This window comes from Dictyoglomus turgidum DSM 6724 (assembly GCF_000021645.1).
Classification (GTDB): domain Bacteria; phylum Dictyoglomota; class Dictyoglomia; order Dictyoglomales; family Dictyoglomaceae; genus Dictyoglomus; species Dictyoglomus turgidum.
Window position 1 is genome coordinate 1381783 of record NC_011661.1, and the last position, 115343, is coordinate 1497125.

Below are 115343 nucleotides of genomic sequence, written 5' to 3' on the forward strand. Positions count from 1 at the left end.
CTAATATATGCCAACAATCTCTCTAAGAAATATGGTATAGATATATGGCTTAAATATGAAGGTATGAATCCTACCGGATCCTTCAAAGATAGAGGTATGGTGGTAGCAATTGCAAAAGCTTTAGAAGAAAAAAGTGAGATGGTTATATGTGCTTCTACAGGAAACACCGCCGCCTCAGCAGCTGCATATGCTGCTCTTACAAATCTAAAAGCTTTTGTGGTACTCCCAGAAAAGGCTATTGCTTTAGGGAAACTTGCCCAAGCTATAATGTATGGTGCTAAAATAATTAGTGTAAAAGGAAATTTTGATGACGCTTTAAAATTAGTAAAAGAGATCTCTCAAAAATTTCCTATTACCTTAGTAAACTCTATAAATCCTTATCGATTAGAAGGACAAAAAACAGCAGCTTTTGAGATTTGTGATGTTCTTAGTAGAAATCCTGAAAATCTTGCTATTCCTGTTGGAAATGCGGGAAATATATCTGCCTATTGGATGGGCTTTAAAGAATATTATAAAATAGGGAAAATAAAACAACTTCCTAAAATGCTTGGATTTCAAGCAGAGGGTGCTGCTCCTCTTGTAAAAGGGTATCCTATTCCTAATCCACAAACTATAGCTACAGCAATAAAAATAGGAAATCCTGCAAGTTGGGATAAAGCTATAAACGCAGTTAAAGAATCCTTAGGCCTAATTGACACTGTCTCCGACGAAGAAATATTAGAAGCTCAAAAGGAATTAGCCTCAAAAGAAGGAATATTTGTAGAGCCAGCTTCTGCAGCATCATGGGCTGGGGTAAAAAAACTTTTAAGAGAGAATAGATTCCCAGGTAAAGAAGTAGTATGTGTTCTTACTGGACATGGCTTAAAAGATCCAGATATAGCTATAAAACAAGCTAAGATTGATGTATCTATCGAACCTAAAATAGAAGAATTTCAGAAGATATTAGAAAAATGAGATATCTTATTAAGGTGCCTGCCACATCTGCTAACTTGGGACCTGGTTTTGATACTATAGGTATCTGTTGGGATTTATATCTTAGAATAGATATTGAGTTAAATTCCCTTGAAAAAAGGATTCTAAACAATAATAAGGAAGAGATTAAGAAGAATGACTTATTTCTTCAAAGCCTAGCCTATACATTAGACTATCTTAGGTTTAAAGAAGATCTTAAATATACTATAAAAATAGAGTCTGAGATACCCATAGGAAAAGGACTTGGGAGCAGTGCTGCCGCCATCTTAGGAGGTATATTCACAGCAGAGATAATTGCCAATAAAAAACTCGAAAAATTTGAAAAAATAAAAATTGCTTTAAATTTTGAGAATCATATTGACAATTTATCAGCTTGTTTAGAAGGAGGCGTTGTAATATGTTTAAAAAACGAAAATGAAATTTTCTTTAGCAAACTACCTGTATATAGTAACATATATGGGGTTATTTTCATTCCCAAATATACGTTATCCACAGAATCAGCAAGAAAAATTTTACCTCAAAATTATCCCAAAGAAGACGTAATATTTAATTTACAAAAACTAAGTTTTTTAATAACAGGATTAATTAAAGGTGATGAAGCTCTAATAGACATGGGGATGGATGATAAAATTCACCAACCTTACAGATTTAAACTAGTAAAAGAGTATAATACCCTTAAAGAGGAATTAAAAAAGTTTAATAAAAAGTTAGTACTAAGCGGAGCTGGACCTTCATTAATAACTCTAACATTCTCTTATAAAAAAGCCCTTGAAATTTTGAAAAACTTAGAAAATAATTTAAAAAATAAAATTGATGGTAAACTTATGGTTCTAAAAGTTAATAATGAAGGAATTAAAATAGAAAATCTCTAAGTAAGGAGGTAATTAGATGGGATATAAAATAGCGGTAGTCGGAGCAACAGGTCTTGTAGGACAAGAGATGTTAAAGATACTTTATGAAAGAAAAATCCCCATTTCAGAATTGTATGCCTTTGCTTCTGCAAAATCTGAAGGAACATATGTGGAGTTTGGAAACGAAAAGATAAAAGTTGAAAAAGCCACGGCAGATGGAATTGCTAAGGCTGAATTTGCATTATTCTCTATTGGAGAAGAGATTAGTCTTGAACTTGCTCCTGAAATTGCAAAAAAAGGAACCATAATTATAGATAATAGCAATGCATTTAGAATGGACCCTGAAGTACCTCTTGTAATACCAGAGATAAATCCAGAGGATCTAAAAAATCATAAAAACATAATTGCAAATCCAAATTGTTCAACTATACAAATGCTCGTAGCTTTAAATCCTCTTCACAAGAGATGGAAACTTAAGAGAATATTTGTAGCAACTTATCAGTCGGTATCTGGAAAAGGAAAAGATGCTATAGACGAGCTTTTAACTTCTACTTCAGCTTTTCTTAAAAGGGAAGATCATCCTCCTAAAGTTTTTCCCCATCCTATCGCGTTTAACCTAATTCCACATATTGATAGTTTTGAAGACGAAAATTATACCAGAGAAGAGATGAAGATGGTAAGAGAAACCCATAAAATACTGCATGATCCAACTATAAAAGTTTCTCCAACCTGCGTAAGAACTCCTGTAATAAGAGGACATTCAGAAGTAATTAATGCTGAGTTTCAAGATGATTTCTCTTTGGAAGAGGTTTTTGAAGTTTTATCCAATGCACCTGGTGTAAGAGTTTTAGATGAACCTTCAAATAAGGTCTATCCAATGCCTATCTTTTGCGAAGGAAGAGATGAGGTATTTGTGGGTAGAATTCGAAAAGATTTATTTAACCCAAGATCTATAAATATGTGGGTTGTGTCAGATAATATTAGAAAAGGTGCAGCTTTAAATGCTATTCAAATTCTTGAATATTTAATAAAATAAGGAGGAAATATAGAAGGTGAGCCTGATAGTACAGAAATATGGTGGAACCTCTGTCGGGTCTATTGAGAGAATTAAAAATGTGGCCCAAAGAATAGCTAAGTATTATCATAGTGGACATAAATTAGTAGTGGTAGTTTCTGCTATGGGTGATACCACTGACGAACTTATAGATATGGCGGAAAAATTAAATCCTAATCCTAATCCAAGAGAGATGGACTTTTTACTATCTTCTGGTGAAAGAATCTCTGCTGCACTTACTGCTATGGCTCTGCAAAATTTAGGAATTCCTGCTATAGCTCTATCAGGAAAACAGGCAGGAATTATGACAGATTCTGTTTTTACAAAAGCAAATATAAAAAAAATCGATCCCAAGAGAATATTGGAAGAATTAGAAAAAGGAAAAGTAGTTATTGTTGCTGGCTTCCAAGGATATGAACCTGAAAAGGGAGATGTAACAACTCTTGGAAGAGGAGGATCTGATGCAACTGCAGTAGCTCTTGCTGCTGTTTTAAAAGCAGATATATGTGAAATATATACTGATGTGGATGGTATTTTTACTGCCGATCCCAGGGTAGTACCAAATGCCAAAAAACTCGAGTTTATATCCTATGAAGAAATGTTAGAAATGGCAAGCCAAGGAGCACAGGTAATGCAACTTCGCTCTGTAGATCTTGCTGCCACATATCATGTACCAGTAGTAGTGAGATCAAGTTTTAATGAAAATTCTGGAACTTTAATAGGGGAGGTAAAGGAAGTGGAATCTAAACAGAAAGTAAAGGGTATAGCCCATAACAAAAACATTGCTAAAATAACTATTATAGGTGTCCCTGACAAACCCGGCATAGCCCACAAAATATTTGCTCCTCTTGGAGAAAAATCAATAAATGTGGACGATATAGTCCAGAATGTAAGTAAAGAAGGAATAACTGATTTATCTTTTACCGTATCTGAAAGGGAGTTGAACGAAGCTCTAAAAGTAGTGCAAGAAGTAGCAAAAGAAATTGGAGCAAAAAAGGTATTATATGATAATAACGTAGGAAAAGTTTCTATTGTGGGATGGGGAATCCAAAGCACCCCAGGAATTGCTGCCAAGATGTTTGGAATTCTTGCTTCGGAAGGAATAAATATAGAAATGATTACTACATCCGAGATTAAAATTACGTGTATAATAAGAAGAGATTTGGTAGAAAAAGCTGTTAGAGCATTACACGATGGATTTAATTTGGGAGGAGAGGACTAATCCCCCTCCTCCCTTTAATCTTTTACTTAATCTCCACTACTGCCCCTTCTGCTTCTAATTTAGCTTTAATTTCTTCTGCCTCTTGTTTAGATACGCCTTCTTTTATAGGTTTAGGTGTAGAATCCACAAGATCTTTTGCTTCTTTCAAACCAAGTCCTGTGATTTCTCTTACTACTTTGAGCACCTTTATCTTATTAGCTCCAGCATCCTTTAAAATTACGTCAAAGGTAGTTTTTTCCTCAACAGGAGCTGCTGCCGCTGCTCCAGCTACAGGTGCTCCTACAGCTGCCACAGGCATTGCTGCACTAACACCAAATTCCTCCTCAAGAGCCTTTACTAACTCTACCAGTTCGATCACTTTCATTTCTTTTATAGCTTGAATAATTTCCTCTTTATTCATTCTAATAACCTCCCTTTATTGATTTATTGAAATTTTTTCTTTTTCTTTAGCAATAGCGTCTAAAGTCCAAACCAGCTTATTAACAGGCCATTTTAAATTCCACACAAGAGAAGATAATGGTGCAGAGATAGATCCAACCACCTGAGATAGTATGACTTCCTTTGGAGGAAGTTTAGCTAACTCTCTAATCTCATCAGCAGAATAAACTTCCCCATCTATTATTCCGCCTTTAAACTTCAATAATTCATGATCCTTTGCATAATCCACAAGGGCCTTCAAAACGCCAAAAGGATCATCATAACAATAGGTTATTGCAGTAGGTCCTACGAAGAATTTTTCTAAATCTTTATCTGGGTACATTCTTTGAATTGCACGAAGAGCTAAAGTATTCTTTACTACTCGGTATTCTGCATTTAAGGGTCTTATCTTTCCTCTTAGTTGAGTTAAATCAGCAACTGATAAGCCTTTGAATTCTGTAAAAATTAGAGCATTAGCATTCAGCATTTTTTGATATAACTCTTCAACCTTCTGTATTTTCTCTGGTTTTGGCAATCTTTTCACCTCCTTTCTTATTATTTCAAAAATAAGGGAAAGCCTTCTGGCTTTCCCTTATTTATCTAAATCTTTTTTTATTTTTTGAGAAACCAGAAAGGCCTACGTAGGAAATTTTAAAAACCTACGGTCTTCGGCCCTCTAATATTTCAAGTTTTTATTTTATTCCGCTATGCAGCCTCCTCTTGTTTTACAAGGTCTGCAATATTCTTAGTATCTATAGGTACACTTGGGCCCATACTTGGGGATATGTAGATACTTTTAAAATATTGTCCTTTTGCTGCGGCTGGCTTAAGCCTTAAAAGGGTTCCTAACACGGTCATTAAGTTTTTATACAAAGCCTCTTCAGAAAAAGAGGCTTTACCTATTGGAACATGAACTATTCCATATCGATCCGTCCTAAATTCTACCCTTCCAGCCTTATATTCTTTAACAGCCTTAGCTATATCATTAGTAACGGTACCCGTTTTAGGATTCGGCATTAATCCTCTTGGACCTAAAATTTTCCCTAATCGAGAAGGAATTTTTAAGGTTCCCATTATATCAGGAGTAGCTATTGCTACATCAAAATCAAGCCATCCGCTTTCAATCTGCTTTACTAGATCTTCTCCACCTACATAATCTGCTCCGGCCTCTCTTGCTTCCTGAGCCTTTTCTCCCTCAGCAAAAACCAAGACTTTCTTTTCTTTACCTGTGCCGTAAGGTAAAACAACTGTTCCTCTAACTTGTTGATCTGCATGTCTTGGATCCACGCCAAGTCTTACAGCTAGATTTATGGTCTCGTCAAACTTTGCTGTTGCAAGTTTTTTAACTAAACTTACAGCCTCCTTTGGAGAATATAATCTTCCTTTTTCAATCAGAGAAAGCAACTGCTGATATCTCTTACCTCTTTTTGCCATATTCAATCCTCCTTTATAGTGGTATTAGCGAGAAAAAATCTCTCCCACTTTCTTTTTAACCCTCAATTATTTCAATACCCATACTCCTTGCCGTACCCTCAATCATCCTCATCGCTGCCTCTATATCATTTGCATTCAAATCTTTCATCTTCAACTCTGCTATCTCTCTTATCTTACTTCTCTTTACCTTTCCAACTTTTACTTTATTAGGTTCTCCAGATCCTTTTTCCACTCCTGCAGCCTTCTTTAAAAGATCAGAAGCAGGGGGAGTCTTTGTCACAAAAGTAAAGGATCTATCCTCATAAATAGTTATTTCAACAGGTATAATCATTCCTTCCTGTCCAGCTGTAGCAGCATTATAAGCTTTACAAAACTCCATAATATTAACACCATATTGACCTAATGCTGGTCCTACTGGTGGGGCAGGTGTAGCTTTACCTGCTGGTAACTGAAGTTTTACTTTTCCTACAACTTTTTTAGGCAATGATATTCCCTCCTTTACTAATCAGTCTTTTCTACTTGAGTATGATCTATCTCAGTAGGGGTTTCTCTCCCAAAAATAGATAATAATACTCTTACTGTTCCTTTTTCAGGATATACCTCATCTACGAACCCCTCATATCCCATGAAGGGTCCTGATTTTATATAAACTCTGTCACCCTTTTTAACTTTAAGCTCAGGTCTTATTTCTTTCTGTTCTAAGAATCTTCTTATCCAATGTTCCTCTTGAGGATTTAAAGTACTTGGCCTACCTGGGGTACCTACAAATCCTGTTACTCCAGTAGTATTTCGAATCATTCTTATCACATCCTCATCTTCAATCATTCTTATGAACAAATATCCAGGAAACACTTTTTTTACTTGTATCCTCTTTTTCCCGCCCTTTACTGTCATTACTTTCTCCTCGGGAACAACAATCTCAAAAACCTTATCCTCTAAATGATTAAGTTTTACCTGCCTTTCTAATATAGCTTTAACTTTATGTTCGTGTCCCGCAAGAGTATGTACCACAAACCATTTTGGTTCAGCCACAGAAATTACCTCCATTTTCTACCCCGTAAAACTTCCAAGAATTAATCTACTCAAAATACCAAAAATAAAATCATATAAAGAAATAATAAGAATTAACAATATTAAAGTTACACCTAAAGCTAAAGAAAGTTGAAGAACTTTATTTTTGTCTGGCCACATTACTTTTTTGAGCTCTAATTTCTCGTCAACCCAGAAACTCTTTATCCTATCTACGACCGATATTTTCCTACTCATAACTTCTCTCCCACCATATAAAAATTTTTGGCAGGCCCGGCAGGGCTCGAACCTGCAACCCCCGGATTTGGAGTCCGGTGCTCTCCCTATTAGAGCTACGGGCCTACCTTACTTCCCTATGAAGGGTATGCTTTTTACATCTTGGACAATATTTTCTTAACTCCAATCTATCTGGATCATTCTTCTTATTTTTCTCAGTAGTATAATTTCTCTCTTTACATTCTGTACAAGCTAAAGTTATTATTACTCTCATATCTATTATAACACCTCACTGTTTTTATTCAATAATTTTAGTTATGACACCTGCACCAACTGTTCTTCCACCTTCTCTTATAGCAAACCTTAAACCTTCCTCTAATGCTACTGGCTTGATTAATTTTATCTCCATCTCTATGTTGTCCCCTGGCATCACCATCTGTACACCCTCTGGCAATTTTATCTCCCCTGTTACATCTGTCGTCCTAAAGTAAAATTGCGGCTTGTATCCACTGAAAAAGGGCGTGTGCCTCCCTCCTTCTTCCTTCTTCAATACATATACCTGCGCTTTGAAATGTGTGTGGGGCTTTATAGTACCCGGCGCCGCTACTACTTGCCCCCTCTCTACTTCGTCTTTGTCTATCCCTCTTAATAGTATCCCTATGTTATCCCCTGCTATCGCTTCATCTAATTGCTTCCTGAACATCTCTACCCCAGTCACTACACTCCTCTTTATCTCATCACTTAATCCTACTATCTCTACTTCATCCCCTACCTTCACCCTTCCTCTCTCTACTCTACCTGTAACTACTGTACCTCTCCCTGTTATACTAAATATGTCCTCTATTGGCATTAAAAATGGCTTGTCTACATCCCTCTCTGGTATCGGTATGTAATTGTCTACCGCATCCATTAATTCCCATATCGCATCTACCCACTTGTTCTCCCCTCTCTTCGTGTTGGGATTCTGAAATAATACCTCTAATGCCTTTAACGCTGACCCCCTCACAACTGGTACCTCATCCCCTGGATATCCATACTTCGTCAGTAAGTCCCTTACCTCCATCTCCACTAAGTCTATTATCTCCGGATCATCTACCATGTCTATCTTGTTCAAAAATACTACTATGTATGGAACATTAACTTGCCTCGCAAGTAATATGTGCTCCCTCGTCTGGGGCATCGGACCATCCGCAGCTGATACTACCAATATGGCTCCATCCATCTGCGCAGCACCCGTTATCATGTTCTTTATATAGTCAGCATGCCCTGGCGCATCTATGTGCGCATAATGCCTGTTGGGCGTCTCATACTCCACATGCGCTAAATTTATCGTCACTCCCCTCGCCCTCTCCTCAGGCGCTTTGTCTATGTCTTCGTACTTCAATGGCTTCGCTAACCCTTCCGCAGCTAATGCCATCGTTATGGCTGAAGTTAATGTCGTCTTCCCATGGTCTACATGCCCTATCGTACCTATATTCACATGTGGCTTCGTCCTTACAAATTTCTCCTTCGCCATCCTTTATCTCCTCCTAAGGATAAATTAATTTAAAAATTTTCTCAGATTATATCCTAAAACCACTAAATAAAAAAGAGGCAAAATTTTAGTGGAGCCCACGACCGGGATCGAACCGGTGACCTTACCCTTACCAAGGGTACGCTCTGCCAACTGAGCTACGTGGGCTCAATTGGTTGCGGGGGAGGGATTTGAACCCTCGACCTCCGGGTTATGAGCCCGGTGAGCTACCTGGCTGCTCTACCCCGCGATCCTTTAGTGGTGGGGAGGGAGGGATTTGAACCCCCGAAGGCACCCGCCAGCAGATTTACAGTCTGCCCCCTTTGGCCACTTGGGTACCTCCCCACCTATATGGAGCCGAGGGAGGGATTCGAACCCACGACCCGCTGATTACAAATCAGCTGCTCTGCCTCTGAGCTACCTCGGCGAGCCATTGAAAAGTATACCCATAAATTAGTGGTAAGTCAAGAGGCATCTTTTTTATGTTTTCAAGTATTTTATGTTATAATTGAAGAAAAGTATATAATTTTACAGAAAGGAGGGAAAAATTGTGGAAGAAATTTCAGACATAAAACTTGAAGAAACCGATTTATCTCTTTCCATTGATAGTTTAGTATATGGAAATATACTAAGCAAAAACAAGGATGGATTATGGCTGGATATTGGTAAAAAGTACGATGCTTTCCTACCCTATAGTGAATTATCAAAAGACCTAAAAGTGAAGCTTGAAAAGAATAAAGATATAGATAACATTCCAGTAGTAATAACATCTATAAACTATAGAGAGGGAATCATTACTGTTTCCCATAAAAAAGCTGTAGAAAATAAGATATGGGAAGAACTCTTATGGGCATACCAAAACAACGAGCCTATTCAATGCAAAGTCACAGATTATAATGGTAGAGGATTTATTGTGGAAATTAAGAATGAAATAGAAGGTTTTATTCCAGCAAAGGAAATTGATATTCCTCCTATTAACTCCCCTAAGTACTATATAAATCGAAGAGTCGAAGGAAAAATTAAAAAGATAAATCCTGAAAAAAAACAGTTAATAATCTCTGTAAGAGAGATTCTTGAGAAAAAGCAAGAAGAAGAAAGAGCAAATCTCTGGGAAAAAATAAAAAATTCCCAAATCGTGAGAGGAAAGATAATAAAAATTGACGATGAGAAAATCACCGTAGATTTAGGATTAGGAATTACAGGAGAGGTAGAAAAAGACGAAATTTCTTGGTTTCCTATTAGAAATATAAGGCGATATTACAGTGTAGGAGATATTGTAAAGGCTAAAATCTTATCTCTAAATGAAGATAGTAAAACTGCCAAATTAAGCATCAAGCAAACTCAGCCTAACCCATGGTCGGTATTTAAAGAAAAGTATCCAGAAGGCTCCATTGTAGAGGGAGAAATAATTAAAATTGCAGGAGGACTTGTAGTAAAGGTTGATAATTTAATAGGCTATATACCTGTTAGTGAAATCTCATGGGGAAGACCTTCAAACATAAAAAATGAACTAAAAATTGGAGACAAAGTTAGATTGAAAGTCCTTAATATTGATGAGATAAATAAAAAAATATTTTTAAGTATGAAACAGGTGGAACCAAATCCTTGGGATGTGATTGATAAAAATTATAAAATTGGCGATATTGTTTCGGGAAAAATAACAAATATTACGGAATTTGGAATATTTATTGAAATCAAGCCAGGACTCGAGGGGCTCATACCCAAAAAGTTCCTTTCCTGGGAGAGAACAAATGACCTATTTGAAAAGTTTAAAATTGGAGATACACTAGAAGTAAAGATTATAGACCTGGATAAAGAAAATAAAAAACTAACTTTAAGTAGAAGAGATCTATTGAAAGATCCCTGGGAAGACATAAATGAAAAATATAAAGAAGGACAAAATATTAAAGGAAAAATAGTAGAAAAAATAAAAGATGGTTACATCGTAGAGTTAGAACCCGGCATAGAGGGATTTTTACCTAATACTCAGCTTTCTTTTGAAAAAGAAAATGAAAAAGTAGAATTCAAAGAAAACGAAGAAATTGAGGCAAAAATAATTAAAATAAATCCCCAAACAAGAAGAATACACCTTTCTATCAAGGCTTTGATGAGAGAAAAATTAGAGCAAGAAATGAGAAAATACTTAAACGAATATACTCCGCCCCCACTAACTCTTGGAGAAATCTTAAAACTCAAAAACAGAAGCTAACTTTAATAGATTCCCCTCTTCTTGAAAAGAATTTAGGGGAAGAGGGGAATTTTATTTGGACATTAATATTTCTAATATTCTTGTAAGTTTTTTATCTAATAGGTTTATTTTCTGCTCTAATTCTTGCAAATTTATGGTTGAGCTTTGTTTTTCAGTAACTTTTTTGATCTCTTCCATTAATGCCAATTCTTGAGTTCTCAAAGCTCTAATAATATCTGTTATTTCTCTTACTTCTCTCCTTAAATATTCCTCTTTTTCAGAAAGTTCATCTATTTTCTTATGAATTTCATAAATATCAGCAATCTTCCCCTGTGAAGAGCTTAAAAGTCTATACAAAAATATAAGAAAGACTATTATTACTCCAAAAATAACAAAGTCCAGAATTCTTGCTAAGTTTATTGTCATTACAGTCTTCCCCCCATATAATATGATTTTTTACCAATTTCCTGTTATACTTTATAAATATAACACATAAGGAGGAAATAGTAAACAGCATGATATATAAGACTCACATATCATTAAATATGCTACTTTTGCAAGCAATTTTAAGAATTTCAAATATTCCTATTCAAGAAATATTAACCCCATGGGGTTTAGGTATATCCGTAGGAACCCTGGTAGGAACATTTATTCCAGATATTGATGCGCCAAAGTCTGAAATCTCTAAAAGAATCTTGCCTGCAAAGACCTTATTAAACATGTTAATACCATTACTAAGTTTTATTTTATCTTTCTCCCTTTTCACTTTTTTAGATCTCAAATCTACTCTAAATACCATTGCACAAAAATCAATTTTTTTCCTTTTAATCTTTATAGGAGTTTTACTTATATTAAACCTCATTTTTAATTCTCTTTTAAAACCACTTTTTGAACATAGGGGTCTCCTACATAGCTTGACAGGTTTGACCTTTTTAAACATACTACTTTCTATATTTTATATTAACAACCTTAAAAACCTTCCACTAAATCTCAGCTATTTCTATAATGGTTTCTATACAGGCATCAATATCGGGTATTTAGGCCATATAATCGGAGACTTCTTTACCTACCAAGGGATAAGACCCTTTTATCCAGTAAAATGGAAAATCTCTTTAAGGATATTTAGAACCAACAGTCTCCAAGAAAAAGTACTATTCTATATATTATCCCTTGCAAATCTTATTCTTTTATTACAAAATATACTCCAATAAGCAAAGGAGGTACAAGAATGATTGACATTAAAATCCTTAGAGAAAATCCAGAAATTATGAAAGAAAACATTATACTAAGGAATTTGGATCCTCAAAAATATGACGTAGACTACATTATAGAATTAGATGCAAAAAGAAGATCTTTACAAAAGGAACTGGACAATTTAAGAGCTCAAAGAAACAAGATATCCCAAGAGATAGGAAAACATCAAGGAGAAGAAAGAGAAAAACTCATAAAAGAGGCAAAAATCTTAAAAGAAAAAATAGAAGAATTAGCAAAAGAATATGATAATGTAGAAAAAGAACTTTTTTCAAGACTTTGGCAACTTCCCAATTTCCTTTCTCCTAAAGCTCCAAGGGGGAAAGATGAAAAAGACAACGTGGAAATAAAAAAATGGGGAGAGATAAAAACATTCAATTTTACTCCTAAGGATCACTTAGATCTTGCATTATTAAACGATCTCGTAGATTTTGAGAGAGGAAGTAAAGTTACAGGATCTAATTTTTACTATTTAAAAAACGAAGCAGTACTTTTAGAATTTGCTTTATTTAGATTAGTAATAGATACTCTTCTTCCAGAGGGTTTTAAATTATTTATAACTCCTGATTTAGCTCGAATGGAAATTATAGATGGTATTGGATTTCAACCTCGTGGACCTGAAGCTCAAATATACAGAGTAGAAGATACAGATTTAGGATTAATAGCTACCGCAGAGATAACCCTTGGAGGGTATCATAAAGATGAAATACTTGACGAGCTTGATCTGCCTCTAAAATACTTAGGCTTTTCTCACTGTTTTAGAACTGAAGCTGGTGCTTATGGTAGATACAACAGAGGATTGTACAGAGTACATCAATTTAGCAAAGCCGAGATATTTATAATATGTAGACCAGAAGATTCTGAAGAAATGCATGAGTATATACTGGGCTTAGAAGAGAAAATCTTTCAAAAATTAGAGATTCCTTATAGAGTTTTAGATATTTGTTCTGGAGATCTTGGGGCCCCTGCTGCCAGAAAATTTGATATCGAAGCATGGATGCCAGGAAGAGGAGAATTTGGAGAAGTAACGAGCTGTTCAAACTGTACTGACTATCAAGCAAGAAGATTAAATATAAGATTTAGAAGAGTCACTGGAGAAGTAGAATACGTACATATGCTTAACGGCACAGCTATTGCTATCTCAAGAGCCTTAATTGCTATCTTTGAAAACTATCAACAAGAAGACGGAAGTATTCTAATTCCTAAAGCTCTTCAACCTTATATAGGGATATCAGAAATAAGACCAAAAAAATAAGGAAGCCCCTTGGGGCTTCCTTTAATTTAATAACATTTAGAATATCCACAAACCCTACAAGTTAAACACCCTTCTGCAACTTGCAAAGGCGATCCACATTCAGGACAAGGCATTCCAGAATAATTCTCGCTCTTTTCTGTCTTCTCCTCACTTCTTACTATGAAATCATTGAGAGTGTTGTTTTTTCCTTCTTTTAGATTGAGATATTTTTCCAATGCTTTTCCTATAGCATCAGAACAAGAGAGAATAAGATCTCCATCTTCTGTTCTTGCTGGATTAGGACATCTTATTCCTTTTAATTGTTTAATTATAGCATTTACATCAACTCCACTCCTCAATGCAAGGGATATAAGCCTGGATATAGCCTCTGTTTGAGATGCTGCACATCCTCCTGCCTTACCAAGAGTTGAGAAAACTTCACATATACCAAATTCATCCTCATTTATGGTGATATATAAATTTCCACAACCTGTCCTCATTTTTATAGTCGCGCCTTTTGTAATCGTTGGCCTTGGTCTGGGAATTAGCTTATGAGCATCTCTCTCCTTAGTTTCCTTCTTTTCTTTTTCTACCGCCAAAACTTGAGAGGCTCTTGATTTATCTCTATAAACTGTTATTCCTTTAAGTTTTAATTCGTAAGCCATGAGATATATCTTTCTTATATCCTCCAAGGTGGCATCCTCTCTCAAATTTACTGTTTTGGATACTGCATTGTCTACATATTTTTGAAAAGATGCCTGCATTAACACATGATCTTCTGGAGAGATATCTAAAGCAGTTACAAATAACCTTTTAAGTTTTTCAGGAATCTCAGTTATATTTTGAATAGTGCCTTTTTGAATTACCTTTTCTATTAATTCCTCAGAATATAGGTTTTCTTTAATCAATGCCTCCTTAAATAATGGATATACTTCATTCCACTCACCAAGACTTATTTTACGCTTAAAGGCAAGAGCAAAAATAGGCTCTATACCTGATGAACAGTTAGCAATGATACTTATGCTTCCTGTAGGAGCAATGGTAGTTAGAGTTGCATTTCTCAATCTCAACCCCATATCCCTATAAATACTCTTATCCCAATTAGGAAAAACTCCTCTTTCTTTTGCAAGTTCTTGCGATGCTTCTCTTGCCTCTTTTTGAATAAAACTCATAATATTCTCTGCAATATCTCTTGCTTCCTTAGTGTTATAGGGTACTTCAAGCCTTATCAATAAGTCATAGAAACCCATTACTCCAAGCCCTATCTTTCTATTTGCTTTAGTCATTTCTTCTATAGGTTTTAACGGGTAAAAATTAGCATCAATAACGTTATCCAAAAAATGTACTGCATTATGTACAGTAGTTCTTAACTTATCCCAGTTTATTTCATACTTATCTCCAACTTTTTTCAACATTCTGCCGAGGTTTATAGAACCTAAATTACAAGATTCAAAAGGAAGTAAGGGCTGTTCACCGCAAGGATTTGTAGACTCTATCTCTCCAACTTCGGGTGTTGGGTTTTTTCTATTTATCTCATCTATAAATATTACACCAGGTTCTCCATTCTTCCATGCTTGCTCTACTATAAGATCAAAAAGCTCTTTAGCCCTTATCCTCTTAACCACTTCTTTATTCCGAGGATTTATAAGAGAAAATTCTTCATCATTCAACACTGCCTCCATAAAACCATCAGTTACAGCTACAGAAATATTAAAATTAGAAAGGACACCTTCTTGATCCTTACAGGTTACAAATTCCCAGATATCAGGGTGGTCTACCCGAAGAATTCCCATATTAGCCCCTCTTCTAACACCACCCTGTTTTATAGTATCTGTTGCCGCATCATATACTTTCATAAAACTAACCGGTCCTGAAGCTATTCCTCCTGTACTTCTAACGATATCTCCCTTAGGACGAATTTTAGAAAAGGAGAAACCTGTACCTCCACCTGACTGATGTATTAAAGCTGCATACTTCAGGCCATCAAAGATACTCACTAAGGAATCTTCAATAGGTATTACAAAACATGCTGAAAGTTGGCCTAAAGGCCTTCCTGCATTCATCAAAGTAGGAGAATTTGGTAAAAACTCCAGAGAAGACATCATTTCATAAAAGATATCTTTTACAGCTTCTACATCTGCATTAGGATCATAAATCAAATCCACCTTTGCAATGGTCTCTGCTACTCTTTCAAACATCTCCTCAGGAGTCTCAATTACATTACCATTCTCATCCTTTTTCAGATACCTTTTCTCAAGAATCATTAATGCTTGTTCAGTTAATTCAACTTTTTTCATTGTCTCCTCTCCTTTTTAAGCTCCTCTAATTTATTTTTCAATTCTCTTAAATTTGCATCATTAGGAGCGTATTTTAACCCTTCATTTAACACAACTTCTGCAGAAAATAGATCTCCTTTTTGAAGATAGGCATAGACCAAATTTCCGTAAGCTTGTACATAATCTTTTTTAGTTTCTAAAGCTTTTTTAAACCATAAGATAGCCTCATCATATCTGCCTGACATAAAAAGAACTGCTCCTATATTATTCATAATCTCAGGAGAATTAGGCTTAAGTTCAAGAGCCTTCTTAAAATAATCAAAAGCCGAGTTATAATCCTTATTCTTGTAAGCTTCAAGCCCCCTTTGGATATAAACTCTCTCATCTATTTTTATTTCTTTAAGTTTGTCCTCTTTACCCAGTTGTTTATAAATGACTCTCAAGAGCTCTAAAGCATTTGAGTAGGTAGGGTCAATATTCAAACTTTTCAAAAGATATTCCTCTGCCTTATTTAAGTCACCTAATCTGTACATAACTAATCCAAGGTTAAATAATATATTTTTATCATTAGGATTTATGCTCAAAAGTCTTTCGTAAATTTCTTTAGCTTTTTCAAAATCTCCCTCTTGGAAATAAAATTTTGCAGCGTAGCTTGCTGCCTCAACATGGTAAGAATCTATCTCAAGAATTCTTTCAGCTATCTCGAGAGCCTTCTCTTCATTCTTCAAATCAGTAGAATACATTTTCAATAGATTTTCCATAGGAGGAACACAATATCTATCATAGGATAAAGCCTCATTTAAATATTCTTCCGCTTTTTTAATTAGGGTCTCATCTTTTCTTCCTAGATAATGGTAAGCTTGAGCATAAAAAGCTCCCACAAGATTATAGGTTAACGACTTATAATAAGCATTTTCCAAAAGTCCTTTAATATGGCTCTCTCCCTTTATGAAAGCCTCCTTTTTAATATCCTCATTTTCAGCCCCTCCCATAATCCCTAAATATGCTTTTATTACTGCCTCATGAAAAGCTGTTTCTTGAGGGCGTAATTTTATTGCCTCCTCTAATATGGCAGCTGCCCTTCCAACCTCGCCAGAATTTATATAGTCCAATCCATATCTATAATAAATTTCTGCTCTAAAAAATTGCAAAGAGAACTTTATACTGAAAATACTTACGAAGATACACAATATTAGAATAAATAATCTAGCCAAAGAAGAAAGAGAAACTTCCCATACAGAATCTTTCTTTTCCAGCTTAAAAAATATCATAATAAAGGCGGTCAATATCCAGAAGTATAGATAAGTCGCAGATAAACCAAAAAGAACAAGTCCCTGCACCAAAAAAGAGATCCATCCTGTAAGAGCTCCTAAGAAAAGAATTCTATTTTCGGGATTAATATGGTGGTAATTTTTAATACTATAGAAGAAAACACTCACTATGATAAAAATAAAGGAGAATAAACCAAAAAGACCTTGAGGAAAGAGTATATCTAAAAATTCATTATGCTCTCTATCAGGATATCCCTTTCCTCTATCATATCTTGCTAAATCTAAGGATTTGTAAGGGGTGAAATTAAAGGAAAAGGTTTCTGGACCTAATCCATATATTATTCTTGGCGATTTTAAAATCTTATCTTCAAAAAGTCTTACACTATCTCTCCAAGTCAAGACCCTTGGGTTTTGTTGAGTTACTCCGAGGCCAGCTCCTATACTTTCAAATCTCTCTTTAAGAGAAAATAACCCTACATCCTTTCTCTCAAGGTACAACTTTGTTTCACTGATATAAAAAATACCAACAGTAAAGCCTAAACCTAAAACTAAAGCCAAGGTTATTATCTTGTTTTTAGAAGTAAAGAATTTTTTCTCTTTCAACAACACAAAAGCGTAATAAAATATAATCCCAACCAAAAAAGCAACCCAAGCACCACGAGTATAACTTCCAAGAAGAACTAAAAAAGATAGTAAAAATAAAAAATAAAGAGAAATCTTCAAACATAAGTTTTTTACCTGATATATTAGAGCCAAAATAAGAGGCATCACCATTACCAAGAAGTGTCCCAAAAAATCAGCATGTCCCAAAGTGGAAATTATTCTTGATTCTGTTCTTACTCTCTCATACCAAGGCATTAATCTATACAGTTGCAATGCTCCAAAGAAGTCAACAACAACTGTAGTAATAACAATAGTCCAATAGAAATATCTTAATTCTGTATGAGTTTCTATAACATCGTAAAGAAGAAAAAAAGTAGCAAAATAGAAAAAATAAGTTAAAAATCCCATTTGTCTCATGTATGAACCAAAGAAACTCAAGTAGAAGTTAGTAGAAAATATGGTAGATAAACCCCAAGAGATTAAGAATAGAAAAATTCCAGCAGAAACAATTTTGGGAGGTAATCTCAATCTTTTATTTAAAATATACGTCCAAACAGCCCATAACAACAAAGCAAAGCTGCCCAATACTCTAATAAGGGTTACCTTAGGTATCTCAGATATATCGTGTAATTTAAGAAAAATAGGTTGTGCAATAGGAACTAAAAAGACCATTAAAAGCAAAAAAGCAAAAACAAACAATCTCAAATAATGATTTAATGTGATATCTTTATTATTCCTAATAACTCTTTTATTCATTTTTTTCCTACCCCTCAAGGATTTATTTATGACATGTCTATAAAGTCTAACAACCTTTAAAAAGCTTGTCAATTTTTATTCTAAATAATAAAATCATAATTAATCAAAAAAAACTCTTAAAAAGGAGGAGGAAAAATGAGCAAAATGCGCATTGGTGTACTAACAGGTGGAGGAGATTGTCCAGGATTAAATCCAGCTATTCGTGGGATCGTAATGAGGGCATTGGATTACGGGGATGAAGTTATAGGTCTAAAATATGGATGGGCTGGACTTATCAAAGCAGATACGATGCCATTATCCTTGGATATAGTGGAGGATATTCTTGAAGTTGGTGGAACAATTCTTGGAAGTTCGAGAACAAATCCTTTTAAAAAGGAAGAAGACGTCCAAAAATGTATTGAAAACTTTAAAAAATTAAACTTAGACGCCTTAATAGCCATAGGTGGTGAGGATACCCTTGGAGTTGCATCAAAATTTAGTAAACTTGGTCTTCCCATGATTGGTGTTCCAAAGACCATTGATAAGGACTTAGAAGAGACTGATTATACCCTTGGTTTTGATACTGCCGTTGAGGTAGTTGTTGATGCAATTAAAAGACTTAGAGATACTGCAAGATCTCATGCCAGAGTTATTGTGGTAGAAATAATGGGGAGACATGCAGGATGGTTAGCCCTTTATGGAGGACTTGCAGGTGGCGCAGATTATATCTTAATTCCTGAAGTAGAACCAAATCTTGAAGATCTCTACAACCATATAAGAAAACTCTACGCCAGAGGAAGAAATCATGCAGTTGTAGCCATTGCAGAGGGAGTACAACTTCCAGGCTTTACCTATCAAAAAGGTCAAGAAGGAATGGTCGATGCCTTTGGTCATATCCGCTTAGGTGGTGTAGGAAATGTTCTTGCTGAAGAGATACAGAAAAACTTAGGAATTGAGACTAGAGCGGTAATTTTAAGCCATCTTCAAAGGGGTGGAAGTCCCTCAATAAGAGATAGAATCATGGGACTTCTTCTTGGTAAAAAAGCTGTAGATTTGGTACATGAAGGAAAATCCGGACTATTTGTAGCTGTAAAAGGAAATGATTTAGTACCAGTAGATATAACCCTGATTGAAGGAAAGACAAAGAATGTTGATCCAGAATTTTATGAAAGTGTAAAGACATTCTTTAATAAGTAAAAAATTTAAGAAGAGGAGGGTTTGTGCCCTCCTCTTTTTTTTCTATAAGTTGTTACTATTTTCTTTACAACAAGATAAGAAATTACTGAAAATGTAGTTGATACAATAAAGTTTCCCAATAAATAGGATATGGCAAAAACCTTAAAGCTTCCCCTCTCAAACCCTCGCCATTCAAACTTACCAGTTAAAATAAAATCTCCTACAAAATAACTCAAAGCCCAAAAGAATGGAGAGGTAAAATAATTCATTATAAAAGTTCCAAGTAGCCCTGCTAAATAATTTAGTTTGAAAATATAAGAAATCAATATCACTAAGATTCCTCCAACCCCAAAGGTTGGAAAAATACCTATAAAAACGCCTATACTAAAACTTAAAGCGATTTTTTCAGGTGGATCTTTAAATCTGAGTAACTTAAGATAGATATACCTAAGAAGACTCTTGAGATTTCTTCTCTTCTTCATATAGTCTATCTAAAACTGGCTTTAGTTTTTTATATGTACTCTGCAAGTCTTCAGGAATTACCTTTGTTTCACCTAAAACAAACATGAAGTTAGTATCCCCATTCCACCTTGGAACTACGTGCATATGCAAATGTTCAGCTATTCCTGCTCCAGCTACTTCTCCTATGTTGAAACCTATATTAAACCCGTGAGGATTCATAGTCTCTTTTAAAGCTTTGACAGACAATTGAAGAAATCTCATCATTTCCATAAGAGTTTCAGTATCCAATTTAGTAATATCATTGGTATGTTCATAAGGCACAATCATGAGATGTCCGTTATTGTAAGGATATAGATTCAATATGATAAAATTAAACCTTCCCCTCAACAGAATTAGATTTTCTTCGTCTTTATTTTCTAAAAGTTTTTTACAAAAAATACAGTCCTTTTCTTTCTCTGATACAACATACTTTATCCTCCAAGGACAAAATAACCTTTTCACCAAAGATTTCCCCCTTCTTCAATTGGATTTAGATCTTGACAAAAGCTTATACTAAAAGTTATCATTTATCAAGAGTGCCGAAGTGGCGGAATTGGCAGACGCGCCAGACTCAAAATCTGGTGGGTGGGTGACACCCGTGCCGGTTCGACTCCGGCCTTCGGCACCAATAGTCTACCACAAACATTCCACCTCCCAATAAAGTTCCGGTGGAACTCTCTTCTTATATTTTGATACTTCTTCAAGGGAAATAGGAACAGGGGAATTCTTTTGCCATCCTATCATTACTCCGCCTTCCCCATTAAGAAGTCTCTTTATAGCTTCTACCCCCATAAAGGTAGCCATATTTCTATCAAAAACCGAGGGTGAACCCCCTCTTTGAATATGCCCGAGAACAACTATTCTTGTAGAAATTCCAAGCTTATCCTCAATCTGCTTACCTATAAAATAGGCACTTCCAACACCTTCTGCTACTACAATAATATTGTGTCTCTTTTTCCTTTTTTGCCTTTCTCTCAGTTTTTCTGTAATATATGGAAAATCAATAGGAACTTCTGGAATAAGAATTATATCTGCACCACTAACAAGTCCTGAAGTAAAGGCTATGAAGCCACACTCTCTACCCATGACCTCAATAACAAAGGTTCTTTCGTGAGCTGCGGCTGTATCTCTAATTTTGTTTATCGCATCTATTACATTGTTGCAGGCAGTATCAAAACCTATAGAAAAATCAGTACCCCACACATCATTATCAATACTGCCAGGAATTCCCACCACATTTATACCCTTTTTAAAAAGATCATAGGCACCCTTAAGAGAACCTTCTCCTCCGATCACTATTAAAGCGTCTAATCCATGTTTTTCCATATTTTCAATGGCTTTCTTCTGACCTTCTTCTTCTCTAAACTCATCCGATCTTGCAGTACGTAAGATAGTACCACCTTTTTGAACTATCTCGCTTACATCATCTCTTGATAATACCTTAAATTCCCCCTCAATTAAACCCTGATATCCCCTCTCTATCCCTATAATTTCTATTCCCTTAGATATTCCAAACCTTACAATAGCCCTTATAGCAGAATTCATTCCAGGAGCATCTCCACCACTTGTAAGCACTCCAATTCTTCTAATCATTTTTCTTCCTCCTCAACAAATCTACCATAACTCCTCAATTTTATCCATCTTTCTTCAAGAAGGACTCTTGTCTCTTTATTTTTATACTTCTTCAAAACTCTACTTAACGCTTTTCTTAGATTTTCGACAGTACCAAGGAAATCCTCATGAGCTCCACCATTAGGCTCTGGAATAATTTCATCTACAAGTCCTAATTTCAAAAGATCTTCAGAAGTAATCTTTAAAGCCTCAGCAGCTTCGGGAGCCTTAGAAGAATCTCTAAATAAGATAGAAGCACATCCTTCAGGAGAGATTACAGAATAATAAGCGTTCTCAAGAATCATAATATAATCTCCAACACCTATTCCCAAAGCTCCTCCACTTCCGCCCTCACTTAAAACTACTACAATTATGGGTGTTTCTAAGAGGGACATTTCTTTTAAATTATTAGCAATTGCCCAAGCCTGTCCCCTTTCTTCTGCCCCTATTCCTGGATAAGCTCCAGCAGTATCAATAAAAGAGATAACAGGCAGAGAAAATTTTTCTGCCAACTTCATAACTCTCAAAGCCTTCCTATATCCTTCTGGATGGGGCATACCAAAATTTCTTTTCATCTTCTCTTGAATAGACTTTCCCTTCTCCTGTCCTATAATAACTACACTCTCATTTTCAAAACTTCCAAAACCAGCAATTATTGCAGGATCATCTCCAAAAAGTCTATCACCATGAAGTTCTAAAAAATTATCAAAAAGCTCATTCAAAAAATCAGTAAAAGTAGGTCTTTTAGGATGCCTCGCTATTAAGATTCTCTCCCATGGCGACAGCTTATTTACCATACCTTCCTCCATAGGTGGTTTAGTATGGAATACAATACACTTTTAAGTTTCTTTCTTTCTACAACCATATCTATCATACCATGCTCTAAAAGAAATTCAGACTTTTGGAAACCCTCAGGAAGTTTCTGCTTTATTGTCTGCTCAATAACCCTTGGTCCTGTAAACCCAATTAAAGCTCCTGGTTCTGCAATAATTACATCTCCAAGCGAACCAAAACTAGCAAGAACCCCCGCGGTAGAAGGATGAGTAAGAATGTTTATATAAGGTATCTTAGCTTTGCTAAGTCTCCCTATAGCTGCACTGGTCTTTGCCATTTGATAAAGCGAAAATAAACCTTCTTGCATTCTTGCTCCACCTGAGGCAATTACAGAGACCACAGGAAATTTATCAACTATTGCTCTTTCAACAACCCTCACTACTTTCTCTCCTACTACCGATCCCATACTTCCACCTATAAATCTAAAATCCATGACCATGATATAAATAGGAATACCATTAACTTCTCCTTGTCCAGCAAGAATGGAATCTTTTAACCCTGTAGCTTCCTGAGCTTCCTTTAATCTCTGAGTATATGGCTTCGTATCAGTAAATCCCAAAATATCAACTGGAGCAACATTCTTGTATATCTCTTTGAAAGTTCCATAGTCTATTAACAGATCTATTCTTTCCCATGCGGTCAACTGGTCATGATAACCACATTTAATGCAAACTTTATAGTTCTCATTCCAATCTTTAGAGTATATAATTTGAGAACACTGAGGACATTTTATCCATAAACCATCAGGAATATCTCTTGAGTTATTTTTCTCATCTTTTTTAAACCAATCCCTGAACATGTCCCCTCCTAATAAAATACAAATTTTGATTATTTTACCATAAATCACAAAAGTTTTTGCATACTTTCAAGTTTACATTCGATCCCATATTTCTTAAGATTATCTAAATTTTTCTTAAGTTCTTCATCATAAGTAATCCAAAAATCTGGAGCTGTAAGAATAGCATTCTCATCAAACCTTATGATTACAGGAACAAGTCCTTTCTTATTTTTCAAAATTTCCTTTATTCTAAATAGTACTTCATAACCAATTCTGTTATCCAATTGAATCAGCAAAATATTTCCCTCTAAATCTCCTACCTGATCCACAATTATTTTTATTCTCTCTTCAGACTCATCCTTATCAACTTCTAATCTTCCACTAATAATTACTTTTTTACCTTCTCTTAGAATATCCTTATGATTACTATATACACTGGAAAACACAGTAATTTCCGCCTCTCCAGTAAAATCTTCGAGGGTAGCAAAAAGCATTTTTTGATTCTTTCTATCAATAACTTCTCTCACATTTTTCAAGATACCTGGAACAACCACCTGAGAACCAGATTCTATTTCGAGGAGATCATCAATGGTATAATCAAAGAGTTTCTCTGAAAGTTTCCTCAATTCCTCTTGAGGATCATAAGATACATAAAATCCTAACATTTCTTTTTCCATGTCAAGAATTTCATCTATAGAAAATTCAGGCATATTATTTATAAACTCATCTTGAGGTAGAGCCTCTAAATCAATAAGAGAAACCTGCCCTACGTGAGCTTTCTTTATCACTTGAGCAGATTCAAGAATCTTATCTATATTAGCCAAAAGCGCCCTCCTACTATATCCAAAACTATCAAAAGCTCCACTCTTTATGAGACTTTCCAAAGTCCTTTTGTTAATGACCTTTGAACTCAATCTTTTTATAAAATCAAAGATAGACTTGAATTTACCTTTCTCTCTTTCCTCCACTATAGCTTCTGCCACATTCTCTCCTACATTCTTAATAGCTGATAAGCCAAATCTTATCCCTTGTGGGGTAACTGTAAAATCTACCATACTTTCATTAATATCTGGAGGCAATATCTTTATACCTATTCTTTTAGCCTCAGCTATATATTTACTTAGCTTAGTAGTATTGTTTTTAACGCTCGTAAGGAGTGATGCCATATATTCCTTGGGATAATAAACTTTTAAATAAGCTGTCTGAAAAGAGACAAAGGCATAAGCTGCGCTGTGAGATTTGTTGAAACCATATTCTGCAAATTTTGCCATATCCTCAAAAATTTCTACTGCTACCTCTTCTGGTATTCCTCTTTCTACAGCCCCTTTTACAAAAATCCCTCTCTGTTCCTCCATAACCTCTGGCTTTTTCTTACCCATTGCTCTTCTCAAAACATCTGCTTGACCCAAAGTAAATCCTGCAAGTTTATGAGCAATCTCCATAACTTGCTCCTGATAAATTATTACTCCATAAGTCTCAGATAGTATTGGTTCTAATGCAGGATGCATATATTCAACCTTTTCTTCCCCCCTTTTTCTTTTTATATAACTCTCCAATCTACCAAGAGGACCAGGCCTATACAAGGCAAGAACTGCTATAAGATCTTCAAATTTTTCAGGTTTAATATCCCTTAGAAGATTTCTCATACCCCTACTTTCTAACTGGAAAACTCCAATAGTGTCTCCTTTTTGCAAAAGCTCGTATACTTTTTCATCAGTTAGAGAAATATTACTGATATCTATTTCAATACCATAATTTTCTTTAATTTTCTTAACAGTATCGTAAATTACAGTAAGAGTTCTTAGCCCTAAAAAGTCCATCTTTAAAAGTCCTAATTCTTCTAAATTAGTCATAGGAAACTGAGTTACCACATCATTACCGTTCATAACTTGCAAAGGAACGTATTCCATTAAAGGATCCTTAGAAATTACTATTCCTGCAGCATGAATTGATGCATGCCTTGCATTACCTTCTATCCTCTTCGCAATTTCTATGATTCTTTTAGCTTGTGGATTGCTTTCTACCAAATTTCTTAACTCTTCTGAAGTGCTTAAAGCCTCTTCAATACTAGTATTTGGAGGTATGAGTTTTGCTATTCTATCTACCTCATTATAAGGTACATCAAGAACTCTACCCACATCCCTTACAGAAGCTCTTGCAGCCATAGTTCCAAAGGTTATAATTTGAGCTACATGTTCCCTTCCGTATTTATTTCTAACATATTCAATAACCTCTTCTCTTCTCTCAAAACAGAAATCAATATCTATATCTGGCATCGTTACCCTTTCAGGATTTAAAAACCTTTCAAAGATTAAACCCCATCTTGTAGGTTCTATATTAGTTATACCTAAAACATAAGAAACCAAGGAGCCAGCTGCTGATCCTCTCCCAGGTCCCACAGGAATACCTTTACTTTTTGCATAATTAACAAAGTCCTGAACAATTAAGAAATAACCTGAAAACCCCATTTGTTTTATAACTGAGATCTCATAAGATAATCTCTCTTTAATCTCCTGAGGAATATTTTCTCCAAACCTCTTCTTTGCACCTTCCCAGCATAACTTCTCAAAATAAGAATCTAAGGTTTCGCCTTCTGGAACTTCAAATACAGGAAGGATGATATTGTTAAGGGGAATTTCTACATTGCATCTTTCAGCAATTTTAAAAGTATTCTCTATAGCTTCAGGCACATCCTTAAATAGGTTTATCATCTCATCAGGAGACTTAAAATAAAATTCGTTAGTTTTAAATCTTAATCTATCTTTATCATTCAACTTAGATCCTGTCTGTATACAGAGGAGTATATCGTGAATCTCTGCGTCTTCTTTTCTAAGATAATGAACATCATTGGTTGCCACGAGAGGAACATTAAATTCTTTAGCAAGCCTAATTAAGTAATTGTTTACATATTCTTGCTCCTCCATCCCATTATTCTGCAATTCTAAGTAGAAATCCTCTCCAAAAATATCTAAGTACTCTTTTATTGCATTTTTTGCCCTCTCTATATTGTTTTGTAAAATGTAAGTTGGTATTTCACCAGCTAAACAACTTGATAAAGCAACAAGCCCTTTGGAATATTGTCTCAATAAATCCTTATCCACCCTCGGTTTATAATAGAATCCCTCTAAAAAAGATAAGCTCACTAACTTTATTAAATTTTTATAACCTTCAAAGTCCTTTGCAAGAAGAATTAAATGAAAAAGATCAGTCCTTTGTTTTTTATCAAATCTTGAAGCTGGAGCCACATATACCTCACATCCAATAATAGGTTTTATTCCTTTCTCTATGGCCTTCTTATAAAAATCTACAACTCCATACATTACTCCATGATCAGTAATAGCTACAGCAGGCATATTAAAAGCAACAGCTTGGTCTATTAATTCATCAATACGACAAGCCCCATCGAGCAAACTATACTCTGTGTGCACATGCAAATGCACAAAACTCATGTATTAATCACCTAAACCAAAATTTATAGTTGAGATGGATCTATTCCTACTAAGACAAAAAAACTTTCTAAAGCTCTTTTTTTACCCCTTGCTACGGGATCATTTTCCTCCTTGAGACTTTTATACTCCTCAATAGTCTTCTCAATAGCCATATCTAAGCCTACCTCTTCCACTAACTTATATAACTCTTTATATTTATCATGTCTTGCTTCGGCATTTTTTCTCCAATATTCAGGATTTTCAGTATGAACACTCATTAACATATCCTGCTTTGCCAATTTCGAAAAACCATCTAATCCCTTTAATATGGATTCCTTATCCATGATAATCATCCCCTTTCACAAGTTTTTAATTGTCTACCAGAAAGAAAGCTGTTCTTTCTCCTTTTTATTAGGTAAATTCTGCTCTTTTTCTGACTTTAACACTGCTTCATATAATTCTTTTAGTTTTTCAAAGTCCTTTTTAATATTTTCAAGAAGTTTACCATGATAAAGAGCTGCTGCAGGATGATAAGTAACAAAAACTCTTCTTCCATCCACGTAATAATCCTTTCCATGAGACGTAGAAATATTTACAGAATGTCCTAATATGGCATAAGCAGCATACCTACCTAAGGTACATATAATTTTGGGATTTATAATCTCAATTTGCTGTCTCAAGAAGGGAAAACATACTCTTATCTCTTCAGGAAGAGGTTCTCGATTATTAGGAGGACGACATTTCAAGACGTTGGCTATATATACATCTTCTCTCTTAAGTCCTATGGATTCTATGAGCTCTGTAAGAAGTTTTCCAGCTGCTCCTACAAAAGGTTTTCCTTGTTGATCTTCATGAAAACCTGGAGCTTCTCCTACAAACATTATAAAAGCATCTGGATTACCTTCTCCAAAAACTAAGTTAGTCCTTTCCTGCCACAAGGAACAATTTCTACAACCCTCTGCCTCTCTTCTTAAAATTTCAAGCTTACCCACTTTATTTAATCTTTCCATCCATATTCTCCTTTCAAAGGAACAAATCTCACCCCACCTAAATTTTCTCTATAAAAATTTCCATTTTTTTTTGTTATTTTATACAAATACTGAAAATCTCTTCCTCCTATAGGTATAACCATCACTCCTCCATCTTTCAGCTGTTCTTTTAAAGGATTCGGAATATCATAAGAAGCAGCCGTAACTATAATTCTATCATAAGGGGAAAATTCCTCCCATCCTAAGGTCCCATCTCCCACTTTGAAATAAACATTACTATACCCTAATAGTTTTATTCTTTTCTTTGCTTCTTCAGATAATTCTCTTATCCTTTCTATGGTATAAACCTCCTTAGCTAGTTCTGCAAGTATAGCAGTCTGATATCCAGATCCTGTTCCTATCTCTAAAACCTTCTCATCACCTTTAAGATCTAAGGCTTCTGTCATTAAAGCCACAATATAAGGTTGAGAAATAGTTTGTTCATATCCTATAGGTAAAGCTTCGTTCTCATAGGCAAGATCCAAATATTCAGAAGGAACAAAGATATGCCTTGGTACTTTAAGAATAGCATCTAACACTTTTTGAGATTTTATACCCTCATTTTTTAAAATCTCAACTAAACTTTTTCTTTTATATTTATATTTTGGAGCATCAAAATCTTTAAAACTCAAGGCTTTTAGATCAATTTTCTTAGATACTTAGGCAAATGAAAAAGATGATTATGGGTCTCTCCATCGTAATATTTTAATTCACCTTTTATTTTTTTACCAATCAATTCATTAATAACTTCTACAGGCTTAAAAGGATTTAACTCATCTCTTGAACCTATAAGGAAACCCCAACTTCCATCAAAAGAGGGAATAAAAGTTTGATAAGAGTGAGAACTCTTAAAAACTGCAGAAAAATTCTTTTTAATGTTAAAATGTTTATATTCCTGCCCTAGCTGAACAGTTTCAGCCTGAGTAACTACTATTCCTGAAGGGTTAAGGATATGATAAATCATCTTATAAAATTCTTCGGTATATAATCTATAGGCTGGGGTATCAGGATAAGGCTCTGGTAAATCAAGGACTACTATATCAAATTTTTCACAGGTATCTCTAACAAAATTCCAACCATCCTCAAAAATTAACTTCACCCTTTCGTTCCTAAAAGCTCCTTGATGCCATTCCCAGAGGTATTTTTCAGCAAAATCTACCATGTTAGGATCTATCTCTATAGCTGTAATGTTTACATTCTCATACTTTAATAACTCTCTTAAGGTTGCTCCCTCTCCAGCCCCTATAACAAGAACCTTTTGAGGATTAGGATGTAATATTAAGGCAGGATGAATAAGGACCTCATGATAAATAAACTCATCCTTTTCAGTAGATTGCATTTTACCATCTATTATTAAGCATTTACCATAAGTAGGATTCTTAATAATTTGTATCCTTTGATAAGGAGATACTAAATCTACTATGACTTCTTCTATCTTATAACAGTGCAATTGATCTTCTGCAACCAAATCCACATACCATTCGTAATCATACATTTTTTCTCACCTTATTTCAAAGTCCATAAATATATTTTTACATTCTCCCCAGATAACTTCAACTCTTTCAACTACCGCTCCTAAAGGACCCTCCTCTAATTTTTTAATAAATTCTCTCAGAACATCTTCTTCTCCTTCAGCCTCAACTTCTACTCTTCCATCTCTTAGGTTTCTCACATACCCAGAAATACCTAATCTTTTTGCCCATTTATAGGCAAAATATCTAAATCCAACTCCTTGGACTATCCCTGAAATATAAGCATGGATATACTTTTTCATTGCTTAGAAGTGGTCGGGGCGACTGGACTTGAACCAGCGACCTCCTACTCCCGAAGCAGGCGCGCTAGCCAACTGCGCTACGCCCCGATTAAAAAAGTGGTCGGGGCGACTGGACTCGAACCAGCGACCTTCCGCACCCCAAACGGACGCGCTTCCCCTGCGCTACGCCCCGACTCTTTCTGGAGATATTATACCATAAATTATCTATTTTTTAACACTTAAAAGATGACTAATCTCCTCAATAAATCTTGAGGGTTCTTGATATCTATTATATCTCTTTACAGCATAAGAAAGATAAAGTTTTTCTTTTGCTCTTGTTATTCCTACATAACACAACCTTCTTTCTTCCTGTATTTCTTCCCTTGTAGCTGCGTTGTAATGGGGTAATAGACCTTCTTCCATACCAACTAGGAAGACTACTTCAAATTCCAACCCCTTCACACTATGAAGAGTTATTAGTGATACCTTTCCTTCTTCTAAACTACTTTCAAGTTTACTACTAGTCAAACTCAGATGACTTAGAAAATCTCCTAAGGTATCTTGTGTTTTACCTGGAAAATTATCTGCAAAATCCATCAGTTCCATTAGATTGTCCATTCTAATTGTTAATTCCTCTTTTCCTTGGTTCTGAAACTCTGATAAATAATTGGTCTTGTCAATAATAGTAGCAATTAGCTCTCTTATATTCAAACTACTTTTTAAATCCAAGAAATACTTCCAAAGATCGTAAAAAGATTTAACTTCTCTCTTAATTCTTGAAACTTCTCCTATTGCCTCCAACAAAGAGTAGCCTTTGTTATAGTATTCTCTTATCATATTAAAAGTAGCTTCGCCTATTCCTCTTTTTGGAACATTAATTATTCTCTTTAAGCTTATTAAATCGTTGGGATTGTAAATTATATTTAAATAGGCTACTATGTCCTTTACTTCTTTTCTATCAAAAAAACTCAGTCCTCCTATTACTTTATAGGGTATATTATTTCTTATCAAGGCTTCCTCGAAAGGCCTTGATTGACGATTAGTCCTATACAGTATAGCTATTTCAGACAATTTCCTCCCTTTTGCTAACTCAAGCCTTATTTGACGTATAACAAAATTAGCCTCATCCTCTTCGTTTAGTGCCCTAAAAAGTATGGGATAAGTACCATCTCTTTTATCACTCCACAACTCTTTTGGATATCGCTTATCATTATTAGCAATAAGAGCATTTGCAATTTCAAGTATCTGCTGAGTCGACCTGTAATTTTTGGTCAGAAAAATAATCTTTAAATTTTTAAAATCCTTTTCAAGTTTAAATATATTCTGATAATCTGCACCTCTAAAGCTATATATGCTTTGGTCGTCATCTCCTACTACTGAAAATTTTTGCTTATCAAGGACAATTATTTTAAATAGTTCATACTGGGCTTTATTAGTATCTTGATACTCATCCACCAACACATATTCAATCTTATCTTGTAAAAAGCCACATATAGCTGGCTTCTCATAAAGCAAATTTATAGAATATAAGAGTAAATCAGCAAAATCCAGAGCATTATTTTTTCTTAATTCTTTCTCATACTTTTTATACACTTCTAAAACTATTTCATCAAAAGAATTAGAAATAATATTAGAAAATTCTTGGGGAGTAATCAACTGATCCTTTAATCGGGATATCTTTTCCTTTATGTCTCTTGCACTATATTCTTTTGATCTATTTAGATCTTTTAAAATATCTTTTATCAAATCTTCCTGATCATTCTCATCATAGATTACAAAATTAGGACATAGATTCCAATATCTACCAAAATTTTTAAGGAGATACAAGCCAAATCCATGAAAAGTACCTGCCCAAACTTTATCTACATTCTTCACCCCTAACAGGTTATCTATTCTTCGCTTCATTTCCTCTGCTGCTTTATTTGTAAAAGTCAGTGCAACAATATTTTCGGGCTTAGCAAAATTATTTTTTATCAAATAAGCTATCTTATAGGTAATAACTCTGGTTTTTCCAGAACCAGCACCTGCTAAGATTAGAACAGGTCTTTCTATCTCAAAAACAGCCTCTAATTGCTCTTTATTTAACTCGTTAAGAAAATCCATAATCTTTAATCTTTTAAGGGTATGTCAATTCTAAGAATTGATTTATTGTCTTCACTTGATAATTCTATTTTTATATTATTTGAATCAAAAGTTAAATATTTTGAAACTGTATTTACAAGATCTTCTTTCAACTTCTCTACAAGCTGAGGTTCAATCTTAGCTCTATCATAAACTAAAACTACTTGAAGCCTTTCTTTTGCAACATCTTTAGAAGTAATTTTCCTTCCCCAAATTGTATTTAATAGCATCTTCCCCTCCTCTTACCCTCTTAAAAATTTAAAGATTCTTTCTAAAAAAGACTCACCTTTCTCAAGTTCATCCCAAGATACATCTTCTCCAAGAAGTCTCTTTACTATGAGACTAAAAGCAAGTCCTGCCTTACACTTATCAGAATTGTATATTATAGGTTCTCCCTTATTTACACTAATTATTAAATTTTCATCTTCGGGCACAATACCCAGAAGTTCGATAGACAGGATTTCTAAAAGATCATCAACCCCAAGCATATCTCCATTTTTTACCATATCAAATCTTACTCTATTGACAATAAGACTCAGATTTTCAAAACCATTAGCCTCAAGCAGACCAATAACCCTATCAGCATCTCTAACCGAAGAAACTTCCGGAGTAGTAATCACTATTGCCTCGTCAGCTCCTGATATAGCAGATCTAAATCCATGTTCTATTCCAGCAGGAGAATCAATCAACACAAAATCAAAATCCTTTTTGAGATCGTTTATGAGCGCTCTCATTTGTTCTATTGTTACTGACTCTTTTTCTTTGGTCTGAGCTGCAGGTAAAAGATAAAGATTATTTAATCTTTTATCCCTCACAAGAGCCTGTTTTAAATTGCATTTTCCTTCTACCACATCTACAAGATTATAGACTATTCTGTTTTCAAGTCCGAGAAGAAGATCTAAATTTCTCAGTCCAATATCGGTATCCACAAGAACTGTTTTAAACCCCCTCATTGCAAGACCAGTACCAATATTCGCTACAGCTGTTGTCTTTCCCACACCACCCTTTCCTGAAGTTATTACAATAGCTTTACCCATTCTTTTTACCCCCTGAATATCTATTTAATTTTACCTCTCCATTCTCTACATAGACCCAATAACCAACTCCAGTTTTTTCCTTTTTAATTTTAGATAAATCTAATATATACCTTGCTATCTGTATTTTTTCAGGTTCAAGTTCGAGAGCAAAAATAGTTGCCTTATCATTATTCTCATATCCTGCCCAGATAGAGCCTCTAACCTTTCCCAACACAAAAACATTTTTATTGCAAATTATTTCTGATCCTGAATTAACATCTCCTATAACAAGTAAATTATCTTTTACATTTAAAGATTTACCACTTCTTATAGGACCTAAGACTATCTTAGCATTGTTAGAATTTGAAATCCTTAACCTATATAGTTCTTTGCTTAGCATTATACCATATTTTTCATAGATTTCCTTCCGGAATTCCTGCCAATCTTCATCTTTTATGTCCTTACCTTGAAAATCCACATATATACTACTTCCTTTCAAAAAACCTTCCTTGCTTTTTATTTCATCGACGATCAAATTTCTTATCTCATCCCAATTAAGATTAGGATCAATAATAATTTTTATTCCTTCTTTTAAATCACCTTTAAAAGATATTTTACTCAATTTTTAACTCCCCCTTTGACTATGTATTCTATTACCTTTTTAGCTATAGGAGCTGCTCTACCACCACCACTTTTACCATGTTCCACAAATACCGTAACCACATATTGAGGATTTTCTGAAGGAAAAAAACAGGAGAACCACGCATGACTTTCCCCATGAGGATTTTCTGCGGTCCCAGTCTTTCCAGATATATTAACTCCAGGTATACGAGTTGCCAAACCTGTTCCCTCATCAACTACTTTTTTCATACCCTTTTTCAATACTGCCCAAGAATTTTGGCTTATACTTACCTTCCCTACCACTTCAGGGTTAATAACTTCTTCTTTACCATCCATCCCTATAATTTTAGAGACCAAATGAGGTTTATATAAAATCCCTTCTGTAGCAATCATACTCATCATAGCATGTATCTCCATAGGCGTAACAAGAATATATCCTTGACCAATAGAAAGATTAAGGGTATCTCCAGGATACCATGGTTCTCTCAATCTTTCCATCTTCCATTCCCTAGAAGGAATAAATCCCTTTAGCTCTCCAGGTATATCAATACCAGTCTTAGAATCCAAAAAAAACCTTTTAGCATAATCTTCAATGCTTTTATCTCCAATCCTTAACCCTACATTAAAAAATACAACATTACAAGACTGAGCTATTCCCTCAATGAAATCTAAATGACCATGTCCTCCTTTTTTCCAACACCTAAATGTATATTTACCTATCTTATACTCCCCAGGACAATAAAATCTATCTTCTGAAGAAACTTTATTATTTTCAAGAGCAGAAAGAGCAACTACAAGTTTAAAGATTGAACCCGGAGGATAAAGAGAGGAAATAGCACGATTATTTAAAGGATTATCAGGATTTTTAATTAATTCTTCCCATTCTTTCTTAGTAAAACCTTCAATAAATTTGTTAGGATCAAAAGAGGGATGACTAACAAGAGCCAATATCTCTCCAGTCCAAGGATTAGAAACAATAACTACTCCTTTCTCTTCTCCTAATGCCTCTTCTGCAACTTTTTGAAGTTCAATATCAATAGTTGATACTATTGACCTACCTGGAATAGGATCTTTTTGGGCAGTAATAATCTTTTTCTCTCTATAAGCATACAAAGAAATCCCTCTAAAACCCTTTTTACCCCTTAATATTTTTTCATAACTCGCCTCTAAACCATATTTTCCACTCTTTTCTCCTAAGGAATAATCTAATTCTTCATTTTCTAATTCGTCTTTACTAACCTCTCCCATATAACCGATTATATGAGAAGCTATACTTCCATATGGATAAAATCTATCAAACTCCATATTTATGGTAAAGGAAGGAAGGTAATCTCGACTTACCTCTAATAAAATAATTTCCTTTGGGGTAAGTTTTCTTTTTAACAAATAAGCTGGCATATAAGGTGATATTTTAGAATAAATTTTTTGGAGATCTTCCATCTTGAGCCCTAATATCTCTGCTAAGTTTTTTACTTTTTCTTTGTCAAACTTATAAGGAGGAATTAAATATACAGAATAAACTATTTTATTCTCCGCTAACACATTATTATTCCTATCATAAATTAAACCTCTAGGAGCAGGAAGCACCATTGATTTTAAATAATTTCTTTGGGAAAGATCCACATAAAAATCCTTGTTATAAACTTGCAAATAGAAAAACCGTAACAAGATTATTACCAAACAGAGTTCTATGATTCTTTTGAAAATTAATTCCCTACTCATTCTTTTTCTTCATTAGAATATATCTCAGGAATTAGAAAATAAAGAGGAATAAAAAATAAAAGATTAATACTCAAATATTTTAAAAAATTCAGCCAGTAATTAACATCAACTCTATAACCTGTTCTCCAAAAGATAAAAGAATAAACACTTAAGCTTATTACCAGAAAAAAAGAGGCACTCTTATGTATATAGATGAAACTTCTTCTCCATATGCCTATTATTACTTCCATGATTGCCCAATATAGCACTATTCCTACCACAGGGGCTGAGGAAAACATCCTTGAGATTAAGATAAAAATCAAGGAAATTCCTTGAAAGTATTTTTTCTTAAAAACTAAAAAAACAAAAAATATCACTAAAAAATCAGGAACAACACCTAAAACTCTTATTTGGGTTTGCAATATTCCTATCAAAAATGCAAAAACAAAAATTAAAACTTTACGCAAATCGCAACTCCCTCGATATTAGAAATATCCTCAAAGGGCAAAATTTTCATATTTGAAAAAGAGAATATTGCTTTTTCTTTTAAATCAGCAATGTACCCAATCTTAAGCCCATAAGGAATGTTATCCTCTGTTCCAGACGTTATTATTGTATTTCCTTCTTTTATACCGTGATCAGAGAAAAGATAAGCCATCTCCATATGGTCGTATCCCCCTCTTAATATTCCTTGATCCTTAGTCTCTAAAACAGTGACTCCAAGTACAAAGTTAGGATCATATATGGTCCTAACTATTGAATAATGCTTTTCGGTCCTTACAACTCTACCAACCACTTGATCTTTGTATAAAACAGGCATTCCTACCTTCACCTTATCCAAATACCCTTTATTTACTTTTAATTCTAAATTCCATTTAATAGGATCTCTTCCTACAATATCCGCATAGATTATCTCTATATTTTTATCTGCCAAGTCTTTTAACCAAGGGATATAATCTTCTCTTTTCTTTATATTTTCTAAAATTAGCTTCAAATTTTGATTTTCCTTGTATAAACTGAGTATTTCTGTTTGTAATTCTGCAATCTCTTTTTGTAAACTTTCTGTCATAGTTATGTATGACTTAATATCGTCAAAAGTTCTTTGAAGATTATAAAAAAAACGATTAAAAGAGTATTGTATTCTAAAGGCTATACTTTCCAAATAACCAGCAGACCATAGAATTATGGTTAAAAAGAGCAAAAATAGAATTATCCTCCATATATTTTTATTTTTTCCATCAATAATTTTCCGATGCATTAGAAAGTACTTGTTTATATCTTTCAAATTCTTCAATGATTTTTCCTGTACCCTTAACCACACAAAGAAGAGGCTCCTCTGCTACTATGGTTGAAACACCTATCTGTTCAGAAATATAAGTATCTAATCCTCTCAAAAGTGCTCCTCCACCTGCAAGGACTATACCTTTATCAATTATATCTGCAGCAAGTTCTGGTGGAGTCTTTTCAAGAGTTTCTCTTATTGACTCCACAATAATGTCAACAGTATCTTTTAAAGCATCCCTTATCTCTTCAGAACTAAGTTCCACGTTTCTTGGAACACCTGTCAGAAGATCTCTACCCTTTACCTCTATATACTCCTTCTTTTCTTCTCCAAAAGCAACATTTCCGAGTTTAATTTTAATCTCCTCAGCAGTACGTTCTCCGATGAAAAGATTGTACTTCTTTTTAATATAATGAATTATTGCTTCGTCCATCTCGTCTCCAGCAACCTTTATTGATGTACTTACCACTATTCCTCCCAAAGAAATCACTGCTATTTCCGTAGTACCACCACCAATATCTACAATAATATTCCCAGAAGGCTCCCAGATAGGAAGATCTGCGCCAAGAGCACTGGCTATAGGCTCAGTGACCAGTAGTACATCTCTTGCTCCAGCAGAATAAGCCGTGTCAATAACAGCCCTTCTCTCTACAGGTGTAGTACCTGAAGGGATACCTATGACCATCCTAGGACTTACTAAGAAATCTCTTTTATTATGTACTTTATCGATAAAATAACGTATCATCTTTTCTGCTGCATCAAAATCAGCTATAACACCATCTTTTAAAGGTCTTATAGTTATTATCTCTTCTGGGGTTCTTCCAAGCATTCTCTTTGCTTCTTCCCCTACTGCGACAACCTTCTTATCGCTTCTTCTTATAGCAACCATTGAAGGTTCAAAAGCAACAATTCCTTTTCCTCTCACATATACTACTGTATTAGCAGTTCCAAGATCAATTCCTAGATCTTTTGAAAAAAGCCCTGATAAAAAGTTAAATGCCATAACTCCTCCTTCTTTCCATTTTAGGATTTTTTTAATTTATTATAAAAGGCTATATCCAAATCTATTCAAAAGAGAATTTAGCCTTACCAAAGGCAATCCAACTATATTATAGTAATCGCCCTCTATTTTTTCAACGAGCAAAGCTCCTTTCCCCTGAATTCCATAAGCACCTGCTTTATCCATAGGTTCCCCTGTAGCTACGTACCTTTCAATCTCTTCATCAGAGTAATCTCTCATCTTAACCTTACTTCTTACTACAGAAGTTAGTACTTTCTCCTCAGGAGTTTCCATAACAGCAACCCCTGAAAAGACAAAGTGATATCTATCTCTTAATCTCTTTAATATCCTTATGGCATCCCTCTCATCCTTAGGTTTTCCTATAATTTCTCCATCAAGTACCACTACAGTATCAGCCCCAATTATTATTGCATTTCTATACTCTTCAGCAACTTTTTGAACCTTTTTAAGGGCATTACTTTTAACTATGTCCACAGGAGACCTTCTCTCACTATTACCCTCCTCTTCAACATTAGGCGAAACTACTTTGAAATCTATGCCTATTTGACCTAATAAATAAATTCTTCTTGGTGAATTAGATGCTAATATTATTTCTTTTCTCATCTTTGAAAAGATTTGAATCCCTCCCCTAATACTTCATGGGCTGGAGAAATTACCACAAAAGCTTTCGGATCACAATTATGAATAATCTCTTTTAGTTTTGCAACTTCCGATTGACTCACTACACAGTATAAAATCTCTCTATCCTTTCCTGTATACATACCTTTACCGTAAAAAATGGTTACTCCTCTTCCGAGATCTCTAAGTATTCTTTCCCCAATCTCTCTGGGTTTATCAGAAAAAACCAAGGCTGCCTTAGTATAAGATAAACCTTGTTGCACCAAATCAATAGCATATCCTTGAATCAAGATTACAAGTAAAGCATAAAGCGCTAAAACAAAATCAAAAATAAAACCAGCAGAGAGTACAATCATACCATCAATAATAAGTAAAGCTTGTCCAAGATTAAGTCCTGTAAAATGAGATAAAACTTGAGCAAGTATATCAGTTCCCCCAGTAGACCCTCCATATTTAAAAACAATTCCAAGACCAATACCTCCTAAAATACCACCATAAACGGTAGCAAGAATAGGATCTCTCACTTGAGGAAGTCTAAAGATGGTTAGGAAATCAATAAATAAGGAAAGAATCACAGTGCCGTAAACAGTCTTTATCCCAAAATGAATTCCAAGAACTTTAATTCCAAGTAAAAATATAGGTATATTCAAAAGAAGCATCATGATTCCAACAGGAGTTTTAAAAATGTGATATAAAATAATAGCAATACCACTAACTCCCCCTCCAACAAGTTTATTGGGTACTAAAAAGATATCTATACTTAAAGCTATAAGAAAAGCTCCAAAAGAAATACCCAAAAAATTAATTAACTTCTTCATGATCCTTATACCTAAAATAAAATCTTATAAATCTTATAAGATTTGGAAATCTGCTTAATATTCTTTTTGGATCTTGTAATAACCTATAGAACCACTCCAAATTTAACTCTCTTATTATTTTGGGAGCCCTTTTCTTTTTTCCAGAAAGAACATCAAAACTTCCTCCAACCCCTATAGCTATATTCACTTTCAATTTATCCTTATATTTATCAATAAAAAACTCCTGCTTAGGAAATCCCAAAGCAACGAATAATATTTTTGCACCCGAATTATTGATTTCGCTAATAATATTTTCTTCTTCCTCCCTTTTAAAATAGCCATCCCTATATCCTGCAATCACTAAGTTAGGATATCGAATCTTAATTCTATTCACCATACTCTCAACAACTTCTTTTTTTGCTCCGAGAAAATATATAGGAATTTTTAAGTCTTCTGCTAACTTTAAAATTTCAAGCATCGCTTCAATTCCAGGAAATCTATTTATTCTAATTCCTTTCTTCTTAGCAAGGAGAAGTATTCCAACTCCATCTGGTAAATTAACTTCAGATCTTTTTAAAACTTCTCTAAAACTCTTATCCTCAACAGTTCTTGCAATCATCTCTGCATTTGGGGTAAAAATACTTTTACAATTATCCGTACTTAAAAAGTTTTTAATATGATTTCTAAACTCATTCATATTATCATATGAACTAAATTTGATGCCAAATATTTTTATAATCTGCATATTTCTCTCTCAAAATCAAGTATATCCTCTCTAATTTTCTTTCTCAGACTCTCCCTCTTTGAAAGTAAATAATTCCTATAATACTGATAATCCTCCTCTATTTCATTAACATAACATAAAATTTTATCCTGTGAAAAGTCTTTTATTACAAATTTCCAATCTATTTCATAACAAAAAGCCTCCACTTTTTCATCATAGGATATAGCAATAAAGGGAATACCTAAAAGCACACTTAAAATACAACTGTGAAGTCTCATTCCTATAAACAATCTGCAGGATGAAAAATAACTCAAAAATTCCAGGTCAGTGGGGTTAATCAACCTAATTTTTGACTTAAAGTCATTTTCTATAAGTTCATAAATTTGTGAGTCTTTATCTTGAAAAGAAAAAAAATAAAATTCTCCGTATTTCTGGATTAAATTTTCAAGAATAGGATTAAATTCTTCAAACTTAAATCCTCTCCACTCTCTGAGACTTATTCCTACTGCCCTACTATTATTTTTTAACTCAAAAGGAAAATCCAACAAAAATACCAAATCTGCAGAAAGAACTATTTTCTCAGGTTTAACCCCCAACTTCACAAGATACTCTTTTGAAAAAGAATCTCTCACATATATCTTTTCAATTCTATTAAGAAAAACTCTTAAGAAAACCTCGTTTATCTTACTCTCTAAGGGAGAAAAACTCTGTCCAAGAAGATAAACTCTTTTTCCAAAAAGTAAAGATAAAAACAAAACAAAAATATAGTAGTAAAAAGATCTACTACTGGTTTTATCCTGAAATATTCCCCCTCCCCCACCTACCACCACATCAGCCCATCTTACACCCTTGAAAACATCAGTAGAAAACTTATAAAATTCTCTGATACCTTTTTGTTGCTGTTTTCTATCACTTCTATTTGTTAAAACCCCAAGATTATATTTATCTCCAAAGACTGTGATTAGACTTTTTAAAAGAAGATCATCCCCTAAATTTCCTTCACCATAATATCCAAAAAAGAGTAGCTTCAGCATGTTTAAGACTTATTTTTCTTTTTAAATTCATTAAAAAGGTAAGCCTCTATGAAGGGATCTATTTCCCCATCAATAACCGCTTGGACATTCCCAATTTCAAGACCTGTTCTATGATCTTTAACCAAAGTATAAGGGTGAAAAACATAAGATCTTATTTGATTGCCCCAACTTATCTCTTGAACTTCCCCCTTTAAAGATGCAATTTTTTCTCTTCTTTTTCTCTCTTCAAGCTCTTCCAATCTCGCCTTTAAAACCCTTAAAGCCATCTCTTTATTAGCATGTTGAGATCTCTCATTTTGACATTGAACCACTATACCTGTAGGGATATGGGTGATTCTTACAGCCGATTCTACCTTGTTTACATGTTGTCCCCCTGCACCCCCAGCTCTAAAGGTCTCTATTTTCAAATCCTCAGGCTTTATCTCTATAGTACTCTCGGGAAGTTCAGGAATTACTTCAACCAACGCAAAAGATGTATGTCTTCTGTGATTAGCATCAAAGGGTGATATCCTCACTAATCTATGCACTCCTTTTTCACCCTTTAGATAACCATAAGCCTTATCACCTTCAATTAACAAAGTAGCACTTTTTATTCCTGCTTCTTCCCCAGGTGAGATATCAAGAATTTTCACTTGGTATCCTTTTCTTTCAGCCCATCTTATATACATTCTCAAAAGAATCTCAGTCCAGTCTTGAGCATCAGTACCGCCCGTTCCCGCATGCAAAGACAAAACAGCATTTGCCTCATCATGAGGATCCTGCAATACCATTTCAATCTCAAAATTTTTTAAACTTTTCTCTACTTCTTTTAACTTTTTTTCAAATTCCTCTTTATATTCATCTCCTTCCTCTAACAAATCTTTCCATTCAGAAAGCTCCTCTATATCGGTTTTGAGTTTTTCCCAACTTTCAATTTCCTTTTGTAACTTATTGAATTTAGTAAGAATAGGTTTTACCTTTTCTGAATTATCCCATCTATGATTAGCAATTTCCATTTCAAGAGCTTTAAGGTCTTTTTTCTTACTTTCAAGGTCAAAGATAACCTCCTAACTTGTTGAATGTTTCAATTATCTCTTCATATTTGATTATTAGATCATTTATAGATACTACCAATTAACTTCTCCTCCCTTTTGTGGTAGTCTTAGTCTCTTGAGTAGAAATATGAATATTAAATAGATATCTTATACTTTCCCATTCAAAACTTTCTACCATATCTTGAAACATTTGATAAGCTTCTTTTTTATATTCCACTAAAGGATCATGATGAGCTATGGCTCTAAGTCCAATACCATCCCTTAATGCCTCCATATCATTAAGATGTTCTATCCATAGTTTATCTATAACATAAAGAAGTACAATTCTTTGAATTTCTTTCCACATCTCCTCTCCAAATTCTTCTTTCCTTTTTTCGTATCTCTCTCTTATTCTACCCTCTAATTTTTCTCTTACCTCAGTGTAATCCTCTTCTTTAATTATCTCTTCCCAATCGAAGGGTAAAAAGCCAAAGGTCTCCAAAAACATATTTTTCCAACTCTCTCTATTCTCTTGATTAAACATAATGGTGAAGAACTTATCAAGAACTCTGTTCATTATCCTTTGTACAATCTCTTCTAAGTTATCCATAAGTAGGATCTTTCTTCTTTCTTTATAAACTATATCCCTTTGAGTATTTAACACATCGTCATATTCAAGTAACTGTTTTCTTATTTCAAAATTCATTCTCTCTACCTTTGCCTGACTGTTCTCAATGATTCTTGTAAGAAGAGGAGACTCAATAGGTTGTCCTCTTTCCATACCTAACCTTTCCATAAGAGCTTTTATTTGATCTCCACCAAAAAGCCTAAGCAGATCATCTTCAAGAGAAAGATAAAACCTTGAAGATCCTGGATCTCCTTGTCTTCCTGCCCTACCTCTTAGCTGATTATCAATCCTTCTACTCTCATGTCTTTCTGTTCCAATCACATGAAGACCTCCAAGTTCCGCTACACCTTCACCTAATACTATATCTGTCCCTCTTCCAGCCATATTTGTAGCTATAGTCACTGCATACTTTTGCCCCGCTTTAGCTATAATTTCAGCTTCTTTTTCGTGATATTTAGCATTTAAGACATTGTGGGGAATTCCCTTCTTTTTAAGCATTTTACTTAACCGTTCAGATTTTTCAATAGAGGTAGTTCCCACAAGTACAGGTCTTCCTATTTTATACATTTCTTCAATTTCCTTTACAACTGCCTCAAATTTTTCTTCTTCTGTTCTAAAAATAACATCAGGATAATTTATTCTCCTCAAAGGTTTGTTAGGAGGTATAACTACTACTTCTAATCCATATATTTTGACAAATTCTTCCTCTTCAGTTGCCGCAGTACCTGTCATACCTGCAAGCTTTTTGTACATTCTAAAATAATTTTGAATAGAAATTGTAGCAAGGGTAACATTTTCTTCTCTTATTCTTACTCCCTCTTTAGCTTCTATTGCTTGATGAAGCCCATCACTATATCTTCTTCCAAACATCAATCTACCAGTAAATTCATCTACTATTATTACTTCCCCATCTTTAACTATGTAATCTCTATCCCGATGATAGAAGTTCAAAGCCTTTAAACATTGTAAGAGAGCATGAGCAAGCCCCATGTTTTTAAAATCATATAAGTCTTTAACGCCAAGAAAACTTTCAGCTTTTCTCAACCCCTCCTCGGTAAGAGACACGGTCTTTGTTTTTTCATCAGTAGTATAATCTACATCCTTTTTCAAATATCTTGCAGCCCTTATAGCAAGCTTATAAATGTGACTTTCTCCTTTAGCAGGACCAGAAATAATCAAAGGTGTTCTTGCCTCATCTATTAGTATGCTGTCTACCTCGTCCACAATGGCATAATTAAGCTCTCTTTGAACAAGTTGATCAGGTGATAAAGCTATATTATCTCTTAAATAATCAAAACCAAATTCATTATTAGTACCATAAGTAATATCTGCCATATAGGCTTTTTTTCTTTCAAGAATAGGAGTATCATTTTGCAAAAGCCCTACCTTTAATCCCAAAAATTCATATATAGGACCCATCCAATATCTATCCCTCTTAGCAAGGTAATCGTTCACTGTAACTATATGTACACCCTTTCCTTCTAAAGCATTTAGATAAGCAGGAAGAGTTGCAACCAAAGTCTTTCCTTCACCTGTCTGCATTTCTGCAATCTTTCCTTGATGAAGGACAATTCCTCCCATAATTTGAACATCAAAATGCCTCATTCCTATAGTTCTCTTAGCTACTTCTCTTACTACAGCAAAGGCTTCAATCAAGAGATCATCCAAAGTCTCTCCTCTCTCTAATCTCTGCTTAAATTCGGGAGTCTTCCTTTTTAAATCCTCATCCGATAATTTGCTTATTTCAGGCTCTAACGCATTAATCCTTTTTACGTATTCTTCTAATTTCTTTAACGTACGAGCGTTGGAATCAAACAATTTTGACAAAAATCCCATTATTCCTCCTCACTTACAATTAATCCATACTTTCCATCTTTTCTTTTATACACTACTTCTATTTTATCAGTTTCTGCATCTCTAAAGATGAAAAAGTCATGTCCTAAAAGTTCCATCTGCAAAATAGCTTCCTCAAGATCCATAGGTTTCAACAAGAATCTCTTTACTTTTACCACCTCTGGTTTTTCTTCTTTGGTCTCCTCTATTAAAATCCCTCTAATACTTTCGGTTCTTCTTCCTTTATCTACCAACTTTTCTTTTAACTTCTTTAGCTGAGCTTCAAGTTTGTCTACTACAAGATCCACACTACTCCTAAAATCCTGATTTGCCTCCGAAGCCTTTATTATTTTTCCATTAGCCTTTAATGTGACTTCCACTCTATGTCTTTTGCTTCCATCTCTCCAATCCTCTTCAGAAAAGACCACCTCAATATTTTCAATATTATCAAAAAACCTTGATAGCTTAGAAAGTTTTTTCTCTGCATATTCTTGAAGATTCTCAGTAATATTCACGTTCTTACTCACATAGTTTATCTGCATAATAAAACCTCCTTACAAAAATTTTTTAAATCAGAACTCTTACAGCAGTGAATATATAAACTTTATCTAAATTAAAACTCTTTTTCAAAGTTCTTGTACACTCCTTCAAGGTAGTCCCTGTTGTATAGACATCATCTACAAGAAGGATATTCCCATTAATCTCTCTATTTTCAATTACTCCAAAAGCATTCATCATATTTTCTTCTCTTTCTTTCAAATTTAATGTTTTCTGGGGTTTTATATTCTTTTTCAAATAGAGTAAAGGACCATAAGCAACCTTTAGACTCTTACTTAAAAAATAAGCAAGATATTCTGATTGATTATATCCCCTCTCTTTTAAAGTTTTATAACTTAAAGGAACATAAGTTATATAATCAATTTTCCATTTTTTTCTTAAAATCTTTTTGCTTCCAATTTGTGAGAAAAAATCTGCTATATAAGGTTTATTTTTAAACTTAAATAAGCTTATAATGTCTTTCCATCCATCTTCATAGTAAGCCACAAACTCATAACCATCCCATTTCCTCTCCTCTTTATTACAATTATAACAAATTTGCAAATCCACAGTAAGAGGCTGTCCACAGCTTAAGCAGTAATACTCAGGAAATTTCAACTTTTTCAAACAATTTTTACACACAAAACCCTCAGAATACCTACCACAAAACACACATTTCTTGGGAAACAAAACATCTAATAGAAAATTTTCAAAAAAAGAGATCATGGATTAAATTCCACTGGAGGAAAATCTCTAAATCCAAAGTAATAAAGAAGTATGTCTCTTATTCTTTCACTTGCCCTACCATCTCCATAAGGGTTTATTGCTTTAGACATGCGAGTGTATTCTTCTTTATCAAGGATAAGAGTTCTCAATTCTTTTATAATATTCTCCTTATACGTCCCAACAATCTTCACAGTCCCCGCTTCTACTGCCTCAGGCCTTTCTGTAACTTCTCTTAAAACAAGAACAGGCTTTCCTAAGGATGGGGCCTCTTCTTGCAATCCACCAGAATCGGTCAAAACAAGATAACACTTATCTAATAGATATACCATAGTTATATAGTCTACTGGAGGAATCAATATAGCCTTTTTATTTTTTCCAAGTATTGAATATACTTGTTCTTTTACTATGGGGTTAGGGTGAACTGGAAATACCACATAAAGATCATCAAACCTTCTTAAAATCTCGTCTAAAGCTAAGACAATGTTTTTAAGGGGTTCTCCCCAATTTTCTCTTCGATGAGCAGTAACGAGAATAAATTTTTCCGGAAGTTCTTCGACTAATTTTGAGGGTTTTAGTTTATCCATATTCTTATGGACAAAGAGTAATGTATCTATGACAGTATTTCCTGTTATAAATATGTTTTTTTCAGATATTCTTTCATTTATTAAATTCTCTTTTGCCTTTTTAGTTGGAGCAAAATGTAAGTCTGCAAGAACTCCAGTAAGATGCCTATTCATTTCTTCAGGATACGGCTGATATTTATCATAAGTTCTTAATCCAGCTTCTACATGTCCTACAGGGAGTTTTTTATAAAATGCTGCAAGACTCGCAGAAAAAGTTGTAGTAGTATCTCCATGAACAAGTACCATATGAGGAGGATCTTTCTGCCATATAAAATCAAGACCCTCAAGAACCTTTACAGTAATTTGGGTAAGAGTTTGTTTCTCTTGCATAATATTTAAATCATAATCCCCTTTTAAGTCAAAAATTTCCATCACTTGATCTAAAAGCTCTCTATGCTGAGCTGTTAATATAATCTGAACCTCAAAAAATTCAGAATCCTTTAAAGCCTTTGCTACAGGTGCCATCTTTATGGCTTCGGGTCTTGTACCAAATACAAGAGATATCTTCTTTTTACTCATGCTCTTAAAGAATATTTTTTATAATAACCTATAGTTTTATAAATTAGCCTTGCTGCCATATAATCAGGATACACTAATCCTGGAATTGGAGAAAATTCCACAAAATCGGCCCCTATAACTTTTTTATTTTTGAAAACCTCTCTTAACAAATAAAGTACTTGATACCAAGAAAGTCCTCCAGGCTCCGGCGTACCCACAGCAGGCATTTCTGAAGGATTGAACACATCAAAATCAAGAGTTATATAAACTTCTTCCTCTAAATTCTTTAAGATATCCTCAACTACAAAGGCATCAAATTTCTCTTGAAGTTTGTAGTCAAAATATATTTTTATGTTCTCTCTCTCTTTAACATAATCTTTTTCTTCCTCAGACATACTTCTTATACCAACCTGAACTATCTTAATTTTCTCCGAAGCCTCTCTTAAGGCACAAGCATGGCTATTTTCTGTCCCCTCGTATTCACCTCTTAAATCCGAGTGAGCGTCAAGATGTAATATAGAAAAACTATCATATTTCTTAGTATATGCTCTTAATATCGCCTTAGTAATTGTATGCTCCCCACCTAAAAAAACAGGAAAATGTTTGTAATCAATAATATTGAAGGTAAAATTTTCTATTTCTTCAAGAGCTTTTTTTAAATTCCCTAAGGATAAAGAAAGATCTGGGTGAGTATATATCCCTACTTCAGCAGGAATATCATCGAGCTCCTCATCATAAAGCTCTAAATTATAAGAAGCCAACAATATTGCTTGGGGACCTTCCCTGGTACCCTTTTTATAGGTAGTTGTTGTTTCAAGAGGACATGAGATAATGAGTACTTTTGAATCTTCAGGATTTCTAGAGGGAAGGCCCCCAAAGGAGGGTGTATATCTATACTGCTGCATTCCTTCCTCTTTTAAGGAGATTGATAGGAAATTCTCTACCTCTTACCAAGATTTCCCACTCTGTTTTTTGGGCAGAAAGTTTCTTTTCGATTAATTCTTTTGCAAGGTCAATGTTAAAGGTCTTACAAGAAAAGATATCTACACTAGCATAGTTTAAATCTGGCCAGGTATGAATCGCTATATGGCTCTCAGCAATCAATACCACACCTGATATTCCCCAATCCAATGGATCATCCTCAGGAACATACCTCATCACATAAGGTGGCATGATTTTTTGCATGCCAATCTGTTCTGGAAGCTCATCCAGGAGATCGTAAATAAATTTTACATCTTCCAACTTCTCTTTTGGACAACCATATAAATCTAAAACTAAGTGCGGTCCTAACATCTTTTCTCCTTACTTCCCCTTTCTTCAAAATGATGTTCAACGCTAAATATAATACAATTAACCCCCTATGTCAATAATTTTTGGAGAAATTTTTATAGATTTTCCACCTCAAGGGCAATGTCTTTCCGGTAATACATGTTCTCAAAGCTAATATTATTGATATTTTTATAGACCTTATCTCTTGCCTCTTTAAAACTCTCTCCAAGAGCAACCACATTTAACACTCTACCTCCAGCAGTAACGAGCTTACCATCAACCCATTTAGTACCCGCATGAAATATAATTACTTCTTCACTTTCCCTTATTTTTATCTCTCGTCCCACTTCGTAGTTCCCAGGATACCCTTTTGAAGCAAGCACTACACAAACAGCTTTTTTATCCTTTATCTTTTTGTCTTTCCATGTCCCCTCTTTAAAGGAAAGAAAGGAAAAATCTAAAAGTGGTAAGATAACTTGTGCTTCTGGATCTCCAAGTCTTACATTAAATTCAAGAACATAAGGCTCTCCATCCACCAATATAAGCCCACCATATAAGAAACCTTCGTATTGAAGTCCCATTTTATGAATTTCATCCATAAGAGGCTTAAAAATCTTTTCATCACATACCTTAATAAGCCTCTCATCTATCCAAGGTACAGGAGCGTAAGACCCCATTCCTCCAGTATTAGGTCCAGTATTACCCTCTCCTATTCTTTTATAATCCTGAGCAGGTGGTAAATAATAAATCTCCTCCCCCTTAATTGCTGCAATAAGAGAAAATTCTCTACCATTAAGAAATTCTTCAACAACCACTTTCTTTCCAGCCTCTCCCAAAATCTCTTCGTTAAAAAGTTTATTAGCAATTTCTAATCCTTCCTCTACATTATTTACAATAAACACGCCCTTTCCTGCAGCAAGTCCATCAGCCTTTATTACCAATGGATATCTTTCCTTTTTTAAAAATTCTTTTATATCACCAAAATTATCAAAAATTCTAAAATTTGCAGTTGGTATTCCAGCCTTCCTCATAATCTCCTTTGCAAAAGCCTTGCTAGCTTCAAGTTTTGCCAAATTTTTAACAGGACCCCATATCTCTAATCCATTTTCTTTAAATTTGTCAGATATCCCAATAGCAAGAGGTAATTCTGGTCCCACTATCGTCCAATCTATTCTATTTTCTTTAGCAAACTTTACTATAGAGTCTATATCTTCAACCTTAAAAGGTAGACAATTAGCAATACTACTTATCCCTGCATTTCCAGGAATAGCATAAATCTTATCCACATTACTATCCTGTGAGAGTTTCCAACAAATAGCATGCTCTCTTCCCCCACTTCCTACAACTAAAACTTTCATAATCTTTACCCCCTCTTCTTAAAAACTACTCTCCTTCCAATTATCTCAAAATCTTCCGTTAATATTTTTTTCACCGACTCAACTATAAGCTTATGTTCCTCTTGAAGAATTCTTTCTGCTAAAGTCGCAGGAGTATCATCATCATAGACAGGAACTGCTCTTTGTCCAATTATAGGACCCGAGTCTATACCTTCATCCACAAAATGCACAGTACAACCCGAGATTTTTACTCCATACTCCCAAGCTTGTCTCTGAGCTTCAAGTCCAGGAAAAGAAGGGAGAAGAGATGGATGAATATTTATAATCCTATTGGGAAAAGCTTCAAGTAGGGTCTTACCCACAATCTTCATATACCCAGCAAGAACTACTAGATCTACTTTAAAATTCTGTAGAACCTCTTTTATTTTCTCTTCATACTCCTTTTTGCTTTTATAATCTTCCCTTCTTATTACAAATACAGGAATATTTTCTCTTTTTGCCCTCTCTATAGCATAAGCAGAAGGATTATTACTTATAACCACTACAACCTCTGCAGGATAATTCTCATCCTTAGATGCATCAATCAATGCCTGAAGATTCGATCCTCTCCCTGAGACTAAAACTCCAAGACGTTTTCTTTCCATGCGATCTTTACTCCTCTTTCTCCCTTATTTAATTCACCAATAATATAAGCTTTCTCTCCCAAATCTTTTAAGTCTATTAAAATCTCCTCTGCTCTTCCTGAAACAATAAGTATTAGTCCTATTCCCATATTAAATACTCTAAAGGCTTCCTTCCAAGTTAAATTACCCTTTTTAATAAAGAATTTAAAAATCCAAGGTATATCCCAAGAAGAAGAATCTATTTCTGCCTGAATATTTTTAGGAAGAATCCTGGGGAGGTTTCCGGGTATGCCACCCCCAGTTATATGGGCTATTCCCAAAATATTATCCCTATATTTTTCTAACAAGGGCAGAACTACAGGTGGGTAAATTTTAGTGGGCCTTAGTATTTCTTCAAGCAAATCATATCCATCTATCTTTTTTTTGAGGGAGATTCTCTTTTTCCTCAAAATATATCTTACTAATGAATACCCGTTACTATGAAGTCCAGAAGAAGCTACTCCTATTAAAACATTTCCTTCTTTAATTCTATCCATCTTAGGGAGTAAATTTTCTTCTTCAACAATACCAACTACGAATCCTACAAGATCTATTTCTTTACCTCTATATATTCCTGGCATTTCTGCAGTCTCTCCTCCGACAAGACTACAATCTACCTTCTTACAAGCATTAGCAATACTTATGATAACCCTCTTATACACCTCTGGATCTATCTTACTTCCTGCAAAGTAATCCATAAAAATCAAAGGCTTCGCTCCTGCGGTAAGTATATCATTAACATTCATTGCTAAAAGATCATCTCCTATGGTGTCTAAACGGTTATGTTTCAAAGCTATAATAAGTTTTGTCCCTACCCCATCAGTACTTGTAATAATAAGCGGATTCTTATACTCCTGAAAAGGAATTTTAATAACACTAGCAAAACTGTTCCAATAATTAAATACGTAAGGTTTATAAGTAGAGACAATGTATCCTTTAACTTCTTCAAGAGCTCTTTCAACCTTATTTATACTTACTCCACTTAAACTATAAGTAATAGCTTTCCCTTTTCTTTTTTTACCATCTTCTTTCCAAAACATTCTCCGCAATATCCCCTTTCTGGAAGAATACTTAAAAGTCCTTCCATGCTTAAAAAAGCCACAGAATCAAAGCCTAGAATTTTTGAAATCTCCTCTGGAGAATAGTAATAACTAATTAGCTCCTTGGTATTGGGGATGTCTACTCCATAATGGCAAGGATGAATAAGAGGTGGAGAGGAAAGTCTTAAATGTACCTCTTTTGCACCCTCTTCCCTTAACTTTTCAGCAAGAATTCTACCAGTAGTTCCCCTCACCAAAGAGTCATCTACAAGAACAATTCTTTTCCCTTTGATTAAATCACCTATAAAAAGAAACTTCATTCTTACCCCCGACTCTCTTTCTTTTTGTTTTGGCTGGATAAAAGTTCGTCCCACATAATGACTTCTCATAAGTAACATTTGCAAAGGAATGCCAGATTCTTCACTGTATCCTATTGCTGCAGGAATACCTGAGTCGGGCACTGGAACAACCCAATCTGCATCAACGGGAGATTCTTTGGCCAGAACCTTTCCCATTTCTTTTCGATAGTAATATACCGTCTTCCCATCATATATACTATCAGGTCTTGAGAAATAAATGAACTCAAAAAGACAAAATCTTGAAATACTACTTTCTAAAAATCTTTCTCTATTTATCTCCCCATTTTTATTGATATAAATTATTTCACCCGGCTCTATTTCTAAAAGATCAACCAAATGATATTCTTTTAAAGCACAAGTCTCAGAGGCAAAAATAAAGGTACCATCATAAAGTCTCCCTAAGAAAAGAGGTCTAAAACCATAAGGATCTCTAATTCCATATATGCCTTCCTCAGACCCAATAACCAGAGAATAACTACCTTCTAATTTTGATAAGGCTTCTTTTAGTCTTTCTTTTAATGTAGTCTTTTGAGATTTGGCTATAAGATGTAAAATCACTTCTGTATCAGAACTGCTTTGAAAAATAACTCCATCCTTTTCCAAAACTCTTCGCAAAGAATCCGAATTAGCTATGTGTCCATTATGAGCAAGGGCAACATAACCATATCTTGGCAAATTAACTAAGAAGGGCTGTATATTTTCTTCCTTTGACTTTCCAGAGGTAGAGTATCTTACATGTCCTATAGCAATTCTACCTTTTAATCTCTTCAATATCTCCTCATTAAAAACTTGAGAGACAAGTCCAAAATTTTTATGCAAATAATGATCATTACCGGAAAAAGTCACAATACCAACACTTTCTTGTCCTCTATGTTGCAATTTCAAAAGTACCCTATAGGCTATAAAACTTGCCTGTCCTTTTTCTTTAGTAACTACACCTACAACCCCACACTCCTCTCTTATCTTCATAATATTTCACCTTCTTCGTAAAAATTCATTAATATTCCTTTTAATAAAAGGCTCTACTATAAATTCCTTCTCTTTTACTATACCAATTTTTTGAGTTTTTAATCCGTATTTCTCTATAAAATCTAAATACTTTATTTCTTTGTCTTTATTAATCTCAACTACTATTAAACCTGAGCCTTCTCCAATTAAATTCTCAATTTTATCTGAGGGCAAAACTATTTCTACTCCTTTCTCTCCCCAGAAGCTCATCTCAAGAAGAGTACTAAGAAGCCCACCCTCACTTATATCATGAGCTGACAGGACAATATCCCTTTCTTTTCTTATCTCCTCCATGAAAAACTTTAGTTTTCTCTCCCATATGAGATCTACATAAGGAGGTTCTCCTTCTATCTTACCAAATATGTCCTTTATGAATTTAGATCCTCCTAAGGATAACCAAGAAAAATCCCCTATTAAATAAACAGGATTTCCAACCACTTTAAATCCAGGTTTTATTAAATAACTTAAATCTTCCAGAATACCAACCATACCTATAATTGGAGTTGGAAATATAGTATTTTCAGCTTGTCCATTATAAAAGCTAACATTCCCACTTACTATTGGTATTTCAAGAGCCCTTGAGGCAAGGTCTATCCCTTTTATCGTTTCTCTAAACTGATAAAACACTTCTGCTTCATCAGGATCACCAAAGTTAAGTCCATCAGTAATTGCTAAAGGTCTTCCTCCAACACATAAAATATTTCTACATGCTTCTGTAACAGCATACATGGCACCTCTCTTAGGATTAAGGTAACAGTATCTTCCATTTCCGTCAACGACTACAGCAATACCCTTATTAGTTCCCTTTATTCTTAAAACAGCGGCATCTCCGAATCCAGGAGAAAAAACCGTATTAGTTTGTACTGAATAATCATACTGACGATATATCTTCTCTTTTATAAATAGATCATTAACAAGCTCTTCCAAAAATCTATTCACATGCTCTTTCTTGACTCGAGAGCCGAAATCGAAAGCTAAATTTGGAACCTCATAGTCTTTATAAGGAGGATCAAAAATCAAAGATCCATCCACAAGAAGCTCCGTAGGAAGATCGACAACTTTTTCTCCCTTGAAATAGACAACAAACTTTTCCTCCTCTATTACTTCGCCTATAATTTCTGCCTCTAAATCCCATTTCTTAAATATACTTATTATCTCCTCTGCTTTCTCTGGTTTTATAACAAGAAGCATTCTTTCTTGAGATTCTGAAAGTAATATCTCTTCTGCAGTCATATTCTCTTCTCTTTGAGGAACTTTATCTAAATATACCTTCACTCCACTTCTTCCCCTTCTTGCAGATTCTGAGAGGCTGCTAACCAGTCCTGCAGCACCAAGATCCTGAATTCCGATTACCCCCTCAGTAGAGGCTGCTTCTAAGCAAGATTCAATCAAAAGCTTCCCCAAAAAAGGATCTCCTACTTGAACAGAGGGTCTTTTCTTATGTACCTCATCATCTAACTTCTCTGAAGCAAAACTTGCACCTTGTAAACCATCTCTTCCTGTTTTTGCTCCTACAAGAAGTAGAAGATTTCCCTTGCCTTCAGCTTTACCTCTATATGATTTTTGTCCTGGAGTCAGTAAACCAATACACATCACATTTACTAAAGGATTTGAGGAATAGCAATCCTCAAAGACAATCTCTCCCCCTACCACAGGAACTCCTATACAGTTCCCGTAAAAACTAATTCCACCTACAACTCCCTCAAACAAATATTTATTTCTTCCTTTTTCAATAGGTCCAAATCTAAGAGAATCAAGCAAAGCTATAGGTCTTGCTCCAATAGCAAGTATATCCCTTACTATACCTCCAACTCCTGTTGCCGCTCCCTGAAAAGGTTCTACAGCTGAGGGATGATTATGACTTTCTATCTTAAAAACTACTCTATATCCATCCCCTAAATTTACTATTCCAGCATTCTCTCCTGGACCTTGTTCTACCCACTCTGCTTTAGTAAGAAAATCCTTCAGATATTTCCTTGAATGTTTATAACTACAATGTTCTGACCATATAACCGATATTACAGACCACTCTAAATCATTAGGTTCCCTTCCCAGTAGTTTAATAGCATGCTTTATTTCTTCCTCTTTAAGCCCAAATACACCCATTTTTCTTATCACTCCTTGAATTTTATTCTAATAAAGTTAAAAATAGATTTAAACCTGAGGTGCTACCAAGAATCTCTTCTACAGCTCTCTCAGGATGAGGCATAAGTCCCATAACATTTCCTTTTTTATTTATAATACCAGCAATATTCTCCAAAGACCCATTAGGGTTTTCACCGTAATATTTAAGCACTATTTGGTTATTTTCCTTTAATTCTTCAAGTTCCCTTTTAGAGATGTAATATCTTCCCTCTTTATGAGCTATGGGCATCTTAAGAATCTCACCAACTTTGTAATTTTTTAAAAACAGAGTATTATTGTTAATTACCTCTAAGAAAACTTCCTTACATATAAAAGAATTAGTAATATTAGGAAGCATAGCCCCAGGAAGAAGACCAGCCTCAAGAAGAATTTGAAAACCATTGCATATTCCCAATACATAGCCACCCTTTTTAGCAAAATCTATAATTTCATTCATTATAGGAGAAAACCTCGCAATAGCTCCTGCCCTCAAATAATCCCCATAAGAAAAACCGCCAGGAAGAATAACTACATCTACATTTTTTAAATCGTGTTCTTTATGCCATAAATAGACTGGATCATGTCCTACCAATCTCAAAGCATGATAAGTATCCATATCACAATTTGTGCCTGGAAAAACTACAACTCCAACCCTCATCATTCTTCCACCCTTATAACAAAATCTTCAGTAACAGGATTTGCAAGAAAGATTTCACTCATTTTTTTTACCTTACTAATAATCTCTTCCTTGTTCTCTCCAAGGATATCTATCTTGAGTACTTTTCCTATTCTTACCTCTTCCACTTCCTTAAAACCCAAATTATGGAGAGCATCTTTAACCGTCTTTCCTTGAGGATCAAAAATACCCTCTTTCAAAAATATCTCTAAAATTACTGTCCACTTTTTCACCTTTTTAAATCCTCCTTATCTAAACCTCTTGTTTATATATTCCAGATCTTTCAAAAATCACATCAATATTTTTGAGAAAAACCTCTGGAGAAAAGCATTGTTTAATTTCTTCCTCACTCAAATACTCTCTAATACGATTGTCCTCTAAAACAATATCCATAAAATCCCTTTTCTGTTCTACAGCCCTAAAAGCATCTTCCTGGACCCACCCATATGCCACATCTCTTAATACTCCTTTTTCTGTTAGTGCTAAAAGAAGATTTTGAGAATAATAGATACGATAATTCATTGACATGTTTTCTTTTATTCTCTCCTCATTTATCCTCAAATTATTAATAATTCCAATAAGGAGATTAAGTATGTAATCTGTTAAAGAAGTGGAATCAGGAAAAATAACCCTTTCTACCGACGAATGACTTATATCTCTTTCATGCCATAACGGTATGTTTTCTAAAGCAGAATTTATATATCCTCTTATTACCCTTGAAAGGCCACAAATTCTCTCAGAAAGAACAGGATTCCTTTTATGAGGCATAGCGGAGGAACCTTTTTGCTTTTCCCTAAAAGGTTCTTCCAATTCTCCCACTTCAGTTTTTTGAAGATGTCGTATTTCTAAGGCTATTCTTTCACATGTGGAAGCAATCATGGAAAGAGCATAAATCACCTCTGCATGTCGATCCCTTGGTATAACTTGAGTTGCTACAGGTTCGGGTTTCAGTCCTAAGATTTTACATGCTTCTTCTTCAATTTTTGGAGATAAATGAGCCAGAGTACCAACTACACCAGAAAATTTCCCAAAACTAATATTTTCCTTAGCTACTCTTAATCTTTCTAAATCTCTCTTTAATTCCGACCACCAACTTAAAAATTTAAACCCAAGGGTTATTGGTTCTGCATGCATTCCATGAGTTCTCCCCATCATTGGAAGGTTTTTATACTGTATAGCTTTTTTCTTAATTTCCTCCATTAACCTTTTTAAGTCGTCTTCTATAAGATTTAACGCCTCAATAATCTGCAAAGAGAAAGCAGTGTCCATAACATCAGAAGAAGTCAATCCTTGATGGATATACTCCGAGCCTTCTCCTACATACTGAGCAACATTGGTAAGAAATGCTATCATTTCGTGGTTGTTTTCCTTTTCTATCTCTATTATCTCCTCAACACTAAATCTTGCTTTTTCTTTTATTTTTTTCAAAATTTCATAAGGAATTTCGCCAAATTTTGCTCTTGCCTCTAAAACAGCCTCCTCCACCTTCCACCACAAAAAATACCTGTGCTCGTCTGACCATATCTCTCTTAATTCTTTTCTACTGTACCTTAATAACACTTTTCATACCTCCTTAAAAACAAAAGCCCAAGCTTATAGGTTCTCCATACGAGGGAACCTACCCGCCTGGGCTTTTATCCCTTCGGTGTAGCAAGACCTTTAATCTTGCCCGCTCCGCTTGGATCTTTTGACCCTGAGGAGCGCTTCCGCTCGTAGTCAGGCAATTTACGGTTGCCTGGTAGAGACTCCCGAGCCATATTCCCGGGATTATACGAGATCTTAGTCAATTATATTAAGTTATCTCTTAAAATTCAATATTCCTCTGTATAATGCTGCTTCACCCAAATCTTCTTCTATTCTCAGAAGTTGATTGTATTTCGCAATTCTATCAGTTCTACTTAAGGATCCGGTCTTTATCTGACCGCTGTTTACTGCAACAGCAAGGTCTGCTATGAAGGTATCCTCGGTCTCTCCTGATCTATGGGAAATAACAGTCCTATACCCTGCCTGATGAGCAATTCTTATAGTGTCTAAGGTCTCAGTAAGAGATCCTATTTGGTTAACCTTCACAAGAATAGCATTCGCTATCCCTTTTTCAATCCCTTCAGCTAATATTTGGGGATTAGTTACAAAAATATCGTCTCCTACAAGTTGCACCCTCTTTCCCAATTTATCGGTAAGTTTCTTCCAACCATCCCAATCTTTTTCCGATAGACCATCTTCTATAGAGACAATAGGATACTTATCACAGAGATACTCCAATAAGGAAATCATTTCATCAGAAGTTAACTCTTTCCCCTCTGCCTTTAAGATATATTTCCCATCCTCATAAAACTCACTGGCAGCAAGATCTAAAGCTAATGCAACATCTTTTCCAGGCTCAAAACCTGCCTTCTGTATTGCTTCTACAAGTATAGCAAGGGGGTCTTCGTTCTTTTCAAGATATGGTGCAAAGCCTCCCTCATCTCCCACATTAGTATTGAGTCCTTTGCTCTTTAAGATACTCCTTAGAGTATGGAATACTTCAACAGCCCATCTCAAAGACTCCTTAAAAGTAGACGCAAGAGGAACAATCATATATTCCTGAAAATCAAGAGGATTATCAGCATGCTTTCCACCATTTATTACGTTCATTAGAGGAGTAGGAAGTTCTCTTGCTTGCACGCCTCCAAGATAAACATATAAAGGCACTCCTAAGGATGCAGCAGCAGCCCTCGCTGTAGCAAGGGAAACAGCAAGAATGGCATTAGCACCAAGCCTTGACTTATTCTCAGTTCCATCAAGTTCAAGCATAGTTTTATCTACAGTATACTGATTAAGAGCCTCAAGTCCTATTAATTCTTGAGCTATGATTTCATTGATATTTTTTACAGCTTGCAGTACCCCTTTTCCTTTATACCTCTTAGGATCATTATCTCTTAATTCAAGAGCCTCTCTACTACCAGTGGAGGCTCCTGAAGGCACAATTGCTCTACCTACTGATCCATCCTCCAAATACACTTCTGCCTCTACAGTGGGATTTCCCCTCGAATCTAATACTTCTCTTCCATGAACATCCAAAATCGCAGGCATCTTTACACCTCCTGAAGAGTTTGTCATTTAAATAAACTTACAAAAGTATTATAACATTAAAGAAAAAATTGTTTTTTAAAATTTCTTTTAAATTCATTTTTATTAGGATAGAATAAAATTAATACAAAACTTTGAAAGGAGGTAAAAGATGGAATTTATAGCACCAAGTTGGGAAGAAATTTACAATCTATGTCTTGATCTTTCAGATAGAATAAAGCAACAAAAATACGAACCTGAAATAATCGTAGGAATAGCAAGAGGAGGCTGGATACCTGCAAGAATCCTTTCAGACCTTCTTGGTAATTCTTATACTGCAAACCTAAAGATTGACTTTTATAGAGGAGTAGGAGAAACAAAAGATAGACCTGTAATAACTCAAACCATTTCCACAATAGTAGAAGGTAGAAAAGTACTAATCACCGATGATGTAGCAGATAGTGGAAAAAGTCTTAAAGTAGCAAGAGAACATCTGGAACAATGTGGAGCCTCCCAAGTAAAAATAGCTACCATTTATTACAAACCATGGTCTATAGTGAAACCTGACTTTTACATAAGCGAAACTGAAGCCTGGATAGTCTTTCCTTGGGAGAGAAAAGAATTTGTCTATAAAATGTATGAGAGCTTAAAGTCAAAAGGTCTAAATTCAAAAGATGTTTTAAGGGAACTTCTTAAAACCGGACTTCCTGAAGACCTTCTTAAGAGATTTCTTAAAGATATCACAGGAGAAGAATTATGAAGAAAGCATTAGCATCTGGAGGAGTAATTATAAACAAGAATTCAAAAAAAATATTAATCCTTAAAAGAAAAAATGGAAACTGGGTACTTCCAAAAGGTCACGTAGAAGATGAGGAAAAGCCTGAAGACACAGCCATAAGAGAGGCAAAAGAAGAAACAGGCTTAAATGTAAAAATCATAGATTACGTTGGAAAAACCCATTATTTTGCTCCCGCTACCGAAAAGCATCCCGATGAAGAAAAAACAGTAATATGGTTCTTAATGGAAACGGAAGAAGATAGTATTAAAGTAGAAGAAGGCATCTTTTCTGACGGAAGATTTTTTAATTTCCAGGAAGCTCATAATTTTCTCACTTTTAATCAAGAAAAAGAGATCCTAAAAAGGGCCTATGAATTATACCTCATAAAAAATAACGAAAAAAAACTACATGTTCTAATGTTAACATGGGAATATCCTCCAAGAATTGTAGGCGGACTAAGTAGACATGTCCATGACCTAAGTAGACATTTAGCGAAACAAAATGTAAAAGTATCCGTCATAACCTGTGAAGCTCCAAATGTCCCTTTTGAAGAGCATTTTGATAACTTGTCCGTATATAGGGTGCCTGAAAAATTAATTGATTCTTATAATTTTATATCATGGATCTATCTTCTTAATATATCCATGATTGTTAAAGCTATGGAGATAAACTCAAAGGAATCTGTGGATATTATCCACTCCCATGATTGGCTTACTACTTTTTCTGCTTATACTCTAAAGCATTCTTTAAAAAAACCTCTAATCTCCACTATACATGCCACAGAGTATGGCAGAAACCAAGGTATATATACTGACGAGCAAAGGTTTATTCACAACGTAGAATGGTGGCTTACTTACGAATCTTGGAAGGTTATTGTCTGTAGTCTTAATATGAGGGAGGAAGTAAAAAAACTTTTCAATCTTCCTGAGGATAAAATAATCGTGCTTCCTAACGGGATAGATATAGAAAACCTAAAGACAAATCTCAATATTGAAGAAATAAAAAATATATATGCTCCAAATAAAGAAAAAATTATCCTCTTTATTGGGCGAATGCATCCCCAAAAAGGTGCCGAATATCTCTTAAGGGCAATCCCTATAGTTCTCAATAGAATTCAAAATGTAAAATTTATATTTGTAGGTACAGGTCCTCAACTTGGTAGTCTTATAGAAGAAGCTAAATACTTAGGAATAATTGAAAAAACTATATTTACTGGATTTATAGATGATAATTTAAGAAATGCTTTGCTACATACCGCTGACATATGTGTATTTCCAAGCATTTACGAGCCATTTGGAATTGTAGCCTTAGAAGCTATGGCTCTTGGAAAGCCTGTAATAGCAAGTAGGGTTGGGGGTTTTTCTGAAATAATTGAAGACGGAAAAGATGGAATTCTTTTTGAACCAAAAAATGTTTATGACTTAGCAGAAAAAATAATATTTACTTTAACCAATGAGGAGCAGATCCAGGTAATTAAAAATAATGCAGTACAAAAAGTAAGAGAAAAATATCTCTGGGATAAAATAGCACAAGAAACTAAAAATCTGTATTTTAATGTTTACCAAGAATATTTAAAAACTGATTGGTAAAGGAGGTTTTTACTTTAAAATGAGAGCCGTAATAATGGCTGGGGGTGAAGGTACCAGATTAAGACCGCTTACTATAACTCGACCAAAACCTATGACCTATGTGGTAGGTAAGCCCATAATGGAGCACATAATTAATCTTCTTTCGGAACAAGGATTTAGGGAGCTAACAGCTACTTTATATTATCTTCCTGAGATAATTCAAGAGTATTTTGCTGACGGTTCAAATTGGAATGTAAATCTGGATTATTCTATAGAAGAATCTCCTCTTGGAACAGCAGGTAGTGTGAAGTACGCTTTAAAAAATAAACCCAAGGAAAGAATATTAATAATAAGTGGAGATGCTCTTACCGATTTTAATCTCAATGAAGCAATAAAATTTCACGAAGAAAAAGAAGCACTAGTTACAGTTGTACTTACAAGTGTAGAGAACCCTTTAGAGTATGGAGTAGTGATAATTAACGAAGATGGAAGAATAATAAAATTTCTTGAAAAACCAAGTTGGGGAGAGGTGTTTAGTGATAATGTAAATACAGGAATCTATATTCTTGAGCCAGAAGTGTTAGATTATATTCCTGAAAATCAACCTTTTGATTTCAGTAAAGACTTATTTCCAATGTTGCTTGAGAAGGGTGCTCCTATATATGGGTATTTAGCACAAGGATATTGGTGCGATATAGGTAATTTAGAACAATTTTTACAAGCAAATTTTGATGTTCTAAACAAGAAAGTAAAAATTAAAATTCCAGGAAGGGAAATTTTACCTGGTATTTACACAAACGAAGACGTAGAAATTGATCCTTCAGCTTTCATAAGACCCCCTGTATATATAGGACAATTCACAAAAATTAACAATAATGTAACTGTATTAGGACCTACAATAATTGGAGATTCTGTTTATATAGATAACGAAGCTAAGCTCCAAAGGTGTGTAGTTTTTAATAATACCTATATAGGCAAAAAGGTTACAATTTTTTCCTCCATAATAGGAAGCAAATGCAACATCAAAACTGCAACAAAAATTGAGGAAGGTGTAACTATAGGTGATAACACAACTATTGGAGAAAGGGTATTTATAAACAGTGGGGTCAAAATATGGCCCAATAAAACCGTTGAAACAGGGACCATTGTCAACAACAGCATAATTTGGGGAAGCCAATGGAGAAAATCTTTATTTGGATATAGAGGCATTTCAGGCAAAATAAATATTGATATAACTCCAGAAATTGCTACCAAGATTGGAGCAGCTTTCGGAACTATTCTTCCAAAGAACTCTTTCGTAGTAATGAGTAGAGATGAGAAGCCTGCTTGTAGAATGATTAAAAGAGCAATATTAACAGGTATACTTTCCACAGGAGTAAATGTTTTTGATATAAGAACTCTCCCTATACCTGTATCTAGATATTCCATAGAAAACCTTCACGCCATCGCTGGGGTGCACATAAGAATTTCTCCATATAATTCTGAAAAAATACTAATAGAGTTCTTAGATAAAAAGGGTACAAATATAGATAAAAATACTGAAAGAAAAATAGAGAACATATTTTTCCGTGAAGATTTTCGAAGAACTTATACTGAGGATATAGGAGTCATTAGGTTTCCCCCTCATATAATTGAATATTATGTGGAAGGTCTACTTAACAGAGTAGACATATCATTGATTAGAAAAAAAGACTTCAAAATTGTAATAGATTACCAAGGTAATAGTTCCTCTTTATTTTTGCCCAATGTATTTTCACGACTGGGAATAGAAAATATATCTTTAAACCTATACGGAGAAGAGACTAAAAGATTTTTAGTACCTGAAGAAGAAGTATTAAAAATAACTCAATCTATAGGAGCTGATTTTGGGATTATCATAAATAATGACAGTGAAGGTTTTTCTCTAATAACCAACGAGGGTAAGATTATAGCAAAGGATGATTTAATTTCATTAATAACTTACTTGATTTTAAAAAGAGATCCCAAGTCACAAATTGTAATACCAGTAACCGTATCAAAAGCGGTAGAAAAAGTAGCCGAAATCTTAGGAGGAAGCATAATACGAAGTAAAACATCCCCATCAGAACTTACAAAAACCATATTAAGATCTGAGGCAAGATTTGGTGCAAGTGAAGATGGATTTATCTTCCCTGAATTTCAACTATCGTTTGATGGAATTTTTGCCTTAATAAAATTCCTCGAACTATTTTCTATGGTTAACATAACTATAACGGAAATAGTTAACACTGTTCCTAAGTACTATAAAGTCAGTGGTACTGTAGATTGCTTCTGGGAAAATAAAGGCAAAATAATGAGAAAACTTATAGAAAAATTTGCTGAAAAACAAATTGATTATATTGATGGAATAAAAATTTATTTTGACCATTCTTGGGTCTTAATTTTGCCCCATCCTGAAGACTCTTCCTTTATAGTTTATGCCGAATCTTCTACCCTTAAAGAGGCACAAGATTTGTTAGAAGAATTTACGAATATTATTAAAGAACTTAATTCCATTTTAAACTAATTTTAACTTGACATTAATATGTTTAAACTTATTATAAACTAAGGAGAATTCTTTTTAAGAGGGAGGTTGAAAAATGCAAAATCTACTCTGGATTGTTCCCCTTTCAGGTTTCATTGGTTTTATCACTGCTTATTTCATTGCTCGCGGAATTTTAAGAGAAGAAGAAGGACCAGAAGAAATAAAAAAGATCATGAAAGCAATACAACAGGGAGCAGATGCGTTCTTAAATCGTGAAATTAGAACTGTATCAATTTTCGTAATCTTATTTGGAATCTTTATGGCTATAGTCTTACAACCTCTTTTAGGGCTTTCCTTTGTTATAGGTGCATCTTTCTCGATGTTAACAGGATACATTGGAATGAAAATTGCTACAAGAGCCAATGGTAGAACCACTTATGCCGCAGCTAAATATGGTACTGGAAGAGCATTAGATATTGCCTTCTCTGGCGGATCTGTTATGGGACTTATGGAGGCAAGTTTAGGAATCTTTGGATCAAGCTTAATATACCTGATCTTAAGTAGATTTATGCCCGATCCAAGGTTAAAACTTGAGATCATCAGTGGATATGCTTTAGGGGCAAGTTTTATTGCTCTCTTTGCCCGTGTAGGTGGTGGTATTTATACCAAAGCTGCTGATGTGGGAGCTGACTTGGTAGGTAAAGTTGAGGCAGGAATTCCAGAAGATGATCCAAGAAATCCAGCGGTCATAGCAGATAATGTGGGAGATAATGTAGGAGATGTGGCAGGAATGGGGGCAGATCTCTACGAGTCTTACGTAGGTGCTATTCATGCGGGGGCTGTATTAGGATTTGCATATGCAGACTTAAAAGGCTTACTCTTCCCCTTCCTCTTAGCAGTAATAGGCTTATATGCATCCATTATTGGGATAATATTTACAAAAGTTTATGCATCAAGAAAGAATGCTGATCCAGCCAGTGCATTGAGGAATGGAACCTTCCTTTCTGCAGGGATAACTATAGTTGGGTCCTATTTCCTTTCCCTAAGTTTGGTAGGGAATTCAGGTCCTTTCTGGGCATCTCTGATAGGTATTCTTGCAGGAATTGGGATAGGACTAATAAGCGAGTATTACACTTCTAATAAGCCTATTGAAAGAATTGCTTATGCAAGCACTACAGGTCCAGCTACTAATATCATTACAGGTCTTTCTGTTGGAATGGAAAGCACTTTCTTAACTATTGTTATCCTTGCCATTGGAACTTATTTATCCTACATTGCCAATGGTATGTGGGGTGTAGCAATAGCAGGTGTTGGAATGCTTGCAACCTTAGGCATTACATTATCTGTTGACGCCTATGGACCTATTGCAGATAATGCCTCAGGTATAGCTGAAATGGCTCATCAAGGAGAAAGAGTAAGAGAAATAACAAGTTCTCTTGATGCCTATGGAAACACAACTGCAGCAATGGGGAAAGGATTCGCCATTGGATCTGCAATACTCACAGCTCTATCTTTGTTTGCTGCATTTAAAGAATGGGCAGGAATAAGTTATATTGATATCTCTAAAGCAAGTGTTCTTGCAGGTGCTCTTATTGGAGGTATGCTTCCTTTCTTATTCTCATCTTTAGCTCTTAAGGCTGTGGGTGAGGCAGCAACTCATATGGTAGAAGAGGTAAGAAGACAATTTAGGGAAATAAAAGGTCTACTCGAAGGAAAAGCAGAACCAGACTATGCAAGGTGTGTAGACATAAGTACAAAAGGAGCATTAAAAGCCATGGTTCTCCCAAGTTTAATTATGATTCTCTCGCCTTTTGTAATTGCTTTTATCTTTGGAAAAGAAGCTCTTGGTGGAATGTTAACAGGTGCAACCATATCAGGTGGCTTACTCGCTATATTTATGGCAAATGCAGGTGGGGCATGGGATAATGCTAAGAAACTCATAGAACATGGTAAATTCGGTGGAAAAGGATCTGATGCTCATAAAGCAGCAGTGGTAGGAGATACTGTAGGGGATCCTTTCAAAGATACAGCTGGTCCTTCCATAAACATCTTGATTAAGCTTATGTCTGTAATCTCCTTAGTATTCCTCCCTATATTCTTCCATTAAACTATACTAGATAAAAAAGGTGAGGGATTACTTATCCCTCACCTTTTTTATTTTTAGAAACTTATAAAACTTGACATAGGTTCTTTTTGTAATATACTTAAACCTAAATTGAGAGCTTTAAGATTTGGAAGGAGGGATATTTTGTTTAAGAAATTACCGTCGCTAATAAACTTCCCAGAGATGGAAGAAGAAATATTAAAATTCTGGAAAGATAACGATACTTTTAAGAAGTCTTTAGAAATAAGAAAAGGTTCTCCAAGATTCAATTTTTATGAAGGACCTCCTACTGCTAATGGAAAACCACATGCTGGACACGTTTTACCCAGAATATATAAAGATCTTTTCCCTCGCTATAAGACTATGCAAGGATATTATGTGCCAAGAAAAGCAGGATGGGATACCCATGGTCTGCCTGTAGAGTTAGAAGTAGAAAAAGAACTTGGTCTTAATAGCAAGCAAGATATAGAAAAATATGGGGTAGAAGAATTCAATAAAAAATGCAAGGAAAGTGTGTTTAGATACGAGAGAGAGTGGAGAAGATTTACAGAAAGAATTGGCTTTTGGATAGACATGGACAATCCCTATATTACTCTAAGTAATGACTATATAGAATCGGTTTGGTGGCTTATTAAAAAAATATGGGAAAAAGGACTTTTATATAAAGGCTATAAAATAGTTCCTTGGTGTCCAAGGTGTGAGACAGCTCTTTCAGATCACGAGGTGGCTCAAGGTTATAAAGAGACAGAAGACCCATCTATTTTTGTAAAATTTAGAGTTAAAGATCAGGAAAATACATATTTTCTTGCATGGACCACTACCCCTTGGACTTTAATCTCTAATGTAGCCCTTGCAGTCCATCCTGAAGAAGAGTATGTAAAAGTTAAACATAATAATGAGTATTACATTCTTGCTGAAAAAAGGCTTCCCTACATATTCGAAGAAGGAACCTATGAAATTGTAGAAAAGAAAAAGGGAAAAGAAATAGAAAAAGCTTACTATGAACCACTATTTACTTTCCTTCCTGTAGATAAAGATGCTTACTACGTGGTCTTAGGTGATTTTGTCACATTAGAGGATGGAACAGGAATTGTACACATTGCTCCAGCTTTTGGAGATGAAGACTTCCAATTAGGTAAAAAGTACGACCTTCCTTTCTTACAGCCCGTAGATCAAAATGGTAAATTTATAAAAGAAATAAAGCCTTGGGCAGGAATGTTCATAAAAAAGGCAGATCCTCTAATAATTGAGTATTTAAAAGAGAGAAATCTCTTACTTAAAGAAGAAAAGTATACCCATACTTATCCTTTCTGTTGGAGATGTGACACTCCTCTTATATATTATGCAAGATCTTCATGGTATATAAAAACCACAGCTATAAAGGAAGATCTACTCAATAACAATAGAAAAATAAATTGGTATCCAGAACATATAAAGGAGGGAAGATTTGGAAACTGGCTTGCTAACAATATTGATTGGGCATTATCAAGGGAAAGATATTGGGGTACACCCCTTCCTATCTGGGTATGTGACTCTTGTGGCCACGAAGAATGTATTGGAAGTTATGAAGAATTAGGTATTACTGATACTAAGAATTTTGATCCTCATAAACCATATATAGATCAGATTACCCTTAAATGTCCTAAATGTGGAGGGACTATGCACAGAGTTCCCGAGGTTATTGACTGCTGGTTTGATTCAGGAGCAATGCCTGTAGCCCAATGGCACTATCCTTTTGAAAACCAAGAGGAATTCAAAGCATCCTTTCCCGCTGACTTTATATGTGAGGCTATAGATCAAACAAGAGGATGGTTCTACAGTTTACTTGCTATCTCAACCCTTGTATTTAATGAACCAGCTTACAAAAATGTACTTGTTACCGAATTAGTTCTTGATGAAAAAGGCGAAAAAATGAGCAAACACAAAGGAAACGTAGTAGATCCATGGATAATTCTGAACAAATATGGAGCTGACGCTCTTAGATGGTATATCTTTACAGTAAGCCCACCATGGGTACCACTAAGGTTTGCACCTGACGCTGTAAATGAAGCTCTTAAAAAATTCCTATTAACTTTGTGGAATACTGTATCTTTCTTCTCTATTTATGCGGAAATTGATGGCTTTGATCCCAATTCCCATTTTGTACCTTTCAATGAACTCGAAGATCATTCTGACAAATGGATCATCTCACGTTTAAACTCATTAATTGTAAAAGTGAAAAATGATATGGAAAATTTCAATGCAACCCAAGCAGCAAGATCAATTCAGTCCTTTGTTATTGATGATCTGAGTAATTGGTATATCCGCCTTAATAGAGAAAGATTTTGGAAGTCTGAAAAGGACAAAGATAAATGGACTGCTTATACTGTTACTTACACTGTAATAAAAGAACTTTCTAAATTAATAGCTCCTTTTATTCCATTTACTGCTGAAAAGATTTACCAAGAAATAGTAAGAGTAGCCGAAAAAAACTCACCAGAAAGTGTCCATCTATGTGACTATCCTGAGGAAGCAAAAGAATTAATTGATACTACCCTTGAAGAAAACATGGAAATTATAAAAGAGATTGTAACAGCAGGAAGAATGCTAAGAAATCAAGCTAACATAAAGATTAGACAACCTCTATCTAAAATATGGATAAAAGTTGATCCTAAGTTGGAAAAGGACATAGAAGCTCTTAAAAAGTATGTACAACAAGAATTAAACGTTGAGGAAGTGATTATGGGAAGTGCTGAAAGTAAAGAGGGAGTACTCTATCATAAAGAAGACGCTTTTGAAATTGAACTTGACACAAAACTGACTGAGGAACTATTAAACAAAGGTATCTTAAGAGAATTAGAGCACAAAATTCAAATGTTAAGAAAAGAAGCCAAATTAGATTATACCGACAGAATAAAATTCTACTATGAAGGTTCTCAAAGGATAAAAAATATTATAGAAAATAATAAGGAAGAATTTGCTGAAGAAATTTTAGCTATAGAGATCAAAGAAGGAAATATACCAGACTCCGCATACAAGAAAAACATCAAAGTATATGATGAAGAATTAACAGTGGGCTTTGAAAAGGCATGAATCTTAATAGGGGGTGATGGTTTATGTTTAAAAAGAGAGCCTTAAAATTAATAATTTCAATAGTAATTTTAATATTTATCTTTTCCATTTCTTTTTCTAAAACCCTCCCTATTACTTTAAAAGATGATTTAGGAAGAACCATAGTTATAAATAAATACCCAGAAAGAATCATATCTCTTGCTCCATCCTCTACGGAAATTTTATTTTCCATAGGTGCAGGAGACAAAGTCATCGGAGTGACAGATTTTTGTAACTATCCTAAGGAAGCTTTAACTAAAGAAAAAGTTGGAGGATTTAGTAACCCTAATGTAGAAAAGATTATTTCCTTAAAACCCGATCTTGTAGTTCTTTATAAGAGTTTTCCCAAGGAGGTATTTATTCAACTTGAAAAGAATTTACCTGATACCAATTTTATTGTATTAGACCCTAAAACATACGAGGATGTGATGAAGAATATAATTTTAATAGGAAAAGCTGTAGGAAAGGAAGAGGAAGCAAGAAGAGTCTATAACAACATGCTTAAGACATGGCTAGAAATTCAAAAAAAGACCATTTCTATAAAAAAATCCCCCAAAATTTTATTCCTTGTGTGGAATGATCCCTTTATTTCTGTTTCTCCATCAACCTTTTTAGGGGACCTTATAAAGAAGCTTAAAGCCATCAATATTGTTGAAAATAAAGAACCAGAATATCCCGTACTGAGCATAGAATTTATCGTTTCTAAAAACCCTGACCTGATAATTATAGGGGAGATGTCAGGAATTTCAATTAATTCCATATTAAATCACCCTTTACTAAGAGAAACAAATGCAGCTAAAAATAAAAGAGTTTACTTAATCAATGACGATCTTGTTTTTAGACCAGGACCAAGACTTGCAGAAGGCTTGAAGGAATTATTTAAGATAGTTTATCCTAATCTAAATTGATGAGACTAAAAATTGCACTTTTATCTGCAGTTCTTATAATCTTAACATTCTTATCAGTTTATGTAGGAGGAGTTAAAAAACTCTCAGATGAAGTCCGGGGAAAGATAATATGGAACATAAGACTCCCCCGGACTCTTCTTTCAACTTTGGTAGGTGGGAACTTAGGACTTGCTGGGGCAATCTTGCAAAGTCTTTTTCATAATCCTTTAGCAGAACCCCACATAATTGGCCTTTCTTCGGGAGCCTTATTGGGAGCAACTTTATATTTTATTCTTTCTGGAAGCACATGGGATATTGATCCTTTATTGACTCCATTGTTTGCTATAACAGGTTCCGTAATAGTGCTTATTTTACTTATTTTGTTAAACAAAAAATTCCAATCATCATATACTTTGATTCTCCTTGGAATTTCATTAAACTCTCTCCTTTCATCTGTTATTGCTTTAATACTCTTTTTAAAACAAAAAACCTTTCAGGGAGTTTACTTTTGGCTCCTTGGGGGATTTAATGGTAAAACCTGGAACCATTTTTGTTTGTTAGCTTCTTACTCTAATATTGGAATTCTATGGGCTTTCTTATGGAGAAATAAATTTAACTTATTATTCTTAAGCGAAGAAGAAATGTACAGCTTAGGTTTTTCGCTAAGAAAATATCAACCTCTTATAATAATACTTCTCTCTTTTCTTATATCTCCATCGGTAGCTGTATCTGGAAGTATCGGATTTGTAGGACTTATAGCCCCCCACTTAATGAGAGTATGGGAAACCTCTGATTATAAATGGTTGATACCATCAAGTTTTCTTGCTGGCGCAAATTTACTTCTTGCTTCAGATATATTATCGAGGATACTTTTTTATCCTACCGAAATTCCTGTGGGTATCATTACCTCTTTTTTAGGAGTTCCATTTTTTATGTATCTCCTAATCAGAAAAAAATGATTAAATTTATAAACGTTTCTGCTGGATATAAAAATAAGATCGTTATAAAAGATTTTTATTGGGAAACTCCAAATCAAGGATTCGTAGGAATCATAGGTCCCAATGGCGCTGGAAAAACTACACTTTTTAGATTACTAATTAAGTATATAGAGCCCACAAAAGGAGAAATCTTTATTGAAGATCAAAACCTAAAATATATTAAACAAGAAGAAATAGGAAAAAAAATAGCTCTACTACCCCAAAAACCTTTTTTTGAGATAAATCTTGCGGTGGAAGAATATGTCTCCTTAGGAAGGTACCCTCATCATCCCTATTGGAGACCTTTGAGTAAAGAAGACATAAACAAGATTAATGAGAGCTTAAATATTACTAATACCATGCACCTTAGAAAGAAAAAATTGGCCGAGCTTTCAGGAGGAGAACAACAAAGAGTTTTACTTGCGAGAGTATTAGCGCAGAATCCTCGTATTTTACTCCTCGATGAACCAACCAACAGTTTAGATCCCTTTTATCAAATACTTTTTTTAAATTTTGTAAAAAAACTTAGTTCAAAAATCCTCGTTATTTCAAGCCTCCATGATATAAATATGGCTTCCATTTATTCTGATCATATTCTCGCAATTAAAAATGGAAGATTAATAACTTATGGAGAAACCAATAAAGTACTTTCTAAAGCACTTTTAGAAGAAATTTTTCATGTAAAATATACCGAGATAAATTTTGAAGGGAAAAAATTCTTCCTTCCCACAACGTTACCAATCGGGAAGACTGATCTTTGATAGTCTTCTATCAATAAACCAGACCCTTATAATAAGAGCAAAAATAGCTCCCAAAATAATATTGGACAAAGTCATAAGATAATAGAAAAATGAAATTATTAAGAATATCTTTGCTTCATTCTTCTTTGAAGAGTAAATAAAATGCTTGCTTAAGGTTATCTCGCCTTTTACACTTCCCGGATATTCTCTGTAAGTCCAGATATTACTTATATACCCAGGAATATCCAAATAGAAGAAATAAAGGGCTATAGTAAACCCTGCGATTATTTCATACACCTCTTTGCTGAAGCCATGATATCTTGTAAGCACCCATACAAAAAGAACATAAAGTATCAATATGATGTTTAAAAGCCAAAAACCAAAACCTCTCTTAGGCTTTTCTGCCTTTTTCTCTCCCTGCTTTCGCCAAGGAGGAACAACTTCTTCGCTTCCCTCTACTTTTATATACTTCTTAGCATCCTCCTGATAATGTAATTCTTCTTTTTTTTCTAAATAACTTCTTAAAATTATAAAGAAAATTATAGTTATAGGAATAAACCAGGGCTGATATACCAATCCCATTCTACACCTCCTTATATCTTATAGATTTCATCTTTATAATAACTTCTCTTGGATTTTCCGAATTAAATATACTATTACCACTAATTAATACGTTAGCTCCTGCCTCTATCACTAAGGGAGCAGTATGAAGATCTATACCTCCATCTACCATAATGTCAAGGTTAATTCCTTCTTTAACAGCCATCTCTCTAAGAGATTTTATTTTTTTTAAAGAGAAATGCAAAAATTCCTGTCCTCCATAGCCAGGATTTACAGTCATGATTAACACCATATCCAACTCTCCTAATAGATACTCTATGGTATTTAAAGGAGTCGCAGGATTTAAAGTAATAAAAGGACGAATATTATGATCTCTTATGTACTTTAAGAGTCTTTGAGGATGGTGGGTAGCTTCAACATGAAAACCAAGGTGACTTGCTCCAGCTTCTATAAACATATCCACAAAATTCTCGGGTTTTTCCACCATTAAATGCACATTTAATGGAATGCTGTACCTATTTCTTAAAGCTTTTACTAAGGAAGGTCCATAACTCAAATTAGGGACAAAATGTCCATCCATGATATCTACATGAAGAGCATCAGAAAGATCTTTTACTATCTCTATTGACCTCTCCATATTAAGAAGATCCGCAGAAAGAAGGGAAGGATAAACTTTTATCTCCATTTTTTATTGTCCCCCTGTATAAGGCTCTGTGGTGTAAGAGGTATAAGTAGGTTCCTGAGGTGTATAAGAATAAAGAATAACTGTAGCATTTTTCTCTATAAAAAAGCCTGATTCAGGTATTTGCCTTACAATATAGCCATTTTCTCCATTAATAATTTCTACTCTTAGTCCTAACTTCTCAAGAATATTTCGTGCTTCCCCTGTATCCTTGTGTATTAGGTCAGGAATCTTAACAATTTGAGGCATATTTATCCAAAGAAATATTATGCTTCCTAAAGGTACTTTTGTATTTAAAGGGTTTTGATCTAACACCATAAGTGGGTCTTTATTTTTATCAATTAAAATTCCTCCTATGACTACTTTGAAATTATTTTTTGCCAAAATATCAGTAGCCTCTACTAAATTTTTGCCCCGAACATCGGGTGGGAAAACCAAATTAGGATTGCTGTTTATAGACTTCTGCAAAAAGAAAATTAAAAAAACTAAAACAGCAAAGTTTACAAAAATAAGTAAATATAGAATTAATTCTCTTATAGAAATTTTCTTAAATATTTCCCACTTTCTCATATTGTTTCCCCTTTATTTTTCAAATACAAAGCTCTAAGCTGACCACACCCTGCTTTTATTTTACTACCATAGGAAATTCTTAGAGTAACATTAATACCACTATTAGCAAGAATTTCCTTAAATCTAAATATATCTTTTAGATCAGAGGTCTCCCAAGGATACTCTCTAACTTTATTCCACGGTATAAGATTTACATGAGCAGGTTTACCTTTCAAAAGCCTTACAAGTTCCTTAGCATCTTCTCTTCTATCATTAAAATTCTTTATTAAAACATATTCAAAGGTTACCCTTCTCCCAGTCTTTTCAGCATAATAAAAGGCGCTTTCCAAGAGTTCTTCAATAGGATACTCCTTATTTATTGGTATAATTTTACTCCTTAATTCATTATTAGAAGCATGAAGAGATATAGCAAGCCTAATTTTTAGATTCTCTTCCGCTAATTGATATATCTTAGGAATTATCCCAATAGTGGATAAGGTTATATGTTTTGATCCTATATTAAAGCCCCATTCTTCCTTTATAATTCTTATAGACTTAATCACATTATCATAATTTGCAAGAGGCTCTCCCATACCCATGTAAACCACATTAGAAATTTTTTCTTCCTTTTTCTCTAAATCTTCTTGAATTACCATTAATTGACCTATAATCTCATGAGTCTCTAAATTTCTTTTAAGCCCAATAAGCCCAGTAGCACAAAATTTACAACCTATAGGACAACCTACCTGAACTGAAACACACACTGTATTTCTATTCTTATGAGAGATAAGCACTGTCTCAATATTCTCTCCGTCCTCAAGTTCTAATAAATATTTTTTAGTGTTTCCATCTCCAGTGATCCTAACAACTTTAGGAATTTGAAAAGAAAAATATTCTAAAAGTTTTTGTCTCAAAGTTTTAGAAAGATTAGTCATATCCAAGGGGTTTAAAACTAACTTCTTATAAATCCAATCAAAAATTTGATCAGCCCTATAAGAGGGCTCTCCCCATCCTTGCAATATATTTCTTATTTCATTTATTTCAAAGGAAAGAATGTTATTCATAACCTATTAACGCAATAAAAAATCCGTCAGTATTATACTTATGAGGAAGTACCTTCATTATTCCTGGAAAAAGTTCTCCTTTATACTTAAAGTTAACTAACTTAAATTCAGGATTTCTCTGTAAAAATTGTAGCAATACACTTTCATTCTCATGCCAGGTAATAGTACAGGTGCTATACACCATCCTTCCTTCTCTCTTAAGCAGTTTTCCTGCCCTTTCAAGCATCTTCACCTGCATCTCAGAAAGATTATAAATATCATCTCTTTTCAATCTCCATTTTATTTCAGGTTTATGACTTATCACCCCTAAACCAGAGCATGGAGCATCTAAAAGTACTCTATCAAAAGATCTATCCAAGGAGGAGGGCAAGTTTAAGACATCTTGAGAGAAAGTCTCAATTATTGAAATTCCAAGTCTTTTAGCATTTTCTTCTACCAACCTCAATCTGTTCTTGTTAATATCTACTGAGATAATTTTACCCTGATTCTTCATCAATTCTGCTAAATGGGTACTTTTTAATCCTGGAGCAGAACAAAGATCAATCACTCTATTTCCTGGTTTAGGATTTAAAATTAATGCAGGCAACATAGATGCCTCACTTTGAATCACAAAATAACCTTCATTAAATAGATCAGATCTCTCAAAATCAAAGCCATCCTCAATTATGAGGGCCTGATCTACAAGATTACCATCTTTGAACTTAATCCTTCTTTCCAACAGTTTTTCCTTTAAATCTTTTTTAGAAATTTTTAAAGTATTAACTCTTATAGAAACGTTATGACTTCTATTTAACCAACTTAAAGCCTTTACAGCCTCCCCTCTACCTATATAATCAAACCATTCCTCCAAAATAAAATCTGGAACCCCATAACGGATATGGAGAGGGATAGAATTTAAATTCAAATTATTTTTCTCTCTTATTATATTTCTTGAAACCGCATTTATTAATTTTGCTTCCTTAGGAACCTTTTTTTTAGCTATTTCTACAATCTCATTAACAGCAACAGGCAAAATAGTATCTTTTAAAAAGTAAACATGATATACCACTAATCTCAAAAGGACTTTACTAAAAAGGCTAAGGTTATCTCTTCTTACAAATCTTGACCATATATAATCAAGAGTTATTTTCCATCGAGTTACCCCATAAACAAGTTCAGTAATGAAATGCTTCTCTTTTAAAGATAAGTCATAAAAGGGAAGCCTATTCCTTAAAAGAATATTTAAATAAGCTTCCCTCCTCTCCAAGTCATACAGAATTTCTGCAGCTCTTAATCTTACTTCCATTAGTCTCTTCTTCTCATATTTGCAAGAAGTATCAAACGAAGTAGATTTAATAATGCTGTCAAAGCAGCAGCAAGATACGTAAGAGCAGCTGCATTTAATACCTTTTTTACCCCTTCAGCCTCTCTTTGAGTAACAAGACCAAGAGATAGTAAAACTTCTTGAGCTCTCTTACTAGCATTAATTTCTACAGGAAGAGTTATTAAATAAAACAAAACAGCCAATGAAAAAGCTAAAATACCTATATTCATTAAGCTTGAACTTCCAAATATAAATCCTAAAAAGAACAATGGAAAAGCAAGATTAGTACCAATATTAGCCACAGGTACGAGAGAGGATCTTAAAGCCAAAGCGTAATAACCTGTAGCATGTTGTATTGCATGTCCAATCTCGTGAGCCGCAACTCCAAGAGCTGCAACTGACGGCTCTGAATACACAGGTTCAGAAAGTCTCAAAACCTTTGTGGTAGGGTCATAATGATCAGTTAAAGTCCCTGGAATAGGTTCTATTCTAACATTATCTAATCCTATACTTCTTAAGATTATTTCTGCAGCTTCCCTTCCTGTAAGCCTACGAGAATTAGGTATCTCAGAGTAGTATGCAAAGGTGGACCTCACTTTCATACTTGCATATATGGAGAGAATTAAAGCAGGCAAAAGTAAAATATAGGTAGGATCCCACCAAAATAACATAGTATATTCACCTCCCTAACTATTTTCAAATCTTTCACCAATATTTAAACGGTATCCGTTCATAAATTCCAAGAAGCTCATTCTCTTCTTACCCTCTGGCTGAAGTTCCAGAAGCCATAATATTCCATTATTTACTTTGACTCCTATACCTCTTTTTTTATTCTGCTCAATTATTGTACCATTTATTATCTCCTCATTAAAAATTTTTTCTTCGAAATCTGCCTTAAATATCTTTAAAATCTTACCCCTAAAAAAAGTCATAGCTCCAGGTTCAGGAGAAAGAGCTCTTATTTGACACCATATCTTCTCGCCCCTCATATTCCAATCTATTATCTCCTCTTCTTTACTTAATTTAGGTGCGTAAGTTGCTAAGGATTCTTCTTGAGGTACTGGACTAAGTTTTCCGTCTTTTATAAGAGGCAAAACCTCAAGCAAAAGTTCTGCACCTAAATGGGCAAGTTTTATTGAAAGAGTACCTCTGTTATCATCAGGAAGTATCGGAATTTTTCTTATAGCGTAAACAGGACCAGTATCAAGACCTCTTTCCATCTTCATTATAGATACCCCTGTTTCCTTTTCACAATTCATTATTGCTCTTTCTATAGGAGCAGCACCACGATACTTAGGAAGAACAGAAGCATGTACGTTTATTCCGCCATATGGAGGAATATTCAGAATATCTTCAGGAATGATCTTGCCATAAGAAGCTACAACTAAAGCTTCAGGATTTAAGCTTCTAATAATTTCAAAAAATTCCTTGTTTCCTTTAAGCTTTTCTGGCTGATATACAGGAATACCCTTAGAAATAGCAAAATCCTTTACAGGAGAACACATTATTCTTTTGCCTCTTCCTTTTGGCTTATCAGGTTGAGTTACCACAGCAATTATATTAAGATAGGGAGATATCCTTTCCAGAATTATTCTTGAAAATTCGGGAGTCCCAAAATATATAATTCTCATTTCTCCTCCGCTAAAGTAGATTCTTCCACAGCTCTATCTAAAATTAATATTCCTTCAAGATGATCAACTTCATGCTGAATCACTCTTGCAAGAAGACCTTTTGCTTTATATCTTTTTGTCCTTCCCTGTAGATCCTGTGCTTTAAAAATTATTCTTTCAGCCCTTTTTATAGGTACCTCAACTCCAGGAACACTTAAGCATCCCTCATAATCCAGAACTTCACCATCCATTTCTAAAATCTCTGGATTAATAAAAGCTATAGGATTTTCTTCGTAATCCACCACAATAATTCTTAGACTTTCTCCCACCTGAGGGGCTGCCAACCCAACCCCATTAGAAAATTTCATTGTTTCTATCATGTCTCTAACTAAATTTTTGACTTTTTCATCAATTTTTTCTACCTTTTTTGCCTTAATTTTTAAAATTGGATCACCTATTTTTCTTATCTCCATAATCATATCCTTCACCTCATGTTAGAATTTCTTCCATATCTATATTAATTATAAATCTCAAGTTTGAAAATGGAGCTTTACTTTTTTCACATATCCCTCGCAAAAAAGCACCATCTATTAAACCTTCCTTATCTTTTATTATAATCTGATATCTGTATTTATCCCTAATAAAATAAGGAAAATATGGTGCAGGTCCAAGAACATCCAAAGTAACAAAATTACTCCTTATCTCCTCAACAATCCTACCTCCTTCTTCTAATATCTCCCTCTCATCTATATCCTCCAGAAGTATTTGATGAATCTTAGAAAAAGGAGGATAATTCAAAGACTTCCTATTAGAAAGTTCTCTATTCAGAAAATCCCCAAAGGAATTGATTTTTAAAGCTTTCACTACATAATGAGAAGGATTATAAGTTCTAATTATTATCTCTTTTCCTTTATACATACCAACTATTCTCTTCATCATATTGAAAGTCTTTTCAGGACTTGCAAAATCAGGAATATGCAAGAAATTATCTAAATTATATATAATCAAAAGCCCAATTCCATTATCGTCAAGCCAAGGTTCTATCAACCTTGTACCTACTATTATATCCGCTTCATGAATCAAAGTCTCATCTTGTAATTCTATCTCACTGTCAACCCTTAAGACTTTTGCCCATCTATACGTATTGACAATATAGCGATACAATTTTTCCGTCCCGATTCCGCTTTGTATAAAACTGTATCCTTCACAAACTGGACATCTTTCAGGAGGCAACATCTCAAACCCACAATAGTGACACTTCATAATTCTTTCCTCTAAGTGATAAACAAGTGAAGATTTACAATGAGGACACATAAATATGTAACCACAATCCTGACATTGAACATAGGGAGAATATCCAAGCCTATTCAATAAGATAAAAACCTTTTTTTTATTCTTGAGGTTTTCCTCGGTCTTTCTTAAAGAATAAAAATCAAGGATATCATGGGTTTTTTCTCTTCTCAAATCAACTACTGTAATCTGAGGTCTATTTAAGAGAGGTTTTCTGTAAAGCTCCAAATCCTTATAATTTATAGCTCTATAAAAGGATGCTATTGAAGGAGAACTACTACCTAAGACTATAGGTATTCCCTCTAACTGAGCCCTTTTTAAGGCCACAACTACTGTATCATATCTTGGTTCCTTCTCACGCATATTGTAAAATTCATTTTCTTCCTGATCTACTATTATCAATCCAAGGTCTTTAAAGGGCAAAAATAGACCTTTACTTGTACTTAAAACCACAGATTGCTCCGTATTAGTGGTCTTAAAAACAGAATAAGCCTGAGCCTCAGTAAGAAAACTGTGATAAAAATATATAGAAAAAGGTACATATTGAGAGAGAAAATCTCCAAATTGAATCAAACTTTTGATAGTAGGAAAAACAAAAAGCACACTTTTCCCTTTTTGATAAATATGTTTCATTATCTCATGATAAATCTTCCACCTTTCCTCTCTTGCTTCAACAAATAAAAGAAGAGGTTTTTGCATTAAATCCAGAATTTTCCTCTCTATAAGAAAACTTCCCCACGAATCCCCCTTCTTTTCACTCAAATACACATGTTTTCTTGGCTTTTTCTCCTTCAGTTTTATTTCAAATCTTTCCTCAATAGCTCCTTTCTTAAGTAGACTTTTTATAATATTTTCAGAAATTTTTAACTCTTTCTTTAATTTTTTTTCCTCTATCTCACTTTCAACTAAAGCCAAAAATACTTTTTCCTGTTTCTTAGACATATCTACCGCCACATCTTTTGCTTTTAAATAACGATCAATTTCTAATTCAACACCTGATGGAAATATATAATTTGCAGTTTTATATAGGGAGTTAGAATAATAATTGCTTATCCAATTCACAAGAGTTATAAGAGATTTAGAAATAGGCGGTATATTTTCTAATACGCTAAGAATTGGATACACCTCAAATTTAGGATCTTCAATTTCTACAATATCCCAAATATACCCTAATTTCTTGGATTTTTTAAGAGGTACAATAACCGCCTTTCCAATATCAACTAATGAAATAAATTCATCAGGAATAGAGTAATACAAAAAATCCTTTTCTGGAATATATGTGTCAAAAAGTACTACTTTACTCGCTTTCACTAAACTTTCTAATCTTCTAAATCATCTCCTTCTCCATAAGCAATTTTCTCCTGAGCAATCTCTTCCATAGCAAGGATTAGAGGATCCCTCGCGATAGTTTTCAAAAACTTTAACTCCTCAAAAAGTTGCCTTGCTCTTTTTGATATTACAACAGTCAAAACATATTTGTTAGGTATTTTAGAAATAAGTGTATCAATATTTACTTCCTTCATCTTTTACACCTCCAAAGATTCTTAAAAAATGTTCTACTTTTTCTTTGCACAGTCTATGTCTTTCAGCATATATAATACACCTTACTACATCTACTGCTTCATCCAAATTATCATTTACAACAGCATAATCATAATAAGAAATCTTAGAAATTTCAAGAGGGGCATTTTTTAGACGTATATTTAAATCTTGTAAATCTTCGGTTTCTCTATTTATAAGTCTCCTTTTTAGCTCATTAAAATCAGGAGGCAAAACAAAAACTAACTTTGCATCACTAAAAATTCTCTTTACATTAATTCCTCCCTGTACATCTATTTTTAATATTACATCTACACCCTTACTAATATAGTCTTCAACCATTTTTTTAGGAGTTCCATAAAGATATCCATGAACCACTGCCCATTCCAAAAACTCTTCTTTATCGATCATTTCTTTAAATTTCTCTTCATTTACAAAGAAATAGTTTTTACCATCTTCTTCACCTGGTCTTTTAGGCCTTGTGGTATAAGAGATGGATTTAACAAGATTGGGTACAATTCTTAAAACCCTTTCCAAGATTGCGTCTTTTCCAACTCCCGATGGTCCTGATAAAACAAAAAGATTTCCCCTAAACATCTATGAGCTCTCCTCTTCTTTATCCCCACCTTCTATTCTTGCTGCAATAGTTTCAGGATGTAAAGCAGATAAAACTATATGCCCGCTATCAAGAACTAACACTGCCCTTGTTTTTCTACCATAAGTAGCGTCTATAAGTTCATTTCTAGTTTTGGCGTCAGATAAAAATCTTTTTATAGGCGCAGAATCAGGACTAATAATAGCTACAATACGAGAACTAACTACCATATTACCAAAACCTATATTTATGAGTTTCATCTAAACCCTCTCCTTCCTATTCAACATTTAATATTAATTCACGAATTTTTTCAAGCTCATTTTTAATGTCTACCGCATAAAACATAACAGAAGTTTTAGCTGTCTTACTAGAAAGAGTATTAACTTCTCTATGTATTTCTTGGACTATAAACTCAAGAGTTTTGCCTATTGATTCTTCCTTTTTCATTTCATTCTTAAATCTTCGAACAAATTCTTCTATTCTTATAATCTCTTCATTTATATCTGTTTTCATAAGTAATAAAGAGAGCTCCTGATATAACCTATTCTCGTCTATATCCTTAAAATTAAACTCCTTCAATTTTCTCTCCAAAAATTCTTTTGCTTCTTTTTGCCATTTTCCCTCTTCTTTTTTAATTAAAAAAAGTAAACTTTCTATCTTATCAAGACTCCTTTCTAAAGCCTCAAATATGCTTTTTCCTTCCTCTTCTCTTATTCTATTAAATTCTTCAAGAAGAATTTTAGTCTCAGTCAATAAGTTTGAAAAATCCTCGTCTCTGAAAAATCTGTTTTCTACATAAAAAATCTGCGGATTAGCAAGTATTTCCTTCCAATCCCAAATATTCTCTTCCTTTCCTGTTATTCTTCCAATCTCCTCAAGAATATTCATTATCAAAGGAACATTAATTTTATAATTAGTTAAATGGTCTTTAGTTATCTTAATAGAAAATAAGATAAAACCTCTCTTTACAAACTTTTTAATCTCTCTTGCAATCTCTTTCTCAATTGATGATAGAGTATCAGGAAGATTTATTTTAATCTCCAAAAATCTATGATTATAGCCTTTAACTTCTAAGAAAAAATTAAGGCTATCAATAGATAATTCTCTAAATGCTGAAGCAGTCATGCTCTTCATTAGTAGTTATTTTACTTCACCTAAAAATATTTGCCAAGTAGAAAAAAGTTTATATAATTTACTCATGGGTAAATTATATGTGGTAGCAACCCCAATAGGCAATTTGAGAGACATAACCCTTAGAGCTATAGAAACTCTTAAAGCATGTCCTGTGATAGCTGCTGAGGATACAAGACATACCTCAATTCTTCTTAAAACTTATAATATTCAAGACAAAATTTTGATCTCTTACCATAAATACAACGAAGAAAAAAGAATAGAGCTTTTTCTTGACTTTCTACTAAATAAAAATATGGACATTGCTCTTGTCTCTGACGCTGGAACCCCATGTATTTCAGATCCAGGATATAAAATAGTAAAAGCTGTGAGAGAAAAAAATATTGAGGTCATACCTATTCCAGGTCCATCATCCCTTACCGCATCACTCTCTGTTTCAGGGCTTCCTCTTAATGAATTTCTCTTCTTAGGTTTTCTTCCAAAAGAAGAAAACAAAAAGGTAAATAAACTTAGAGAGATTAAAAAAAGCAAAATTAACACTTTCATAATATACGAATCTCCTAAAAGGATAATTAAAACTCTAAATATTATAAGAGAAATCTTCTCTAATTCTATTGTATGTATATGCAGAGAACTTACTAAGAAGTTTGAAAAAACTTATTATGGAGAGATAAAAAAGGTAATCGAAGAAATAAACAATGATCCTTATAAGGAAAAAGGAGAATACACAGTGATAGTCTCATGGGAGGACAATATGGAAAGGGAAGTCTCTTTCTCTATAGAGGCTCTATTAATAGATCAAATTGTAAAGCACAATATTTCTTTGAAAGAGGCTATATATAAGGTTTCAAAATTGTATAATATACCTAAAAAAGAGGTCTACAAAAAAAGTCTAGAATTAAAAAATAAGCTAAAAGAGGAGGACTTTAAGATATGAAGATAGCTTTAGATGCCATGGGTGGAGATTACGCACCTATAGAAACGGTAAAAGGTGCCTTAGAGGCAATTAAAGAAAGCAATATTTCTGTGGTTCTTGTAGGTAAAGAAGAAGAGATTAAAAAAATTCTCCAAGACTATCATTATAATGAAAGTAAAATAGAGATTGTCCATGCGGAAGAAGTAATAGAAATGCATGAACATCCTGCTTTTGCAGTAAAAGAAAAAGAGGATTCTTCTATAGTAAAAGCTATAAAATTACTAAAAGAAAAAAAAGTAGATGGTGTGGTCTCCGCAGGAAATACAGGAGCTGTAATGAGTAGTGCTTTACTATATTTAGGAAGAATAAGGGGAATTAAAAGACCTGCTATATCAACTCTTATTCCCACATTAACTCAGATTCCTTCAATAATCCTTGATATAGGAGCAAATGTAGATTGCAAAAAAGAATATTTAGAGCAATTTGCCCTTATGGGTAAAGTATATATGGAAGAGATTTTTAACGTAAAAAACCCTAAAATAGCCCTTTTAAATATAGGAGAAGAGGAAGGAAAAGGAAACCAATTAGTACAAGAAACATATACCCTTCTTAAGAATAATCCCCTATTTAATTTTATAGGAAATGTTGAAGGGAAAGACCTCTTTAAGGGGACAGCCAATGTGATTGTCTGTGATGGTTTTGTAGGAAATGTGGCTATCAAAACCGCCGAAGGAGTAGCTGAAACCCTATTTGACCTTCTTTCTTCTGAGATTAAGAGCTCTCTCTGGAGTATCATTTTAGGACTATTATTAAAGCCAAAATTCAAAAATGTAAAAAAGAAGCTCGATTATAGTGAATTTGGAGGAGCTCCTCTTTTAGGAGTAGATGGAACTGTAATCATATCTCACGGAAGATCAAAAGCTAAAGCCATAAAAAATGCATTAAAAGTTGCAGAAAAAATGGTAAAATTAGAAGTAAATAAGAAAATTTTGGAGGGACTAAACAAAATAACCGATAGGGGGGATTAAAAATAAAACCAGAGAGGTTTGAAAAGATAATAAACCTTGCATTAAATTTAGAGGCATCAGATATTCATTTGAAAGCTGGAACTCCTCCAGCAGTAAGAATTATGAAAGATATTGTCTTTCTTAAGGAAGAGCCTCTAACCCCAGAAGAGGTTGAAAATTTAGCTTTCAGCATAATGCCTCCTGCAGTAAGAGATATCTTTCTAAAGAATAAAGAAGTAGACTTTCCTTATGAGAAAAAAGGACTAGTTAGGTTTAGAGTCAATGTCTACACTCAGAGACAAACCATAGCTATATCTATGAGACTTATTAAATTAAACATCCCTTCTATAGAGGAATTAGGGCTTCCCACTATATTAAAGAACCTTGCCACTAAAAAGGCAGGATTAATATTAGTTACAGGACCATCAGGAAGCGGTAAATCTACAACTCTTGCCGCCATGATAGAATACCTTAACCAAAATGAAAGCCTAAATATAATAACTATTGAGGATCCTATAGAGTATGTATTTACTGATAAATTATCTCTTATCTCTCAAAGAGAAATAGGAATTGACACAAGCTCTTTCTATGCAGCTCTTAAAATGGCTTTAAGAGAAGATCCCAACATAATAATGGTAGGAGAATTGAGAGATTTGGAAAGTGTATCGGTAGCCCTTCAAGCTGCAGAAACAGGACACTTAGTACTTAGTACACTTCATACTATAGATGCCGTTTCTACTATTTCAAGAATTGTAGATATGTTTCCTCCTTATCAACAAAACCAAGTAAGATATCAATTAGCAAGTACCCTTGTAGGGGTCATATCTCAGAGACTATTAAAAAGAAAGGATAAAACAGGGCTTGTCCCTGCATGTGAAGTGTTAATAGGTACCTCTACAGTAAGGAAATGGATCAGAGAAAATAAACTCTCAGAAATTCCTAAGATTATAGAAGAAGGAAGATTAGAAGGAATGCAATCCTTTAATCAGCATCTCTTAGAACTATATAGAGCCAATATAATAGATGCTAATGAAGCTTTAATGGCAAGTCCAAATCCTTCAGATTTGGAGCTTGCCATTAAAGGAATTGTTTCAGGTTAAGATATAGCAATTTCTTCTTTGAGATTAACTATTTCTTTTATGGTTAAATAGGAAATAAGATAAGATAAAATACTTTCTGCACCCTGATTAAGATTAACACCATATTCATTTATACCATCAAAGCAACCCCCACTTTCCACATCAATCATACTTACCCCCTTTGAATTCCTTCCATGAAACCACATAAAGGTTTCTTTTGCTTTGTTTATATATTTTACATCTTTAAATTGTTCATAAGCCTCTCTATAAAGAAGAATCATTTCACTTGCCTCAATAGGTTGTTCATCAAATTCAGCTATCTTTCCTCCCCTTACATACCAGCCATTACATCCAATAGGTTTGAAATATCCATATCTAAATACTATTCCTTCTAAAAACTCCATACTATCAATGGCAACTTCTTTAAAATTCTCATTCTTCAAAACTTTATAAGCAACCAATAAAGACAGGGGAAGTATAGCATTGCTATATGCCATTATATCTTCAAACCATCTCCAAGAAGAGTCATTATTTTCTCTAAATTGTCTTACTAAGGATTTTGCAAGTTGATCTATGTAATCTATAAGTTTGAGACTACTTAGAGATAAATCCTTTTGCGCATAATAAAGGCCTAAAATAGTATAAGCTTTACTCCGAGGAGACCTTAGATTTTCTATGTATTTTAGGGCTTTTATAAATAGTTCCCTATGTAAATTCCTTACCCCTATGGGGATTTCCTTTGAGGCTATACCAAAACCCAATCCCCATAAGGTCCTACCAAAACAATCCTCTGAACCCTCTTCTTCTAAAAACCTTCTCTCATAGGACATAAAATTCCTAAAGTTTCCCTTGTCTGTCTGAGCATTCAAAAGGAAGGAACTATACTTATAAATAAGATCTAAATATCTCTTTTCATGATAATTTTTGTATAGCATTATTGCTACAATTAGAGCTCTTGAATTATCATCAGTAGTATATCCAAAACGTGGATCAGGCACACCAAATTTTGAATGTTGCAAAATACCTGTATCATCAGTTAATCGGAATAGGTGGTCAACTCTAGGGTAGAAAAGCTCCATTTCTTCCACCCCCCAATTTCTGCATTTTTTTCCAAGATTACTTCATGGAAGAGTGTTATGTATTTTTCTGCAACTACATTCCACCACATGCTTTTACCATACTTAAAAGCCTTTCTTTCTATTTCTTTTCTTTTCTCCTCATTATTTAATACATCTCTTATAGCTCTGTAAATTCCTTCTGAATCTCTAAACTCTACTAAAATACCTCTACCATCAGCCAAAAGTTCCTCAGCATATCTGTAAGCAGTAGATACAATAACTCTCCCGCAAGAAAGAGCGTAACTTAAAGTTCCACTAACTGCTTGCTCTTTATTAAGATAGGGAGTCATGTAGATATCTGACGCTTGTAGATACTTGAGAATTTCTTCCTGGGTCAAATATCTATTCACAAATAAGACATTCTCTTTCACTCCTAAGTTCTCTACCATTTTTAACAATTTTTCTCTATAAGATTCACCTTCATTTTTCACAATTCCAGGATGAGTTCTACCTAAAATTAGGTAAACTATATTAGGAAATTCATTCTTCAGTTTTGCTATTGCCTCAATGCCATATTCAAGCCCCTTTCCAGGTCCTATTAAACCAAAAGTACTCACTACTATTTTTCCTTCTAATCCAAGTTCTTTTTTAAGATTTTCCCTTTCACCATAGTATATATATGGCACTCCATGAGGAATATGTACTATTTTCCTCCTATCAATGTCATAAATGTTTTCTAAAAGTTCAATGGTATTTTTAGCCATAGTAACAACCCTTGTAGAATATTTTCCAATTTCCTTCAAAACATACTTTTGTTTATCACTGGGATTTATTAAAACCGTATGAAGCACAGTAATAAAAGGTATCTTTAAGTGATAAATTAAATCTAAAAGATATTCGCCACTTTCTCCTCCAAAAATCCCATACTCATGTTGTATTACTAAAAGGTCAATATCAGAGTCATTAAGATATTGAGCAAGTTCAAAATAATCTACTTTATTGAATTGATTTATTTCTTTAATAACCTTAGTATCATAAGTATACTTATCGTCACTTACAGCAATCACCGAGGTGTCTACATAGGGATTATATAAGGGGGCTATTTTATCAATCTCCTTTATAAGATCCTCTGTAAAAGTTGCAAGTCCACATGCTCGAGGAGGATAAGTGCTAAGAAATGCCACATTAATCTTGTCCAAATAATTCCTAATCATAAGTGTCACCTCCTTTATTGGTTTAAAAGGGAGTTTAAAGTTACTACGTCGATAAGATCTTACTGGATTATGATTTATTAATAGATATGATTAGTTTATCTATATTAATTATAGATATATTTAGGGGATTTGTCAACTATAAAAGAAGATTTGTCCTAAAAATCTTAGATGAGTAAAAAAGACAGTCTTTAGTAGTACTAAAAACTTACCACAAAATAAATCTAGTAGTTAATTTATCTATTAACCCGCTTCTACTTAATTAAAAAAGATGTCAAGCTTATTAGCAGAAAAAGCTTTCGTAATAGTAATATATTGATAACCTTCCTCTTCTTTCAGAGTAACTCCATAGGGAAGATCTTTTATAACAAAATCCTTAGGAAGGGCAAGAGTTATACCTTCTAAACCTTCTTTGTTTACTATAGTTATTCTCTTGTTAGAAAAGTTAATACTATATTTAGTATTCAGAAATCTAAGAAGCAAAGTAGCAAAGTATGACATAGGTTTTACTTGAATAATACCTTTATTTTTCAAAGTGTTTACATAATCCCAAAATTCTCTAAGAGCATTAGGATATAAAGGAATATCATACGGATGTGAATATATAAGTCTCAAAGTGCGATTTTTAACCACATAATATACAATTGAAAAGAGCCATCTCTTAACCTCATCCTCGGTTTTCCCACCTTTTTTCACTTCCAAAAAAGAAGCATACTTACCAAATGAAGATATTGGAAAAGCTATAACTTTATGAGACACCATTTTACCATTTATAAAAGTTCTATTAGGAGAGGATCCATTATCTCCTGTATAATAATAGCAAAGCATGCCTAATTTTTCTAAAACTTTTGTGGTTATAGGCTGAGGATGTACACCGTTAGGAGCAGAATATTCTAAAATCTTATAGTTTGTTATATTTTCCAAACACTCATTGTTCCTCAAAATATACTCGTAAATTTCCTTTTCTCCAAAAATTCCTTTCAGGATATTATCTGAAAAGAAGTTATGTGCCCCCCCACCATGGGAACCTATAACTCCAAAATTAAGAATCATTTTTACATATTTTTTACCTTCTCCACAAGCATCAAACCCCAACTTATCTCCTTGTTTATCTCTAAAATCTCCCGCAGTTATATGAATAGAATATTCGATTCCTTTTCTTAGATAATTATTCTGTAGCATATAAGGAATACTTTTCCAATCAATACTTGAATCCACATGCCAGTTTATCACAATCCCACCTATTCCATATGGAGTATTTAAAAGATGAGGAATTTTCAAAATCTTAAAGAGAAAAACTCTTAAAAAGGTTCTAATAGGAAAATCATCAGCATAAGCCTTCAGGTGTCCCAAGGGAAGATTTACATACATCACTTTCCCACGGCTATAATTTCTTATTATAATTCCAGGATATTTTTTTCCATCTTGAGAAATTGTCAGCGCATAAATTTCATTCTCTTTAATATCTTTTTCTTCCTCTACTCTAACTATAGGATATTCAAGATTTCCATAAGCATAACCCCCTAAAAGATTTTCTTTTTCTAACTTACCATCTGGTATCTCTAAAAATTCTTTCCGAGTTTTATCTATATATAAGTATCCTAAGGTGAAACAGGAAACCTTATATTTTTTATTATGTGATATAATTTGCTCCCACAAATTCAGAAAACAAAGCCTTTTCAAGATATTCATTTTTGAAATCTTTTATCCCTGCATCATAACTCACAAAAATATTTCCTCCATAAGAAAGATAGTTCCTTACCCATGGCCCTGCTTCTTTCGGCAAATACTAATTTAAACCATTAGGAAATATAATTATTTTCTTAAAGTCTGCAACTATTTTAGGATCAAAAGTGATTAAATTAAAAATACTCACTTCTTTATAAATAACACCTTCTTCCTCCAAAACACTTCTATAAGCATTCATTATATAAGAATGTTCTTTAAGAAAGTTGGGATTATAAACAATCAATACTGCAAAATCTTTTCCCCATAGAGAATATATTTCCAAAAGATTTTTAAAGGAAAATAAAAATATAACTACAAGAATTAAAAACAAAAAGACCAAAAACTTTTTCAATTTACTTTACCCTCTCCTTCTGTCATCATATAACCATATACCTTTACTTTTCCTTTAATATGTATCCCCTTTTTCTCTATAGCCGATTTTATTTTTCCTTTTTCTCCAATTTCAGAATTATTTTCCAAAACTACTTTACCTTGAGAGAAAACATTCCCCTTTTATAGTCACATTTTCTCCTGTTTTTAAATCGCCCAACATATATATAATTTTATTTAGCTCCATTCCAGAAGGAATGCTATCTATATGGTAGATTTTAATATCTTCACCATGAAAATCCAAAATTCCTGTCCCGTCCAATGCTTTTAAGACATCCTCAATTTTTATTGTCTCATGCAACTTTCTCTTAAAAGACTCGGAAAAATACCTAGGATTTCTGGAATAATTAAAATCAATTGGCAAAGGCAAAATATCTCTAGGATTGAGATATTCTTTTATACTTGGCAGGAAAGGAAATAGGAGAAATAAAAGAAAAATAAGGGTTATGAGCAGCAATTTACATCTCCCCCATTTCTAAATCTTTCAGTTTTATGCCAAACAGGATCTCTTCTAGTAATTAAATCTAATACTGAATCAAAAAAACCTAAAGAGGAATACCACATATTGAAGAAAAAATTGAAAAGTGGTAGTGGCAAAAGAAATATCCTATAAGTTGCTCCATCGAGGAGAGCTCCTAATCCAATTTCATAAAAAGGAGCAAAATTTCCAAAGGTATTATATGCAGAAAGAAAAATAAAAAAACTACTACCTAAAATCTGCATTTCTCCTAAGAAGAAAAGAACAATAGAATCTACCAATCCAATAAGAAAAAGAGGGGAAATTAAGTATACACAAAGGAGAAATACACCGTCAACCTTTTCTCTTAAAGAAAGATAAGGAGATTTGATAAGTGGTAATAAATATCTGAACATAACTTGATTATGGCCGCGAGACCACCTTCTTATCTGCTTTGCTCTCACTTCCCATGTTTCTGGTGCTTCTTCATAACATTCTGCTCTATTCGTATAACAAACTTTTACCCCATTAATATATGCCTTAATTGTTAATTCAGTATCTTCTGCAAGAATTTTGGGATTAAAACCACCCAATTTTAAGATTAGCTCTTTTCTAAATCCTCCTACTGTACCTCCAAATTGAGGAATAAGCTTTAAATTATATCTTGCCTGTTGATCTACCTGATATCCTCCAATTCTTTCAAGATCAAAGAGTCTTGTAAGAAGATTCTTAGATATATTTAAAGGTACTACTCTTCCCATTACTACTCCTACTTCGGGATCTAAGAAAGAAACAGCAAGATCTCTAATAATCCCTTTGGGAGGAATATAATCCGCATCAAAAACAATAATAATTTCCCCTTCTGCTACTTTTAAAGCATCATTAAGGGCCGACGGTTTTCCTCTTGGAAGATAAGATCCTCTATATAAAGGCTTAATAAGATGAGGATACTTACTGCTATAATCTTCTAATATTTCTCTTGTTCTATCAGTAGAATTATCATCTATAGGAATAATTTCTATTCTATCCTTAGGATAATCTGTATTAAGCAAGGCGTTTAAAACATTCTCTGCTACCTTTTCTTCATTATGCATTGGAACGAGTACACTTACATAAGGTAAATCTGAATCTATAATATCCTGATATCCAAGTCTCTGTTCTCCAAAAGCTCTATTAAGTGTAAACAAAAAGTGCCTGAGAGCATATAGAGAAGTATTAATATATCCATTTCCATGCCTCTTCAGTTTTCTGCAATTTTTTAGCTATAATACCCACATAAAAAGAATACGTGCCAACAACATAGCTAAAATCTATAAAGAGGCCAAAAATAAAATAAAGAGGAGCAGAGAAAATATAGGAAAAATTTAAAAGAGTATGCATGAAAAAAGCATATCTAACGGATCCAAAAATAATAGAATAAGATAGAGTGAGAAAAACAATTAGAAACTTTGTTAAAAAACTAGATGGAATTGGAATTAAAGCTATACCCATAATTATCGGAATAAAAATCCAAACTCCAATTTGAGTATTCATATAAAGTTCTGAAAAGATTTTTATATTATATGGAAATTTTGATGGAAAAAGAAGAAAGAAAATAGATAAGGATACTTTCCAGGAAAATCTAAGATGTATATATCTTTTAAAATACCATCAATCTTTACTATTTTTACATCCTGGAGAGAATAAGGAAAAGAATTATTTCAAAGGGTAACACTAATAGAAGAAGATAAAATATAAAGTTCCTACCTATGGAGGGAAACTTCCTATAAGCTCTATGGTAAGGAATAAATCTTTCTTTTTTGTCCATATTTATTTATTAAAATACAAAAAAATAGCTTCTAAGGCTAATAAATAACTATTAACTCCAAAGCCTGATATCTGCCCTAAAGCAACAGGAGCTATAACGGAATGATGACGGAATTCTTCCCTTTTATAAATATTACTTATATGGACTTCTATTACAGGTTTTCCAAAGGCCAATAAAGCATCTCTTAAGGAATAACTATAATGGGTTAAGGCTCCTGGATTTATAATTATGGCATCTGCCCAATCTCTATACTCTTGAATCCAATCTATAAGTTGTCCTTCAAAATTGGACTGTTTTATTTCTACCTCTATTTCTCTTTCTTTTGCCTTTTGTAATATTAAATTATTAAGAGTTTGAAAATCTACTCTCCCATAAATATTTGGCTCTCTTACCCCCAAAAGATTTAAATTAGGACCATGTAAAACTAATACTTTAATCATCTCTTAACCTCTCAATAATCTCAAAAGTTATTTCATCTATATCTTTATTATCTACTTCAACAATAATATCTGCGCAGGATTCATATAAAGGTAGTCTCTTTTTCCACAAATTGTATAATTCTTCTCTTCCTTTCTTTAAAAGAGGTCTCTTCTCATGTTCTTCTTTGTTTTCTAAATGTTTCATCAAATTTTCAAATTCTCCTTTTAGATATATAACTTTACTTTTTTCTCTTAAAATCCTTCTATTTTCCTCTCTAAGAACAACTCCTCCTCCTGTGGAAAGGACTATCTTAGGATAAAGAGAAAAAGCTTCTCTTAAAGACTCTGTTTCGATATTTCTGAAATACTCTTCTCCTTTTTCTATAAATATATCAGAGATGGATTTTTTTAATTTTTTTTCTATATACTCGTCTAAATCCAAAAAAGGAATATTAAAAAAAAGGGAAATCCTCTTCCCTATGCTAGTTTTCCCACTTCCCATAAAGCCAACAAAAGAAAGGGAAGATCTCATTATCTACCAATAAAATACATACCCCAGATTATAAAGATACTTAAAAGGAAAAACACAGCTACAACAGCAGCAACTATTCTAATAGCTCTTTCCCTCTTCTCTTTCTTAGATCTTGGTTTTGCCATATCTTACCCCTCCGAATTATAGCCTTCTTTAACATCATAACATTCATTGTAGTGAGGACATTTAGAGCAACATCCTACCTTATGATTTAGACACTCTTTATAATATGGACAATCCTCACAACAAAACATAAAAACCTCCTTTTTAATCCTCTACTGCATATAGAGGAGCGTTATCATAAGCTACTCTCTCCTCTCTTTCTATTAGTTCTCTAAGGTGTTTTGGAAGAGAAAACATCATTTTGTGGGTTTCTCCATCATAAAACTTTAAATTTGCTAAATTCTTGGATTTTAACAAGCTATTTATCTCTTCCTCACTAAAATCTTTTGGATCTATTTTATCACTTGCCCAGATAAAACTCCAAATAAAGTCATATGCTGGTACATAGGCTTGATAAGATCTTACTATCTTAAACACCCTACGTAAAGTAGAATTCATGGCAGAATGAAAAGCTATTTTGAGATGATGAGTTGTACCAGCTTGCATTACAAATATGCCATCTTCCTTCAAATGATCCTTTATAATGTGGTAAAATTCAAAGGTAAAAAGTTTTACTGCAGGGCTACCCTCCATAGGCTCTGAAAGATCACTTACTATTACATCATACTTTTCCTTGGACTTTTCTACAAATTCTCTTGCATCAGTTATATACAATCTTGTCCTTGGATCATCAAAGGCTCCTTGGTGCCATTCAGGTAAATATTTTTTTGACACCTCTACTACTTCCCCATCTATGTCAACCATAATAGCTTCTGTTACATCTTTATGCCGCAAAACTTCCCTCAGGGTAGCCCCCTCTCCTCCACCCATTATCAACACTTTCTTATTAGCAGCTCTATTCAATAGCAAGGCAGGATGCACTAATGCCTCATGATAGATAAACTCATCTTTCTCACTGGATTGAATCCTTCCATCTAATACAAGACATTTTCCATAGAAAGTGCTTTCAATAATCTCTATCTTTTGAAAGGGAGATACCCCTGTATAGTAAAACCTACTTACTCCATGCCAATGTATCTCACTGGGATGATTTTTCTCAATAATCCAATAAGCATCCATTTTTATATTTCACCTTCTTCATTCAAAAATATTATACCAGTCAACCTACAGTTTCTTTTTCCTCCTCTTTTACACTTTCTGGTTTATAAGTGAAATTACCAGCCTCTATAGGCAAAATACCTCTTTTTGCCTCAAAAGTAATGAACTGTTCAGCCTGCAAATAATTATTCAAATACTCGAAAGCTTTCCAAGGATTTACATGATCTCCACAGGTGAAAAGATCAGCTGCTGCAAATCCGTACTCAGGCCAAGTATGAATTGCAAGATGGGACTCAGATATTACTACAACTCCACTTACACCATAGGGACTAAATTTATGAAATACAACTTCCACTACTTCTGCTCCTGCCTCTATTGCGGCTCTAACCATAATTTCTTTAATCTTCTCCACATCGTTTAAAATCTCTCTGTTGCAATTATACATTTCAGCCAAAATATGTCTTCCAAGAGATTTCCCTGTTATTTTCACCTTGGGTCCCGCCTCCTTTCGTTGAAATTTTTTACGAAACAAATTTTATCACTAATATAACCTTTTGACAACAATTTTTCCAGAGAAAATGAACAGAGTTTGAAATTTTTAGCAAATATTCTCAATATTTCTCTGTGTTTTGCAGTATTTAGAGAATTTTTGCAAAATTTCGTTATTTTTTACCAAAACTAACCTTGTAAATAGGAGTATATATGGGGCCCTGAGAGGTTAATCTGCTTTCAAAGAGAGTGATACTATTAACAAAGACTACTTGTTTAGAAAAAGAACTCTCTTTCAAAATTTTAATGTCTTTATCCTTAACTCTACCTAAGGTTAAATGGGGCGAAAATGGTTTATCTTCTTTTTTTAGTCCTTTTTTAACTAATCTCTTCTCAATAAAATCAAAAATCTTTTCTAACTCTTCTAATCCCTCTTCTATTCCAATCCACAAAACCCTTGGACTTTTCAAAGAAGGAAAAGCACCAAACCCCTCAAGAGAAATATAAAAGGGATCAACATAATTAGAAACTTCTTCCAAAATACTCTTGACATCCTCAATCAAAGATTCAGGGGTTTCTCCAAGAAATCTAATGGTTAAATGGAAATTTTCCTTCTCAACCCACTTTATATCCCCTATTATAGAAGCCTTTAATTCTTTTTGAAATTTATAAATGTGTTCTTTAACGCTATCCTCAAATTCTATAGCTATGAATAGTCTTTTATAGTTTGTATTTTTATCAGAAGATCTTTTTGCCATATTTGTAAAAATAATAAAAACCAGAATATAAGGTAAGAATTAAGGATATAATTAATAGTAAATATTTAAAGGGTAAATTCCATAAGTAGAATAAGATACTTATATCCTGAAAAAGGGTCTTTAATTTTCCTGACTTTAAAGCTGGAAGAATGATGCCTCTTTGAACAAGAGAAAGTCTCAAGCCTGTAATCATAAACTCTCTAAAAAGAATAAGAATAACAATCCAAGGTGAAAAATATCTTAACCAAACAAAGTAAGTTAGAATCCCTAATACAAGGATTTTATCGGCAAGAGGATCAAGAAATTTACCTAAATCCGAAACCTTATTGTATTTTCTTGCTATTTCTCCATCCAAATAATCGGTAAATATAGCAAGAATAAATAATAAACCAGAAGCTAAAGGGTTCACATCCATGAGTAAAACTATAGGAAAGACCATAAATATTCTTATAATTGTTAAAATATTAGGTAAATTCATACCAACTCCCCAAGAAGATCATAGGATCTGTACTTTTTTATTTTTACCCTCACCTTACTTCCAATCTTAAGAGTTTTTTCTTTTTCTTTGGGTATCATTATTAATCCATCTACCTCGGGAGCTTCTCTCCAACTTCTACCCACAAAATATTTTCCTTTTTCATCCTCAATTATTACATCAAATTCCTTCCCTAAAAGTTTAGCATTTAGTTTTTTAGATATCTTTTTCTGAGTTTCCATTAAAATTTCATATCTTCTCAATTTTTCATCCTCATCTACTTGGTTTTCAAAACCCTTAGAAATTGTTCCATTCTCATTGTAGTAAATAAAAGCGCCTAATCTATCAAAAGGATATTTTTTTATAAAGTCAATAAGCTCCTCAAAATTTTCCTCTGTTTCTCCAGGAAAACCAACCATTACTGTAGTTCTTATAACAGCATTTTCAAAGTTTTCCTTTATTCTATGCCATAATTTTATGATATCATCTTTTTTATAACTCCTATTCATCCTCTTCAATATCACATCACTTACATGCTGAATAGGAATATCAAAATATGGAACAACTTTTTCAGAATTTTTTATAGCTTCAATAAGTTTCTCACTTATTCGAGAAGGGTAAGAATATAAAATTCTCACATAGAAATCACCTCTTATTTTTTCAATATTTCTCAATAAATCAACTAAGGATGGTCTTCCATATAAATCTTCTCCATATCTCGTGGTATCTTGAGCAATAAGATTTACCTCTTTTACCCCTTTTCCTATCCAGATTTCTATCTCTTTAACAATATCTTCTATGCTTCTACTTCTAAGTCTTCCACGAATAAAAGGTATAGTACAGTAACTACAAAAGTTATTACAGCCCTCAGCAATTTTTACATATACCCAGAAATTAGGAGAAATTAAAATTCTCGGCATTTTGTGGTTATAGATAAAAGAAGAAGCAGGAGAAGAATAAATTCCCCTTTTTCCATTAGAGGTTATTAGGGAAACAAATTTTTCATATTCTCCAGGACCTATGAAAAGATCTACAAAAGGGTATTTATTTTCTAACTCTTCTTTAAATCTTTCCACATAACAACCCACAACTACAATCTTTAAATTCTCATTAATTTTTTTATATTTCTCTAATAGGCTAATATTTTCCTCTGCTTCTTGCCACGCTGGCTTTATAAAAGCACAAGTATTTACAAGAATAAGATCTGCCTCTTCAGAATGAGGAGTAAAAGTATATCCAAGGTTTTTCAAAAAACCCATAAGTACCTCGGTATCTACTTGATTCTTAGAACAACCCAAATGTATAACCCCAGCCTTTTTCATGGCACCTTAATCTTTATAACCTCTCCTTTCTTTCCCAAAACTCCAAGGCTATTATCGTTATAATATATTTCAAGTCCTCCTGCATTACCTATATGAAAATAAAGAGGGGTATAAGTCCAAGTTAAAGTATCACCTTCTTTTAAGGTTCCTTCATAAATAGTATTGTTGTTATAACTAACTCTAAGCCAAACTCTATCTACAGCTACAACCTTTATAGTATCAGTAAAAGTATGCGTAAAATTAACCTCACTATTACTCTCCGTATAAGTCTCTGTCATAGTTAACTCATAATTTCTTATATCAGTTCTAACATTCTTGGGAGTTTCGCGTTGATTAAACTTTGCCGTCAAAAATAAGGTCAAAAATATTATAAATATAACAATCAAATAAACCCCATATTTCCAAGAGCATCTTTCTGACTTAGCAAGCTTAGGCAGACTTTCTTCTATCTTTGTCTTATACTGAGCAGTATAAATCTTAAATATTTCGTCTTCAAAAAGCCCAAGAAATTTAACATATTTCTTCAAAATACCCTTCTTATAAATCTCAGCAAGATTCACCTTATCATATTCATCATCTTCTAGGGCCTTAAGATATCTATAGCTTATTTTAAGAGAGTCAGATACTTCCCTTAAAGAGAGCCCTCTCTTTTCTCTCTCTTCTCTTAGAATTTCTCCTAAGGTCTTAGACTCTTCAACCATTTTATTTCCTCATCATTCAAAAATCTAAATTCTCCTGGTTTTAAATTACCAAGCCTTATCTCTCCTATCTGTATTCTCTTAAGTTTTAAAACCTCATATCCAAATAGCGCCAACATCCTCCTTATCTGTCTCTTCCAACCTTGATACAAAACCACCTTCAATAGAGATCTTTTTGTTTTACTATTCTTCCAAACAACCTCAAATTCTGCAGGAAGAGTTTTCCCTTCCTCTAAAATAACACCTTCCCTAAATTTTTTCAACTCCTCTTCTTTTGGTATTCCATTGACTAAGACCTCATAAATCTTTGGAATTTTATATCGGGGATGAATAACAAAATTAGCTATCTCTCCATCATTAGTGCATAACAAAAGCCCTTCGCTATCAAAATCTAACCTACCTACAGGATAAACCCTTGAAGAAAGTTTATCTTTTAAAAGATCCTTTATGGTTCTTCTACCAAAGGGGTCATATAGCGAGGATAAATATCCCACGGGCTTATATAAAGCAATGTAAAGTTTTTTTTCGGGTTTTATAATTTTGTTATCTACCTCTACCACATCTTTTTCTGGATCAATCTTAACCCCAAGGGTTCTAATTACCTTCCCATTTACCTTTACCCTACCCTCTAAAATTAACTCTTCGGCTTTTCTTCTTGATGTAACTCCAGATCTTGATATAAACTTTTGAAGTCTTTCCATCATCTCCTTAACTCTTCATCATCCTCAATAAAAAAATACCTATAAAACTCATCCCCTATGCCATACAAAAAGGGCCTTCCTATGGTTTCTTTCCTACCCACTATTTTTACCAACCTTTTCTCTAAGAGCATCCCCAAAACACTATCTACTTTTGCCCCTCTTATGGTCTCTATCTCAGCTTTAGTTATAGGCTGATGGTAATAAATTATAGCAAGAGCCTCAAGAGCAGCTTTAGACAATCTTTCCCTCTTCCTTGACACATATCTCCATAAAGCAGAAGCTGTATCGGGCGAGGTGGCAAATTCATAAGCTCCATTTATCTTATAAAGGTTAATTCCTCTTTCTTCATATTCCTTTTTAAGCTCCTGCAAAATATACTCCACTTCTTCCACAGTTATTTCCAAGATCTTTGCAATCTCTTGAGGATAAAGAGGCTTATCAGCTACAAATATTAGTGCCTCTATTTGCTTTTTAATTATTGGCTTTATTTCCTTCATAGATTTTCACCTTAAAATATATCTCTCCCAAGAATTCTTCTTGTTTTAAAATCACTTCATTCTTATTGCTCATATCGCACAAAACAAGAAAATAACCTATAGCATCCAATAGGGGCTTTTTTCTAATAAGCTCCGAAAATCTTCCTTCCTTTTTACTCAAAATTTCCTTATATTTTTCCTCAAAGTCTAAATCATAATCTTCGTCAAGATAAGAAAGATTTAAGATAAGACTATTTTTCTTTTCCAAAAACAAAAAGTAAATCTCAGCTATATTTACCTTTTTTTCTGGCGTAAGCTCGATTTCTTCTTTTTTCTCTCTTCTAAATATCAGTAAACTTCTTTCTTCCTTCTCTCTTAAATACTCCACCAAATCTCTCCAAGAATCATCGTAAAAGTATGATACTTCTTCTTCCTCTTCTATTTTTAAATCTGCCTTTTTGTTAAAAAGTTTTCTAATTTTTCCTTCAAGAAGCTCTAAAGTTACATCCAGAAAAGAAGTAGTAAGCTCAAGATCTTTCCACTTTTCCTCCCCAAGAGAAGAATACTGATCTACTAGATTTTTTAAAGGGAAGAGAGATATATCAACCTCTCTCTGCAACATTTCTTTTATAGTAATGAAAGGATTTATTATCATGTTATTTTAATTCTCATAGCCTCCCTTACAAGCTCCATAGTTTTCTGAGCCTCTTCCCTTGCTTTTTTATTTCCCTCGAGAAGAATACTCCAAGTAAGATCTCTATCCTTTGAATAAATTTTTCTTTTCTCCCTTATAGGAGCTAAAAATTGATTTAACTTTTCTGCAAGCTTCATTTTACATTCTACACATCCTATCTGAGCATTCCTACATGCATAATCAATTTCTTCTATTTCTTCTTTGTTAAAGATTTTGTGATAAGCAAACACAGTACATACCTCGGGATGTCCTGGGTCATTTTTTCTTATTCTTGCAGGATCAGTAATCATACTTCTTACTAATTTCTTAAGCTCCTCTTCTTCTGTGTCTAAGGGAATAGTATTTCCATAACTTTTGGACATCTTTCTACCATCAATACCTACAAGCTCAGGAACTTCTGAAAGCTTTGCTTGTGGTTCAGGAAATATAGGGGAATAAAAATAATTAAATCTTCTTGCTATCTCCCTTGTAAGCTCCAAATGAGGAAGTTGATCTTCTCCTACAGGCACTGTATCTGCTCTATAGATTAATATATCAGCTGCTTGAAGCACAGGATATCCCAAAAAACCGTAGGTCATAAGATCTCTTCCTTCCATCTCACGAAGTTGTTCTTTATAAGTAGGGTTCCTTTCAAGCCAAGGAAGAGGCACTATCATGGAAAATAATAAAAAAAGTTCTGCATGTTCTATTATGTCAGACTGCCTAAATATAACAGATTTTTTAGGATCTATACCAACAGCAAGCCAATCACAAATCATATTTAACACATTTTCCACAACCTCTTCGGTCTCTCGGTAATGAGTAGTTAAGGCATGCCAATCTGCAATCTCAAAGAAACACTCATAACTATCTTGGAGCTCAACCCAATTTTTTAAAACCCCTAAAAGGTGCCCTAAGTGAAGTTTACCAGTAGGTCTCATTCCACTAAGTATTCTTCCGATCTTCATCCATCAAAAACCTCCCTTTAAAATCGTAATCCCAAAAGATATAGAAATAGATTTAACAAAGGACTAATTATTATATACAATCCATTGGTCAATATCAAAATCATCAATATGAGTACACCATAAATACCTATAGACTGATAATATCTTTTGTACTTGTAAGGTAAAAGAGCCTCCAATATATGAGAACCATCAAGAGGGGGTATAGGAATCAGATTAAATATCCCTAAGAATACATTGAGAATAGCAAGCTCTATACAAAAGCTCACAAAACCTATAGGAACAGGTAAATCAAACCTCCAGAAAATACTTACTAAAAAAGCAAGAGAGAAATTAGCAAGTGGACCCGCCAGAGAGACAAGTATGACACTTTTGTCTCCTCTTCTCAGGTTATCAAAATTTACGGGCACGGGCTTTGCCCATCCAAATCTAAAAAGAAGAAGCATCAAAAAACCTATAGGATCTATATGAGCTAAAGGATTTAAAGTCAATCTTCCTGAGAGTCTTGGAGTAATATCTCCTTCTATTTCTGCCATTTTACCATGAGCAAATTCATGAACTGTTATAGCAATTAATATAGCAATTATTCTCCATAAGTAAGTGACTAAATTACTAAATTCCATTCTTTTTTCCTCCTAATTTTACGAAATAACATCCAAAACTATGGGAAGCGGATCTTTTTTCTTATTTCCTATTTTAATTGCTTCTCTAAAAATTTCCTGAGCCCTCTTCAATTTTTCAACATCATTAGCATAAAAAGTCACGATAGGCTCATTCTTCTCTATCTTATCTCCAATCTTCTTGTAAAGTCTTATCCCTACAGAAAGATCAATTTTATCTTCCTTTTTCTCTCTCCCTGCACCAAGAGCCATCACACTTAAAGCTACCTTATAAGCATCTATATCCTCCACGTATCCCCCTTCAAGAGAATAAATCTCCTTTTGAATCTTAGCACTCAACAGAGGACTATAATCATCTACTATTTTTACATCTCCACCTTGAGTCTTAATCATCTCTTTAAACTTTGCCAAAGCCTTTCCATTGCTCAATTGTTCCATCACCTTAGCCCTGATATCCTCATTTTTATAATTAATATTTATTAATCTCAACGTCTCTGTAGCAAGAGTAACTATAAGTTCATTCAAATCCTTAGGTCCTCTGCCCTTAAGAGTTTCTATTGCTTCCATAACTTCAAGGGAGTTTCCAATAGCAAAACCTAAAGGTTGATCCATTTGAGAAAGTACTGCAACAATTTTTCTGCCAAATCCTTTACCAATACCCACCATAATCCTGGCAAGTTCTTTCGCAGAATTTATATCCTTTATAAAAGCACCTCTCCCCACTTTAACATCTAGAATTATTACATCAGAACCGCTCGCAATTTTCTTACTCATAACACTACTTGCTATTAGTGGTATGGAGTCAACAGTCCCTGTTACATCTCTTAAAGCATATATTTTTTTATCCGCAGGAACCAAATCTTCTGTCTGACCTACTATGGCAATACCTATCTCTTTAACTTGTTTTATGAATTCTTCATCCTTCATACTTGTTTTAAAACCTGGAATAGATTCCAACTTATCTATAGTCCCTCCTGTATGTCCCAAACTTCTGCCAGACATCTTTGCTACAGGATATCCCATAGAAGCAATTAGGGGTGCAAAGATTAATGTAGTTTTATCTCCTACCCCACCAGTACTATGCTTATCTACTTTTATCCCTGGTATAGAGGACAAATCCAAAACCTTTCCAGAGTAAGCCATCTTTTTCGTTAAAGTAATGGTTTCTTCTATATTCATACCCCTAAAATAAATAGCCATTAATAGGGCAGACATCTGGTAATCTGGAATATCTCCTTTTACATATCCGTCCACTACAAAACTTATCTCTTCTTCACTTAAAGCCTCTCCATTTCTCTTTTTAATGATAATATCAATCATTCTCATGATCCTTTCCACCCCTTCTCTATTTCATTCAAAAAACTTTCCCCACAAAGATCATTCTCCACCTCAAAAAACTCTGCAAGGGTCTTACCAAGATCCGAGAAAGTTTTCCTAATTCCTAAGGAAAAAGTACGTTTAAAATTAGGAGAATAAACAAGAAGAGGCACATATTCTCTTGAATGGTCCGTGCTTGGAGTCGTTGGATCATTTCCATGATCAGCAGTAATTATTAATAAGTCAAAATCAGAGAGGAGACCCATTACATCAGGCAAGGCATCATCAAATTCCTTTAGAGCTCTCGTCATTCCCTGAGGATCATTTCTATGTCCGTACAACATATCAAAATCTACAAGATTCACAAATATTAGTCCTTCCCTTAATTTTTCCCAGGCTTTAAAGATATTATTTATACCCTCAGTATTATTTTCTTGATGAAAAGATGAAGTTAACCCTTTTCCCGCAAAAAGATCTTCAATCTTTCCCACTCCTATAACATCGTAATCATTTTGTTTAAGATAATCTAATAGTGTAGGTTTGAAAGGAGGCAAAGAAAAATCCCTTCTTCTTGGTGTTCTGTAAAAATTTCCAGGAGAACCCGCAAAAGGTCTTGCAATAACTCTTGCCACTGCATGATCACCTTGTAGCATAGCTCTTGCAATTTCACACATTCTATAAAGTTCTTCTACTGGAATTACATCTTCATGAGCAGCTATTTGAAAAACACTATCTGCTGAGGTATAAACAATAGGATATCCTGTCTTCATGTGATATTCACCCAATTCTTTTATAATTTCTGTTCCTGATGCTGGCTTATTTCCAATCACCTTTCTCCCTATAGCTTTTTCAAAAGCTTCTATTATTTCCTTAGGAAACCCATTGGGATATACGGGAAAGGGTTTCTCAAGAATCAAGCCTGCAATTTCCCAATGTCCTGTTGTGGAATCCTTTCCTGGCGAAGCTTCTGCCATCTTACCATAGAGGGCTATAGGGTCTTCTTCTTTGGGAATTCCTGGAATTTCTTCTATATTAGAAAGTCCCATCTTTCCCATATTAGGGAGATTAAGACCCCCCACAACTTTGGCAGTATTTACTAAAGTATTACTTCCCTCATCGTTATATTTAAAAGCATCAGGAAGCTCACCTATTCCCACACCGTCCAAAACTATTAATATAGCTCTTTTCATTTATCATTCCTCCTTGTTAAAGGGTGAGCCTTTTGATAAACCTCATGAAGCTTGCTAGAAACAATATGAGTATAAATTTGGGTAGTGGCAACATCAGAATGGCCAAGAAGTTCTTGTACAATACGTATATCAGCCCCATTAGATAGGAGATGAGTAGCAAAAGAATGTCTAAAAGTATGAGGACTAACCTTCTTAGGAAGTCCTAAGATTTTAGAATAGGTCTTTATGATAAACCATACACCTTGTCTCGTTATTCTCTCACCTTTTTTATTTAAAAACAACGCCTTTTCATCTTTTGGATTAAAAGAATCTCTCACTAAAAGATATTTTTTAAGACTTTCTACAGCATAATCCCCCAAAGGAATAATCCTTTCTTTATCTCCTTTCCCAAAACATCTAACATATTTTTCTTCTAAGTTTATACTTTGAACATCCAAATTAACAAGTTCTGAAACTCTCATGCCCGTAGCATAAAAGGTTTCAAGAATTGCTATATTTCTAATACCAAGGGGAGATAAGGGATCAGGAATTTTCAAAAAATTCTCTATCTCTTTGTTATCAAGAATCTCTGGAAGATACATAGGAATCTTTGGAATTATCATAAAACTACTGTAATTCCTATTAATATAGCCTTCCCTTAGAAGGAATTTTAAGAAGCTTCTTATAGAAGATATCTTTCTTGCAATAGATTTTATCTTGTATCTGTTATATAAAGATACTAAATACCTTTGCCACTCTTCTCTTTTTAAGTTTTTAATATTTACCTTTTCTTTTTGAAGAAAAATAATAAAATCTTCTAAATCTCTCCTATAGCTATCAATAGTATTAGGAGACATGTTTTTTTCAAATTTCAGATAAAATAAAAAATCCTCTAATTTATCTTTCATAGACTTTCTCTTATCTTATATAGAATAATCCCTACCGCTACCGAGACATTTAAAGATTCCACTTTACCATATGATGGTATTTTTACAAGCAAATCACAAGACTCTCTAACAATCCTATGTAAACCTTCTCCTTCGCTTCCTACTACAAGAGCAAGAGGAAAGTTATACTCTACTTTATTATATAAATTTTCAGTATTAAGGTCTGCCCCTACTATAAACCATCCTTTCCCTTTTAACTCTCTTAAAAAATTTGCTATATTAGAAACCCTTATTACAGGTATGTAAGACAGAGCTCCAGCCGAAGTTTTAAAAGAAACAGAAGTTATTCCCGCACTTCTTGCTTTAGGTATCACTATCGCTGAAACACCCGCAAATTCAGAAGTCCTTGCAATAGCTCCCAAGTTATAAGGGTCCTGAATATGATCCAGCACCACAATTATACTTTTATTATCCAAAGATTTTTCCAATTCTTTCCAATCTTTATATGGAACTGAGGAAAGAATAGCAAGAACTCCCTGAGAATTTCCATCCACCATTTTTTCTATAAAGCTTCTCTCCACATACTTAATGGGAATACTTTTCTCTTTAGCCAACTTTAATATCTCGTTAAATTTATTATCAAAATGAATACCTCTCGCGATATATATCTTGTTTAAAGGAATCTCACTTTTAAGAGCCTCAAGTACTGAATTCTTTCCATAAATTATATCTTCCATCTTATGCTCCTTTCTTTATTAATAACTTACAAGAGCTACAGCAAAAACTGCTATTCCTTCTTTTTTTCCAATGAAGCCTAATTTTTCATTAGTAGTAGCCTTTACACTCAAGCAATCCTCAGGAATCCTCAATATTGAGGACAAATTCTTAATAATTTTATCTCTAAAAGGCATAATTTTGGGTTCTTCAGCAATAATTGTACAATCGATATTAATTATATTCACTCCTTTTTCTTTTAACAAATCTCTTACCTTCTCAAGAATAATAGTGCTAGGAATACCCTCAATGCTTTTATCATCAACAGGAAAAAAATAACCTATATCAGGTAATGCAGATGCCCCTAAAAGGGCATCTGCTATAGCATGTATTAAAACATCCCCATCAGAATGGCCTTTTAAACCCTTATCAAAAGGTATCTTTATTCCTCCTAAAAAAAGCTCTCTTCCTTCCTCAAAAGGGTGCACATCATAACCTAAACCAACTCTAATTTTTGTATAATCCCTTCTATCCATAACAGATCATCCTTAGTGGTAATCTTTATATTTAAAGGATCTCCCTCTACTATATAAACAGGAATATTTAATCTTTCTACTAAAGAAGCATCATCGGTCCCTATAAAATTATCTTCTACCGCTTTTTCGTGAGCCTTTTTAATTATCTCAAAGGGAAACATCTGAGGAGTTTGAATAAGCCATAGTTTGCTTCTATCAAGAGTTTCTATAACTTTCTTGGAATTCTTATCTACCACCTTTATAGTGTCTCTTACAGGAATGCCAAGGATAGCCGAAACTTTTTTCTCTGTACAAAAATCTATAAGTTCTTTTATCTTTTTAGTTGATATAAGAGGTCTTGCTGCATCATGGATAAGTATATAATCGCAGGAAAAGTTAATAGATTTTAACGCATTATAGACAGAATTTTGTCTTTCCTCTCCTCCTGGAATTATCTTATAGATTTTTTCCAATCCCCAATTACTTATTTTCTTTTTATAATACTCTACCATCTCCTCCCTCACTACAAGAATTATTCTTTCTAAGTCTTCTATATCGTTTAATTTTCTTAATGAATAATACACTATAGGCATACCTTTTATATCAATTAGAAGCTTATCTTCTCCAAATCTTTTACTTTTACCTGCAGCCACAATAATTCCAGTTATTTTTTCCAATGCTCTTTCTCCTCTTTTACCCTACCAAAAATTAATCGCCCTGCAGCTGTTTGAAAAACACTGGTAACAGTAACCTTAACAGTTTGTCCAATATACTTCTTACCATTTTCCACTACCACCATAGTACCATCCTCAAGATATCCCACACCTTGTCCGGGTTCTTTTCCTTCCTTTATTATACTTATCAATATTTCTTCCCCAGGAAGATAAATAGGCTTCAATGCATTTGCAAGCTCGTTGATGTTTAAAACCGTTATTCCTTCAATTTTAGCAAGCTTATTTAGACCATAGTCATTGGTAATAATCTTACCGCCTAAAGTCTTAGCGAGTTTTACTAACTTACTATCCACACTTTGCACTTTTGGAAAATCCATATCTACAATGATTACCTGACTGCCAAGTTCTTTCCTTATCTGACTCAAATTATCAAGACCGAATCTACCCCTATTTTTCTTAAGTGATTCAGAAGAATCAGCAAGTTGTTGAAGTTCCTTAAGAACGAAACGAGGTATTATGATTTTTCCCTCTATGAAATTAGTCTTTAAAACATCTACAATTCTACCATCTATAATAACACTTGTATCTAAAATCTTTACATAAGGAAAATTTACAAGATCAAAAAATCTAATTTTTCTTGCAAAAATAATATAAATACTTAAAACCAAAAGAGAAAAAATGAAATTAAACATATTCCATAGATTTCTAAAGTTAGAGCATAAAAGATAAGATGACAGAACAAAGTCGCCCATAAAAGGAATAAAAGTCACTATTAATAATAATTTCCAATTTTTTCTCATGAATTTTCAGTCCCCCATAATAATGTGATTATAAATAAATCCCTTAAAATTAAAATATTAAAAAGTTAAAATTCTCTGCATTCTTGTTAATGCCTCTCTAATCTTTTTAGCCCTCACCTCCCCAACTCCTTCAATATTATCAAGATCCTCAAAACTACTCTCCAGGATTCTTGGCAGATCACCAAAATAATTAACAATTTTTTCAATCACACTTGAAGGTATGGATGCAATCCTATTTAAAATTCTATATCCTTTGGATACCACTATTATTCCTGTATCTATTTCTTCTTTTCTATAGCCTAAGATCTCTCCAGCTATATAAGAAAATTCTTGGAAATTCCCTCTAAAATTAGCAACTAATTCCCTCAAAATGTCCTCAGGATCTTTGTCTTTCTTAGCATAATCTTTTATCACCAAAACAGTCTCTTCTTTTACCCCAGTAAGTAGAACCTCTAGCTGTATCTCTATAAGTCTCCCTTCTACCCCAAGTTCAATTAAATAATTTTCTACTTCTTTCCCTATAGTAAATAACATGCAGGCTCTATGTAAAAAAGATAAAACCTCATATATATTAACTTGGTTCTCCAATTCAAGAGAATTAAGTCTGTTTAAAAGATCATCATAAATGTTTCTATATCTTTCCATGGTTTGAAGAGCTTGAGAGGCTTTAGTCAATATCTCTTCCACATCTCTTAAAACGTACTTCCAATCATTTTGAAACAAAGTTATAGTATCTTTTCTTTGAGAGACGCTAATAACAAGACACCCTGTCTGTTTAGCAACCCTCTCAGCAGTAGCATGTCTTGCCCCAGTTTCAGAAGAGGAAATAGTAGGATCAGGTAATAAAATAACATTAGCAAACAATATCTTCTTTCCGTCCTTAGAAAGTATAATAGCACCATCCATTTTTGACAACTCATATAACCTATTCGGAGTAAAATCTATATCTAAGGGAAAACCACCGTTCATAAGAGGTCTAACCTTTTCTATTTCTCCAACAACAATTAGGGCTCCTGTCTTAGCTTTTACTATTTGTTCCAAACTTTCTCTCAGTGGAGTTCCAGGAGCTACAAATCTTAAAGCCTGTAATGCAAACTTCTTTAACTCCGCCATTTTTCCCCCCAAACTAAATCTATTCCCTCACCAATATCTGTAATAGTCCGCACATTCATATTATATTCATACGACTTAACTTTGCTGTCCTTAGGAATTAATGCTTTATTAAAGCCAAATTTCTTTGCTTCTTTTAACCTTCTTTCTATGTGAGGAACAGTTCTAACCTCTCCCCCGAGTCCTATCTCCCCTATAGCTACCATATCAGATGGAAAAGGTTTATTTATCAACGCAGAAAGTAGAGCAAAGGCAAGTCCTAAATCTATTGCAGGTTCACTTATTTTTATTCCACCCACTACATTTACAAATACATCTTTATCAGAGAAACTAATATTTAGCTTTTTCTCAAGAATGGCCAATATAAGCACCAATTTATTAAGATCTATACCTGAAGTAATCCTCCTGGGATATGATGTATTTGTTCTACTTACAAGGGTCTGCAATTCTATCAATAATGGTTTTGTTCCTTCCATAATTGGTATAATAATAGATCCTGAAACATTAGTATTTCTATTTTCAATTACCTTTGCAGAGATATCCTCTACTTCAAAAAGTCCATTTTCTTTCATCTCATAGAGTATGAAATCATTAGTAGGACCAAATCTGTTTTTAATTACTCTTAATATCCTTAAATCATGATATCTTTCACCCTCAAGATATAAAACCGCATCAACTAAATGTTCCAATATTTTAGGTCCTGCAATATCTCCTTCCTTAGTAACATGCCCGACTAATATGACAGCTATATTATTCTTCTTCGCAAAATCTACTAATTTAGAAGTACATTCTCTCACCTGAACCACATTTCCCGGAGAAGTAGGAAACTCAGAGGAATAAATTGTTTGAATAGAGTCTACAATTATTAGTGAATAGTTAGAATTTTCAAGGTTTGGTAATATATTTTCAATATCTCTTTCAGACACAAAATCAATATTTAACTTATCACCTGAATTTAATCTCCTTAATCTTAGTCCCACCTGTGATAAAGATTCTTCGGCAGAGATGTATAAAACTCTTGTATCATTTTTATCAAGCGATATAGCAAGTTGCAAAAGTAACGTAGATTTGCCAATTCCAGGCTCTCCTGCCAAGAGAATTACTTCCCCCTCCACAATTCCCCCACCAATAACATAATCAAAACCTGTCAGGCCCGTTTTCAACCTGACAGGCTCATAATTCAAAATATCTTCTAATCTATATACCCCCAAATTTTCTTTACTTTCTCTATTATTAAAACCCTGCTTTTTTTCGGTAATCTCAATAAAGGAATTCCAACTTTGACAGTTAGGACATCTGCCAAACCATCTTACACTCTCATATCCACATACTTGACATACAAACTTGCTCTTTACTTTTGACATTTAAAAACTTACTATGAAGGCTCCTTCGCAAGAGTCATCTTTCTAAACACTATTTCTCCCTTTTTATCAAGTTCTGCTCTTATAATATCTCCCTCTTTAAAATCCCCTTGAAGTATAAATTCAGCTAATGGATCTTCAATATAGTATTGAATAGTTCTCTTTAAAGGTCTTGCTCCATACTGAGGATCATATCCTTTCTCAAGTAATAGTTCTTTTACCTCATCACTTATTTCTAATTCCAACTTCTTTTCTCTTATCCTCTCCTGGACTGGTTTGAGTAATAATTCTAAAATTTGCTTCAAATCTTCCTTGGTAAGTGGCTTGAAGAATACAATCTCATCAAGCCTATTCAAGAACTCTGGTCTAAAGTACTTCTTCATCTCACTCAAAATTAAATCTTTAATTTTATCAAAAGACTTTTCCCTATCCTCTTTAGAAGCAAACCCTATACTTGCCTCTTGCTTAAAATACTCTGCTCCAAAGTTTGAAGTCATTATCAAGATAGTATTCTTAAAACTTACTCTTCTACCATGACCATCGGTAAGTTGTCCTTCGTCCATTATTTGCAAAAGGATATTAAATACATCACTATGAGCCTTTTCTATCTCATCAAAGAGAATAACAGAATAAGGTCTCCTATGAACTTTTTCAGTAAGTTGTCCTCCTTCCTCGTATCCCACATATCCAGGAGGAGCACCAATTAACCTTGAAACAGTATGCTTCTCCATAAACTCTGACATATCAAACCTAATTAAAGCATTCTCATTTCCAAAGAGGTACTCTGCAAGTGCCCTTGCAAGCTCAGTCTTTCCAACCCCTGTTGGTCCTAAGAACATAAACACACCTATAGGTCTTCTTGGATCCTTCAAACCAGATCTTGATCTTCTTATAGCCCTTGAGACCACCCTTACAGCCTCATCCTGAGAAATTATTCTCTTATGAAGCTCTTCTTCCATTCTTAATAGCCTTTCTCTTTCTTCAATTAGAAGTTGAGCTACAGGTATTCCAGTCCAAGTAGCCACTACTTGAGCCACATCTTCAGGAGTTACAACTCCAAGATCAGAAGGAGAAGATGTATCTATGAAATTTCTAAGATACTCTTCAATCTTTCTTTCTTCATCTCTTAACTGAGCTGCTCTTTCAAACGCTTGATTTCTTATAGCAATCTCCTTTTGTTCTCTTATTCTCGCGAGTTCAAGTTCTAAATTACTATGCACTGTGCTCTTTTGTTTTCTCAATCTTACCCTCGCTGAAGCTTCATCTATTACATCTATCGCCTTATCAGGCAAGAATCTATCGGTTATATATCTAACTGACAATTTGACTGCTTCTTCTATAGCCTCATCGGTAATTTTAACTCTATGATAATTTTCGTATTTTTCTCTTAAACCTTTCAATATCTGTATAGTCTCTTCAGGTGTAGGCTCGTTAACCATTATAGGCTGAAATCTTCTTTCTAATGCCCCATCTTTCTCAATATACTTCCTATATTCTGATGGGGTTGTAGCACCAATTAATTGTATCTCACCCTTTGCAAGAGAGGGTTTCAAAATATTTGCTGCATCAACCGCTCCTTCTGCTGCTCCTGCCCCAACCAAGGTATGAATCTCATCTATAAAAAGGATGACATCTTTTGCCATCTTAACTTCCTCAATGATCCTTTGCATTCTCTCTTCAAACTCACCCCTATATTTTGTACCAGCCACGATACTTCCCATATCAATAGCAACGATCCTTTTATTTAACAAAGTATCAGGTACTTCACCATCTACTATCTTTTGAGCAAGACCCTCTACTATAGCGGTCTTACCAACACCAGGTTCTCCCACAAGAACAGGATTATTTTTAGTCCTTCTACTCAGTATTTGAATTATCCTCTCTAACTCTTTTTCTCTCCCAATAATAGGATCCAATTTGCCTTGCCTTGCAAGTTGAGTTAGATCTCGACCAAACTCATCCAAGGTAGCTGTTACTGTTCTCTTTTTCTTTAAGGAGTTATTATTAGAAGTATTCATTTGTTGTCTGCCTCTTATCTTAGTTGGATCTATAGGCTCACCAAGAAGTTTTAATATCTCTATAGTAACATCTTCTAATCTTACTCCCATTCCCTCCAAAACATGAGCTGCTACACCTTCACCTTCCTTCAACAGTCCAAGAAGCAAATGCTCAGTTCCAATATAGTTATGATTAAGTTCCTGAGCCGATTCAGAAGCATATTCCAGAACCTTCTTTGCTCTTGAAGTGAAGGGAAGTGCTCCATAGGAGGTACCATCTCCACGACCTATCAATCTCTCTATCTCATTCCTGAGCTGATTCAGATCAAGTCCTAAATTAATAAGGACTTGAGCTGCTATACCTCCCTCCTCACGTATCAACCCCAGGAGAATATGTTCTGTCCCCACCGTAGAATAATTAAGCCTACGTGCTTCCTCCTGTGCTAAGAGTAGTACTCTATATGCCCTTTGTGTTAGTTTATCCATCATTTTTTATGCACCTCCTTAAACGACACCTCCCGGATTTATTTTATAATTTTTAAGAAAACCACGCAACAAATCTGCTCTCACCCCATCCCTCTCTTCAGAATCCATTTCTTTTCCATATTTCAGCTGCAAATGCGCTGGTAGCATTAAGATCATAAGAAGATCCAAAACCTTTAAGGGTATGTCTAACATTTTTAAATATATTCCAAATCTCAAATCTGATAATAAGTTTATAGCCTCAATACTACTTAGATATCTTGCATTACTTAATATTCCATATGCTCTACCTATCACATCTTCCACATACCTTTTTTGTTCCTCAAATAGAAATTCTCTTGTTACCAGCTCTTCAGTTATTATCTTCTTTGCCATCTTTTCCATCTTTTCAATCAAATCTTCCTCCTTAATTCCTAAGGAGGATCTGCTTGTGATTTGGTAAAAACCTGCGATAGGTTTACTTCTTTCCCCATAAATACCCCTTATAAGAATTTTGGCTGACCTAAGTTTCCTGAGAAAGTCTTTTATTTTACCAGAATAGGTTAATCCCGGAAGATGCACAATAAAGGAAATCCTAACTCCACATCCCAGATTAGTTATACAAGAAGTTAAATAACCCAATTTATCATCAAAAGCAAACTTGAAATAATCAGAAAAACTCTCCTCTAAAGAAAGTAATCTTTGCCAACTTTCCTTTAGCTCTAAGCCACTACTCAATACTTGTAACCTAAAATGGTCCTCCTCATTTATCATTACACTAAGTTTACCATCTCTATCTACTAAAAGTCCAGCACCTTTAATATTATCTAAATGATCGTCGCTTATCAGGTGTTTCTCAACTAAAGATTCGAGTACAAGATTTGGTAACTTTTCTAATTTTAAAAACTCATATCCACCAAAATTTAGATCATTTTTATAAACCCATTCCACCTTATTAAGAATTCTTCTTCTTTGAGACTCTGTTGCTTGGATTGGAAAAACAAAATCTTCTAAATTTCTTGCAAGCCTTATTCTAGTACTTAATATCACCTCTCTATTATTACCTTTTTCTTCTCCTAACCATTTAAGATACTTATAATAAAACTCTCTCATCCACCCTTCCCTATATTTTTAAGAAGATCTCTTAATTTTGCGGCCTTTTCATAATCCTCTTCTTCTATAGCCTTGGAAAGTTCAATTTTATATTTTAATATTTTATCCGTTTTAAATTCTTTTTTAATTGGAACTCTTCCTCTATGAACTTTATTCCCATGATATTGATATACCAGTTTACCTATTTCATCTCTAAAATAACTGTAACAATAACTACAACCTAACATACCTGTCTCTTTAATTTCTTCTAAACTTCTATTACATTTTGGACATCTTTTGACTTTTTCGTCTCTCATAAAATAATTACCCTGAAATATATCTTTTATAACCTGCTTTAAGCAATATTCACAAATAGAATATTTTCTTTTCCCTTTTTCATCGCTTATCTCCAAGACATATACAGCCTCGTTCTGATTACAAAAATCACATTTCATCCCTATTCTGAACACCTCTTTAAGAAGTACTCATGTATTCTCAAATCATCAGTAAGTTCAGGATGAAAAGTCAAACCTAATATATTACCTTCCTCTACAAATATGGGTTTATTCTCAAAAGTTGCATGAACTTTCACATTTTTGCCTATCTCAACAATTTGAGGAGCCCTTATAAACACACATTCAAATTCCTTTTCACCAAGAATAGGAATTTTTATATAAGTAGAAAAACTTTCCCTTTGCCTACCATAGGCATTACGAGACACAGTTATATCTAATACTTTAAGAGTCTTTTGATCAGGATGATTTTCTATCCTATTTGCAAGCAAAATTAGTCCAGCACATGTTCCCATAGCAGGCAGCCCATTAGCCAACTTTTCTCTTAATACATCAAAGAGTAGACGATTTTCTAAAAGAGTAAAAAAGGTAGTACTTTCTCCTCCTGGAAGAATTATCCCATTAATAATATCCAAATGTTCTGGCTTTTTTACTAAAACTGTCTCAACCTCTAGCCTTTTTAACATTTTTTCATGTTCTACTACAGAACCCTGTATAGCAAGTATTCCTATCCTCATTTTACCAACCTCTCACCTGCAATAATTCACTTTCAGATAGCTTTCTTACATCAATACCAGGCATTGGCTCTCCTAAATCCTCCGATATCTCCGCCAATACATAAGGATCATCATAATAAGTAACAGCAAGAACTATGGCTCTTGCTCTCTTTCTTGGGTTCTTTGATTTAAATATTCCAGATCCTACAAACACTCCATCAGCGCCAAGATGCATCATTAAAGCAGCATCAGCAGGAGTAGCAATACCACCAGCAGCAAAATTCACTACAGGAAGTCTTCCTAATTTTTTTGTCTCTATTATAAGATCTAATGGAGCCCCTAATTCTTTTGCTTTTGCCACTAATTCTTCGTCGGGGAGAAGAACTAATGACCTTATCTCGTCCATAATTTGTCTCATATGACGTACCGCCTCTACCACATTTCCTGTTCCCGCCTCTCCTTTTGTCCTAATCATAGCTGCTCCCTCTGCAATCCTTCTTAGAGCTTCTCCCAAATCCCTAGCACCACAAACAAAAGGAACTTTGAAAGCGTGTTTATTTATATGATATTTTTCATCGGCAGGAGTTAAAACCTCACTTTCATCAATAAAATCTACCCCGAGAGCTTCTAAAATTTGAGCCTCCACAAAATGACCAATCCTAACTTTCGCCATAACAGGAATACTAACTGCTGACATAATCTCCTTTATCTTTTTAGGATCTGCCATTCTTGCTACTCCACCTTCTGCCCTTATGTCAGCAGGAACTCTTTCAAGAGCCATAACAGCCACAGCACCAGCCTCTTCAGCAATTTCAGCCTGCTCAGCGTTAGTCACGTCCATAATTACTCCGCCTTTTAGCATCTGAGCCAAACCTCTTTTTACTTTATCTGTTCCTGTAAAGACCTGCATCTATAACACCCTCCTTTAAAAAACCATCGATATTTTTCTAAATGTATACTCCTTTTATATGAATTTGTCAAAATATAGTATATTAAAATTTTGTTAAGAAGACTTATGGAAATAAAGATAAATTTTCTCAGCAATTTTTTCAGAGATTCCTGGAATTTTTTTCAAATCCTCCAAAGATGCTTTTTTCAAACTTTCTAAATCATTAAAAGCCTCAAGAAGAATTTTCATCCTTTTTTCTCCTATGCCAGGTATTTTTTCCAAATGAGAATCTATTAATTTTTTACTACGTAATTTCCTATGATAAGAAACAGCAAACCTATGAGCCTCGTCTCTTACTTGTTGGAGAAGATGCAGAGCAGGAGAATCATAAGGAAGCAAAATAGAATCAGAGTTTCCTGGAACAAAAATTTCCTCTCTCTCTTTCGCAAGAGCTAATATAAACTTAGGTTTTATTTTTAATTCCTCAAAAACCTCTAATACCGCATTTAGTTGTCCTTTTCCTCCATCTATGAGCATAATATCTGGCAAGGGATCTTCCTCAATTTTATTAAGTCTTCTTTTTATCACTTCTTGGAGCATTAAATAATCGTTGGGTGATTCTTCTGTATACTTAATCTTATACCTTCTATACCTATTTTTATCGGGATATCCATTTTGAAAATAAACCCTTGCCCCTACTGCTTCTCTTCCTTGAAGATTAGAAATATCATACCCTTCTATAGCAACAGGCAGATTAGGCAAGTTAAAAATTCTCTGAAGTTCGGAAAGAGCTAACCACACCTTTTCTGATCTTAAACTCTCAATAGTCAAATCCTTTAATGCCATATTTAAAAGTTTTTCCTCATCCTCGCTTTCTGGTGTCCTTATTTCTACTTTTGTCCCCTTTCTTCTACACAAAAATTCCTTCAAGTCCACTTCTCCTCCAAAGACCAAAAAGGGGAGTACTATGATCTCAGGGATATCTCTTACTGAATAGTATTGTAAAATAAAACTTTCAAGGAGTTCATCTCGGGAATATTCTTCGGGTAAAGTTAAATTAAATATCCTCTTTTCAACCAATTTTCCTTCCCTTATTAAATAAACAAGCACTTTTGCCTTATGATCCTCCACATAGAATTGGATTAAATCTTTATTCTCTCTATTGAAGGTAAGGATCTTCTGTTTTTCGCTTAAATTCTGCAACAATCTTATTTTATCTCTTACTTTCGCAGCCTTTTCAAATTCTAAATTCTTAGAATACTTCTGCATTTCATTGTAAAGTTTATTTATGATCTCTTCATATCTCCCCTCCATAAAGTCTATTACTTCTCTTACAATCTCTTGATAATCCTCCTTGGTAATATATCCCTGACATGGTGCCTTACAATTTTCAATAAAGTAATTTAAACAGGGTCTTTTAGGCTTTGATTTTGGCAAATTCCAATTGCAAGATCTTAAATTAAAGAGTTTTTTAACCATAGATATGGTCTCTCTTACAGTTCCACTTTGGGTATATGGTCCGTAATATTTTGCCCCATCATCCTCAAAACGTCTTGCGAGAATAAGCCTTGGATATTCCTCATACAAAGTCAATTTCAGTAATGGATACTGTTTATCATCCCTTAGTTGAATATTCATAATGGGCCTATGTTTTTTAATGAGAACCGATTCCAAAATCAAAGCTTCCGTCTCTGTATCAGTTATATAAAACTCTATATTTTGAGCTTTCTTCAAAATATAAGCACTTTTAGGAGACGAATCACT

General features: G+C 34.0%; 116 protein-coding genes, 8 tRNA genes, 1 pseudogene and 1 riboswitch (2 of these 126 only partly in view). Of the genes and pseudogenes, 20 read left to right on the forward strand and 105 right to left on the reverse strand.

The genetic code is table 11. The features are described 5' to 3' along the window. The 4 genes in view from thrC to DTUR_RS07090 are tightly spaced (at most 16 nt apart) and all read left to right on the forward strand, a layout consistent with a single transcriptional unit that may run on beyond the window. Positions 1–954, forward strand: partial view of a threonine synthase gene (gene thrC, locus DTUR_RS07075; RefSeq protein WP_012583721.1) — the 3' portion only. Its footprint begins 87 nt before the window's first position; the window shows 954 of its 1041 coding nt (coding positions 88–1041); its start codon lies off the left edge, out of view; it ends in the stop codon at positions 952–954. After that, positions 951–1844: a homoserine kinase gene (thrB, locus tag DTUR_RS07080; RefSeq protein WP_012583722.1), complete on the forward strand. Its 894-nt coding sequence runs from the start codon at positions 951–953 to the stop codon at positions 1842–1844. The genes thrC and thrB overlap by 4 nt, the downstream gene beginning before the upstream one ends. A 16-nt stretch (positions 1845–1860) precedes the next feature. Then, complete coding sequence (locus tag DTUR_RS07085; RefSeq protein WP_012583723.1) at positions 1861–2859, forward strand: aspartate-semialdehyde dehydrogenase; 999 nt, start codon at positions 1861–1863, stop codon at positions 2857–2859. Between the two features lie 16 nt (positions 2860–2875). After that, positions 2876–4099, forward strand: a complete 1224-nt coding sequence (locus tag DTUR_RS07090) for an aspartate kinase (RefSeq protein WP_012583724.1) — start codon at positions 2876–2878, stop codon at positions 4097–4099. A gap of 22 nt (positions 4100–4121) precedes the next feature. Here DTUR_RS07090 and rplL read toward each other — a convergent pair whose 3' ends face one another. From rplL to DTUR_RS07155, 13 genes are all read right to left on the reverse strand, one after another. Then, on the reverse strand, positions 4122–4499 hold the full coding sequence (gene rplL, locus DTUR_RS07095; RefSeq protein WP_012583725.1) for a 50S ribosomal protein L7/L12: 378 nt from the start codon (positions 4497–4499) through the stop codon (positions 4122–4124). Positions 4500–4514: 15 nt separating this feature from the next. Next, on the reverse strand, positions 4515–5051 hold the full coding sequence (gene rplJ / locus DTUR_RS07100) for a 50S ribosomal protein L10 (protein WP_012583726.1): 537 nt from the start codon (positions 5049–5051) through the stop codon (positions 4515–4517). Between the two features lie 170 nt (positions 5052–5221). Beyond that, the gene (gene rplA, locus DTUR_RS07105; RefSeq protein ID WP_012583727.1) at positions 5222–5950 is read right to left on the reverse strand and encodes a 50S ribosomal protein L1; all 729 of its coding nucleotides are present in this window, start codon (positions 5948–5950) and stop codon (positions 5222–5224) included. Between the two features lie 55 nt (positions 5951–6005). Further along, positions 6006–6434, reverse strand: coding sequence for a 50S ribosomal protein L11 (gene rplK, locus DTUR_RS07110; protein ID WP_012548197.1), 429 nt, complete (start codon positions 6432–6434; stop codon positions 6006–6008). Between the two features lie 17 nt (positions 6435–6451). Then, positions 6452–6982, reverse strand: coding sequence for a transcription termination/antitermination protein NusG (gene nusG / locus DTUR_RS07115; RefSeq protein ID WP_012583728.1), 531 nt, complete (start codon positions 6980–6982; stop codon positions 6452–6454). Between the two features lie 18 nt (positions 6983–7000). Next, positions 7001–7216 carry a preprotein translocase subunit SecE gene (secE, locus tag DTUR_RS07120; RefSeq protein WP_012583729.1) on the reverse strand — a complete coding sequence of 72 codons (216 nt, stop codon included), beginning with the start codon at positions 7214–7216 and terminating at the stop codon, positions 7001–7003. Between the two features lie 28 nt (positions 7217–7244). Next, a tRNA-Trp gene (locus DTUR_RS07125) sits at positions 7245–7321 on the reverse strand. Beyond that, positions 7320–7469 (reverse strand): 50S ribosomal protein L33, encoded by a 150-nt coding sequence (gene rpmG, locus DTUR_RS07130; protein WP_012583730.1) that lies wholly within the window; start codon positions 7467–7469, stop codon positions 7320–7322. The genes DTUR_RS07125 and rpmG overlap by 2 nt, the downstream gene beginning before the upstream one ends. Before the next feature lie 24 nt (positions 7470–7493). After that, positions 7494–8711: an elongation factor Tu gene (tuf, locus tag DTUR_RS07135; protein WP_012583343.1), complete on the reverse strand. Its 1218-nt coding sequence runs from the start codon at positions 8709–8711 to the stop codon at positions 7494–7496. A gap of 89 nt (positions 8712–8800) precedes the next feature. Continuing rightward, positions 8801–8876, reverse strand: a tRNA-Thr gene (locus DTUR_RS07140). A 5-nt stretch (positions 8877–8881) separates the two neighbouring features. Next, a tRNA-Met gene (locus DTUR_RS07145) sits at positions 8882–8958 on the reverse strand. A 9-nt stretch (positions 8959–8967) separates the two neighbouring features. Beyond that, positions 8968–9053 (reverse strand) — tRNA-Tyr (locus DTUR_RS07150). 7 nt (positions 9054–9060) lie between these two features. Further along, a tRNA-Thr gene (locus DTUR_RS07155) sits at positions 9061–9135 on the reverse strand. Between the two features lie 123 nt (positions 9136–9258). On the opposite strand from DTUR_RS07155, the gene DTUR_RS07160 reads away from it, so the two are divergent. Further along, a complete protein-coding gene (locus DTUR_RS07160; RefSeq protein ID WP_012583731.1) occupies positions 9259–10917 on the forward strand; it encodes a S1 RNA-binding domain-containing protein in 1659 nt (552 codons plus the stop codon). A gap of 51 nt (positions 10918–10968) precedes the next feature. Here the strand turns inward: DTUR_RS07160 and DTUR_RS07165 are convergent, their stop codons facing one another. After that, positions 10969–11322 carry a hypothetical protein gene (locus DTUR_RS07165; RefSeq protein ID WP_012583732.1) on the reverse strand — a complete coding sequence of 118 codons (354 nt, stop codon included), beginning with the start codon at positions 11320–11322 and terminating at the stop codon, positions 10969–10971. Between the two features lie 119 nt (positions 11323–11441). On the opposite strand from DTUR_RS07165, the gene DTUR_RS07170 reads away from it, so the two are divergent. Together DTUR_RS07170 and serS are read left to right on the forward strand one after the other, a co-directional pair. Beyond that, a complete protein-coding gene (locus DTUR_RS07170; protein WP_242603777.1) occupies positions 11442–12107 on the forward strand; it encodes a metal-dependent hydrolase in 666 nt (221 codons plus the stop codon). A 17-nt stretch (positions 12108–12124) separates the two neighbouring features. Beyond that, on the forward strand, positions 12125–13402 hold the full coding sequence (gene serS, locus DTUR_RS07175) for a serine--tRNA ligase (protein ID WP_012583734.1): 1278 nt from the start codon (positions 12125–12127) through the stop codon (positions 13400–13402). A 26-nt stretch (positions 13403–13428) separates the two neighbouring features. Here the strand turns inward: serS and DTUR_RS07180 are convergent, their stop codons facing one another. Both DTUR_RS07180 and DTUR_RS07185 read right to left on the reverse strand, forming a co-directional pair. After that, entirely contained in the window at positions 13429–15678 is a 2250-nt protein-coding gene (locus DTUR_RS07180; protein WP_012583735.1) for a vitamin B12-dependent ribonucleotide reductase, read from the reverse strand. After that, a complete protein-coding gene (locus DTUR_RS07185) occupies positions 15675–18287 on the reverse strand; it encodes a tetratricopeptide repeat protein (RefSeq protein WP_012583736.1) in 2613 nt (870 codons plus the stop codon). The genes DTUR_RS07180 and DTUR_RS07185 overlap by 4 nt, the downstream gene beginning before the upstream one ends. A gap of 135 nt (positions 18288–18422) precedes the next feature. Here DTUR_RS07185 and DTUR_RS07190 point away from each other — a divergent pair, with 135 nt between their 5' ends. Next, the gene (locus tag DTUR_RS07190) at positions 18423–19463 is read left to right on the forward strand and encodes a 6-phosphofructokinase (protein ID WP_012583737.1); all 1041 of its coding nucleotides are present in this window, start codon (positions 18423–18425) and stop codon (positions 19461–19463) included. 5 nt (positions 19464–19468) lie between these two features. Here DTUR_RS07190 and DTUR_RS07195 read toward each other — a convergent pair whose 3' ends face one another. After that, entirely contained in the window at positions 19469–19924 is a 456-nt protein-coding gene (locus tag DTUR_RS07195; RefSeq protein ID WP_012583738.1) for a DUF2062 domain-containing protein, read from the reverse strand. After that, positions 19890–20405, reverse strand: a complete 516-nt coding sequence (locus DTUR_RS07200; protein WP_012583739.1) for an HIT family protein — start codon at positions 20403–20405, stop codon at positions 19890–19892. The genes DTUR_RS07195 and DTUR_RS07200 overlap by 35 nt, the downstream gene beginning before the upstream one ends. Positions 20406–20481: 76 nt before the next feature. Here DTUR_RS07200 and DTUR_RS07205 point away from each other — a divergent pair. Next, positions 20482–20571, forward strand: a tRNA-Leu gene (locus tag DTUR_RS07205). Between the two features lie 5 nt (positions 20572–20576). Here DTUR_RS07205 and pfkA read toward each other — a convergent pair. The 39 genes from pfkA to eno form a co-directional block, all read right to left on the reverse strand. Continuing rightward, positions 20577–21533 (reverse strand): 6-phosphofructokinase, encoded by a 957-nt coding sequence (gene pfkA / locus DTUR_RS07210; protein ID WP_423201566.1) that lies wholly within the window; start codon positions 21531–21533, stop codon positions 20577–20579. Then, the gene (locus DTUR_RS07215) at positions 21533–22351 is read right to left on the reverse strand and encodes an acetyl-CoA carboxylase carboxyltransferase subunit alpha (protein ID WP_012583741.1); all 819 of its coding nucleotides are present in this window, start codon (positions 22349–22351) and stop codon (positions 21533–21535) included. Before DTUR_RS07215 ends, pfkA begins: the two co-directional genes overlap by 1 nt. Further along, complete coding sequence (accD, locus tag DTUR_RS07220) at positions 22345–23187, reverse strand: acetyl-CoA carboxylase, carboxyltransferase subunit beta (RefSeq protein ID WP_012583742.1); 843 nt, start codon at positions 23185–23187, stop codon at positions 22345–22347. The genes DTUR_RS07215 and accD overlap by 7 nt, the downstream gene beginning before the upstream one ends. Positions 23188–23231: 44 nt before the next feature. After that, positions 23232–26615, reverse strand: coding sequence for a DNA polymerase III subunit alpha (locus DTUR_RS07225; RefSeq protein WP_012583743.1), 3384 nt, complete (start codon positions 26613–26615; stop codon positions 23232–23234). 23 nt (positions 26616–26638) lie between these two features. Continuing rightward, positions 26639–26938, reverse strand: coding sequence for a hypothetical protein (locus tag DTUR_RS07230; protein WP_012583744.1), 300 nt, complete (start codon positions 26936–26938; stop codon positions 26639–26641). 33 nt (positions 26939–26971) lie between these two features. Then, the gene (locus DTUR_RS07235; RefSeq protein ID WP_012583745.1) at positions 26972–27604 is read right to left on the reverse strand and encodes a uracil-DNA glycosylase; all 633 of its coding nucleotides are present in this window, start codon (positions 27602–27604) and stop codon (positions 26972–26974) included. Next, positions 27592–28254 carry a protein-L-isoaspartate(D-aspartate) O-methyltransferase gene (locus DTUR_RS07240; RefSeq protein WP_012583746.1) on the reverse strand — a complete coding sequence of 221 codons (663 nt, stop codon included), beginning with the start codon at positions 28252–28254 and terminating at the stop codon, positions 27592–27594. Before DTUR_RS07240 ends, DTUR_RS07235 begins: the two co-directional genes overlap by 13 nt. Positions 28255–28259: 5 nt before the next feature. Then, positions 28260–29117: a polyamine aminopropyltransferase gene (gene speE, locus DTUR_RS07245; RefSeq protein ID WP_012583747.1), complete on the reverse strand. Its 858-nt coding sequence runs from the start codon at positions 29115–29117 to the stop codon at positions 28260–28262. Between the two features lie 6 nt (positions 29118–29123). Beyond that, positions 29124–29396 (reverse strand): acylphosphatase, encoded by a 273-nt coding sequence (locus tag DTUR_RS07250; RefSeq protein ID WP_012583748.1) that lies wholly within the window; start codon positions 29394–29396, stop codon positions 29124–29126. Between the two features lie 10 nt (positions 29397–29406). Beyond that, positions 29407–29483: transfer RNA gene (locus DTUR_RS07255), tRNA-Pro, on the reverse strand. Between the two features lie 10 nt (positions 29484–29493). Beyond that, a tRNA-Pro gene (locus DTUR_RS07260) sits at positions 29494–29568 on the reverse strand. Between the two features lie 32 nt (positions 29569–29600). Further along, positions 29601–31478 (reverse strand): ATP-dependent helicase, encoded by a 1878-nt coding sequence (locus DTUR_RS07265; RefSeq protein WP_012583749.1) that lies wholly within the window; start codon positions 31476–31478, stop codon positions 29601–29603. 5 nt (positions 31479–31483) lie between these two features. After that, positions 31484–31726: a cell division topological specificity factor MinE gene (gene minE / locus DTUR_RS07270; RefSeq protein WP_012583750.1), complete on the reverse strand. Its 243-nt coding sequence runs from the start codon at positions 31724–31726 to the stop codon at positions 31484–31486. Between the two features lie 12 nt (positions 31727–31738). After that, on the reverse strand, positions 31739–32533 hold the full coding sequence (gene minD, locus DTUR_RS07275; protein WP_012583751.1) for a septum site-determining protein MinD: 795 nt from the start codon (positions 32531–32533) through the stop codon (positions 31739–31741). Next, positions 32526–33134, reverse strand: coding sequence for a septum site-determining protein MinC (locus DTUR_RS07280; protein WP_012583752.1), 609 nt, complete (start codon positions 33132–33134; stop codon positions 32526–32528). Before DTUR_RS07280 ends, minD begins: the two co-directional genes overlap by 8 nt. Then, positions 33131–34855 carry a penicillin-binding protein 2 gene (gene mrdA, locus DTUR_RS07285; protein ID WP_012583753.1) on the reverse strand — a complete coding sequence of 575 codons (1725 nt, stop codon included), beginning with the start codon at positions 34853–34855 and terminating at the stop codon, positions 33131–33133. The genes DTUR_RS07280 and mrdA overlap by 4 nt, the downstream gene beginning before the upstream one ends. After that, complete coding sequence (locus DTUR_RS07290; RefSeq protein WP_012583754.1) at positions 34852–35301, reverse strand: hypothetical protein; 450 nt, start codon at positions 35299–35301, stop codon at positions 34852–34854. The genes mrdA and DTUR_RS07290 overlap by 4 nt, the downstream gene beginning before the upstream one ends. Then, a complete protein-coding gene (gene mreC / locus DTUR_RS07295) occupies positions 35286–36155 on the reverse strand; it encodes a rod shape-determining protein MreC (RefSeq protein ID WP_242603689.1) in 870 nt (289 codons plus the stop codon). The genes DTUR_RS07290 and mreC overlap by 16 nt, the downstream gene beginning before the upstream one ends. Next, positions 36073–37119 (reverse strand): rod shape-determining protein, encoded by a 1047-nt coding sequence (locus DTUR_RS07300; RefSeq protein WP_012583756.1) that lies wholly within the window; start codon positions 37117–37119, stop codon positions 36073–36075. The genes mreC and DTUR_RS07300 overlap by 83 nt, the downstream gene beginning before the upstream one ends. A 39-nt stretch (positions 37120–37158) precedes the next feature. Continuing rightward, positions 37159–37740 carry a Maf family protein gene (locus DTUR_RS07305; RefSeq protein WP_012583757.1) on the reverse strand — a complete coding sequence of 194 codons (582 nt, stop codon included), beginning with the start codon at positions 37738–37740 and terminating at the stop codon, positions 37159–37161. Continuing rightward, positions 37737–38573, reverse strand: a complete 837-nt coding sequence (locus DTUR_RS07310) for a YitT family protein (protein ID WP_012583758.1) — start codon at positions 38571–38573, stop codon at positions 37737–37739. Before DTUR_RS07310 ends, DTUR_RS07305 begins: the two co-directional genes overlap by 4 nt. Then, complete coding sequence (locus DTUR_RS07315) at positions 38557–39297, reverse strand: WecB/TagA/CpsF family glycosyltransferase (protein WP_012583759.1); 741 nt, start codon at positions 39295–39297, stop codon at positions 38557–38559. Before DTUR_RS07315 ends, DTUR_RS07310 begins: the two co-directional genes overlap by 17 nt. Beyond that, a complete protein-coding gene (csaB, locus tag DTUR_RS07320; protein ID WP_012583760.1) occupies positions 39285–40310 on the reverse strand; it encodes a polysaccharide pyruvyl transferase CsaB in 1026 nt (341 codons plus the stop codon). The genes DTUR_RS07315 and csaB overlap by 13 nt, the downstream gene beginning before the upstream one ends. 2 nt (positions 40311–40312) lie before the next feature. Continuing rightward, positions 40313–41423 (reverse strand): peptide chain release factor 2 gene (gene prfB / locus DTUR_RS07325; protein ID WP_207285053.1). Its coding sequence is split into 2 segments (ribosomal slippage): positions 40313–41344 and positions 41346–41423, totalling 1110 coding nucleotides; the frame shifts between segments, so codons are not numbered across the junction. Beyond that, entirely contained in the window at positions 41424–43787 is a 2364-nt protein-coding gene (secA, locus tag DTUR_RS07330; RefSeq protein WP_012583762.1) for a preprotein translocase subunit SecA, read from the reverse strand. Then, entirely contained in the window at positions 43787–44326 is a 540-nt protein-coding gene (gene hpf, locus DTUR_RS07335; RefSeq protein WP_012583763.1) for a ribosome hibernation-promoting factor, HPF/YfiA family, read from the reverse strand. Before hpf ends, secA begins: the two co-directional genes overlap by 1 nt. A 25-nt stretch (positions 44327–44351) precedes the next feature. Further along, entirely contained in the window at positions 44352–45047 is a 696-nt protein-coding gene (locus tag DTUR_RS07340) for a ComF family protein (RefSeq protein WP_012583764.1), read from the reverse strand. After that, entirely contained in the window at positions 45044–46189 is a 1146-nt protein-coding gene (gene wecB, locus DTUR_RS07345) for a non-hydrolyzing UDP-N-acetylglucosamine 2-epimerase (protein ID WP_012583765.1), read from the reverse strand. The genes DTUR_RS07340 and wecB overlap by 4 nt, the downstream gene beginning before the upstream one ends. Beyond that, entirely contained in the window at positions 46186–47073 is an 888-nt protein-coding gene (gene speB, locus DTUR_RS07350) for an agmatinase (RefSeq protein ID WP_012583766.1), read from the reverse strand. The genes wecB and speB overlap by 4 nt, the downstream gene beginning before the upstream one ends. After that, positions 47060–47461, reverse strand: a complete 402-nt coding sequence (gene speD, locus DTUR_RS07355) for an adenosylmethionine decarboxylase (protein WP_012583767.1) — start codon at positions 47459–47461, stop codon at positions 47060–47062. The genes speB and speD (DTUR_RS07355) overlap by 14 nt, the downstream gene beginning before the upstream one ends. A gap of 92 nt (positions 47462–47553) precedes the next feature. Further along, a complete protein-coding gene (gene purD / locus DTUR_RS07360; protein WP_012583768.1) occupies positions 47554–48795 on the reverse strand; it encodes a phosphoribosylamine--glycine ligase in 1242 nt (413 codons plus the stop codon). Positions 48796–48800: 5 nt separating this feature from the next. Continuing rightward, on the reverse strand, positions 48801–49418 hold the full coding sequence (gene purN / locus DTUR_RS07365; RefSeq protein WP_012583769.1) for a phosphoribosylglycinamide formyltransferase: 618 nt from the start codon (positions 49416–49418) through the stop codon (positions 48801–48803). Beyond that, the gene (gene purM, locus DTUR_RS07370) at positions 49391–50476 is read right to left on the reverse strand and encodes a phosphoribosylformylglycinamidine cyclo-ligase (RefSeq protein WP_012583770.1); all 1086 of its coding nucleotides are present in this window, start codon (positions 50474–50476) and stop codon (positions 49391–49393) included. Before purM ends, purN begins: the two co-directional genes overlap by 28 nt. Then, positions 50419–51804 (reverse strand): amidophosphoribosyltransferase, encoded by a 1386-nt coding sequence (purF, locus tag DTUR_RS07375; protein WP_012583771.1) that lies wholly within the window; start codon positions 51802–51804, stop codon positions 50419–50421. Before purF ends, purM begins: the two co-directional genes overlap by 58 nt. A gap of 6 nt (positions 51805–51810) precedes the next feature. After that, positions 51811–53949, reverse strand: coding sequence for a phosphoribosylformylglycinamidine synthase subunit PurL (gene purL, locus DTUR_RS07380; RefSeq protein WP_012583772.1), 2139 nt, complete (start codon positions 53947–53949; stop codon positions 51811–51813). A gap of 22 nt (positions 53950–53971) precedes the next feature. After that, entirely contained in the window at positions 53972–54625 is a 654-nt protein-coding gene (gene purQ / locus DTUR_RS07385; RefSeq protein WP_012583773.1) for a phosphoribosylformylglycinamidine synthase subunit PurQ, read from the reverse strand. Then, complete coding sequence (purS, locus tag DTUR_RS07390) at positions 54625–54876, reverse strand: phosphoribosylformylglycinamidine synthase subunit PurS (RefSeq protein WP_012583774.1); 252 nt, start codon at positions 54874–54876, stop codon at positions 54625–54627. Before purS ends, purQ begins: the two co-directional genes overlap by 1 nt. A 19-nt stretch (positions 54877–54895) precedes the next feature. Next, complete coding sequence (gene purB / locus DTUR_RS07395; protein WP_012583775.1) at positions 54896–56203, reverse strand: adenylosuccinate lyase; 1308 nt, start codon at positions 56201–56203, stop codon at positions 54896–54898. Between the two features lie 133 nt (positions 56204–56336). Then, positions 56337–56438: riboswitch (purine riboswitch) on the reverse strand. A gap of 2 nt (positions 56439–56440) precedes the next feature. Next, complete coding sequence (eno, locus tag DTUR_RS07400) at positions 56441–57715, reverse strand: phosphopyruvate hydratase (RefSeq protein ID WP_012583776.1); 1275 nt, start codon at positions 57713–57715, stop codon at positions 56441–56443. A gap of 148 nt (positions 57716–57863) precedes the next feature. Between eno and DTUR_RS07405 the strand changes: the two genes are divergently transcribed. The 8 genes from DTUR_RS07405 to DTUR_RS07440 all read left to right on the forward strand — a co-directional run bounded on the left by DTUR_RS07405 (position 57864) and on the right by DTUR_RS07440 (position 70338). Continuing rightward, a complete protein-coding gene (locus DTUR_RS07405) occupies positions 57864–58451 on the forward strand; it encodes a phosphoribosyltransferase (protein WP_012583777.1) in 588 nt (195 codons plus the stop codon). Continuing rightward, on the forward strand, positions 58448–60058 hold the full coding sequence (locus tag DTUR_RS07410) for a glycosyltransferase (protein ID WP_012583778.1): 1611 nt from the start codon (positions 58448–58450) through the stop codon (positions 60056–60058). Before DTUR_RS07405 ends, DTUR_RS07410 begins: the two co-directional genes overlap by 4 nt. 19 nt (positions 60059–60077) lie before the next feature. After that, on the forward strand, positions 60078–62561 hold the full coding sequence (locus tag DTUR_RS07415; protein ID WP_012583779.1) for a mannose-1-phosphate guanyltransferase: 2484 nt from the start codon (positions 60078–60080) through the stop codon (positions 62559–62561). 73 nt (positions 62562–62634) lie between these two features. Further along, positions 62635–64626: a sodium-translocating pyrophosphatase gene (locus tag DTUR_RS07420; protein WP_012583780.1), complete on the forward strand. Its 1992-nt coding sequence runs from the start codon at positions 62635–62637 to the stop codon at positions 64624–64626. A gap of 141 nt (positions 64627–64767) precedes the next feature. Then, entirely contained in the window at positions 64768–67695 is a 2928-nt protein-coding gene (ileS, locus tag DTUR_RS07425) for an isoleucine--tRNA ligase (protein WP_012583781.1), read from the forward strand. Between the two features lie 23 nt (positions 67696–67718). Further along, on the forward strand, positions 67719–68621 hold the full coding sequence (locus tag DTUR_RS07430) for an ABC transporter substrate-binding protein (RefSeq protein WP_012583782.1): 903 nt from the start codon (positions 67719–67721) through the stop codon (positions 68619–68621). Next, positions 68621–69559 (forward strand): FecCD family ABC transporter permease, encoded by a 939-nt coding sequence (locus DTUR_RS07435; RefSeq protein WP_012583783.1) that lies wholly within the window; start codon positions 68621–68623, stop codon positions 69557–69559. The genes DTUR_RS07430 and DTUR_RS07435 overlap by 1 nt, the downstream gene beginning before the upstream one ends. Further along, on the forward strand, positions 69556–70338 hold the full coding sequence (locus DTUR_RS07440; protein ID WP_012583784.1) for an ABC transporter ATP-binding protein: 783 nt from the start codon (positions 69556–69558) through the stop codon (positions 70336–70338). Before DTUR_RS07435 ends, DTUR_RS07440 begins: the two co-directional genes overlap by 4 nt. Here the strand turns inward: DTUR_RS07440 and DTUR_RS07445 are convergent. Genes DTUR_RS07445 through DTUR_RS07505 form a run of 13 tightly spaced genes read right to left on the reverse strand, consistent with a single transcriptional unit; the run spans position 70312 to position 80644 of the window. Continuing rightward, positions 70312–70899, reverse strand: coding sequence for a hypothetical protein (locus DTUR_RS07445; protein WP_012583785.1), 588 nt, complete (start codon positions 70897–70899; stop codon positions 70312–70314). The genes DTUR_RS07440 and DTUR_RS07445 overlap by 27 nt on opposite strands. A 1-nt stretch (position 70900) precedes the next feature. Next, the gene (rpe, locus tag DTUR_RS07450) at positions 70901–71563 is read right to left on the reverse strand and encodes a ribulose-phosphate 3-epimerase (protein WP_012583786.1); all 663 of its coding nucleotides are present in this window, start codon (positions 71561–71563) and stop codon (positions 70901–70903) included. A gap of 3 nt (positions 71564–71566) precedes the next feature. Beyond that, complete coding sequence (locus tag DTUR_RS07455; protein ID WP_012583787.1) at positions 71567–72130, reverse strand: PASTA domain-containing protein; 564 nt, start codon at positions 72128–72130, stop codon at positions 71567–71569. Beyond that, complete coding sequence (rlmN, locus tag DTUR_RS07460; RefSeq protein WP_012583788.1) at positions 72127–73173, reverse strand: dual-specificity RNA methyltransferase RlmN; 1047 nt, start codon at positions 73171–73173, stop codon at positions 72127–72129. The genes DTUR_RS07455 and rlmN overlap by 4 nt, the downstream gene beginning before the upstream one ends. Beyond that, on the reverse strand, positions 73166–74458 hold the full coding sequence (gene rsmB, locus DTUR_RS07465) for a 16S rRNA (cytosine(967)-C(5))-methyltransferase RsmB (protein WP_012583789.1): 1293 nt from the start codon (positions 74456–74458) through the stop codon (positions 73166–73168). The genes rlmN and rsmB overlap by 8 nt, the downstream gene beginning before the upstream one ends. After that, complete coding sequence (locus DTUR_RS07470) at positions 74458–75147, reverse strand: zinc metallopeptidase (protein WP_012583790.1); 690 nt, start codon at positions 75145–75147, stop codon at positions 74458–74460. The genes rsmB and DTUR_RS07470 overlap by 1 nt, the downstream gene beginning before the upstream one ends. A gap of 15 nt (positions 75148–75162) precedes the next feature. Next, positions 75163–76107, reverse strand: coding sequence for a methionyl-tRNA formyltransferase (fmt, locus tag DTUR_RS07475; RefSeq protein ID WP_012583791.1), 945 nt, complete (start codon positions 76105–76107; stop codon positions 75163–75165). Next, a complete protein-coding gene (def, locus tag DTUR_RS07480) occupies positions 76104–76565 on the reverse strand; it encodes a peptide deformylase (RefSeq protein ID WP_012583792.1) in 462 nt (153 codons plus the stop codon). Before def ends, fmt begins: the two co-directional genes overlap by 4 nt. A 10-nt stretch (positions 76566–76575) precedes the next feature. Next, positions 76576–78687 (reverse strand): replication restart helicase PriA, encoded by a 2112-nt coding sequence (priA, locus tag DTUR_RS07485; protein WP_012583793.1) that lies wholly within the window; start codon positions 78685–78687, stop codon positions 76576–76578. Positions 78688–78695: 8 nt separating this feature from the next. Continuing rightward, entirely contained in the window at positions 78696–78899 is a 204-nt protein-coding gene (rpoZ, locus tag DTUR_RS07490) for a DNA-directed RNA polymerase subunit omega (RefSeq protein ID WP_012583794.1), read from the reverse strand. Then, the gene (gmk, locus tag DTUR_RS07495) at positions 78880–79512 is read right to left on the reverse strand and encodes a guanylate kinase (RefSeq protein ID WP_012583795.1); all 633 of its coding nucleotides are present in this window, start codon (positions 79510–79512) and stop codon (positions 78880–78882) included. The genes rpoZ and gmk overlap by 20 nt, the downstream gene beginning before the upstream one ends. After that, positions 79513–79770, reverse strand: a complete 258-nt coding sequence (locus DTUR_RS07500) for a DUF370 domain-containing protein (protein ID WP_012583796.1) — start codon at positions 79768–79770, stop codon at positions 79513–79515. 16 nt (positions 79771–79786) lie between these two features. Continuing rightward, entirely contained in the window at positions 79787–80644 is an 858-nt protein-coding gene (locus DTUR_RS07505) for an endoribonuclease YicC domain-containing protein (RefSeq protein ID WP_164931024.1), read from the reverse strand. A gap of 64 nt (positions 80645–80708) precedes the next feature. Between DTUR_RS07505 and rsmI the strand changes: the two genes are divergently transcribed. The 3 genes from rsmI to DTUR_RS07520 are packed head-to-tail and all read left to right on the forward strand — an operon-like array spanning position 80709 to position 83664. After that, positions 80709–81578, forward strand: coding sequence for a 16S rRNA (cytidine(1402)-2'-O)-methyltransferase (rsmI, locus tag DTUR_RS07510; RefSeq protein ID WP_012583798.1), 870 nt, complete (start codon positions 80709–80711; stop codon positions 81576–81578). Next, positions 81575–82585: a phosphate acyltransferase PlsX gene (gene plsX, locus DTUR_RS07515; protein ID WP_012583799.1), complete on the forward strand. Its 1011-nt coding sequence runs from the start codon at positions 81575–81577 to the stop codon at positions 82583–82585. The genes rsmI and plsX overlap by 4 nt, the downstream gene beginning before the upstream one ends. Positions 82586–82614: 29 nt before the next feature. Beyond that, a complete protein-coding gene (locus tag DTUR_RS07520; protein ID WP_164931093.1) occupies positions 82615–83664 on the forward strand; it encodes a type IV pilus twitching motility protein PilT in 1050 nt (349 codons plus the stop codon). Here the strand turns inward: DTUR_RS07520 and DTUR_RS07525 are convergent. The 35 genes and pseudogenes from DTUR_RS07525 to uvrC all read right to left on the reverse strand — a co-directional run. Next, positions 83661–84722 (reverse strand): glycosyl transferase, encoded by a 1062-nt coding sequence (locus DTUR_RS07525; RefSeq protein ID WP_012583801.1) that lies wholly within the window; start codon positions 84720–84722, stop codon positions 83661–83663. The two genes, DTUR_RS07520 and DTUR_RS07525, sit on opposite strands and share 4 nt — an antisense overlap. Further along, positions 84680–85915 (reverse strand): glycosyltransferase family 4 protein, encoded by a 1236-nt coding sequence (locus DTUR_RS07530; protein WP_012583802.1) that lies wholly within the window; start codon positions 85913–85915, stop codon positions 84680–84682. Before DTUR_RS07530 ends, DTUR_RS07525 begins: the two co-directional genes overlap by 43 nt. Before the next feature lie 255 nt (positions 85916–86170). Continuing rightward, positions 86171–87604 carry a polysaccharide deacetylase family protein gene (locus DTUR_RS07535; RefSeq protein WP_012583803.1) on the reverse strand — a complete coding sequence of 478 codons (1434 nt, stop codon included), beginning with the start codon at positions 87602–87604 and terminating at the stop codon, positions 86171–86173. A gap of 97 nt (positions 87605–87701) precedes the next feature. Next, the gene (locus DTUR_RS07540) at positions 87702–87992 is read right to left on the reverse strand and encodes a hypothetical protein (RefSeq protein WP_012583804.1); all 291 of its coding nucleotides are present in this window, start codon (positions 87990–87992) and stop codon (positions 87702–87704) included. 135 nt (positions 87993–88127) lie between these two features. Continuing rightward, entirely contained in the window at positions 88128–88394 is a 267-nt protein-coding gene (locus tag DTUR_RS07545; RefSeq protein ID WP_164931025.1) for a hypothetical protein, read from the reverse strand. A gap of 80 nt (positions 88395–88474) precedes the next feature. Beyond that, positions 88475–89674: a glycosyltransferase family 2 protein gene (locus DTUR_RS07550; RefSeq protein WP_012583806.1), complete on the reverse strand. Its 1200-nt coding sequence runs from the start codon at positions 89672–89674 to the stop codon at positions 88475–88477. A gap of 622 nt (positions 89675–90296) precedes the next feature. Further along, positions 90297–90734 carry a type II 3-dehydroquinate dehydratase gene (gene aroQ / locus DTUR_RS07555; protein ID WP_012583808.1) on the reverse strand — a complete coding sequence of 146 codons (438 nt, stop codon included), beginning with the start codon at positions 90732–90734 and terminating at the stop codon, positions 90297–90299. Then, positions 90727–91245: a shikimate kinase gene (locus tag DTUR_RS07560; RefSeq protein ID WP_012583809.1), complete on the reverse strand. Its 519-nt coding sequence runs from the start codon at positions 91243–91245 to the stop codon at positions 90727–90729. Before DTUR_RS07560 ends, aroQ begins: the two co-directional genes overlap by 8 nt. Next, positions 91245–91370 (reverse strand): hypothetical protein, encoded by a 126-nt coding sequence (locus DTUR_RS09575; protein WP_012583810.1) that lies wholly within the window; start codon positions 91368–91370, stop codon positions 91245–91247. Before DTUR_RS09575 ends, DTUR_RS07560 begins: the two co-directional genes overlap by 1 nt. 142 nt (positions 91371–91512) lie before the next feature. Continuing rightward, positions 91513–92427, reverse strand: coding sequence for a polyamine aminopropyltransferase (speE, locus tag DTUR_RS07565; RefSeq protein ID WP_012583812.1), 915 nt, complete (start codon positions 92425–92427; stop codon positions 91513–91515). Between the two features lie 40 nt (positions 92428–92467). After that, positions 92468–92896 carry an adenosylmethionine decarboxylase gene (gene speD, locus DTUR_RS07570; RefSeq protein WP_012583813.1) on the reverse strand — a complete coding sequence of 143 codons (429 nt, stop codon included), beginning with the start codon at positions 92894–92896 and terminating at the stop codon, positions 92468–92470. Positions 92897–93068: 172 nt separating this feature from the next. Next, positions 93069–93653 carry an RNA 2',3'-cyclic phosphodiesterase gene (gene thpR, locus DTUR_RS07575; RefSeq protein WP_012583814.1) on the reverse strand — a complete coding sequence of 195 codons (585 nt, stop codon included), beginning with the start codon at positions 93651–93653 and terminating at the stop codon, positions 93069–93071. After that, on the reverse strand, positions 93634–94131 hold the full coding sequence (gene pgsA, locus DTUR_RS07580) for a CDP-diacylglycerol--glycerol-3-phosphate 3-phosphatidyltransferase (RefSeq protein WP_012583815.1): 498 nt from the start codon (positions 94129–94131) through the stop codon (positions 93634–93636). The genes thpR and pgsA overlap by 20 nt, the downstream gene beginning before the upstream one ends. Beyond that, complete coding sequence (rimO, locus tag DTUR_RS07585; protein ID WP_012583816.1) at positions 94128–95450, reverse strand: 30S ribosomal protein S12 methylthiotransferase RimO; 1323 nt, start codon at positions 95448–95450, stop codon at positions 94128–94130. The genes pgsA and rimO overlap by 4 nt, the downstream gene beginning before the upstream one ends. Next, a complete protein-coding gene (locus tag DTUR_RS07590; protein ID WP_012583817.1) occupies positions 95447–96151 on the reverse strand; it encodes a helix-turn-helix domain-containing protein in 705 nt (234 codons plus the stop codon). Before DTUR_RS07590 ends, rimO begins: the two co-directional genes overlap by 4 nt. Next, positions 96127–96849 (reverse strand): pseudouridine synthase, encoded by a 723-nt coding sequence (locus DTUR_RS07595; protein WP_164931095.1) that lies wholly within the window; start codon positions 96847–96849, stop codon positions 96127–96129. The genes DTUR_RS07590 and DTUR_RS07595 overlap by 25 nt, the downstream gene beginning before the upstream one ends. Continuing rightward, entirely contained in the window at positions 96849–97346 is a 498-nt protein-coding gene (scpB, locus tag DTUR_RS07600) for an SMC-Scp complex subunit ScpB (protein WP_012583819.1), read from the reverse strand. Before scpB ends, DTUR_RS07595 begins: the two co-directional genes overlap by 1 nt. Next, positions 97321–97980 carry a segregation/condensation protein A gene (locus tag DTUR_RS07605; RefSeq protein WP_012583820.1) on the reverse strand — a complete coding sequence of 220 codons (660 nt, stop codon included), beginning with the start codon at positions 97978–97980 and terminating at the stop codon, positions 97321–97323. Before DTUR_RS07605 ends, scpB begins: the two co-directional genes overlap by 26 nt. Further along, on the reverse strand, positions 97977–98966 hold the full coding sequence (trpS, locus tag DTUR_RS07610) for a tryptophan--tRNA ligase (RefSeq protein ID WP_012583821.1): 990 nt from the start codon (positions 98964–98966) through the stop codon (positions 97977–97979). Before trpS ends, DTUR_RS07605 begins: the two co-directional genes overlap by 4 nt. Positions 98967–98983: 17 nt before the next feature. Continuing rightward, positions 98984–99586: a site-2 protease family protein gene (locus DTUR_RS07615; RefSeq protein WP_012583822.1), complete on the reverse strand. Its 603-nt coding sequence runs from the start codon at positions 99584–99586 to the stop codon at positions 98984–98986. Positions 99587–99604: 18 nt separating this feature from the next. Further along, positions 99605–100909, reverse strand: coding sequence for a pyrimidine-nucleoside phosphorylase (locus DTUR_RS07620; RefSeq protein ID WP_012583823.1), 1305 nt, complete (start codon positions 100907–100909; stop codon positions 99605–99607). After that, the gene (locus tag DTUR_RS07625) at positions 100906–102090 is read right to left on the reverse strand and encodes a phosphopentomutase (RefSeq protein WP_012583824.1); all 1185 of its coding nucleotides are present in this window, start codon (positions 102088–102090) and stop codon (positions 100906–100908) included. Before DTUR_RS07625 ends, DTUR_RS07620 begins: the two co-directional genes overlap by 4 nt. Then, positions 102087–102977: a site-specific tyrosine recombinase XerD gene (gene xerD / locus DTUR_RS07630; RefSeq protein ID WP_012583825.1), complete on the reverse strand. Its 891-nt coding sequence runs from the start codon at positions 102975–102977 to the stop codon at positions 102087–102089. Before xerD ends, DTUR_RS07625 begins: the two co-directional genes overlap by 4 nt. Then, complete coding sequence (gene rlmB / locus DTUR_RS07635; protein WP_012583826.1) at positions 102974–103693, reverse strand: 23S rRNA (guanosine(2251)-2'-O)-methyltransferase RlmB; 720 nt, start codon at positions 103691–103693, stop codon at positions 102974–102976. Before rlmB ends, xerD begins: the two co-directional genes overlap by 4 nt. Positions 103694–103711: 18 nt before the next feature. Then, positions 103712–104182, reverse strand: a complete 471-nt coding sequence (gene ispF, locus DTUR_RS07640; protein WP_353745315.1) for a 2-C-methyl-D-erythritol 2,4-cyclodiphosphate synthase — start codon at positions 104180–104182, stop codon at positions 103712–103714. Continuing rightward, entirely contained in the window at positions 104167–104862 is a 696-nt protein-coding gene (ispD, locus tag DTUR_RS07645) for a 2-C-methyl-D-erythritol 4-phosphate cytidylyltransferase (RefSeq protein WP_012583828.1), read from the reverse strand. Before ispD ends, ispF begins: the two co-directional genes overlap by 16 nt. After that, positions 104850–105455, reverse strand: a pseudogene (locus DTUR_RS07650) (PIN/TRAM domain-containing protein); the annotation flags it as partial. The pseudogene DTUR_RS07650 and the gene ispD, both read right to left, overlap by 13 nt. A 261-nt stretch (positions 105456–105716) precedes the next feature. Then, complete coding sequence (gene disA, locus DTUR_RS07655; protein ID WP_012583830.1) at positions 105717–106772, reverse strand: DNA integrity scanning diadenylate cyclase DisA; 1056 nt, start codon at positions 106770–106772, stop codon at positions 105717–105719. After that, the gene (gene radA / locus DTUR_RS07660) at positions 106760–108133 is read right to left on the reverse strand and encodes a DNA repair protein RadA (RefSeq protein ID WP_012583831.1); all 1374 of its coding nucleotides are present in this window, start codon (positions 108131–108133) and stop codon (positions 106760–106762) included. Before radA ends, disA begins: the two co-directional genes overlap by 13 nt. An 11-nt stretch (positions 108134–108144) precedes the next feature. After that, complete coding sequence (locus DTUR_RS07665) at positions 108145–110616, reverse strand: ATP-dependent Clp protease ATP-binding subunit (protein ID WP_012583832.1); 2472 nt, start codon at positions 110614–110616, stop codon at positions 108145–108147. Positions 110617–110631: 15 nt separating this feature from the next. Continuing rightward, the gene (locus DTUR_RS07670; protein WP_012583833.1) at positions 110632–111702 is read right to left on the reverse strand and encodes an ATP--guanido phosphotransferase; all 1071 of its coding nucleotides are present in this window, start codon (positions 111700–111702) and stop codon (positions 110632–110634) included. Further along, positions 111699–112136 (reverse strand): UvrB/UvrC motif-containing protein, encoded by a 438-nt coding sequence (locus DTUR_RS07675; protein ID WP_012583834.1) that lies wholly within the window; start codon positions 112134–112136, stop codon positions 111699–111701. Before DTUR_RS07675 ends, DTUR_RS07670 begins: the two co-directional genes overlap by 4 nt. Positions 112137–112138: 2 nt before the next feature. Next, complete coding sequence (gene pdxT / locus DTUR_RS07680) at positions 112139–112711, reverse strand: pyridoxal 5'-phosphate synthase glutaminase subunit PdxT (RefSeq protein WP_012583835.1); 573 nt, start codon at positions 112709–112711, stop codon at positions 112139–112141. A 1-nt stretch (position 112712) separates the two neighbouring features. Next, positions 112713–113600: a pyridoxal 5'-phosphate synthase lyase subunit PdxS gene (pdxS, locus tag DTUR_RS07685; protein WP_012583836.1), complete on the reverse strand. Its 888-nt coding sequence runs from the start codon at positions 113598–113600 to the stop codon at positions 112713–112715. A gap of 93 nt (positions 113601–113693) precedes the next feature. Beyond that, a protein-coding gene (uvrC, locus tag DTUR_RS07690; RefSeq protein WP_012583837.1) for an excinuclease ABC subunit UvrC crosses the window boundary here: on the reverse strand, positions 113694–115343 show its 3' portion. The gene runs 147 nt beyond the window's last position; 1650 of the gene's 1797 nt are visible here — the last part of the coding sequence; the start codon falls outside the window, past its right edge — the gene reads right to left on this strand; its stop codon occupies positions 113694–113696.

Excerpts from the sequence above, each read along its gene's own strand:
- thrB (WP_012583722.1), top strand. The coding sequence starts at position 951 with ATGAGATATCTTATTAAGGTGCCTGCCACATCTGCTAACTTGGGACCT.
- DTUR_RS07085 (WP_012583723.1), top strand. The coding sequence starts at position 1,861 with ATGGGATATAAAATAGCGGTAGTCGGAGCAACAGGTCTTGTAGGACAA.
- rplL (WP_012583725.1), bottom strand. The coding sequence starts at position 4,499 with ATGAATAAAGAGGAAATTATTCAAGCTATAAAAGAAATGAAAGTGATC.
- rplA (WP_012583727.1), bottom strand. The coding sequence starts at position 5,950 with ATGGCAAAAAGAGGTAAGAGATATCAGCAGTTGCTTTCTCTGATTGAA.
- secE (WP_012583729.1), bottom strand. The coding sequence starts at position 7,216 with ATGAGTAGGAAAATATCGGTCGTAGATAGGATAAAGAGTTTCTGGGTT.
- rpmG (WP_012583730.1), bottom strand. The coding sequence starts at position 7,469 with ATGAGAGTAATAATAACTTTAGCTTGTACAGAATGTAAAGAGAGAAAT.
- tuf (WP_012583343.1), bottom strand. The coding sequence starts at position 8,711 with ATGGCGAAGGAGAAATTTGTAAGGACGAAGCCACATGTGAATATAGGT.
- DTUR_RS07165 (WP_012583732.1), bottom strand. The coding sequence starts at position 11,322 with ATGACAATAAACTTAGCAAGAATTCTGGACTTTGTTATTTTTGGAGTA.
- DTUR_RS07170 (WP_242603777.1), top strand. The coding sequence starts at position 11,442 with ATGCTACTTTTGCAAGCAATTTTAAGAATTTCAAATATTCCTATTCAA.
- serS (WP_012583734.1), top strand. The coding sequence starts at position 12,125 with ATGATTGACATTAAAATCCTTAGAGAAAATCCAGAAATTATGAAAGAA.
- DTUR_RS07180 (WP_012583735.1), bottom strand. The coding sequence starts at position 15,678 with ATGAAAAAAGTTGAATTAACTGAACAAGCATTAATGATTCTTGAGAAA.
- DTUR_RS07185 (WP_012583736.1), bottom strand. The coding sequence starts at position 18,287 with ATGAATAAAAGAGTTATTAGGAATAATAAAGATATCACATTAAATCAT.
- DTUR_RS07190 (WP_012583737.1), top strand. The coding sequence starts at position 18,423 with ATGAGCAAAATGCGCATTGGTGTACTAACAGGTGGAGGAGATTGTCCA.
- DTUR_RS07195 (WP_012583738.1), bottom strand. The coding sequence starts at position 19,924 with ATGAAGAAGAGAAGAAATCTCAAGAGTCTTCTTAGGTATATCTATCTT.
- DTUR_RS07215 (WP_012583741.1), bottom strand. The coding sequence starts at position 22,351 with ATGGTAAATAAGCTGTCGCCATGGGAGAGAATCTTAATAGCGAGGCAT.
- accD (WP_012583742.1), bottom strand. The coding sequence starts at position 23,187 with ATGTTCAGGGATTGGTTTAAAAAAGATGAGAAAAATAACTCAAGAGAT.
- DTUR_RS07225 (WP_012583743.1), bottom strand. The coding sequence starts at position 26,615 with ATGAGTTTTGTGCATTTGCATGTGCACACAGAGTATAGTTTGCTCGAT.
- DTUR_RS07230 (WP_012583744.1), bottom strand. The coding sequence starts at position 26,938 with ATGGATAAGGAATCCATATTAAAGGGATTAGATGGTTTTTCGAAATTG.
- DTUR_RS07235 (WP_012583745.1), bottom strand. The coding sequence starts at position 27,604 with ATGGAAAGATTAAATAAAGTGGGTAAGCTTGAAATTTTAAGAAGAGAG.
- speE (WP_012583747.1), bottom strand. The coding sequence starts at position 29,117 with ATGTATGATTACGAATGGTATGTGGATTTGGTTGCAGAAGATCAATTG.
- DTUR_RS07250 (WP_012583748.1), bottom strand. The coding sequence starts at position 29,396 with ATGAAAAAGTATATCCATGCTTATATTTCAGGGATAGTCCAAGGAGTT.
- DTUR_RS07265 (WP_012583749.1), bottom strand. The coding sequence starts at position 31,478 with ATGGATTTTCTTAACGAGTTAAATAAAGAGCAATTAGAGGCTGTTTTT.
- minE (WP_012583750.1), bottom strand. The coding sequence starts at position 31,726 with ATGCTATTAAATACAATTTGGGGAAGGAAAATTACTTCTAAAGATGTT.
- minD (WP_012583751.1), bottom strand. The coding sequence starts at position 32,533 with ATGGGTAAAGCTATTGTAATAACTTCAGGAAAGGGTGGTGTGGGAAAG.
- mrdA (WP_012583753.1), bottom strand. The coding sequence starts at position 34,855 with ATGAGTAGGGAATTAATTTTCAAAAGAATCATAGAACTCTGTTTGGTA.
- DTUR_RS07300 (WP_012583756.1), bottom strand. The coding sequence starts at position 37,119 with ATGGCATTTAACTTTTTATCAGGGCTTTTTTCAAAAGATCTAGGAATT.
- DTUR_RS07305 (WP_012583757.1), bottom strand. The coding sequence starts at position 37,740 with ATGAGAAAAGAAATAATATTAGCATCTAATTCACCAAGAAGAATTTAT.
- DTUR_RS07310 (WP_012583758.1), bottom strand. The coding sequence starts at position 38,573 with ATGAAGAAGTTAATTAATTTTTTGGGTATTTCTTTTGGAGCTTTTCTT.
- DTUR_RS07315 (WP_012583759.1), bottom strand. The coding sequence starts at position 39,297 with ATGCAGATTATAAAAATATTTGGCATCAAATTTAGTTCATATGATAAT.
- csaB (WP_012583760.1), bottom strand. The coding sequence starts at position 40,310 with ATGCTGAAGCTACTCTTTTTTGGATATTATGGTGAAGGAAATTTAGGG.
- secA (WP_012583762.1), bottom strand. The coding sequence starts at position 43,787 with ATGGGATTTTTGTCAAAATTGTTTGATTCCAACGCTCGTACGTTAAAG.
- hpf (WP_012583763.1), bottom strand. The coding sequence starts at position 44,326 with ATGCAGATAAACTATGTGAGTAAGAACGTGAATATTACTGAGAATCTT.
- DTUR_RS07340 (WP_012583764.1), bottom strand. The coding sequence starts at position 45,047 with ATGATCTCTTTTTTTGAAAATTTTCTATTAGATGTTTTGTTTCCCAAG.
- wecB (WP_012583765.1), bottom strand. The coding sequence starts at position 46,189 with ATGAGTAAAAAGAAGATATCTCTTGTATTTGGTACAAGACCCGAAGCC.
- speB (WP_012583766.1), bottom strand. The coding sequence starts at position 47,073 with ATGCAGCAGTATAGATATACACCCTCCTTTGGGGGCCTTCCCTCTAGA.
- speD (WP_012583767.1), bottom strand. The coding sequence starts at position 47,461 with ATGTTAGGACCGCACTTAGTTTTAGATTTATATGGTTGTCCAAAAGAG.
- purD (WP_012583768.1), bottom strand. The coding sequence starts at position 48,795 with ATGAAAGTTTTAGTTGTAGGAAGTGGGGGAAGAGAGCATGCTATTTGT.
- purN (WP_012583769.1), bottom strand. The coding sequence starts at position 49,418 with ATGGAAAGAAAACGTCTTGGAGTTTTAGTCTCAGGGAGAGGATCGAAT.
- purM (WP_012583770.1), bottom strand. The coding sequence starts at position 50,476 with ATGTTTTGGAAAGAAGATGGTAAAAAAAGAAAAGGGAAAGCTATTACT.
- purF (WP_012583771.1), bottom strand. The coding sequence starts at position 51,804 with ATGAAGATAAGAGAGGAGTGTGGGGTTGTAGGTGTAGTTACTAAAGAA.
- purL (WP_012583772.1), bottom strand. The coding sequence starts at position 53,949 with ATGGGTGTATTTGGGCTTAAAGAGGAAGAAATAAAGCATGCTATTAAA.
- purQ (WP_012583773.1), bottom strand. The coding sequence starts at position 54,625 with ATGAGGGTTGGAGTTGTAGTTTTTCCAGGCACAAATTGTGATATGGAT.
- eno (WP_012583776.1), bottom strand. The coding sequence starts at position 57,715 with ATGCCTGCGATTTTGGATGTTCATGGAAGAGAAGTATTAGATTCGAGG.
- DTUR_RS07405 (WP_012583777.1), top strand. The coding sequence starts at position 57,864 with ATGGAATTTATAGCACCAAGTTGGGAAGAAATTTACAATCTATGTCTT.
- DTUR_RS07410 (WP_012583778.1), top strand. The coding sequence starts at position 58,448 with ATGAAGAAAGCATTAGCATCTGGAGGAGTAATTATAAACAAGAATTCA.
- DTUR_RS07415 (WP_012583779.1), top strand. The coding sequence starts at position 60,078 with ATGAGAGCCGTAATAATGGCTGGGGGTGAAGGTACCAGATTAAGACCG.
- DTUR_RS07420 (WP_012583780.1), top strand. The coding sequence starts at position 62,635 with ATGCAAAATCTACTCTGGATTGTTCCCCTTTCAGGTTTCATTGGTTTT.
- DTUR_RS07430 (WP_012583782.1), top strand. The coding sequence starts at position 67,719 with ATGTTTAAAAAGAGAGCCTTAAAATTAATAATTTCAATAGTAATTTTA.
- DTUR_RS07435 (WP_012583783.1), top strand. The coding sequence starts at position 68,621 with ATGAGACTAAAAATTGCACTTTTATCTGCAGTTCTTATAATCTTAACA.
- DTUR_RS07440 (WP_012583784.1), top strand. The coding sequence starts at position 69,556 with ATGATTAAATTTATAAACGTTTCTGCTGGATATAAAAATAAGATCGTT.
- DTUR_RS07445 (WP_012583785.1), bottom strand. The coding sequence starts at position 70,899 with ATGGGATTGGTATATCAGCCCTGGTTTATTCCTATAACTATAATTTTC.
- rpe (WP_012583786.1), bottom strand. The coding sequence starts at position 71,563 with ATGGAGATAAAAGTTTATCCTTCCCTTCTTTCTGCGGATCTTCTTAAT.
- DTUR_RS07455 (WP_012583787.1), bottom strand. The coding sequence starts at position 72,130 with ATGAGAAAGTGGGAAATATTTAAGAAAATTTCTATAAGAGAATTAATT.
- rlmN (WP_012583788.1), bottom strand. The coding sequence starts at position 73,173 with ATGAATAACATTCTTTCCTTTGAAATAAATGAAATAAGAAATATATTG.
- rsmB (WP_012583789.1), bottom strand. The coding sequence starts at position 74,458 with ATGGAAGTAAGATTAAGAGCTGCAGAAATTCTGTATGACTTGGAGAGG.
- DTUR_RS07470 (WP_012583790.1), bottom strand. The coding sequence starts at position 75,147 with ATGTTATTTTGGTGGGATCCTACCTATATTTTACTTTTGCCTGCTTTA.
- fmt (WP_012583791.1), bottom strand. The coding sequence starts at position 76,107 with ATGAGAATTATATATTTTGGGACTCCCGAATTTTCAAGAATAATTCTG.
- def (WP_012583792.1), bottom strand. The coding sequence starts at position 76,565 with ATGATTATGGAGATAAGAAAAATAGGTGATCCAATTTTAAAAATTAAG.
- rpoZ (WP_012583794.1), bottom strand. The coding sequence starts at position 78,899 with ATGAAGGAAGTAAATATTGATACACTTATTTCTAAAATACCTAACAAA.
- gmk (WP_012583795.1), bottom strand. The coding sequence starts at position 79,512 with ATGTTTAGGGGAAATCTTTTTGTTTTATCAGGACCATCGGGAGTTGGA.
- DTUR_RS07500 (WP_012583796.1), bottom strand. The coding sequence starts at position 79,770 with ATGAAACTCATAAATATAGGTTTTGGTAATATGGTAGTTAGTTCTCGT.
- DTUR_RS07505 (WP_164931024.1), bottom strand. The coding sequence starts at position 80,644 with ATGAAGAGCATGACTGCTTCAGCATTTAGAGAATTATCTATTGATAGC.
- rsmI (WP_012583798.1), top strand. The coding sequence starts at position 80,709 with ATGGGTAAATTATATGTGGTAGCAACCCCAATAGGCAATTTGAGAGAC.
- plsX (WP_012583799.1), top strand. The coding sequence starts at position 81,575 with ATGAAGATAGCTTTAGATGCCATGGGTGGAGATTACGCACCTATAGAA.
- DTUR_RS07525 (WP_012583801.1), bottom strand. The coding sequence starts at position 84,722 with ATGGAGCTTTTCTACCCTAGAGTTGACCACCTATTCCGATTAACTGAT.
- DTUR_RS07530 (WP_012583802.1), bottom strand. The coding sequence starts at position 85,915 with ATGATTAGGAATTATTTGGACAAGATTAATGTGGCATTTCTTAGCACT.
- DTUR_RS07535 (WP_012583803.1), bottom strand. The coding sequence starts at position 87,604 with ATGAATATCTTGAAAAGGCTTTGTTTTCTGAATTTGTGGGAGCAAATT.
- aroQ (WP_012583808.1), bottom strand. The coding sequence starts at position 90,734 with ATGATTAAAGTATTAGTTTTACATGGTCCTAATTTAAATCTTTTGGGG.
- DTUR_RS07560 (WP_012583809.1), bottom strand. The coding sequence starts at position 91,245 with ATGAGATCTTCCCTTTCTTTTGTTGGCTTTATGGGAAGTGGGAAAACT.
- DTUR_RS09575 (WP_012583810.1), bottom strand. The coding sequence starts at position 91,370 with ATGGCAAAACCAAGATCTAAGAAAGAGAAGAGGGAAAGAGCTATTAGA.
- speE (WP_012583812.1), bottom strand. The coding sequence starts at position 92,427 with ATGGATGCTTATTGGATTATTGAGAAAAATCATCCCAGTGAGATACAT.
- thpR (WP_012583814.1), bottom strand. The coding sequence starts at position 93,653 with ATGGCAAAAAGATCTTCTGATAAAAATACAAACTATAAAAGACTATTC.
- pgsA (WP_012583815.1), bottom strand. The coding sequence starts at position 94,131 with ATGAATTTACCTAATATTTTAACAATTATAAGAATATTTATGGTCTTT.
- rimO (WP_012583816.1), bottom strand. The coding sequence starts at position 95,450 with ATGAAAAAGGCTGGGGTTATACATTTGGGTTGTTCTAAGAATCAAGTA.
- DTUR_RS07590 (WP_012583817.1), bottom strand. The coding sequence starts at position 96,151 with ATGGTTGAAGAGTCTAAGACCTTAGGAGAAATTCTAAGAGAAGAGAGA.
- DTUR_RS07595 (WP_164931095.1), bottom strand. The coding sequence starts at position 96,849 with ATGGAAAGACTTCAAAAGTTTATATCAAGATCTGGAGTTACATCAAGA.
- scpB (WP_012583819.1), bottom strand. The coding sequence starts at position 97,346 with ATGAAGGAAATAAAGCCAATAATTAAAAAGCAAATAGAGGCACTAATA.
- DTUR_RS07605 (WP_012583820.1), bottom strand. The coding sequence starts at position 97,980 with ATGATAATAAATCCTTTCATTACTATAAAAGAAATGTTGCAGAGAGAG.
- trpS (WP_012583821.1), bottom strand. The coding sequence starts at position 98,966 with ATGAAGATCGGAAGAATACTTAGTGGAATGAGACCTACTGGTAAACTT.
- DTUR_RS07615 (WP_012583822.1), bottom strand. The coding sequence starts at position 99,586 with ATGGAATTTAGTAATTTAGTCACTTACTTATGGAGAATAATTGCTATA.
- DTUR_RS07620 (WP_012583823.1), bottom strand. The coding sequence starts at position 100,909 with ATGAGAATGATTGATATTATCATTAAAAAGAGAAATGGAGAGGCTTTA.
- DTUR_RS07625 (WP_012583824.1), bottom strand. The coding sequence starts at position 102,090 with ATGAAAAGAGCTATATTAATAGTTTTGGACGGTGTGGGAATAGGTGAG.
- xerD (WP_012583825.1), bottom strand. The coding sequence starts at position 102,977 with ATGAAAGATAAATTAGAGGATTTTTTATTTTATCTGAAATTTGAAAAA.
- rlmB (WP_012583826.1), bottom strand. The coding sequence starts at position 103,693 with ATGGAAGATATAATTTATGGAAAGAATTCAGTACTTGAGGCTCTTAAA.
- disA (WP_012583830.1), bottom strand. The coding sequence starts at position 106,772 with ATGGCGGAGTTAAAGAAGTTTGCATTACAGGCTTTAAGATTTGTAGCT.
- radA (WP_012583831.1), bottom strand. The coding sequence starts at position 108,133 with ATGTCAAAAGTAAAGAGCAAGTTTGTATGTCAAGTATGTGGATATGAG.
- DTUR_RS07665 (WP_012583832.1), bottom strand. The coding sequence starts at position 110,616 with ATGATGGATAAACTAACACAAAGGGCATATAGAGTACTACTCTTAGCA.
- DTUR_RS07670 (WP_012583833.1), bottom strand. The coding sequence starts at position 111,702 with ATGAGAGAGTTTTATTATAAGTATCTTAAATGGTTAGGAGAAGAAAAA.
- DTUR_RS07675 (WP_012583834.1), bottom strand. The coding sequence starts at position 112,136 with ATGAAATGTGATTTTTGTAATCAGAACGAGGCTGTATATGTCTTGGAG.
- pdxT (WP_012583835.1), bottom strand. The coding sequence starts at position 112,711 with ATGAGGATAGGAATACTTGCTATACAGGGTTCTGTAGTAGAACATGAA.
- pdxS (WP_012583836.1), bottom strand. The coding sequence starts at position 113,600 with ATGCAGGTCTTTACAGGAACAGATAAAGTAAAAAGAGGTTTGGCTCAG.